Below are 109,601 nucleotides of genomic sequence, written 5' to 3' on the forward strand. Positions count from 1 at the left end.
TCGTTCTCCGCTACTGCGGCATCATCCGGCTTGGGGCAATTTTTCGCCAAGCTCTTGTCGTTGCCATCATTTGCTGGTACAAGGATGCGGTCAGGTTGTTATTCCTATGCAATGGCAATGATGCCCCAACTTACGAGGAGATTATTGTGAAAAAAATCATTATGTTGTTTTTTTCCCTGTTGTTTGTAGCCACCTTAGTTATCGGCTCTCAGAGCGACATTGTCAACCACTCCTCTTGTCCTCATTGCGGGATGGATCGTGATAAATTCTCCTTCAGCCGAATGTTGCTGGTGTATGACGACGGCAGTGAAATCGGTACCTGCAGCATCCGCTGTGCGGCCGTGGATATGGTCAACAATCTTGACAAGGCGCCGGTAACGATGATGGTCGGTGATTATAAGACCGACGAGCTGATTGACGCTGAAAGCGCTTTCTGGGTCATTGGTGGCAAACGCCCCGGGGTGATGAGCAGACGCGCTAAATGGGCTTTTGCCCAGCGAGCTGATGCCGCAGCCTTTATCGCAGAAAACAATGGCGAACTAGCCACTTTTGAGCAGGCCCTGCAGGCTACCTACAGTGATCTTTACGAAGACACGCGGATGATCCGTGAACGGCGTAAAGCTCGGAGGGCGCGAATGGCAACAGAACAACCCACATTGAACCAGTAATTCTTCAGATACTATCCAACCGTTTATGGCTGGATCATTCCAGTAGATGAAAAAAGGAGACGTCCATGAGCCTTTGTCCATGCGGAACTAATCTCAACTATGCTGATTGCTGTGAGCCGGTCATCACCGGCAAGAGAATCGCAGCCAGCGCCGAAGAGTTGATGCGTGCCCGCTATAGTGCCCACGACAAGGTGGCGGTCGATTTTCTTTACCAGAGCACCCACCCTGACCACCGCGTCAACTACGACCACAAGGGAACCAAAAGCTGGGCAGAAAAATCCCAGTGGCTTGGTTTAGAAATCGTTGGCACCAACGCCGGTGGCTCCGACGACGAACAGGGTGAGGTCGAATTCATTGCCCGTTTTCGCGACAAAGGGGTGATCCGCAGCCATCATGAGCGTGCCCATTTTGCCAAAGTCGGTCGCGATTGGCTGTTTACCGAGGGGGAAATGATCAAATCCCCACCGGTGACGGTCTCCAAGATCGGCCGTAACGACCCATGCGGCTGTGGCAGCGGTAAAAAATTCAAAAAGTGCTGTGGCCAGTAACCACCATGGTTGCCGTCATCACGCCACAGGCCACCCTTTACGACACCCTACTTGCCGGCTGTGAGAATTACGCTGAACACAGCGCTTTTATCTACCGGGCCGCCGGCAGTGAGTTTCAGGTCAGCTACGCCAAGCTCTTTGAAGATGCCCTGATTCTGGCCAAGGCCTTTGCCTCCCACAAGATCGGCAAGGGCAGTAAGGTCATGCTGTTGTCAGACAACCGCTACGGCTGGATTGTCACCGACTTTGCCCTGATCTCCCTGGGAGCGATCAGCGTGCCGCGTGGCAGCGACACCCCAACCTGCGAGCTCGAATATATCCTCGAACATGCCGACTGCGAGTTTCTGGTGATTGAAACCGAAGCGCTGCTCAAGGCCCACAGCCCGATACTCAAAAAGATGAAGAAATTGCGGTCGGTGTTCGTCATCGAGGGGGGAAAAACCCACCGCTGGTTCGATAATGTCTACAGCTACAACGACATTCTGGACAACCGCAACATCACTCCAACCGACCGGGAAGAATTCATTGCCCGGCGCTACGCTCTGAACCTGGATGACACCTTTACCTTGATCTACACCTCGGGAACCACCGGTAATCCCAAGGGGGTCATCCTCACACACCGCAATATCATGTACAATGTCCGTACCCTGCCGGAAATTATCGCCCTGAAAGAAACCGACAGTTTTGTCTCGATTCTGCCAAGCTGGCATATTTTTGAGCGGGCGTGTGAGTATCTTGCACTATCTCAAGGGTGCTGCACCGTTTATTCAAGCATCAAAACCTTTGCGGCCGATCTGGAAACCTACAAACCGACCCTGGTCGCAACGGTGCCACGCCTGTGGGAATCGATGTACACCAAAATCAATCAGACCCTTGAAAAGCAGAACCCGCGCAAAGCCCGTATGTTTAAGAAGCTCGTAGCTATTTCAGCAACTTATCGATTTCATCGGCGGCGGCTGAAAAACCAGCAGCCGCGTTTTCACAAGCTCAACCCCCTGGTTATTGCCGGCCACAAGCTGGCCTCCTTAAGCATGTTGGTCACCTTGTTTTTGCCTTATCGTTTCGCTCAAAAAAAACTTGCCGCCGTGCAGGCACGTTTTGGTGGGCGCTTACGCATGGCAATCAGTGGCGGCGGCAGCCTGCCGGCCTATCTCGATGAGTGGATTGATGCCATCGGTATCCGCATCGTCAACGCTTACGGCATGACCGAATGCGCTCCGGCCATTGCCGGACGGGCATTGAACTGTGAGGTATTCGGCACCCTGGGGCCACCTACCAAAGGCACGGAACTGCGCATCGTCGCAGAGGATGGTCGAATACTGGCCGCCGGCGAAGAAGGGGAGATTGAGGTCCGCGGGGAGCAGGTGTTTCCCGGTTATTACCAGGACGACACAGAAAATCACAACGCCTTTACTACGGACGGTTTTTTTCGCACCGGTGATCTGGGCAAGTTGACCCTGAGCGGCGAACTGGTTATTACCGGTCGCTCAAAAGAGATTATTGTTCTGGCCAGCGGTGAGAACATCGATCCCAGTCGGATTGAATCGACCATTACCCAACTCCCCTTCGTCACCGATGCGGTTCTGGTCGGACAGGACAAAAAAGGGCTGGGGGCACTGATTATTCCCGATATGGAACGACTACGTGAATTCATCGCCGATAAGGCTGAGCAACTGACCGAGACCAAGGACCAATTACTTGCTGACCAAAAGGTCCTCGACCGAGTGAAGGCAGAAATCAATACGCTGCTGAATGCCAAAAAAGGGTTCAAGCCCTTTGAAAAACTCCAGAACATTCATTTTCTTGATACGGAGTTTACCGCCGGCGAAGAACTGACCAACACCTTGAAAAAAAAGCGCCACATCATCGAAACCAAATACCGGGAAATCATCAGCAAACTGCTGAAGTAAACAGGGTCTGCCTGATGCCAGGGCAGAATCAGTTCAGTTGATCGGTGCGCTATCAGCAACAATCTTCTGGCGGGTTTGTCGAAACACCTCCTGACGATCCCCACCCTGAGCGATCGCCTGGTCAATTACTGCCAGGGCTTCCGTGCGGCGTCCTGCCTGCGCAAGTACCAGGGCCAGGTTGTTCAGGGGAATACCGTCGTCAGGCCGCAGCGCTGCCGCCTGACGAAAAGAACGGATGGCCGTCGCCGTGTCTCCTGCCTGATAGCTGCTGTTCCCTGCCCCGATCCAGGCAACAAAACTGTCGGGCCAGGCCTTGGTAGCAGTCAGATAAGCGGTTGTAGCAGCTGAAAATTGTCGGGCCCGTTCCAGACCAACCACAGCGGTCAGATAGGCGATTTCGGTTGCACTGCTCGGCAAGACAGACGGGGGAACGACCACCAGCCCCCAATAATCAGCCCGGCGCCAAGTGCGCTCAAACACCCCCATTGACATCTCCATGCCAGGGTAAACTCCGGAATGGAGCCGGACCCTTTTTTCGCCCTGATCGTAACCAATGACCACGGCATAATGCCACCGGGGATACCAGGACAAGCCAAGATTCTGCAGAATCATCACCGGTTGCCCACCTTTCAACTCCGCCACCAGTTCAGACCAGCCACTCAGAGGATATGCCAGATAACCCTGCCGCCGAGCAGCAGCAACGATAGACGGTTGCAGACTCCCTTGAAGCTCCGGCGAGTAAACCTGTCCCTCCAGTTGGGGCAAGAAAACGTCGTGGCCATTCCACGCCAGCAGCATGGCCAGCGCTGCCGGCCCACACTGGTACTCTTGCTGGGCAAAAAAAGGGGCCTCACTGAGGTGAAGTCGTTGCGGCTCAGGGCGTAAAGCATGGGGATATTGATAGGAGCTGCAGCCGCTCGCAATGAGAATAAAACTACCAAAAAAAGCGCAGGCAAGCCACCGCCTACCTGCGCTTTTTAAACTGCGTTCCAGCATCTAACGAATGGGCTGGACAAAGGTAAAGACCTTTGTATACCCCAAAATATCGGTAATCAGCAGGACCACAAAAATAAAGAGGACGGCACCGACCACCGTACCGAGGCTGGCCCCAGCGGGAAGTTGATCAAGTTCGGCGGCAATCTGCATAATCTCCGCATCAGAAAGGCTGGCGACCCGCGCAGCAACTTCATCAGCAGCCACCCCCTGACTCATCATGACCTGCTGAACATCCTCGCGCGCAAAAAAATCCACAACCTGCGAGCGCGCAGCATGATTGGTCTGTGCAGCAAGAACCGACTCGGTACTGATCATCCCTGCCTGCGCACTACGGATACCGACGTCGACGGTAAGAAAACACAGAACAAGGAAAAGACACAAAGGCTTACCGATATAGCGAATAATCTGTTTTCTCATTAGCAGCGCTCCTTTTCATTAGTAACAAGTCGATCCGTGAAAATTAATAGCATTTTGTCTGCAGAAAATAACACAACATAGTTTAACCGGAAAATGGAGAATGTAAAGCCCTTCGGACCGGCCTTATCATTCGCCGTTTCCAAAGGTTTCAAGAACCAGCTGTTTTACCGCCTGGGCCGCCGGGGAGATGGTGCGTTCAGCCATCTCTGCCAGCCAGAGTTGCCGGACAATCCGCAGCCCATCGACCTCAATCCGACGCAGTTCCCCGCGCTGGATGCTTTCTCTGGCCGACAGATCAGAAACAAAAGCGCAGCCATAGCCGGCTGCGACGGTACGACGTACCGCTTCGTTGCTTCCCAGGCGCGCCAGCACATGCAGTGACTGCGGGTCACAACCCGCTTTAATCAAGGCATTTTTCAGGCTCTGCCAGGTTCCGGAACCGTCTTCTCGAACCACCAACTCCAGCTCAAACACTTGATCGAGACTGATCGTTCCAACCTCGCACAAAGGATGATCGGCGCCGGCAATCAAAATCAATTCGTCCGACATAATCGGCGTGTAACGGTAAAGATTATTTTCAATGCGACCGCCGACCAGTCCCAGCTCCACCCGCTGAGTACGGATATCATCGAGAACCTGCTGGGTATCACCCATTCCCACCGTCATTGAAATTCCCGGATAATGCTTTTGCAATAACGGCAGCAACCTTGGCACCAGGTAATTGGCGGGAATATTGCTCGCCCCCAGCTCAAGGTGAGCATGATCAATGCCATGAAAACGGTTCATCGCCTGTTTCAGTAGATCAACCTCGGCCAGAATCATCCGGGCCTGATGGAGAAAAACCTTCCCGCCGGCAGTAAGGATAACCCCTTTGCTGATCCGATCCAGCAGTCGTGTCCCGAACTCCTCCTCCAAAGCAGCAATATGTTGACTCACCGTTGACTGGGTCAGGGACAAAAGCTCACCACCACGGGAAAAACTGCCGGTTTCGGCAACCGCGACAAACAGTTCAAGCTGACGCAAGGTCATAATCGCTCCTATCGGCCTACACGATAGATACTATCGGATTCATCAAAATTATCCATTTGACCCTTCCCGGTCAACCTTTTTGCATGCTGGGGCGCAACGCTATCATCATCGTCGGCATCATCCTGTTTGCCCTGATCGGTCGCATATGCGATACCGGCCTGCACCTGCTGCTGCGCCTGTTTTTCAAGCGTGCCGGGAGAATGACATAAGCCGCAGCCAGCTGCAGGAACTGCGTCGACAATTCGCACCAACCATCCTCTTTGTTACCCACGATGTCAGCGAAGCGCTGCTGCTCGGTGATCGGATTCTGCTGTTTGAAAAGAACCCGGGGCGAATCAGTCATGATATCGAGATTGATCTGGAAAAGCCCCGTACTATTAATAATGACGCTTTTTTGCGGCTACGCACCCACATCAATGAACGGCTCAAGGACAAATAAAGGTCTGTTCCCCACTCGGCTCACCGATCAAGGTTCGGGGATCTGCTCCAGAAGGGCCCGCACCTGTTCAGAGGTCCTGATCGACACCCGCTGTTGCCCAAGAGTGGTCAGCAACTGCTGCTTACCGTTGCGGGCTGCAGCCATGTCAGTAGCCGCTTGTTCAATTGTACGACGTGAATCAGCACTCCAACGCCTGATGGCATTGCGCCGATCCTGCTGGGCCTGCTCAAACCGGGAAACCAAACTCCGTGCCTGACGGATCAACTGTTCTTCACGTTGTTCCTGCTCCTGCTGCCGCCGCTGTTGTTCAAGCACCTCCAGCTCAAAACGGGAACGGGTGTCCTCTACCGGAGGAGGGGACGTTTCGGGAACAAAATGCAGGTTGTCAGGATCGCCGGCCTCGACTTCACGCACATCAGCGCGACACTCATCCGGCAGGGACTGCAAATTATCGGTCACATGGAGTCGGCCCTCGCTGTCACGACAGGAGTACAAAGTCGCTTCCACCATCATTGGCGATAGACAAAAAATGACGATCAGGATCAGTCTTCTCATTTTACCCTCCAGCTAAAACAATTTTCTGCTGTCGATGAGCAAGGTCACCGGCCCATCATTCACCAGATCCACCGCCATATCGGCCCGAAAAACCCCGGTTTGCACCCTGACCCCAAGCTCCCTTAACAGGGCAACAACACGGTCGCACAGGGGCTCAGCCACCTCCGGTGCTGCCGCGGTTGAAAAGCCGGGACGCCGGCCTTTGCGGCAGTCTCCAAGCAGGGTGAATTGCGACACAACCAGCACCTCAGCCTGAAGATCGGCGACCGACAGATTCATTTTACCCGCTGCATCTTCAAAAATCCGCAGACCGGCAATTTTATCGGCAAGATAAGCGGCGTCCTTTTCATTATCTCCCTGCTCAATCCCCAGCAGCACCAGCAAACCAACGGCAATATCTGCCACTCTTTTTTCTGCTACCGTCACTCCCGCCTGAGTCACCCGCTGTACTACCGCCCGCATGATATATCCTTTTTTAAAGATTCAGCTCTATGGTTGCGCCAGCTGTCGCAACAGGGCCAGATTTTCCAGATCGTGACAGTTGCTTTCGCCCGGCGGCGTTTCGATAATTTTGGGGCAATCGGCAAAGCGCTGATCCTGCATCAGACACCGAAATCCCTCAACGCCGATCAACCCCTGCCCGACATGCTCGTGACGATCCACCCTGGAGCCCAGGGGTTTTTTACTGTCGTTCAAGTGAAAGAGCTGCACAAGATCAAACCCGATCAACCGGTCAACCTGCTCCATCAGTTGCTCATAGCCTTGTGAGGAACTGATGTCGTAGCCGGCAGCAAAGGCGTGACAGGTATCAAAACAGACACCGAAACGTCCGTGATCAAGGCGTTCAAGGGCCCAGGCTAACTCATCAAGCGACGCCCCGAGGGAATGGCCCTGGCCGGCGGTATTTTCCAACAAGATGGTTACCTCTTCACCACCTTGCCGACAAATCTGCTCAAAACTTCGACACAAGGTTGTCAACCCGGCAGCAACCCCTTCCCCCTTGTGCGAGCCGGGATGAATAACCAGTGACTCGATCCCGAGCCGTCGACAGCGATCCAGTTCGTCCAGGCAGGTAAGGATCGAGCGTTGCCGCTGGTCTGGATCGGGGCTGGCGAGATTCAGCAGATAACTGCTATGAGCAGCAACAGAGCGCACAGCGCTTGCCTGTCGGGCCGCGCGAAACGCCGCAACGGTATCTTCGGTCAAGGGCGGAGCCTGCCAGCGACTGGCATTGCGGGTGAACACCTGAATAGCGGTAGCGCCGATGAGACCGGCCCGGGAAAAAACCTGTTCCATTCCCCCGGCAATCGACACATGGGTGCCGAGCAATAACTGCGAGGGGGCAGGATCAACCATCAATGAAACCGGCACGCCAACGACTGAGCAAGGGAGCAATGTCACCCACTGCCTGAAGATGACTGTCGACCCACGAAACATCGCTTCCAGCCTGACCTTCAGGGGCAACCAGGACGGTGGTCATACCGAATGTTTTTGCCGTTTGCAGGTTCTGCAGCTGATCTTCGACCATCACACAGTCTTCTCCCTGCAGAGCAAGCCGCCCCAGCACCTGCTGATAGGGGTCGGGATTGGGTTTGGGCTGGTATCCCGCAATCCGGATATCAAAGACATCGACAAACAGGTCAGCAATACCAAGAGCACCCAGGACTCGATCGGCGTGACCACGCGAACCGTTGGTAAAGACATAGCTGGGGATGCCGGAATCCCTGAGAACAGCGCGCAGGGCAGGATCAGGCACCAGACGACTGGCAACATCCACATCATGAACGTAGTCGAGATAATCTTCCGGATCGACTTCATGATGACGAATCAGCCCCAGCAAGGTGGCCCCATAGTCGTGCCAGTAGCGACGCCGCAATCCATCGACGTCGGCCAGGGCAATACCGGCAATCTCTTCCATATAGCGGTTGATGCGTACATCAATCAAGGAAAACAGATCACAATCCGGCGCATAAAGGGTGTTATCCAGATCAAAAAGTACCGCTTTCATCCTGTAACCTTTTTTAGCCTGGGGCATAAATCCCGCTGAATACTTCGACCGCCGGACCGGTCATCAGCACCTCGCCACCATCGAGCCATTCCATATACAGATCTCCACCCCGCAGGTGGTTAGTGATTCTGCCCTCGGTCCGTCCGGTCACCACCCCGGCAACCGTCACTGCTGCGGCACCGGTACCACAGGCCAGGGTTTCACCGGCACCACGCTCCCAGGTGCGTTGAATCACCTCAGCGGGCGAGATAATCTGAACAAATTCGACGTTGGTACGCCTGGGGAACCAGGGATGATGCTCAATCAGGGGACCAATCTCGGCAACCGGAAATTGCTCCACCTCGTCGACATAGATCACCGCATGGGGATTACCCATGGAAACACAGGTCAATTCGAGGGAGTGGCCGGCAAGATCAAGGGGGACATTGAGGGCCTGATCGTTGGCCGGGCCGGACATCGGCAGGGTCGCCCTGGTCAACCCAGGTCGCCCCATAGCAACACGCACCCGTTCCACTCGACCGGCGCTACCAACGTACAGATGAAGATCAAGAACACCATGGCCGGTCTCGATCCGGATGTCGGTTTTCTGCATCAGACCATGGTCATAAGCATATTTGGCAACACAGCGAATGCCGTTACCACACATTTCCGCTTCGCTGCCATCGGCATTAAACATGCGCATGCGCAGATCGGCACAGTCAGAAGGCAAGATCAGGATCAGCCCGTCTGAACCAACACCAAAATGGCGATCACTGATTTGTTGCGACAAACTCACCGGATCATCAATCTGTTCTTCAAAACAATTGACATAAACATAATCGTTACCGGCGCCATGCATTTTGGTGAATTTCATTGCTTCAACCCTCCATCTCCCCCACTATTGGGCTCCATCTTCACCACTGAACAAATGCTATTATCCCTGGTTGTCGCTGCCTGACTCTCTCTGCTACTATAGGGCTTAAGTTCACATGGCTCAACCACTTACCGCCAAACACAGGAGAAACAATGGCCTTTTTTCTCAAGACCAAGATCTGGCAGACCGGTTCCCTTGACTGGTGGGGGATGATCGATAATGACGATGTTTTTCTAGGTTCCCGCGAATTCCCCCAGCCCCCTGAAGAGGGAGACGAATGGGTGGTCCACAAGACCGGAGATCATTTTAAAATCATCGATATGGAAATCCGCCACATCGGCAAAAAAGAACCGGTGACGTACCCATGGTAGCCCTCGAAATTGTCCAGCTCAAGACGAGTGATATGGAGAACTTCTCCTATCTGCTCTACTGTCCCCAAACCCGTGAGGGCGCCATCGTCGATCCGTCGATGCGTCCGCAGCTGGTGCTTGATGAAGCTGTCAGCCGTAAGGTGAAGGTACGACTGTTACTCAACACCCACGGTCATCAGGATCATATCACAGGCAACGGCGACATTCTGGCCGGCGGCGGCATTCAACTTGCCGCTCACCCGGATGCGGTTCCCGCTGCCGATATCGCATTGTCAGAGGGGATGCAGCTGCCCATCGGCAATTCATCCATCACCGTCATGGACACCCCTGGACATTCCCCCGGTTCAGTGGTGTTCGCTACCGCAGATGCGATTATCTCGGGCGACACCCTGTTCGTCAGCCGCTGCGGCCGGGCTGACCTGCCCGGCAGCGACGTGAGTCAGCTCTACACCAGCCTGCAGCGGCTGAAACAACTGGCGCCAACGACGAGGGTCTATCCTGGCCACGACTACGGTCCGATGCCGAGCTCCACCATCGCCTGGGAACTTGAGCATAATGAATTCATCAAATGCCCGAACCTGGAATCCTTTATCGCTTTAAGAATGGGATAAACTATTGCTTGGGGGGAACCTTGACAACCCGGGTCCCTGCGAGCTGGTCATTCCAGCCACGACCATCACCGCTGAACAGTAACTGAAGATAGCCTAGAGCAAAAGGAAGAAGCTGTAGCAGACCGCCGACACTGCGCAGAAAGGCCTGGGAAAAGGTCAGGGGTTCACCGTCACAGGTTTCGACCTGCAAGCTGGTCAGCATTTTGCCGGGGGTCTGACCGGCGAGGAAATGAAACAAGGTAAAATATCCGAAGGTGAGGGAAAACAGTATCAGAAAATAGGGAACCGACAGATCGATCAACGTATCCATGGTCGGTAATGGTCCGGTTTCTCTGGACATGGAAAGTTCGGCAGCAACAACGAAGCCCAGACCAATGACGAGGAGAATCACCGCATCATAAACAAAGGAAGCAAAGCGTCCCCCCAGCGATGCCGGTTCCACCGGCACGGTTCCTTCATTATCTGCTTCGGCTGGTGCTTCCTCAGCCACAGCCCGAAGTTGGTCCTGACCGACATTCAATGCGTCAGACGAAATCTCTGCAGCAGCAGGTTCGGACGAAAGCTCTTGTTCAGCAGGTTCCTGATCATCCGCCCACCGCTGCTCTACCACGGAGGAAGCTACCGCCGCTGCACCAGTCGTTGAGGCTTGAGCAGGAATAGTGGTTACCGGAGCCCCCACCACGGGCGAAGACTCCGGTAAGTCAAAAGGGTCGGAGGGGCCCTCCGCAGATCCCTTGGGTTTTTCAGGCTCAGTATCCGGCGCCTCAACATCCTCAGCATCAAATCCGAAGTCGTCCTCCAGATCGTCATCGGCCTCGGGCATGTCGAAAGCAAAGTCATTTTCCTGTACCTCTGCCGCCTCGGTTGCGGCCGCATTTTTAGGCGCGTCAAGGGACTCTTCCATGTCGTCGTCTTGCGGAGCCTCTTCAAACAGTTCATCGAAGGAAAGATCTTCTTCTTCACTGCTTTCGCCCATAAAGTCAAAACCGAAGTCGTCGCCAGCGGCGCTGTCATCCGCCGGCTCCGTGACCTTGGCAGCCGCAGAGGCATCTGCAGCACCGAGTGCTGTCGCAGCGGCCAACTCCGAAGCCTCGTCGCTATCCTGAGCCGGATCAGTTGCCACTACCGCGCCAGCACCGGGAAACAGAACACTTTTGATTCCGAAGCGCTGCTTGAACTCTACCAGATCCTTGCCACACTTTTTACAGCTGTCGAGGTAATCAAAGCTGTTGTAGCCACACTTGGGGCACTTCATGACATGTCCTTTCCAGATGAATAGGTTCGCTAAATTGAGCCTGTATTACCGGATAAATCGCCATAAAGATATTGTAAAACAGCGATTATCGCAAGCCCGGCGGTCTCTGTACGCAAAATTCTCGGTCCCAGACTGGCGGCTTGATATCCGTGTGAGACCGCCTCAGCCGCCTCTGCTTCGGTGATTCCGCCCTCAGGACCAACCATGACCGAAATTCGCTGGTACCTCTGATCGCCCAGAACGTCCGCCAACGGCGTCTCACACTTTTCCCACAGCAGAAGCTTCAGGTCCGCCGGATCGTCTCCCAGGACGTCCTTCAAAGAGTTACTGCACTGCAACCGGGGCAGATGATACTGGCCACTCTGGCGGGCCGCCTCCTCAATTATCTTTTGCCAGCGTAACGACTGATGCGACCTGTTTTTGAAGCGGACAACACTCCGTGCGGTGGTGACCAGGTGAAACTGACTGACCCCCAGCTCAGTCCCCTTTTGCAGGATCAGCTCAGTCTTATCTCCCTTGGGGACACCCTGAATCAGGCTGATCTGACAGGGTGCCGGCAAGCTGTCGTGGAGGCGACACAAACAAGCACGACCACCATCCTGCAAAACCGCATCAGCAACCTGACCACTACCATCAAAAAGCCGAAAGGTCGCTCCCGGCTCGAGGCGCAATACGCGAAGCAGGTGATGCTGGACACCCTCAGGCAACAGGACGCTTTCATTCAGTCGAAAATCCACATCGGTCACCAAAAAACGTCTCATACCACTTGCTGTCGCTGGTATACCAGACAGACCCAATCTTCACGGTAACGTGGTGGCAACACGTTTAGCTCCGTGCCGGTAAAGGCTGCTGTGACCAGGGATTCTTTTTCCTTGAGGATGCCTGATAATATCAGCCAACCTCCGGGTCGCACATGTTGAAGCAACGCCTTTTTCAGGCGGATATTTTCCTCGGCCAGGATATTGGCAACCACCAGGTCATAATGACCATCAATCTTTTCCAGGGGATCGCTGGTCACGGTTATCCGTCCAGTAAGATTGTTGCGCACCACATTTTCCCGCGCTACCTCACAAGCCACCGGATCGATATCGGTTGCAACCACCCGGTCACAACCAAGCGCCGCAGCACCTATGGCCAAGATACCCGATCCGGTACCAACATCAAGCAATCGCAGGGGGCGTTGATGGCCCTCCAGTTGCTCGGCGATGGCGTCCAAGCACAGCCGCGTGGTTGCGTGGGTGCCGGTACCAAAGGCCATACCCGGATCAATTTCGATTGCTACCTGGTTTTTTTCGACATACGGAGCTTCCCAGCTCGGATGGACAATCAGCCGATTGCCAACCTGAAAACCGGTAAAGTGCTGTTTCCAGCTCTGAGCCCAATCAACCTGCGGTAAAGATTGACTGGCCGTCAAACTGAGGGTACCAGGGGTAAACACCGGCAACGCAGCAAAAGCCGACCAGAGCTGTTGAAGCAGCAGTGCAGCGGGGACTTCCAGGGCAAAATAGGCCGTCAAGGTGTAATCTTTATCCAGATCCAACGGGTTATCGGGCACCTCAAAGGTATCCAACTGCCTGTCTTCGATCAGGATGCCACAGCACTGCTGCTCCATCAGCACTGCGCAAGCCACCTCAACCAATACCCCTTTGAGTTTAACATCTATGGACAAATAGTTTTCTTTCATGCTCACTAATTAGCAGAAATTATATATAAAAATCAACAGATAATCTCCCACTTGCCTGGTTTTACCGAACCAGGGCACAAAGATCCCAGTGCTTGGTAAGCTTACCGGTCCCCCCCCCTGAGGCTAAAATTAAAAAACACTATTATTATCCTTGCACTCACAACCCCAACCTGCTAAAGTCTCCGGAAACTTCTCATGAGCGTTCACTATTCAATAAGGTTTCTTTATTGCTTTCCACATTGAAATAGGTAGCTTGCAGGTTTTTATTGCCCCAAGAGTTTGCCTCTGTAGATTAAAACTAACTACACGCACCGTCCTGATTGGTTACAATTTAAAGGAGACAGTCCATGCGTATCCTGGTGGTTGAAGACGAAAAAAAAGTCGCAGGTTTTATCAAGCGTGGCCTCGAAGAGGAAGGACTCTCTGTCGATCTGGCTGAAGATGGCGAGACCGGACTGACCTTGGGCGCCACGGGAAAGTACGACCTGATTCTGATGGATGTCATGCTCCCTAAAATGGATGGACTCAGCGCGATTCAATCCCTGCGCGAGAAGAACGTCAGCACCCCGATACTGTGTCTGACGGCCAAAGACACCGTGGAAGATATCGTTGCCGGACTGGACTGCGGCAGCGATGATTACCTGACCAAACCTTTTGCCTTTGCCGAACTGGTGTCTCGGGTTAAGGCCCTGATCAGGCGCAACGCCCGGGATCGGGGCGCCGAACTGTTATTTGCTGATCTACGCATCGACCCGGTATCCCATAAAGTCTGGAGAAACGATAAGGAGATCGACCTGACCTCCAAGGAATATGCTCTGCTGGAATACTTCATGCGCAACCCTAATCAGGCACTAACACGTACCATGATTGCTGAGCAGGTGTGGGATTATACCTTTGACACCTTCACCAACATTATTGATGTGTACGTCAATTATCTGCGCAAAAAAATTGATCGCGGCTTTGACACAAAACTGATCCACACGGTGCGAGGTGTTGGCTATATGCTCAGGGAGCCGGAATAGATTGCCCTTCCTCAGAACCTTCTGCAGGCAGTTACTATCGCCGCCCCTGATGGCCCTGGCAGTCATCCTGGGAATCAGCGCTTTTTTGTGGCAATCTGCCCTTTATCAAGGAATGCTTGACCGCATTGACACAGAGCTGCAACGGACTGCCGACATCCTTGACTATCTCCAGCTCAACTTGCCGCTGGAAGAAAGAACAACAGCCACTTCTTGTGAGTTGGCCACGGCCCCCCTGCAACGACTACTGGACGAATGGCACTTTGCCCGCTATTCCCCCAGCGGCGACCTGATCTGCTTCTCTACCTCGGGGGGTCACTCACAGGTTGCCATGCCCGACCAGCTACCGACTGGCAACAAAATCCTCTTTTTTTCCGTCAGCCAGAATAAAACCCGACGCGCCCTGGCGTGGCCGATAAAAGATTCGAGTGAAATAATCGCTTACCAACTCTTAAGTACGGACCTTGGCTCCTTCTCGGCCCTCCTGTTGCGCTGGCGCCTGGCATTGCTTCTTGCATCGCTCCTTATCATAGCGGCGGCCTCGCACTATCTTGTTAGTCTGCAGCGCAAGCACAACAACCAGGGCTTAAAACGATTGCTCAGACATATTGACGATATCAGGCCGGACCAGCCCACCCAGCCCTTGGCCACAGACCAGCTCAACTCAACGGCAGTGCGCGAACTTGCCGAAAGCTGTGATCGATTGATCGAGCGGATGTTTTCCGCGCTCCATCGAGCCCGCCAATTTTCAGCCCACGTTGCCCATGAACTGCGCACACCCCTGACCATTTTGCGTGGCGAAACGGAAATTGCCCTACGGCGCAAAAGTGAAATTACCGACATTCGCCAGGTGCTGGAATCCAATCTGGAAGAGATCACTCGCATGAGTTATCTGGTTGACGATCTGCTGACCCTATCCAAAAGTGATCTGGGGGAGATTCCGCTACAACCAACAACTATTAGCCTGCATCAATTGCTGAAAGACCTGCAACGTCAAGGGCAGGTCCTTGCCGGGGGAAAAGAGATTCTGCTCGAGCTGGATTGCCCAGACACCGGGATCGTTATCCAAGCTGACGAACTGCGCTTAAGGCAGGCCATTCTGAATTTACTGACCAATGCTATTCGCTATACCCCCACGTCAGGGGTCGTTACTATCGCTGCCAGGGTCACAGAATCTGCGGTGACGATAAGGATCAGCGACACTGGAATCGGTATCGAGGAGCGCCACCTCCAGCATATCTTTGACAGATTTTACCGGGTGGATAAAAATATCCATCAATACGATGGTGGCACAGGTCTGGGCTTAGCCATTGTCAAATGGGTTGTTGATGCCCACCATGGGAGCATCAGCGTCTCCTCCACTCCCGGACAAGGAAGCAGCTTTACCATCACCTTGCCGAAAAGCCGGAACAACAGCACCAGGGGATAAACTCGAAAAGCGTGTTTGCCGGCAATCCTTTTTTTCGTCGCCACTGACTTTTTTACTTTACAATCACCCTCTCATCGTGTAGTGTCTCTACAAATGGAGCTCTTTCGGGAGACTCCGGCCCCGAAGACCTACCCCCCCTCCAGGTCTTCGGGGTTTTTTTTTAATATTCACCTGGAGGTGTCGTCAATGTCCTTCCAACCACGACCTGTTTACCTGGCCGACTCCTTAATGCTCCCGGTTGGCAAATATAACGGTCATCATCGTCCGGCACTGAGCTTCTTTGAGCTTGTCGATCAGCTTAGCCCCCTGGTGCAAAAGCATCACACCTCATTGCAAAAAATTGGCTGTATTATTGTTGGCAGTCAGAATCCGTTCGCTTTTTCCGGCATCGACAATGTGGCAGCAAAAATCAGTGGTCGCCTCGGCATCAGCGGGGCCAAATCGATCCTGGTTGATACGGCCTCGTCCTCCGGCGCCAGCGCCTTTGAGGCCGCTTACCTTGAGGTCGCTTCCGGCCAGCACGACCAGGTACTGGCCATTGGCATCCAGAAGATGACCGACGCCACGACCGCTGCGGCAACCCGTATTGTCGCCGGGGTGATCGATCGCGAGGAAGCAGAATACGGCCTGACCATGCCCGCCTGTGGAGCCCTGGTAGCGCGGAGCCTGATGGAAGAATTCAACCTCTCCGAGGATCAGTGGACTTCGTTTTCAGCACGCCTGACCGAACGAGCTCACCATTATGCCGCACAAAACCCTGATGCCCATCTGAATTATGAGATCCCCGTCGACACCTATTTTGCTGATATCACGAGCGGCAAAAACTATCTATACTATGATCCGTTGCATTACTACGATTTCTGCCCCATGTCGGATGGCGTTGCTGCCTGTCTGTTGACCGCAGCCCCGAGCGCGGTCCGGGTCAGCGGTATCGGTTCCGGAACCGATATACCGACCATTGCAGACCGCTTGACCTTCACCAGCTTTCCAGCAACCCGGATCGCCCTCACCCAGGCCCTGGACAAGGCGAAGCTCAGTAGTCTTGATCAGCTGGCTGGATCCCTCCATATCAACATGCACGACCCGTTTAACGGCTTTGGTCCAATCAACCTGGTCGATCTCGGCGTAATTCCCCGAAGCCTGCTACTGGAAGGGCTCCTTGATAATAACCTTACCGGACCCACCGGACGTTTTCCCACCAATCTGACCGGCGGCCTGAAAGGACGCGGCCACCCGCTGGGGGCAACCGGCATGGTGCAAATTGTTGAAAACCATCGTTTCTTGACCAGCGGTCGATATCAGGCGGCGCTGTCGCACTCTATTGGTGGGCCAATCAACAATAACGTGGTGGTATTGCTGGAAACCGAACGAAGTTTTCTTGAACGCCAACCAACCACCTCTCAATCCGGCGACGAGATCTCCCTGGGCCGGCTTAAACCCGCCGGCATGAGCCTGGAGACAGTCCTCGGTGAAAAGCAACGCTGCGTGGCCCGCCTGCTGGCAAAAACATCCCGACACAATTTCCGCAGTGGCGACATTGAGCGTACCCTGCTGCTCATTTCCGTCCGCCATGAAAAACATGACTATCGCTTCCTGATCGGCATCGACCCGCAGGCCGCCACCGCACTTGATACCTTTGCTGCCGGCGACAAGATACTCCTGCAACAAATGGATGAACAGCTCCATGTCAATGATGTGCCTATCCGCCGGCTCTACCGAAAAACCATTGAAGGGATGGTCGATCTGGCCGATTCAGCATTCCGCCATCTTGGCCTGAAAAAATGAGGTCTCTGCGCATCCGCACAGTTTCAACCGTCAACGAACATGATAGCATCCGCTGATGCGCATAACGGTCAAACAACAGATTCTTCTCGCTCCAGCGACGATCCTGCTGCTGCTGCTGCTGCTGCTGGGGTTCATGCACTACACCTACTGGGACCTCAACAGCAAAAGACGCAGCATTAAAGCGGCAGAAACCACCTTTGTCGCTCTGGCTGAGGCTGACATGGCGGCTCGCAGACTGCACGTTTTACTGCGTGTCATTCAGCACAGCGGCATGGCTGCCCCGGAAGACCTGGCGCTCATTGTTGATCTTTATGAACGTCTGCTCTCGGCCATTGGCCGGATTGAGCCTGTTGGAACGGTAAAAAGCTCCGAACAGATTGCCTATCTGGCCGATCTGGCGCGCAGTCTTAACCCTGCTGCCGGTCTCGAACCTGAAAACACAGCACCCTTGTTTGCCCAGCTGAGGGCTGAACTTTCCGGCCTCTCCAGCCTGACTCAGAACCATCGAAATCACCTGCGCCAGGCCCATGAACAGGATATCAACCAACTGGTTGAACGGACGGTTCTGGTGACTATCGGGGTGTTGATTATCGCCGTACTGCTGGGACTGTCGATCTCCATCTATTTCAGTCGGCGCATTTTAAGCAGGATCCAGACCATCTCCGCCAATGCCGCCCGCATTGCCGACGGCAGTATCGATCTGCCGCCGGTTCCGGAGCGCATTCAAGACGAGATGGATGTTCTGGCGCGTTCCATCAATCGCATGGCGACCCGATTGATTCAGGTCGTCGGTACCGAAAAACTCCTGGAAGGAGCGGAAGAAGAACGCCGCCGCATTGCCATGGATCTCCATGATCAATCACTCTCCGACCTGTCCGGCATTCTGCGCGGCCTGCAATCCCTGTCCGAGCTGCAGACTCTGGATGCTGCCGGTGACCGTATCAGCGGCCTCGAACGCGATCTTCACAAGGCCATCGCCAACCTGCGCGACATCATGAACAACCTGCACCCACAAACCCTCGATATTCTTGGTCTCGGTGCCGCCATCGAAGCCCATATCGATCAGCTTGACCAGCCAACAGGCAGCCCGGCTTGCCATCTGCATATCGACTCCCGAGTGGCAGACTTGAAGCTTGATCGGATCAAACAACTGACCATTTATCGCGTAGCCATTGAGGCTATCCAGAACGTTCACAAGCATGCAGCTGCCAGCCGCTACGAGGTTAATCTGGAACTGCGTGAAGCAACCCTGGTGTTTTCTGTTGAAGACAACGGCTGTGGCTTTAATAGCGACCGAAAACACGAACAGGGACGCGGACTCAATAATATCCGAGAGCGCGCCAGAGCCATTGGTGCTCAGGTACAGTGGAAGCCGTCACGCTTCTCCAGCGGTACCCGCTTTGAACTCACCCTGGACACCGCCATTTCAAGTTAACGGAGTCAAGCATGCCAACCCCCCTGGAAATCCTCATTGCTGAAGACAACCCCAAAGATTTGGAGTTTCTCGAACACCTCTTTTCCCAATGGCCTGAGCAGGTCAACGTTACCCGTGCGCCGACCGGACTGGTGGCGCTGGAAATCGGCAGCGAACGCAAGCGACCGTTAATTGTCAGTGATATTCAGATGCCGGAACTCAACGGGGTGGAATTCGCCCGCCAACTGTGGAGTAAGCAACCGCAGGCACGGATCGTTTTCTGGAGTCAATTCAAGGATGAAATGTACGTACGCTCCCTGGTTAAAATAGTTCCGCCGGAAACGGTCTACGGCTACGTCCTTAAATCAGCAAGCAAGGAGCAGATCAGTTCAGCCATTCGCACCGTCCTGATCGATGAACAATGCTGGATCGCCCCTGAAGTACGCAAAGTTCAAGGACGCGCCGGTCACAGCTTGACGGCCTTGTCTGACATCGAATATGAGGCGCTGCTCGATATTTCCCTGGGGCTGACCGATAACCTGATGGCGCAGCGCCGTTATCTGTCGCGGCGCGGCATTCAGAGTCGCCTCAACTCCCTGTATAACAAACTGGGTCTCGATCAGGAACAGTTCCACAGTGAAAAATATGGAGATTCCTTTAACTTGCGCAATCGTGCCGTTGCCGTTTCCCTGGCCCGCGGTCTGGTAAATGCTTTTGAGATGGAGCACGAGGAAAAGGAATTTCAGGAATGGTTTACCCGCTATAAACGCAGTCAAAAAAGCCGCCAACAAACTACATGAAGCAACCGCATATTGTCGGCTTTTACGACCCTTGTTTTTACTCAATGGCTATGCTAAAAGGTCATACCATATAAACGGGAGACAAACATGGCCACCGTATTCAAACCGATTCGTCCCAAAAAATTATCAGAAGAAATCGTTGACCAGATTAAAGAGCTGATCTCACGTGGTGACCTCGGCCCCGGTCAGCGCATCCCATCTGAGCGTGAACTGGCGACTTTTTTAGGTGTCAGCCGCCCCTCGGTGCGTGAAGCAATTATGGTGCTCGAAGCGATGGGATTTCTTGAGTCCCGTCAAGGCGGCGGGACCTATGTTCGCTCCCTTGCCGATGTCGCCATGGCCGATCCTTTGGCCAGCATGGTCGAACGTCGCGATCCACGCATGTTGCATGCCCTGACCGAGGTTCGCATGGGACTGGAAACCTGGTCAGCCTACTTGGCAGCAAAGCGAGCGGAACAACCGGAAATTGATCGCTTACGTGAAATCTATACGGTCATGGAGGAACAAGCTGAAAGCGGCGGATGGGATCCGGAGATCGACTTCCAGTTCCACCTGACGATCACTGCCGCAACCCACAATACCATCCAGGTTCACGTACTGAACACCATTCAGACCCTGTTTCAAACCACGATTATGGTCGCCCTCGGCGAATTTTACAGCAAAGAGGGGTATGTTGAATTGCTGCTTAATCACCACCGTGACATTCTTGAGGCAATTGAAGCCCGTGATCCGGAGCGGGCGCGAGCTAAAATGCTGGTGCACTTGAATCTGGTAGAAGAAAAGCTCGCGATGTTTTTAAATAAAGAACGCCCCGACACCATCTGAAGAAAATCTTTTTATGACGGTGGCACCTTCCAGCCCTTGTTTTAGCCGGCAGGGCAAATCAACGCAACCCAGCGAGAGTACTCAAGAAACCGGGGGAGAATAGAACTCGCAGCGATTACGCCCCCCGTTTTTGGCGCGGTAAAGTGCCATGTCGGCCTGCCAGACCAGATCCGGCGCTGAACCGACCTGATTCGATACGGCAGCAACACCAATGCTCACCGTAAGGACCTGAGGGCAATCTGCTCCTGTTTCAATCTCGGTTCGAATCATTTCAGCCTTGGTCATCGCCTCACTCCCCCCAGTATGAGGAAGGAGGATAAAAAGCTCCTCCCCACCATAACGACACAAGATATCTGTTTCGCGCACCCGATTCTTGATCATACGTGTGACATTCTGCAATACCTGATCCCCAATCTGATGGCCCCAGTTATCATTCACTGACTTGAAGTGATCAATGTCGATCATCAGCACCGACAAATCGTGACCATAGCGCTTGGCACTGGAAAACTGTTCGGGTAGACGGCGATCCAGATAACTGCGATTATATATTCCGAGCAGGGAGTCCATAATGCTGTCCCGTTCCAACTGGAAAGTTCGTTGTAACGCCTGGGTTGTTTTTAACGTCAACACGGTTACCAGAAGAACAAAAACCGCTCCAAAGAAAAAAATAGTGGGAACAATCAGATCAACCGGACCACGATATGTCCACCAGTGAAACCACGCATATGCAAGATATCCACACAGAAACAGACAAATCAGCACCGTAAGCAGGCGCCAGTAATTTACGATATCTTTGGCCCCAGGATGATTGATAATTCTGGCAACCGGAATCAGAGACACCAGCAAAAACAGGCTGCCAAAACTCAGCATCAAGGCAATAAGAAGATTCATTAAAACACTCCGGCTCTTCCCCCACTAGCAGGAGAATTTATTAGATTGGTCAAATATTGTCAACTGCTTTATCAACATCTGTAGCGGGCCGCACCCTCCCCAATCATAAACAAGTATGTTAAAAGTAAGGTAATTAGTAATTATTCAGCACTATCCTTGCGCAGGGCCTTTGGCTCCTGTGCTGAACAGATACAAAAGCAAAATGACCTGTATCTCTGTCTTTCGACAAGGCTCGATCCATGGATAAAATCTACCAGGCAACCATTGCCCGCTGGGGCGTTGACGCTCAATATGATCAGGCAATAGAAGAATGTGCCGAGTTGATTGCAGCGCTCAAACATTTCAAGCGGGGTAAAATCTCCCGCCATGAAGTTATAGACGAACTGGCCGATGTTACCCTGATGGTGGGACAACTGCGCTGGATGTTCGGCGAGGAACTGGTCGCATCTGCGATCAATCGCAAGCTGGAAAAGCTCAAACACCTATTAGATGAAGACGAGAAAGGATAATTCTTATGGCAATTCAACCTGGACAGCATGCTCCTGATTTCTGTCTGCACGGCAGCGATGGCAAACAACACCGCCTCGCGGACTATGCCGGCAACAAACTGATCATTTACTTCTACCCCAAAGACAATACCCCCGGGTGTACCAAGGAGTCTTGTGCTTTTGCTGAGATGCATGGGCAGCTAGTACAGATGAAGGTCAGGCTGCTCGGCGTCAGCAAGGACAGCCTGGCATCCCACGACAAATTCATCAGCCAGTTTCATCTGCCTTTTGTCCTGCTTAGCGACCCCGAAACAATCATGATGCAGGAGTATCAAGCCTGGGGAGAGAAAAAAATGTATGGAAAAACCAGTATCGGCTGCATCCGCTCAACGGTACTCATCGATGAGCAGGGCATCGTCGTCAAACACTGGCCCAGAATTACCAAGGCGGCAGAGCATCCGCAGCAGGTTCTTGATTTCTTGACCAACAGCTAACTCTAATGCCAAAGGACGAGTCTTCTTCACAACGGCTTGAGAATACCGCCACAGGGAGGATGAAGATAACGATTTGTACGATTCAGGCGCCGTACCCGATAGATTTCGGCACCACACTCCAGGCAAACTGCCACCAGTTTGCGACGCTGCTGATATAAGGCAACCACAGCTGGGCTACAACCGGTCGTGGCAGTATCGATCCCCAGGGCAAGAGCCCACTGCCGCCAGCTGCTGCCATGTGCGACCTGCCGCCGCCCACCGTGCTGACTCAGATGGTCACAGGCGTGGGCAATCTCGTGCAGAAACGTCTGCCGCAGGTTGTCCTCTTCCTGCGCAAACTGGAGCCGAATAACCACCGGCTCGGAGCCGCGATAAGCATAGCAACCAAGCCTTTTGCCGGCACGACTCGGAGTCACCGGAATGGCTGCCAGTTTTTCCAGCAATTGCCGGCTCGAAACAGCGGCGCTCCGGGTTTCAATAGCGGCAACAACCTGCCGCCAGAGGTTCAATTCATCAGCCAGCGTTCGGACACTCATCCCCTTTTTGCCATAGTTTTCCGTCATCGTACCAACCTCCAGCCATCAGGGGATATCATCCTGCTTTGATCAATAAAAAGACTGTCACTTACAAATCAGTTTCTGTCATGATAGGGCATGGACGTTAAATCGGTTCACGACATTGATCGCCCCGATTGGATTGCTATTCCCACCCAGCTTCACGATGGGCTTGCCGACCGTTCGTTGAGCAAACGCCAGTTCAAGCACTGGTCATTGGTCCTCCAGGCACGGAATATTCCCTGGCGCAGCGAAAAGAACGGGGATGATCTCCAGTTGCTGGTGCCCGTCGCTTCTTTTCAGCAAGCACTGCAGGAATTAATCAGCTATGAGCAGGAAAACCGCAACTGGCCACCACCGCCCCCCGCTGCTACCAGCCTAAAAGACAACCAGGCAACAACCATCTGGGTTGTTTTTGCCCTGCTCCTGTTCCACCCTCTCAGCCATCAGCAATTGTCACTGCTTGGATTAGAGGACATCAACTGGCTGACACTGGGTAACGCCGACGTCAGCCATATCCGCAGCGGCCAGTGGTGGCGCACCATCACCGCCCTGACACTACATTCCGGTTTTTTGCACCTGTTCAGCAATCTTATTTTTGGCGGCATTCTGATTCTGCGGTTGTGCCGCATCCTGGGGTCCGGGGTAGCTTTTTTCCTTGTCCTGGTTGCCGGCGCTCTGGGTAACAGCCTTAACGCTCTGGTGCAATCCCCTACCCATCGCTCAATCGGGGCATCAACTGCGGTTTTTGGCGCTCTCGGCTTGCTGGCTCTTTACAACCTGCTACGCTACCGTACTAGTTTGTGGCGTCGTTGGCCAATACCCCTTGCGGCGGCTTTGGGGTTACTCGCCATGTTCGGGGTCGGTGACGAGAACACCGATATTGGTGCCCATCTGTTCGGTTTTATCAGTGGAGCAATACTGGCTCTGGTTTTTGCCCTCGGGCCGGGGAAGAACAAAACGTCCTACCGCACTAATCTGTGGTGCGGAACCCTGGCATGGCTCCTCATCATCGGGGCCTGGGGGCTGGCTATCAACCACTGAATCTGCCGAGCCCACGATAAAAAAGGCCCGATATAAAAATATCGGACCGGATTAAGCTTAGAGTGTTGACATGGGCCTCATTAGCCCACTTCGATCACTTCCAGGTCAAAGTTAAGGGCTTTGCCGGCCATCGGGTGATTGGCATCCAGGGTGATCTTATCATCGCTGACCGCCTTCACCGTGAGCAGCAACGGAGTTCCATCCTGCATCTGGGTCTGAAACTGCTGCCCCACTTCGGGAGATAATCCTTCTTCAAACTGGCTGGGATCCGCATCGAAGATCATTTCCTGATTGTAAGGTCCATAGGCCTCTTCTTCCGTAAAACGCACCTGCTTGGTTTCTCCGGCTTTCATACCGACTACGGCATTCTCAAACCCAGGGATCACCTGACCGGCACCTACCTCAAACTCAAAAGGCTGCTCTGCCTGGCGTGAACTGTCAAAGACTTCGCCATCATCAAAGGTGCCGGTGTAATGAACTTTGATTTTGCTCCCTGTTACTACTGCTGTCATGTCATCTCCTGTTTTTTTAAGTCACAAATTGACAAGGCACCACATTTGCCTTGCTTTGTTCCTCAGGGTGTCATTTCCTTAAATGGAAATCAACCCCTAGGCGCACAAAAAACGGCTCCATAACAGTAAAACCTAAGGGCTGAAACGTTCATGATGGATTTTTTCAGTGCGTAACGTGCTGGCGGCATGACCGGCCTTTTTTTCATCGGGATAGCCCATGGCAATGATGATCGGAACCTCCATTCCGACCGGTAACTCCAGCAGGTCTCTGACGTAGTCAGACGCGCTGAGGTCATTGTTGTGCCGGCGCAAACGCAACTGGGCCCAACAACTTTTCAACCCCAGATCCTCAGCAAGCAACTGTACGAAGGTGGCAGCAACAGCAGCATCCTCGATCCAGACATCCGAAACCCCGGGATCAGCAGCTATTGCTACAGCCAGCGGCGCGGTCGCAAAAAACGTCGTACCATGGGGTTTGGCATTGATCAATTGATCGAGAAGCTGGCGCTGTTGAATCATCACAAAGTGACAGGGCTGCAAATTTCTCGAGGTAGGGGCACGCAACAAGCCCTCAGCAAGCAATTTCATCTTTTCAATTTCAATCGTTTGCGGTTTAAACACCCGCACACTGCGCCGTTGGCGCACTAAATCCAACATAACGTCTCCCTTTAAAACCGATCCGGCACCACCAGCTGGATCAGGAATTTCCGGTTGTTACCCGGCCGATCAAGCGATAAACCTCGTCAAGCATTGCCGGATGATCTGCTTCAACTTGAGCTACAAGACCCAGCAGATAATTGTCGATAGGAAACACATAGAATGTGCTCATCTCCCGGCAGCCAAAGTTAACAGAACGGCAGCTACTTGCCCCGATATTTTCCTGGATGTCATGAGCCAGACGGCCACTGATCTGCATCAGGATCGTGTAGTTTTCCGGATCCTCAATGGCACGGCCCACCAAGGTACCGTCGCTCTTGATCAATAAACAACCGGAAACGCCGGACACCTTGCTGATCCGTGCAACAAAGTCCTTTGCTGTTGCCATAATTGCTATCCTTCCCAACCGCTAGGGTCACTGATCTCTTCCTGCAGCAAATCCAGAGACATGATCAGGGGATTGAGGCTATAGGCGGGGTCGCAGATGACGAAACAAATGGTGTCGGCACCAACGGCGCGGGCAACAACCACCGACTCATCAAAGTGGAGCGACAAACAGGAAAATTTGTCCAGGCTGGTTGCCCCGGCAGCGTAAATTTTCGCCAGGGAGTTACCGATCGATTCGAGCCGCTCTTTTTTGAAAACCGCAGGCAGATTCGCTGCAGTGACACCGATATCTGTCTGAACAAAACAGGCGCCAAGGACCCCCGGAATCATTTTTAATTCGTTAATGACATACCTCATATTTTCACGTCCTCCGGCACCGGCATCGTTGGGCTTCAGCCGATTCACCGTTCGATAATGCGCTCAATTTCCTTCTGGACCTGGGCAGACTGCACTCCCGGCTTGAGTTTGAGCATCAGCTGTTGCTCGGGCTGATTAAGTAACAGATAACGATTACGCTTCGTCGTACCTAGAGTCATTGAGCGGTATTGGCTCCAATCAAGATCCTGGGCAATTGCAGTCAGGGCTTGCGCAAAGGCCTCCATATCAAATGTTGCAATCGTGCAGGCTCCGCTGTTGGTTGCGATCAGGGTTTGTTGCATATCAAAAATGGCAAATTCCTGCACACTGTTGATGCCGCTCAGCGACCGCGCCAGGGCTGAATCGGCCGCTAAGGGCGCAGCTGGTTGCGCGGGGAGAGGTGGATCATCTGCTGCAGTATTTTTCTTGATTTCTTCTGCTGCTTCATCTTTGATCCGGAAGGCTTCGATCAATAGATGACCAAGGGGCATATTGATCACATCGTCCTGCCGTCGACAGATACCATCCATCTCGATTTCAGCATCATCCCAGCTGACAATCTCAAGGGCAGCATCCACCCCCTTCTGGTTGGCATATTCAGCATCGATCAATTCGCCATTGGCGACAAAAAGATAGGCAGGTCCCTGCGCTGCGGCAATCTTCAGGGTGCAGTTTTTTTTCTCAACATTCATCAACTGCAAAAAAGTCGCCAGAGTAATGCCTCGGATAAAACTCTTTCCCCCGGCCTTCAGACCATTGAAAATGGCTTTTTCCAGCAACGGGAGATCCACCGGTTTTTCAATAAACTGCAGCGTGTCAATTTTTCTTAACCGTGCTTCAATCTCCGGCGTACCAAAAGCCGACATAGCAATCACCGGCAATTGGGGCTGATGACGGCTGACCCATGCCAACAGCTCGAAGCCATTCATTTCCGGCATGCGCAAATCGGTAACCAGCAAATCAAAATGGGCTTCCCGCAGCAGATCAACAGCGACACTGCCATTTTCTGCAGTAAGGATGTTAAATTTATCCCGATGAACGTTGAGGACATCTTTGAGCGACAGTAAAAAGGAAGCTTCGTCATCGACAATAAGGACTTTTTTCATGTCACATCCATTCACTAGATCAGTTTGTTATGGAGGGGAAGGAGTCCGCTGCCACCGGTTCCTTTTGGGCTGCTTCCGCCAACGGCAGGCTGACCCTGACTTCAGTTCCGCGCTGTGGCCAACTCTCAATCGCGATATCACCATTCATCATTGCCAGCAGCTTTCTGGTAATAACCAGCCCCAAACCGTTACCTTGCGGCTTACTGGTGTTAAATGGCTGGAACAGATGGTTCCTTTGTTCCGGCTTAATCCCGCAACCGTTGTCGCGGATCTTCAGCCATACCAGTTCTCCGCGCTTTTGTGTGGTGATATGAATTTCCGGATCCCGACACCCTTTTAATGCCTCGGCAGCATTATTAAAAATATTCAGCAGAGCCTGATGGAGCGCGCGCTCATCAATTCGGACGTTCCGGATATCCAATGGAATAGCGGTGCGAATTCTGATGCCGCCGGCGTGGAAATCAGGTTCGACCAGGGCGATAAATTTTTCCATAAACTCAATCAGAGACATCTCACGCAGCTCTACCCGATCATACAAGCTGAACGCTTTGAGCGATTTGAGCAGATATTCCATCCGCCCGACATCGGCTAATGCCCGTTCAATATATTCATCCAGGGTTTCACGATTCTCGTTACCAGTACTTTTCTGAAGTGCCATCAACGCCATTTTCAGCGAATTCAGGGGATTGCCGATTTCGTGGCGAATGCCGGAAAAAACAAAACCCAGGTTATCCATGGCATTGATGGCCTGGGCAATCGATTCGAGCCGCTGCTTTTCGGTGATATCACGGACAAAAAGACAACAGTACCGCGGGTCCGCCCGATAAACGGTATAGCCATACAGACGTTCTTGATAAAGCACCTGATGAGAACTGCGAGCAGGCAGATCAGACTGTTCAGCCGGTGTGACAAACAATGCATAAAGACGTTCATAGCTTTGGCACAGCAAATCATCGCCTAGCACTTCGAACAGAGCAGCATTGCAATAGTCAACCTGTTGCCGACCAAGATCAAGCACGAGAATCCCCATGTCGATCTGCTCCAGTAACTGCGCAAAGCCCCAGGGGCTCCTCGATTGCTGATTGACGGCACCTGCCGCGCGACCATCCATTCACTTATCCTTGCCGTCGGGGCAACCTCTCTGTTAAATTGCAACCGCACTAGTAACTATTCAGCTCTATCCTTGCCACAGGATCCCCGACCCGGGGCTGAACAGAACCCGCATTATAACAATATCGCCACATCATTCAAGGAAACTAATAAAAATCAAAGAGCCCTTTTTAGCGCAATCTGATCTGCTCGGCAGTGTTGTTTACTGCGGCGAATTGCCGTAATGGGCCAACAGCTGTTTGACTTCAGCTTCCATCTCCGCGGGCAAGGCGGGGGCATCAGCAAGCTGCTGTAACAACTGCAAGCCATCCTTGTGCCATTTACGGGCAAAACAGGCCTGGGCCAGACGCAAGCGCCAGCGCGGGTTATCGGGATCCTGCTTAACTGCGGCGTTAAAACTGGAAAAAACCTTTTCCAGCTCGCGCTCATGGCGCAGATAAAATTCAGCCAACGTCAGATTGATCTGGTTGCTCTTACAACCACCGCCGGACGGCAGTCTTTTCAACAGTCCTTCTGCCTCTGCAATATCCCCGACCTTTTCCATCACCCCTGCCGCCAGGGCAATAAAGGCAGGATCACTGTAACCTCTCTGCAGGCAGTGGCGCACATGAACGACCGCCGCCGGCCAATCGTGACGCTGACTATGAATAGTCACCAGCAGGGCATGGTAGGGGGAGAAATCATCCTCATTCTCGGCAGGGATCTTTCCCTCGACAAAGGTGCGAGCAGCGTCAGCCTGTCCCAATGCCAGCAATACCTGAACCAGAGCCTCAACGGCTAAAAACAGCTCCGGATTTTGTTGCAATGACTGCTCAAGAGAGCTTTTGGCCTGCGTCAGATGGCCCATCCGCGCTTGCAGCGCACCCACCTCGAACCAATAGAGATCATCCCGGTCAGTCTCTTTTACGTTGTTGAACAGTTCGTTAGCCTGAACATCATTTCCGCCATGAGCTAACAAAAAAGCGTCAACAAAATCTTTTCCCCGATGGTGATAACGCTCTCGCTGATTTTCGGGATAGGACGTCAGGATTAAATCGAAATGGATGGCATCATCGACATCGGCCAAAGCATCCCGGTCTGAGTGGGCAGCGTCTGCCGAACCACAGGTGCTACATCCAGCTCCAGGGTCAGGCGCGCGGGTGGATATAACCTCAAAAGGGAGCTGACGCGCCTGAGCTATCTCTTCCTTCACGTCGTCACTGCAGGCAAACTGCAAGGCCAAGGCAAAATAATCATTTGCTTCGTCAAGTTTACCACTGTCCTGTTTGACTCTGCCTTCAAGCAGATTGAGGCGCGCCAAACCATCGCCGGCCGTTGCTCGCCACTGGGCTACCAACTTGGAGCTCTCTTGGTCAAGGGGCTGATTGTTCAACTCATCTGCCAGGTAAACGGCATCGGCGTAGCGCTTCTGCTCCACCGCACGCTGCAACGACTCTACACTGGTCTTATTGCCGAACAATTTACTCAAAAAACCCATAGTTACAACTTCCTCGGACGCGGTGCTCAAGGACCAGACATCCGGGTTGAGAGCTAAAAGATGCTATCGATCAGGTCAAAGTCGAGTTCCGTTTGAGCAAGACGATGAATCAGGTCGATCTTTTCATGATCATCGATGCCGATCTTGGCAACATCTGCCTGAATCGTGGTATAGACCTCGGCAACCGTTGACTGGCAACGAAGGTAAGGAATTCTTGAGTCGTCGACAACCTGCTGCACAATATCGGCCATCGGTACGGTGCCGGCGATGACGATCCCCGCCAGTCTGCTGCGAAAGCGCACCAGGTGATAGAGGGTCGCCAGCATCACCAGTACTTCGTCACGGCTGCTGTTGACAATAACCAGACTCGAATCGTGGAGCAGATCGACCACCCGCTGGGTTGAGGCGGCACCGATCAGGACATGATGAACAATACGACGGACCTGATGCGGCTCTGCCTTAAGATCTACCTGTAATAATTCGGAGAGATATTTCAACGTTGGATTAGCAAGGACCGGTGAATAGTTGAAACCACCAACCACCTGGATATTGGTTTTTGCGAAGGCTTTCTGCAGATAATGAATAGTTGCATCACGTTTATCTTTTAACAATTTGTTCGACAGAATCATCCGGACATCCGCACCGGCTTCACGAAACAACGCCAGGTTCAGATGCAGATCATCGATAACGTGACCTATTCCGGCCCCCGCTACGATCAGCACCGGTGCATCCAAATGGTGCGCCAGCCGGGCATTATTCAGCCCCAGGACCGAGCCGACGCCGGAATGCCCGGCTCCTTCGATGATGAGAAAATCACACTCCTGCTCCAGTTGTCGAACCGCCCGGGTAATTTGTTCCAGCAACGCCGAGCTGTCCACCTCACCATCAATATAACTGCGCGTGGTATGCGCATCAAGAACAACCGGCGACATCAGGTCCAACCGATCATCCATGGAATAGACCTGGGCTATCAGTGCGGCATCAATATCAACCGGGCGCCCTTGATACATCGTACGCTTGGGGCCGAAGGGTTTGATAAAGCCGATCCGTGGGTATGTTGCCCGCGCCCGGTGCAACAGCGACAAACTGGTGGTGGTTTTGCCACAATTCTGGCCGGTTGCAGCAATAAATATTTTTTTACACATTGATCAAGTCCCCTGGTGCTGACAGCCGTACAGTTGGCTTGTTGTCACGTTAGAAAAAGATTACGTTCCTTGACAAACTCCGGATAAAAAAGCTCTTTCAGATCCTCCAGTACCATCGGGTTGGCTTCGAGGGCCAACGAGCCGTGGCACAGGGGCAAATCAACTTTTTTCGCCTGCTCAAAGCCCATGCCAAAATAGCGACAGAAACAGCTTGCCAGAGAGATGACTGCACACAGAGTGAAGGTCTGTTTATCAAGCTGCTGCAATTTTTCCAGATCATGATGATACAAGGTCGCGTCGACAATCCGTTTGGGATAGTTCCAGTAATCAAGAAGCGCCGCCCCCACCAGTTCATGGGAATAGGCGAACAGGCCACGCTCGACATCGCGCAAGGTTCCTTCCCCGCGCTCGACAATCTGCACCACTTCGCGATAGAGGTCCTTGTCACGGTTAATCATCACGACCTTACCGATATGGCGCTGAAGACCGGCAAGATAAGCCTCGCTTTTGTCCAGATCCGTCAATTTATCGGCAATCATGCGACTCGCGACAGCGCAACCGATGGAGTTCTCCCACAGTTTTCGTTCCAGCAGCCCATAGGTTTTCTGGGTACTGCGCAGACTATATTCGAGGGCGAGATTTTTAAGAACATTCTCGCCAACCACAATCAGGGCGCGATCAACGGAACTGACCTGCTTGACCTGGTGATACATGACGGAATTGGCAATTTTGAGCAGCTTTGCCGAGATAACCGGGTCCAGGGAAACCGCGTTGGCCAGATCGTTAATGCGCAGCTCCGGGTCGCGCAAGAGCTCCAGCAATCGGGTAGCCACCACGGGCGAAGGGGGCAGGTCGCCCATGTTTTTTACGATGGACTCAAAATCTCTGAACATCCAACCTATCCACGAAGCTGATGTTTGCGTTTTGGTGATATAGCAAGGGCGGTACAGCGAGGGTCTTACAAAAGGCCGTCTATCCAGAAACGGTCGTCCAAGGAAAATACTTCGATGTTATTGAGATATCCTGCTTAATGGCGACAACCAAAACGAACCAGTACACAGGTACCATCGGCAATGACGTTAATCCCCTGCTGCCGACAGAATGCCACTGCAGCAGGGCTTTCAGCCCCGGGCTGCATCCAGATATTCTTAATCCCTTTTTCTGCCGCACGAACCACCAGTTTCTCGGTTACAGCGGGTGGTGTTACTACCGAGATACTGACTACCTCGGCAGGCAGGTCAGAGACACTGGCAACGCAAGCAACCCCTTCAATCTCCTTCTCCAGGGGATGAATCGGTATCACCTGATAGCCTTTTTGCTGATAGCATTTAAAAATTTTATTGCCGAATTTATCCGGATTTGATGATGCCCCAGCGACGGCAAAGACGTCAGACTGGAGAAATTGAGCAACTTTCGCGTCAACGGACATAAGCGGTATCCTCATTCCTAAAATCGAATCGCTTGTACGGCTCTCAGGGAATAATCAGCGCCACCAGCGACAGTAAGGGGGTCGGATAGACACCCAGAATGACGATCACTGCCGCGCAACCTACCAGCAATAAGGTTTCTGACCGGGCCGCGACATCGCGACAGACAGATGCTGATTCGGGGGCATAGAGGGCGATGACGGGTCGCACATAGTAGTACACTGAAATGACGGATGCGATGACCCCGATCACCGCCAATTCGGCGTAGCCACCCCGAAAGGCCGCCTGAAAGAGTCCGAACTTGGCAAAAAAACCGGCCAGTGGGGGAATCCCGGTCAGGGACAACAAAAATACCGCCAACAGGGCGCTACGGCGCGGGTGAAGAGCTGCCAGACCACGCAGATCATCATAGTCCTGAATCTCGCCGTTTTCATCGGCAAAGGTGGTAATAATGCCAAAGGCACCAAAGGTTGCCAGGGAATAGACCACCAGGTAGAACAACAGGGCGCGGCTGCCATCCGCTCCGGCGACAATCAGTGCAATCATGAGATAACCCATGTGCACTACCGAAGAATAAGCGAGCATACGCTTGATATTCGTCTGGGGCAATGCAGCAAAGGTACCAACCAGCATGGTGGCAATCGCCAGCAACCAGAGGATGGCTTTGATATCCGCTATCCCCTCGCCGCTCATCACCAGTAACGGCAAAAATGCCGCCAGTACAGCGCCCTTAGCGGCGGTAGCCAGCAGGCCGCTGACCGGTGCCGGCGCCCCCTGATAAACGTCAGGCGTCCACAGGTGAAAAGGCACCAGGGAAATTTTAAAACCAACCGCAACCAGCAGCAGCGCCCAGCCGGCCAGCCCCAGTGGGCGCAAACCATCTCCAGCCTGCAAACCGACGGCCGCCGCCTGCAGATTAAAGGTACCGGTCGCGGTATAGATCAAAGCAATAGCAAAGGCCAGAAACGCCGTTGCCACTGCGCCAAAAACCAGATATTTCATCCCCGCTTCGGCTCCGCGGGTATCACCATGACGGAAGGCAATCAGGATGTACAGAGCCAGGGTCAGGACTTCCAAGCCGAGGAAAAGTCCGACAAAAGAAGTTGCCGCCGACAGCAGACTCATCCCCGCGGCGGCAAACAACATGAGGGACGCATACTCTCCCCCCCCAAACCGGAAGATGTCGACGTAGCGACAACTGATCACCAGGGTCGCGGCGACGGTCAACGACCAGAGCACGGTACAAAAGCGGGCATAGGCCGATGCCGAGTACATACCGAGGATATCGATCTGTGGTGGTTCGACAAACGCTGCCACCAGGGCGGCCACGATAGCCACCAGGGCGCCAACGAGCAACCACAGGCGCCGGTTGCGCACCCAGGCCCCGCCAAGGAGAATGGCCGTTGAGCCCAAGGCCAACAGAATCTGGGGGAGTAATGACTGTAACGACTCCTGGTTCATGGCATCCCTCCCACCAGCAACAGAGCACTAAGAGGCTCTCGCAACAGGTCAAGCACCGGTTGCGGATAACAGCCCAGCGCGACCACCAGTACCGCCAGGGGAATCAACACCAGCCATTCGCGTGAGTGCAGGTCCTGTTTGTCATGGGGTTCGCAGTTATTCCCCCAAAGGGTCCCCTGTACCAGTCGCAAGGTGTACGTTGCAGAAAACAGGATGCCGCCAACCGCTATCACTGCCCACAGTGGCTTGACGGTAAATACGCCAATCAGGATGAGTATTTCCCCGGCAAAATTTGCCAGTCCCGGCAGGCCCAGAGACGCCATACAGAAGAGCAGAAAAAATGCCGACATATTCGGATGGCTTTTCCACAGCCCGCCCAACTGATCGAGGCTGCGGCTACCGGTACGTTGTTCAATCATGGCAACCACAACAAACAACCCAGCCGTCGTAATCGCATGATTTACCATCAGCAATAAACTTCCCTCCCAGGCGGTCTGGTTCCAGGCTGCCAGCCCAAGAATCACAAAGCCCATATGCGAAATCGATGAAAAAGCGACGATCCGTTTGATATCGACCTGCTGATAAGCCACCCAGGCAGCATAAAAGAGCCCCACTAACGCCAGCCCAGCCAGCACCGGCAGGGTTTTTTGCGCAGCAACGGGAAACAGGGGAAAAGCAAAGCGGATCATGCCGTAGACCCCGGTTTTAAGCAGCAGCCCGGCCAGATCAACCGAACCGGCGGCCGGACCTTCTGCATGGGCATCGGGCAGCCAACTGTGAAAGGGAAACAGAGGAACCTTAACGACAAAAGCCGCCATGAAACAGAAGAAGAAAATCAGTTCCTGGGTTGTGCTCAGTTCGGTCTGTTTTAGTGCTTCCAGAGCAAAGGTGTAGGTGCCGGTCTGATCGCCATGCAGCAGATACAGGCTGATCACTGCCAGCAGCAGACACAAACTGCCGATCAGGGTGTAGAGAAAAAATTTAACCGCAGCCTGAAAACGGCGTTGGTAACCCCAGACCCCGATAAGAAAGAACATGGGAATCAGCATCAACTCCCAGAACAGATAGAAAAGGATCAGATCCAGAGCGAGCAGAACCCCGATGGCGGCCATCTCCAATACCAGTAACAACGCAAAAAAAACGCCGGGCGCACGTTCCTGGCGCCAGGACACCAGCACCGCCAACAGCTGGAGAAAGGCCGTCAACAGGATCAGTACCGACGAAAGACCATCAAGCCCCAGGGTATAGCGGACGCCGAATTGCTCAATCCAGCGATAATCCTCATAAAACAACCAGCCTGCCGTCGGGGTCTGTAACAGACACAGCAGCAGGCTGACAACAAACACGCCGGCGGCGGTCAACAGGGCCACCCACCGCGGGGCTGTACTGTTTCCCATCCCGAGCACCAGACAAACCAGGGCGCCCGCTAACGGCATAAACAGCAACAGGCTTAACAAGGGAAAGTCAATCGCCATGATTGCAGTTATCCTTTACTTTCCGGCAATATCAACATCAGATAAATTCCTTGATGAAACATTTCTAGATCAGGGCGCGCAATAAAAACCAGCCGACAATCACCACAAAGCCCCACACCAGACCCTGCAGATACAGACTAACCTTGCCGGCACCCAGACCCCGCAGACGCATTCCCAGATCATTACAGCCACGAACGGTGCCACCAAGCACCCCTTCAATCAGCCCGATCTCTACCCCCTGGGAGCAAAAGCGTCCGATCTTTTTGAACGGCCGCACCAGCAACAGATCAAACAGATCATCAGCTCGCCAGCCATTCAGCAAAAAATCGCCCGATAGCGACGCCGGGCGCTGAACATATTGACGGTAGCGTAAAGCGGCCAGTAACCAACCCAGGACAAAAACCGCCACCGCCGTGCCGATCAGCAGATATTCAGTGGCAATGGCCAGGTGCAGCACATCCTGCTCGCGCCCGAGCCAGGCGGAGAGCCAGGAACCACCGGCAAACAGATGGGGGAGATTGAGCAGACCGGCGCCCAGCCCCAACAATGCCAACGGCAACAACGGCCACACCATCAAGCCATTGGGCTCATGGGGCAATTCGTCACCACGATAATCTCCGCCGAACACCAGATAGGCCAGCCGGAAACAATAGAAGGACGTCAGTAACGCGGTCATCACCCCTAAGGCGTAAAGTCCCTGATGGAAGATGTCACCCCGGGCAAAGGCGGTTGCCAGAATCAGATCTTTTGAGAAGAAGCCGCTGGTCAGGGGGGCACCGGCCAGACACAAGAGCCCGGCGATAAACAGCCAGAACACCAGGGGGGAGCGCTGGCGCATGCCGCCCATGCGACGGATGTCATTTTCATGACCAGCCAGGTTGATGACACAGCCGGCCGCCATAAAGAGTAAGGCCTTGAAAAATGCGTGGGTGATCAGATGAAACATGGCCGCCGAAACACTGCCCAGCCCCACCGCCAGAAACATGTAGCCGACCTGACTCATGGTGGAGTAGGCCAGCACCCGTTTGATTTCGTTTTGCGCCAGGGCGCAGGTCGCAGCATACAGGGCCGTAGCGATACCGACCAGGGCAATGGCGGCCATCGCAGTAGGCGACAGTGACACCAGGGGGAACATGCGACACAACAGATAAACCCCGGCGGTGACCATGGTGGCAGCGTGAATCAGCGCCGACACCGGAGTCGGCCCGGCCATGGCATCCGGCAGCCAGCTCATCAGCGGCAGCTGCGCACTCTTGCCGCAGGCGCCAACCAGGAGCAGCAAACTGAGCAGGGTAACGGTCGTCATATCCAGCCCCGCCACCTGGGCATTGATCCCTTCAATGCTGATGGTTCCAAACAGGGCAAACAGCCACAACAGCGCGACCGCAAAAAACAGATCACCAATCCGGGTGACAATAAAGGCCTTGCGCCCGGCATCGGCATTTTCGGTTTTGCGATACCAGAAACCGATCAGGCCGTAGGAGCAGAAACCAACCCCTTCCCAGCCAAGGAACAGCAACAGCAGATTATCGGCCAGGACAATAGTCAGCATGGCAAAGACAAACAGATTGAGCAGGGTAAAAAAGCGCACCTGATCGGTATCTTCTTCCATGTATCCGGCCGCATAGAGGTGAATCAGACTGGCGACACCAGTGACCATCAGCGTCATGATCGCGGCCAGCGGATCGAACAGCAGGCCGACATCGGCCTGGAAATGACCACTTTTCAGCCAGGTAAACAGTACCAGACGATAACCGTCGCCCGTTGCCAGGGTAAAACTGCCGAGGGCGGCAAGAAAACTGCCGATCACCGATCCGCAGGCAATAAACACCGGCACCGGTCGCGGCAGACGCTTGCCAAAGCAGGCATTGATCACGCCACCAGCCAGGGGAAGCAACAGTATCAGGGTCAGAAGAATATCCATCAGCCCCTCATCTCATCAAAAATGCCGACATCAATACTCTTTTTCTGCTGATGGAGATAAACCACCAGCGCCAGACCAATGGCCACCTCGGCTGCAGTAATAGCCATCAGGATCAGCACCATGATCTGGCCGTCAACCTGCTGCCAGAAGGCTGAAGCCCCAATCAGCACCAGACCGACAGCATTAATCATGATCTCGACTCCGATCAGAATCATAATCAGATTACGCCGTACCAGCACGCACCCCAGCCCCATAGCAAAGAGCAGGGTTGCAAGAATCAGCAGATGTTCCAGCGGCACAATCATGATTGATCCTCCAACTGCGCGCGTCTGCGCTCGGTCATGCCGACATGGAACGCCCCAACCGCTGCAAAGGAGAGCTGGAACGAAATAATCTTGACCGCCAGGGCATACTCTTTAAACAGGGCATAGCCAAAATCGCGAGGGGTGGCGTGCCAACGGGGAATACCTTCCGACGTAACCGGATCAAGGCCGATCAAGACCAGGGTCAATGTCACCAGGGTCAGGGCCAGAAGCAACACCGGCGCCCACTGAACCCAGCCCGGGGCGCTGCGCGTAGAGGCATTGGTCGGCGTAACCTCGAGCATCATAATCACAAACAGAAACAGCACCATAATCGCGCCGGCATAAACAATAACCTGTAAAGCGGCTACCAACGGGGCGCCCAACAGATAAAAAATCAGGGCCAGAGCAAAGATACTCTTGACCAGATAGATCACCGCATAGACCGGATTGCGCTGGATGATCGCCAGCCCGGTTGCTCCCAGCGCCACGGCACCGAGCAGATAAAACATGACCGTCGCAATCATGGCATCAGATCCTTGACATCCGCCGGGGGTGTTTCACCGGGGTTTGTACCGCGTGGCGCAGCAACGCCGATGCCGCTCTGCCGGTAGAAGTTGTAGCTGTTGTTGTTACCACAGTGATCGACCAGCAGATCCTCTTTTTCATACACCAGCTTGAGCAGATCGCGGCCGGCCAGTTCAAAATCTGCCGTCACCTGGATCGCCAGGGTCGGACAGGCTTCGGTACAGAGCCCGCAGAAAATACAGCGGGTGAAATTGATACGGAACCAGGCGGCATAGCGGCGTCCGTCCTCGGCTTCGGTGGCCTGCATGGAGATGCAATCGACTGGACAGGCGGCACTGCACAGATGACAGGCAACACACCGTTCGGCCCCGTCCGGGTCTCGGGTCAAGATCAGCCGCGCCCGATAGCGTTCAGGGAGTTGCTGTTTCTCTTCCGGATATTGGATCGTCACCGGCTTACGGAACATATTGCGCAATGTCACCCAGAAGGGCTGAAAGGTTCCGCGAATGCCTCTGATAACATGCATGCTGTTAACCCAATCCCAACAAGACAGCGCCGGTCACCAGAATATTGACCAGCGACAGGGGTAGAAGAATTTTCCAGCCCAGATTCATCAATTGATCGTAACGCAGACGCGGCATACTGGCGCGTATCCAGATGAACATGGCGCACACCGCCAGGACCTTGAATAAAAACCAGAGCAGCGGCGGCAACCAGGGCCCGTTCCAGCCACCGAGAAAAAAGACCGTCACCAGCGAGCCGAGCACCACCATGTTGATGTATTCACCGACAAAAAACAGACCGAAGCGCATCCCGGAATATTCGGTATGAAAACCGCCGACCAGTTCATTTTCGGCCTCAGGCAAATCGAAAGGAATACGATTGCTCTCGGCCAGGACACAGATAAAAAAGACCCCGAAGGCCACCGGATTGAGCAACACAAAGGGGATTGACTGCTGGGCCATGACGATATCAGTCAACGAAAATGACCGCGCCATCATGATGACCGGTACCAGCGAGAGACCTAACGAGAGCTCGTAGCTAACCATCTGCGACAAGCCGCGAACGCCACCAAGCAGAGAGTATTTGGAGTTGGAAGCCCACCCCCCGAGCACCACGCCGTAGACCGCCATGGATGACACCCCGAGGAAATAGAGCACCCCGATATTGAGATCAACCACCACCAGGGGAACCTGCCGGCCAAAGATCTCCAGGGGTGAACCAAAAGGAATCACGGCAAAAACCAGCAGGGCCGTAACCGCAGTAATCCCCGGCGCGATCAGAAACAACCACTTGTCAGCCCGTGCCGGCACGAAATCTTCTTTGGTCAACAGCTTGATAACATCGGCAAGAGGCTGCATCAGGCCAAAAGGACCGACCCGGTTGGGACCATAACGCAGCTGCATACGCCCTAAAATCTTGCGTTCCGCCAGCACCAGATAGGCTGCCATAAACAGAACAACACCAAAGATAAACAAAAGTTTCCCCAGGATCAGGGCCAGGGTTACCAGCATGTCACTCATTGGCACCTCCCGCGCTGATCACACAATAACCAAGCCCTGCCCCAGGGATTAACTGGGGGAAAGCCTCGCTGTTTTCCACCAGAACACAGCCCAAAGCCATGTCGGGTTGACTGCGTACCGGCAAGGTAAAACTGCCAAAATCGGTCTCAACAACAGCAGCATCTCCGTCTTTTAAGCCGTGGGCCTGAAGCTCATCAGGATGCAGATAAAAACATGGTGGCCGCTTGCGGGGTTCCAGTTTTGGGGCATAACGGCTGAACAGATCGCCGCCATAGCGCGCCGGAGTCACCACCAACTCGAGGGTCTGGGCCGGTTGTTCAGGTAGCGGATCGAGGGAGTGCGGACGTGCTACGGCAGGAGCTACTCGTACGCCTGCTTCACCTGCTTTGAGACTGACAAGAGCGGCCAGACGTGGCTGTTCGAGCACCAGTTGGCGATGCACTTCGGTCAGGGGCTGTTCCTGGCCAATCAGTCGCTGCAGCAACAGGACTGCCGGTTGCGGATCGCTGCCCGGGGTGTCCAGGGAAAATTCGCGCGGCGGATGTTCCCCGGGGGCGGTCCGGGCCAGACTTAAGCCTGGTTTAAGTACCCGCTGGAAACGACGCAGACGCCCTTCGTTATTAATAAAGGTTCCACTGTCCTCAACCGGCGGGCAGGTGGGGATAAACAGATTGGCATGCCGACTTAACGAGGTAGGCAGATAATCGAGCACCACCAATTGCTCAAGACGGGTCAGGGCGGCGGCAAAACGCTCACCCTCGGGAGCCTCCAATAGCGGGTCCGCATCCACGCAGACCAGCATCTTGACCTTGCCACTAGCAAGACGGGTCAACAGGTCATCCTGCTCCGGCAGACTCAGTAACGCCGTGCCGAAACTGTTGGGACCGGCAAGCACCGGATAAACCAGGCATGGACGTTCTTTATTCGAGGTTTTTTCAGCCCATTTCTGAATATTCTGCAACCCGGCAAGACCCAGCAGGTCGGCACCGGCGACAATCATCGGATTCTTTGCCTGCGAGAGCAAATCGCGCAGGTGACGCCCCTCGACCCCTCCATCAGCCAGCAACTCCTGCAAGGCCAGCGGCGAAACAGCCACCCGATCAGCGTCGCAAGGCAGTTCCACCGGACGCGGGTCGTATAACACCACCCGTCCCCCTTTACGCACGGCCTGCCGCAAGGCCAGCGCCAGCAGCGGCGCTTCGGCCAGAGGATCAACCCCGCAGACCAGGACCAGATCACTGGAACGAATATCCTGCAATGAGGCGAGCCGCTCAGACAGGTCAAAAGCTGCCATCTGCGCGGTCTGATGACGCTGACGATGGGCGTTGAGCACCGGAACACGACAGCCGAAATGTTTGGCGGTGCGTTGCAACAGCCAGTTGGTTTCCAGCGAGGCCCGATCAGAGCCGACCAGCAGCACCGCTTCCGGACCGTGCTGTTTTACCGTAGCACGGATCTGGGTCTCAAGAGCAGTCAGGGCAGCAGGTACGCTGACGACCTGGTCTTCCTGGCGCGCCTGGCGCGGACGCTCGGGATGATTGGCGTAGCCGCTGCCGAAACGCCCCCGGTCACAGATAAAGGTGGTATTAACCAGTGGATTATCACCGCTGCGCACCCGCTGCAGTTCACGCAGCCGCCCACCGGGGATAGTTGCGCAGCCAACGCCACACTGGGGACAGACCGAATCAGCCTGTTCCAGATCCCAGGCCCGTGATTTGAAGCGGAAGGTGCGATCGGTAAAAACCCCGGTGGGGCACAGATCAACCAGATTGCCGGAAAAATCACTTTCCAGCATCCCATCCTTGAAGCGGCCGAAAAATACCCGGTTACGTGAACCCATCACGCCGAAATCACGACCACCGCAGTAGTCCTTGTAGGTACGCGCACAGCGATAACACTGAATGCAGCGGTTCATTTCCTGGGCGATAAAGGGACCAAGATCCTGATTGGTATAGGTTCCCTTACCCCCTTGATAGCGACGGATACCGTGACCACTGGAGATCGTCATCTCCTGCAACTGACATTCACCACCCTCATCGCAGACCGGACAATCATGGGGGTGGTTGAGCATCAGCCATTCACCAACCCGTTCGCGGAAGGTCGCTACCGTTTCATCGCCGGTAGTGACCACCATCCCGTCTTCCACCGCAATCAGACAGGCCATTTTCACACCGGGCATGGGTCCGGTATGAACGGTTACAGCGCACATACGGCATGAGCCGACGGCACCCAACTCCTTGTGATAACAGAAATGGGGGACCATGATGCCGAGGGCCTCGGCCGCTTCAAGGATAGTCTTACCTGCGGGAATGCTTATTGTCTGGTTGTCGATGGTCAATGTTAGCATAGTCAAGGTCAATTTCTATTTGCTGAACGGACAACGTCCGCCCTTGATGTGATCAACTATTTCCTGCTCAAAATGGGTCAGCAGACCGGCAACCGGCCCCATCGCCCCTTCTGCCAGGGCACAGAAGCTTTTGCCGGAGATATTTTTCAGCTGATCCTTGAGCATTTCCAGATGTTCAGGCGTTCCCTGGCCGGATTCAAGCATCTCCAATATCCAGCGCACCATGGTCAATCCATCACGGCACGGGGTACACCAGCCACAACTCTCGCGGGCAAAAAAGCGGATCAGGTTAAGGGTCACGGCAACCATACAGGTATCGTCATCAAAAGCCGTCACGCCCGCCGTACCGAAACGGCTGCCGATCTTTTCCAGCGAGGCAAAATCAAGGGCAACATCCAGATGTTCGCGGGTCAGAAACGGAGTCGAGGCACCACCGGGCAGACAGGCCTTGAACTGCTTGTTTTTCCACATCCCCTGACCATAGGTTTCAATCACCTCACGCAGGCTGATCCCCACCGGCAATTCAAAACACTCGGTACGGTTTAGATGTCCCGACAGGCCGAACAATTTGGTTCCTGAACCATCAGGGGTAAGAGCAAGGTCCTTAAACCACTGGGCACCGCCGGTCACGATGTGAGGAATATTGGCGATGGTTTCGACATTGTTGACTGTCGTCGGCTGCCCAAAGAGCCCACGCACCGCCGGGAAAGGAGGCTTTAAGCGGGGGTTGGGGCGAATACCCTCAAGACCATTGAGCAAGGCGGTCTCTTCGCCGAGGATATAGCGTCCGGCACTGCCGTGGACATGCAGCTCAAAGTCAAAACCGCTGCCGAGAATATTCTTACCCAGGTAGCCGGCCTGCGTTGCTTCAGCGATGGCGCGACGCAGGTTTTCCGCCTGTTTTTCATAAGCGTAACGAATGAAGATATAACCGACCTGAGTCTGCAGGGCAAAGGCGGAGAGGATCATCCCCTCGACCAACTGATGCGGATCCGCTCCCAGCAGGACGCCATCCTTATAGGTGCCCGGCTCCATTTCGTCGCAGTTGCATACCAGGTACTTGATGCCCGGCTTGTCCGCCGGGAAAAACCCCCATTTGACCCCGGTAGGGAAGCCGGCACCGCCGCGGCCACGCAAGGCTGCAGCTTTGACCAGATCGCGAATCTCAAGGGGCGACATGGTCTGGATTGCAGTTTTCAGCCCCTGATAACCCCCATTGGCACAGAAATCCTTGAAGAAAACAGTTTTCCCCGGAACCCGATTCTTGAATAGAAGCTGCGTTGTCTGGCTCATGCCGATCCCTCCTGGCGCAGCGTCGCAATCAGCTCATCGACCTTTTCCGGGGTCAGGGGCCCGTAGAATTGTTGTTTGATCATCACTGCCGGGGCGATCCCACAGCAGCCCAGGCAACAGGACGGCAGCAGGGTAAAGAGGCCGTCTGCCGTGGTCTGACCAAATTCAATATTCAAGGTTTTTTGCAGATGAGCAGCAATCTCGTCGGCTCCCCGGGTCCAGCAACAAACAGAATCACAGAGATGAATGACAAAGCGGCCAACCGGGCGGCGAAAAATCTTGTCATAAAAGGTGGCAATCTCTTCGACCTCAACCGGGGTCAGGCCAAGGATCGCTGCCGTCAGCTCCACCCCGTCATCCGGCACCCAGCCATGATGCAACTGAATAGCGCGCAGCACGTCAATGATCATCTCACGCGGATGCTCAATCTCACCGGCATGTTGGATAAAGTCAGCCAGAATATGCTGATCAAGCAGATGGCTGGTTGTCTGTGATTCAATCGTTGTCATAACGCCCTGTTTACGCGTTGGTGTTAATTAAATTGGTTAAGGCATAGGATCGTAACGCCCTGCCAAGGGACGATGTGCGCAATTCCCGACCGGTTTTTACAACCCCCACTAACCTTCCCCTCCCACCCTTTAGCGGTCAAGGTCCGCCAAGATAAAATCAATCGATCCCATCACCGCAATCATATCCGCCAGCATGCTTCCCTTACAGATCCACGACAACGCCTGCATATGGGCGAAAGAAGGGGTACGAATCCGACAGCGGTAGGCGCTGCTGCCACCATCACTGACCAGATAATAACCGCACTCCCCCTTGCTCGACTCCGTCGCTCGATACACTTCGCCCAGCGGCGCAACCGGGCCGCTCGAGACATTGACGAAATGATGAATCAGGCTTTCGATGTCATGCAGGCCGTCACCGCGCTGCGGGTAGGCATAGCGGTAATCATCGGTCATCCAGCGCCCACCCGGCATCCGTTCGGCCGCCTGCTTGACGATCCGCAACGACTGGCGCAGCTCCTCCAGACGCACGCGGTAGCGATCAAAGCAGTCCCCGCCAGTGAAACGAACCACATCAAAATCAAAGTCGTTATAGGCGCTGTAGGGCATGGTGCGGCGCAAATCCCAGCTGGAGCCGCTGGCACGCAGATTAGGGCCGGAGAAACCCCAGTCGAGGGCCTCATCCAGGCTGACAATGCCGACCCCTTCACTGCGGGCGCGGAACACCGGACCGTCGGTCAGCATGCTGTCGAGTTCGTTAATGCGTTGGTCAAAATCACTGGTAAAAGCGTCAACCTTCTGCTTCCACCCTTCCGGCAGATCCAGCGGCAAACCGCCGATGCGCAGCCATGAGGGGTGCATGCGCCCGCCGGTAATCAGCTCAACGATGTCGAAAATCTTTTCGCGTGATTCAAAACAGTAGAAGACCGGGGTCATGGCCCCGACATCGTGGGCATAGGTGCCGAGCCAAACCAGATGGCTGGCCAGACGGAACAGCTCACACAGCATCACCCGGGCATAATCAGCGCGCTGCGGCACCGAGACCCCGAGCAGGGTTTCCAGGGAGTGCAGATAGGCCAGGTTGTTCTGCACCCCGGAGAGGTAATCGATACGGTCGGTGTAGGGGATAAACTGTGCCCAATGCTGGCGCTCGCCGATCTTTTCAGCGCCCCGGTGATGATAGCCGAGATCGACATCAATATCGGTCAATTCTTCCCCCTGCATCCGCAATACCACGCGCAAGACGCCGTGGGTACCGGGATGGTGCGGCCCGAGGTTCAGCACCATGCTGCCGTCATCGGCGCCGGGCAGGGGCACCAGTTTATCCGCTGCCACCGGGATATAATCCATAGCGGTATCAACGGTAAAGGGAGGCATGTCGGTAGCGCGCGACGGGTGCTCCTTGCGCAAGGGGTGCCCGTCCCAGGCGGCCGGCATCAGAATCCGCCGCAGGTCCTTATGGCCGGCAAAGGTAATGCCGAACATATCAAAGACTTCACGCTCATACCAGCCGGCCGACGGCCAGATTTCAGTAATACTGGGGGCCTCGGGGTATTCACCGCTCAAAGGCACCTTGATCCGCAGGTAGCCGGGGTCACTGAAGTTAAGCAGGTGATAGACCAGGGTAAACCGGTGATCACGCGGCTGGCGCCGCAGGCGTTCATCGATGGCGGTCAGATCCTCCAGCCGCTGGTACCTGATCACCGCTTCGTGTTTGAGAAAGTAAAGCAGCTCACGAATCCGCGCCGGCGGACAGATCAGCACCGGCATATCAGCCGCTAACGGATCAATCGTCACTCCCCCCTTGAAGCGCTCCTGTACGTCACGATAGACGGCCTCGGCCGAGGGCGGGAAATCCTGCTTGGGCTGCGGCGGGCGCCAACTGTTGGTGCTACGGTTGTGGGTGAATTCAGGTGGCTGCTGCACAGTTCCACGAATCGGACTATTGCCGTAGCCCGGCCCGCGCGGATCACGGCTCTTGGTAACGCCATCGACCAGCGGCGGTACCGTTGTTCCTTCACTACCCCCCGCCATACCAAAGACCTTACGCGCCGGTTGCTCTTCGGCAACAATCTTTTTCTGCAGTTCGATAATCCCCTGCAGAAAGGCCTCAGGACGGGGTGGACAACCGGGGATATAGACATCCACCGGCAGAATCTGGTTGACCCCCTGGATAACGCTGTAGACATCGTACATGCCACCGGAATTGGCACAGCTGCCCATGGCGATCACCCATTTGGGGTTGGGCATCTGCTCATAGACCCGCAGGATCGAAGCACCCATCTTCTTGAACGGGGTGCCGGAAATGATCATGACATCCGACTCACGTGGTGTGCCACGCAGCACTTCCGCGCCAAAACGCGCCAGGTCAAAACGTGGCGTCATACTCGTCATCATCTCGACAAAACAGCAGGACAAGCCGAAAAACATCGGCCAGAGGCTGTTTTTTCGCCCCCAGTTGATCAGGTCATCGGCACGGGTGAGCAGAACCCCCTGTGGCAGCTTTTCACTCATGAAGATCTCCTGCGCCGATTACGAGCGGGCTGCACGCCCCAGTCCAGTGCGCCCATCTTCCACAGATACACCAGGCCCAAAAACAGATTGACGATAAAAAAGGACATCTGCCAGAAACCGTTCCAGCCGAGCAAATCATAGGCGACGGCCCAGGACACGATAACAACCGCTTCCAGATCAAAAATGATAAAAAAGATGGCGACCAGATAAAAAGGGACCGGACCACTAAGCCGCGCGTCACCAATCGGATCAACCGCAGATTCATAGGGAGCATTTTTTTCCGCAGAAGTCGTGCGCTGACCGAGAAACCGGGCAAGAAACATCAGCAGCAGAATCAAACTTACGGCAATAACACTGTAAAGGGCGAAGGAAATGAAACCTTCGACGCCTGCCGGGGTCACCGGTGGTGAAACAGTGCCTGCATCGGGAAGGGGCATGATATCTCCAGCAAAGGGGAAAGCTTTTACCTAAAGACCGTCATGAATGAACACGCGACGGATACTACCACATCTGTCATCCATCAGAGAAGCCGTGTGTGAAAAAGTTGTACTTTTTTTACCCAGCCGACCGGGTCACGCCGCTTGCCGCTTTTATAATCTCACACCGTGCCAATTCATCACAACGCTCATTTTCGGCGTGGCCATCGTGCCCCTTGACCCAGACCCATTCAATATCGTGGATTTTTACCAGCTCCAGCAGTCGCTCCCACAAATCACGGTTGGCCACCTCCTCTTTCTTCGAGTTGCGCCAGCCGTTGCGGCGCCAGCCGGCAGACCATTCGGTCACCCCTTTGATCAGATATTGGGAATCGGTGGTCAGCCGGATACGGCAGGGGCGCTTTAAGGCCTCAAGGCCAACGATCGCCCCGAGCAGCTCCATCCGGTTGTTGGTGGTCAATTCAGCAAAGCCCGATAGTTCCTTCTCGTGGCTGCCGCAGCGCAAAATCGTGCCATAGCCACCGGGACCGGGGTTACCTGAACAGGCACCATCGGAAAAGATTTCAACTAATTGCAGCTCTTGATTGGTCAACGCACGATCCTTGTTATCTAACAAAAATAGTAACTATTCACCACTGTCCTTGCGCAGGATCGGGGATCCTATGGCAAGGGTGTTTGTCGCCATGGACGGCGACAACAAGCGGTCATGGATGACGAAAAGCGTCCCTTGACATAGGATCCCCGATCCGGTGCTAAGCAGATACCAAAAATAAAAACCCCCACCGCTTGGGCAGTGAGGGTTTTTATTTTTTGGCGTCCCCAGGGGGATTCGAACCCCCGTCGCCGCCGTGAAAGGGCGGTGTCCTGGGCCAGGCTAGACGATAGGGACGTAGACTTATAATAATTGCTGCGCCCGAGGCCATCTTGATACCCGAACCGAAAAAAAGTTGCAAGGGAAAAGTCACCTTGACGGTAAAATGGCAAGAATCTGGATTGGCAGCACTGCCTGCTGGTGTTAGCGTAGAAAAAAGGGAGAAGTTGCAGATGCTGATAACCACCGAAACCACGACGACACAGCAACTCGACAGATCAGCAGAGCCAATCCACATCATCTATGGGAACCATCCAACTCCCTTCGGCCCAGCGCTGATCGCTTTTACCCCCCGGGGACTCTGCCATCTCGATTTTTTTGATGATGACGGCATCGCCGCCCTGGCGCAACTGCGCAAAAACTGGCCACAGGCAAACCTTTGCGAAGACCACAGCGCCACCACCACCCTGACGCAACAGGTGTTTGCGCCGCCGTCGCAACATGATTCGCAAACCCTACGCCTGCATCTGCGTGGCACCGACTTTCAACTGAAGGTCTGGCTCAGGCTGCTGCACATCCCGCCCGGCCAGCTGATCAGCTATCAGGAACTCGCACAGGCAATTGACCAACCGAAAGCAGTGCGCGCCGTTGGCGGGGCGGTCGGCCGGAATCCGATCTGCTACCTGATTCCCTGCCACCGGGTGGTCCGCAGCGACGGCTCCATCGGTGGTTATCGTAGTGGCATTGCCCGCAAGAAGACACTGCTGGTCAGTGAAGCCGCTCATCAGGAACCAGGCACAGACACGCCCACCTGACCTTGCTGCATAGCGCCACACAAACATCAGAAACGGCCGGCCAAGCTCAATCCGAAGGCTGAATGATGGGTCGAAGCAGGTCGTGAGGCACCAACCGTGACCGCCCCGGTGATGACCAGATCGCGACCGCTCAAGCGATTGACCCAGTCGCCGATTTGATCCACCGGATCGAGAAAAAACAGGGATATGCGGCCCAGCACTGCCGAGCCTAGGACCTGACTGTTATTAGCCAGAATCCGCTGTTCTGCGTGGTAGGCCCACTCACCACAGAGCCAGCCGCTGATTGGGGTGTAGATCAGATCCTGAATCGAGGGGCGCTCGGCAAAGGCCTCGATACCATACTCCCAGAAAAAAGTGGACATCAGGGTAGTATAAACAAACGAATCCCGCTGGTTGTACCCCGACTTGCGCGCGACTTGATAGTAAACACCACCAAAGTAGGCGTGGCCAATATAATGAATGGTCCAGTGATCCTTGTCCCAGACCGGTTTCCGCGACACATTATCCCACCATCTATTCGCCAGCTCTGATCCATCGACATCCTTGTCCCAGCCGGTAATATCTGAAGGCATCGTATAGAGAATGCCCGCAGCAACCAGACCGGAAGCAAACACCAGCCGGGTTTGTGACCACAGGCGTTCACTGTCAGCCCCTTCGCTAACAAAGAGGGAAAAGCTCTGACGTGAAGATTTTGTCCGGGCGGCGCCTGCCGATGAATCCAGGTTGTGATGATCTGCAGCGTGCAGCCCCATCGTTTCACCTGCCGCAAAAACTGTGGTCAAGGGTCCACCACCTTGAAAAACCAACATCACTATCAGCACCAATCCAGAAAACCTTATTTTCAACCGCAAGCACCTCCTGAAAGAAAAAGAAATTGAGCCCAAACATCATTTTTCACTGAAACTCAAGCGTCCATCAATTATACCTCGACCGGATATCCACACAATGACGTGATAGCATCAAACCACTTAAAAACCGAGTAACAGCAGCTCAAATATCTGCCGTTTGAGTTCTATCGGTTGACTTCCCTTTTTACCGACGGCCTCCATCAACCTTCATTAACTTCATCGGTCAGGCAGATGGGCCGACACCACCTGGCTGGGCAGCTTGTCAACACTGCAGGGGGACATGTCAAAAATGATCACGGCCGCAAGCCAGAGATGCCCCTGCCAGTTGATGCCCACAAAATATTAATTAAAACGTGACACCGATCTGATATACTTGGACTGTTACGTTCTCGCGCAGCACATCGCAAGTTCCAGAACGCCCCTCTGAGATATTGGACTCCTTCTATGGAACAGCACCCAACCCCGACAAACAACGCCAGCGATCAAGCTGACTGCGGCCCCACGGCACCAGCGCGGCCTGAACAGCTAAACTTTCCCATTGTCGGCATCGGCGCTTCTGCCGGCGGGCTGGAGGCACTGGAGCAGTTTCTGCGCCATGTGCCGGCAGACAGCGGCCTGGCCTTTGTCGTCATTCAGCACCTCGACCCGACCCACAAAGCCATGCTGACCGAGTTACTGCAACGCACCACCGGCATGAAAACCTTCCAGGTCAAAGATCGCATGCCGGTCAAGCCAAACTGTGTCTATGTGATCCCTCCTAACAAAGACATGTCCATTCTCCATGGGGCACTGCACCTTTTTGCGCCGACAACGCCCCGAGGTCTGCGCTTACCCATTGATTATTTTTTTCGTTCCCTGGCCGAGGATCGGCAGGAACAAAGTATTGGTGTCATTCTCTCCGGCATGGGTTCAGACGGCACCCTGGGGTTACAGGCCATCAAGGAAAAAGCCGGGATAACGCTGGTGCAGGAGCCGTCTTCCGCCAAGTTTGACAGCATGCCCCGCAGTGCCATTGCCGCCGGTCTGGGCGACATTGTCGCTATCCCTGAGGCGTTGCCCGGAAAGATTATTGATTATCTGCGCCACGCTCGCTCTTTTGTCAGCTCGGAGCCAGTGCTGGAAGAAAAGGATCGCAGCGCCCTGGAGAAAATCATCATTTTATTACGGGGCAAAACCGGCCAGGACTTCTCATTGTACAAAAAAAATACCGTGCGCCGCCGTATCGAACGGCGCATGAGTCTGCATCAGTTGAGTAAAATCGCCGATTACGTCCGCTATTTGCAGCACAATCCCCAGGAGGTGGAACTGCTCTTCAAGGAGTTGCTGATCGGCGTGACCAATTTCTTCCGCGATGCGGACGCCTGGGAGCTATTGCGCAGCGAAGTGATTCCTCAACTCCTTGAAAAACGCCTGAACGGGGGGTTGCGCGCCTGGTCAGTAGGATGTTCCAGCGGCGAGGAAGCCTACTCCCTGGCCATGGTTTGCCGGGAAGCCATGGATGCTGTCAAACCCAAGGCCGACATCAAGGTGCAGATTTTCGCCACTGATCTTGACCAGGACGCCATCGACAAAGCCCGCCAGGGATGGTATCAGGAGAATATCATTGCCGATGTTTCCGCTGAGCGTTTGCGCCGGTTTTTTATCAAGGAAAAGAGCGGTTACCGCGTCGGCAAGGAGATTCGCGAGATGGTGACCTTTGCCACCCAGAACGTCATCATGGATCCCCCGTTTACCAAGCTCGATATTCTGGTGTGCCGTAATCTGCTCATCTATCTGCTGCCGGAGTTGCAGAAAAAACTTTTGCCCCTTTTTCACTACAGCCTTAAGCCCGATGGCATCCTTTTTCTGGGCAACGCCGAAACCCACAGTGCCGCTGCTGAACTGTTTGCCTCCATCAATTCCAAGCTGCGGCTTTTTCGCCGACGTGAGTCGGTTTTGCCGACGGTTCCGATCGACTTTCCTGCTTCCTTCGCCCCCAGAGCGGAGGGCACCAAGGAGCCAAGTTACGTGAAAACAACAGCCAACCTCCAATCCCTGGCAGACACACTCCTGCTGCAGCATTTTTCTCCGCCGGCGGTGCTGGTCAACGCCGAGGGTGATATTCTCTATATCAACGGGCGAACCGGTAAGTACCTGGAACCGGCAGCGGGCAAGGCCAACTGGAACATCTTCGCCATGGCGCGCCAGGGCCTCAATGTTGATCTGGGAGTCGCCTTTCACAAGGTGCTCCGGCAACAGGAATCACTCACCCTCAAAGGACTGACTGTCGCGACCGACAGTGGTGTCCAGGCTCTTGACGTTACCCTCAAGGTCATCGAGGAACCGGAAGCGTTGCGCGGCATGGTGCTGATTATTTTTTACGATAGAGCAGAAACCCCACTGCAAAAACCAGGCGGTCGTGTCGGAGGCTCTGCGGCGGCCAAAATCCGCATCACCGAACTTGAACAGAATGTTGAGAAATTACGCGAAGAGCTGCATACCACCCGCGAGGAAATGCAGTCTTCGCAGGAAGAACTCAAGTCAACCAATGAGGAGTTGCAATCGGCCAACGAGGAGCTGCAGTCGACCAACGAGGAGCTGACCACATCCAAGGAAGAAATGCAGTCCCTCAACGAAGAGCTGCAAACGGTCAACGCTGAACAGCTGTCCAAAATGGACGAGCTGACCCGGACCGAAGATGATCTGCGCAACCTGCTCAACAGCACAGAGATCATCACCGTGTTTCTCGATAATGCCCTTAATGTGCGCCGTTTTACCGAAGGCGCGCAAAAGATCTTCAAACTGATTCCGATCGACGTGGGCCGCCCCCTCTCCGATATCACCAGCGATCTGCTCTACCCCGAGATGGCCAACGATATCAGTAATGTCCTGCGCACCCTGATTTTTTCCGAAAAGGAAATAACGACCACCGACGGGCGCTGGTTTTCGGTGCGCATCATGCCTTATCGCACTATCAACGATGTCATCGGCGGGGTGGTCATCACCTTTGCCAATATCACCGAAGCCAAGACCCTTGAACACAGAATGCACAAGCAAATCGTCGAGCTCAACCAGCAACTCCAAGCAGGAGACTGATTTTGACAAAAGACATAAAACAAAAAACCTCAGCGGAAATTGAACGGCTGCGGCAGCAGGCAGAGGAGCAACTGCGGACAAAAGGCTCAGCAAAGCCGTCCCCCATGAACCTGGCCAAGGCGCAGCGACTGCTCCATGAGCTCGAAGTGCATCAGATTGAGCTGGAAATGCAGAATGCTGAATTGCTCAGCACCCGTGAAGAACTCGAAATCACGCATACAAAATACGCTGAGCTTTTCGACTTTGCTCCTCTTGGTTACTTCATCCTCGATCAGCACGGGCGTATTCAGCAAACCAATCTGACCGGTGCACAACTACTGGGCACAGAGCGCAGTCGGCTCGCCGAACAACCCTTCTGCCGCTTCATTGAAGACTCTGACGGCAGGATCTTTTTCCCTCGCTTTCTTAAAATGACCCTGCAGGGCCGGGGGATTCAATGCTGTGAACTTAACCTCAAGCAAACTGACGGCACCCTCTTCCACGGTATACTGCAGAGCTCCGCAGTAAAAACCAGCGAAAGCCTGGGCGATCTGATCCTGCTGTCGCTTATCGACAACACGGACAATCGAACATTGCGCCTCAAACTACAGAAATCACGGGTCGTACTGGAGGAGACGGTACTCAAGCGCACGGCCGAACTGACCGAGATCAACGCCCGGCTGCTGCATGAAATTGAAGAGCATCAACTGGCTCAAAAGGAGCTCACCGAAGCCTTATCGCGGATCCAGCAGTTATCCGAGCGCTTGCAGCTGGAAAACATCCATTTACAGCAGGAAGTGTCCCGCAAGTACGCCTTTGGCGAGATTATCGGGCAAAGCCGCGCCATGTCCGAGGTTTTTTCCCAGGTCGAACAGGTAGCTCCGCAGAATGCAACCGTGCTTCTGCTGGGCGAGACCGGAACGGGCAAGGGGCTGATCGCTCACGCTATTCACCAACGCAGTGCGCGCAAACTGCGCCCAATGATCACCGTCAACTGTGCGGCGTTGCCGGGCAACCTGATCGAAAGTGAACTGTTCGGACGGGAAAAAGGGGCGTTCACCGGCGCCCATGTTCAGCAGATGGGACGTTTCGAGCTGGCCGACGGCGGCACTATCTTTCTTGACGAAATCGGCGAAATGCCGCTGGAACTCCAGGTCAAGCTGTTACGGGTTATTCAGGACGGCGAATTTGAACGACTCGGCAGCCCGCGCACCACCAAGGTCAACGTGCGCGTCATTGCCGCCAGCAACCGCAACCTCAAAACAGAAATTTCCGCCGGTCGGTTCCGCGAGGATTTATTCTACCGACTCAACGTTTTTCCCATCAACATTCCTCCTTTACATCAACGCAGCAACGACATCCCACTGTTGGTGGAGTATTTTGTCGGCAAATACAACAAAAAGATCGGTAAGAATATCGATACGGTAACCAAGGACACCTTGAATATCCTGCAGGCCTACCATTGGCCGGGCAACGTGCGCGAGCTGGAAAATGTCATCGAACGGGCGATCATCACCAGTCAGGGGACCGTCCTCCAGATCCTGGATCGCTTCGACACCCCCCAGGAGATGAGGAGCGAGCAGGCAACCAAGGCCCTCGCCGATCTCGAATACGACCACATTTTGCATGTGCTGAAAAAAACCAGATGGCGTATCGAAGGGGAAAATGGGGCCGCTCTTCAGCTTGGTATCAACCCCAGCACCCTACGCGCCCGCATGCGTAAGTTCGGACTGCGCCGCCCATAGCAACCAGATCGACTATCCACTTATTGCGGTACCGATTAAGATTTCAAGCTGGACAGGTATTGTGAGTTGCTATTCTTTGATGCTTTCGCAAAAAGCAGCAATTGAGCTGGATAAGCAAAATGGCAGCCACGCAGCAGTTGGTGAGTTTTTGCGACGCCATCATTCTTTCCATCCCCTGCGCTTCGATGGATCCGCACAATGCTGGTGACCTGCATTAATAATGCATCTTGATTGTTCTGACAAATCTCACGTCATATTCGCGCGGCAGTCCCTGGTCAATCACAGGACCCGGAAGAAGGAAGATCGGCTGGCGGGGCCTGGCGGCTGTCACCTTTGACGGTTTTGTCACATGTGACGAACAATCGATGCGGATTCTCACCTGGCATTTCAACGAGATTTTTTCGGAATTCAATCATATCAGCATGTTGAACAATAGCAGCCGGCCATTATCTGCTTGGCGCGTTTGTTGCCATATACCTAATACACCATACCTGTACTGCTAGTCAGTTTTCGTCGGAAAACGATCTTTTTCAACCCTGGCACATTCATCTGCGGATGTTTTTTTTTGCAACGTTATATCTGTTGTCTGAGTTCAGGACGTTGATCATCTTGCCACAATGAACATTGCCCGTTTTCCCATCAAAACCTTCACGGCAAGCCTTTCGTTCCTCCAGCGGAGCGCCGGCGATGTGCAGTAACTTTGACCATAGGAACTAGATTAAGAAAGGAGGTAATAGTTGCTCATCCCGGGTAACTACTTAGCTTGAAGCGAGAATACTAGAAGGATCAACAGAAAAATCCGAATAAACAGGATTTTTCGGACGATAACCCTAATAACAGGAGGTATTAAATGTCACGTTTACTTTTCATTTTCATGGTTTTTGGTTTACTTCTTCTGCCCTTTACCACCTTAGCCCAACAGAGCCGGGATTTCTCCCCATATAAGATGGGATCTCAAGAATTGACCCTGAGCGGATCCGGGGTGAGTGACAACGAATTTGATAAAACAAATTTAAGTCTTGATATCGGGTATGGCTATTTTTTCAATCAAAACTGGCAAGGGTTCATCCGTCAATCCCTGAACATTGTCGATCAACCCGGGGATAACGCATACAACGCTGCTACCAGAACGGGCGTTGATTACAACTTCAATATGGGCAACCTGCGCCCTTTCCTAGGTGCAACCATTGGTTACATTTACGGTGACGGCGTCAAAGACTCTTTCATCGCCGGTCCTGAAGGTGGCCTGAAGGCCTTTTTGAGCGAGTCCACTTTCCTGATTGTCGCCGTTGGTTATGACTTCATCTTCGAAGATGCCGATGAGGCCAATGACACATTTGATGAGGGTGTTTTCAATTACCGCCTCGGCCTTGGCTATCGGTTTTAATCCAACAACTTGAAAAATCTGCGAGGCGCATTTCCACCGCCTCGCAGATTTCACCACAGGCTTCCGATGCCAGGAAAAACCACGAAAAAGGGACAAGACTGCTACGCTAAAGTACGCAGCTACGTCCTCAACAATCAGCCTACACTGATATTCATCACTCTGGGCATTGGGCTTGGAGTGGGACTGCTGCTGGGGGCAAATTCTCAGCAAGATTCACCCGCCAGTCGCATTGTGCAAACGATTGTTAGCACGGTATCCCATAGTGCAACAGGATTTTTCCGTTGATGCCAATGGACACACAAAAAAAGCGGCCCCGATCAGCGGTCAATGATTCAATCCGGATTCTATCACATACGGCGGACCCGTCAGATACGACAGATCCAAGGTGTGGATTAAATCTGTTTGGCTGGTCACCCTCTCTTAAATTAATTACGTTATCAGCACGTTGCAGACCACGAAAGGGGATTCTACGACTGGCATGCGTATTGCCTTTAAGAAGGTCACAAATCAATCAAATGTGTTGATTGATGACTCTCACATAGCTGGATGGAGGAAAAAATGAAAAAACTGGTTCCCAAGATGTCGGCATTTTTGATGATGGCTACTTTCGGTATGTTTTTATTTGCCACAATAGTCAGTGCAGCCCCCATTGTTGGAGAAATTCAATTTGAAGGCTCATCACAACTAACGGATGGGGCCTATAACCCTGCCCAAACTTTTGCATCCGCAGAAGGATTAAAATTTGATGATGTAACAGTAAAGTTTTCCATTGGTGATTTTGCCGGCAATAATAGCGCAACGGCAACATACGAGGATTTTATCTTTGATTCTTTTGCTGGTCCCATAACCCCCTTGTGGTCTGTAGGAAAATTCAGCTTCAACCTGGAAACCCTTGAAATTGTTACACATACTACTGACTTCTTAGGATTAAAAGGATTGGGGATGTTGTCGGCAGATGGTTTTGACGATACAAAAGGCGCCTGGATTCTGTCATTACAAACAGTTTCCGGTTTAACAGGAATTACTTTTTCTGCCGCCTCTGCTGCTCCCGTTGCTGTTCCTGAGCCCGGCACTCTGCTCCTCCTCGGGTCGGGTATGGCCGGCTTGGCCCTGGCCCGTCGCCGCAGCGCGGGCAAGTAACACAAAAGAATACTATCATTATCTGTTCAGCACCGGATCGGGGTTCCCATGGCAAGGGACGCTTTTCGTCATCCCTGACCGCTTGTTGTCGCCGTTCATGGCGACCACCACCCGGACCACAGAAATCCCGACCCGGCGCAAGGACAGTGGTGAATAGGTACTATTATCAAATTAAAAGGCCTGGCATCTTCATTGGTGTCGGGCCTTTTAAATGTTCGCCTAAAAGCCTGTCGGACTAACCTTGCGTCCCCTTAGCAGCCCAAGCATAAATCTCTTCAATGAGTGGCAACCCGTGCCATCATATTTGGCGGTTATGTCAAATTCGATGGATGCTGCTGACGGAACGACCCCTCCCCTTCCTAGCTGAATTTTATTTTTCATAGTTAAATCAAGATATTGCCCGTTTCCTGCTCGAGGGTTTCCGACGGCATGGTTGTTGCGCTACTACCTCATAGCAGGCTGTCTGCGTAAACAACCAACCATGGTGAAAAGGAAACGACGATGAAATCCGGCAACAGAGATAAGGCCGAAGGAAAGCTGCACGAAATCAAAGGCAAAGTAAAAGAGCAAACCGGTAAACTCACTGGCAGTCCCAAGCTAAAAAGAGAAGGAACCGACGAGCAAATCGCCGGCAAAGTTCAGGGCGATGTCGGTGACATCAAAAAAGCTCTGGGAAAGTAACAATAACCGCTACAAGCGAAAAGGACATGAAAAATGAAAGTATCAACGACAAAGACGTTATTTCTTATCACTGCTGTAATGGGTTTTATGGTGTTCATTAGCCCGGCCTTCGCAGCAACAACAGATAGCACCATAGAGGAGGCAGTAAAAAATTCCTATACCTTCAAAACCTACCTCAAGGACGATGATGTCAGGATTCAGGCCAAAGAGGGGGTTGTCACTCTTACCGGAACAGTCGCTGACGAATCCAGCAAAAACCTTGCGGGGAATACGGTGACAAACCTCCCCGATGTCAAGGGCGTAGACAATAAATTGGAGTATAAGGGGGAATCGAGCCCGGATCTCTGGCTCAAAACAAAGGTAAAAAGCACACTGCTGTTTCATCGCAACGTCAGCGCAACCACTACTGTTGACGTCAAGAATGGCATCGTCACCCTGCGTGGGGAAGCAGACAATCAGGCGCAAAAAGAATTAACCGGTGAATACGCCATGGATATTGAAGGTGTCAAATCCGTCAACAACAAAATGACCGTAACCCCACTTACCAAAGAATCGCAAGCAACACGAGACGCCGCACTAAGTGACAGATCGGCAGACGCCAAAAAGACAGACGCCAGATCGATGGGCGACACCATAGACGACGCCTCCATTTCCGCCCTGGTCAATGCGACCCTGTTCAGCCACCGCTCGACCAGTGCGATTAAAACCACCGTCAAGACCACCGATGGTGTGGTGACCTTGAGTGGCATTGCCGGCAATGACGCCGAAAAATCTCTGGCCGGCAAACTGGCAAGTGACGTTAAGGGCGTCAAATCCGTCGACAACCAGATGACGGTGAGCGGCAAAATAACGTCAAAGTAATTCCTTGAATATTGAACCGACAGCGTTGCCGGCAAGCGCCTGCAACGCTGTCTTAAGTTTTTATGAGGTGGATCATGAGTAGTGATTATTCTGCTACCAAAGATACTGAAGACACGGCGCCAAAAGATTCCTGTCCGGACAAGCCCTGCGGCTGCGAGGGACTAAAACAATCTGTCGCCGATAGTTTGTGTCAGGCAGCAACTGCGCTGGAACAAACCGCATCAACGCATGACGGAGGATCTGGTCTTGCTGAGGTTGAACAACATGCAGCCCGGTGGCTGCATCATTCTGCCGACTATGTTCGACAATTCAGCTATGAGCATGAAGAAGCCAACCTGCGCAAACATATCAGCCACAATCCGGGGCGCAGTATGGTGATCGCAGGGGCCGCGGGACTGGTTCTCGGGATACTGTTACGCAAAATCTAATACGCGGTTTTTAAAATGGATAAGAACAAAGAAGACCGGGAACCGATCCTGCCACGGGCATCCTTCGGGGAGCTGCTTGGTCAGTTGGTCAACAACGCCGTGGCGGTATTGCGCGACGAAATTGCGCTGGTCATCCAGAATAGCAGAGAAAAAGCAGGAGCCGTTCGCCGGGCCTTGCTGTTGCTGGCACTGGGAACCATCATCAGCTTCGCCGCCTTCCTGTGTCTTTGCGCTGCACTCATTGTGGCGCTCACGTCCTTCATATCGCTGCAGTTGGCGGCACTGACGGTCGCAACGGTCCTTGCCCTGGGGGGTGTTTTAATCAGCTTCGTCGGCTATCGACTACTGAAGATATAGACAACAAAAAGTCCGGAGAGGATATGCCATCATGGAATACGCGCTTGAAAACACCAGTGAGTCAGTAACAACCGGGCGTAGCAGCGAAGAAATAAAGCAGGATCTTGCCGCGAAAGAAGAAAATTTTTCCCGCACCGTCGAGCAGCTGGGTGAACGCATCGAAGAGAAGCTGGATTGGCGTGGCCAGGTGAAGAAAACTCCTTTCTGGGCGGTGGGAATGGCTACCGGTCTGGGATTTTTTGCCGCCGGAATAGTGCTGCCTCGCGCCACGCCCATGGAACGCTTCCGGAAGTCCCTCAATTCATCAGTACGCGGTGCCCTGTACGGCCTTGCCGGACCGGGTCTGCTCAAAGTCACGCTGCTGGGTATCGCCGCACAAGCAGCTACTCATTGGCTCAACAATGTTCCAGCGGACGTCGCAGCTGCCGACAGTGACAGGGAACAGCCGTCAGGCCCACAGCCCGCGGGCACCGCCGCAGCGACAGATCGGGACGGGTAGCGTCTCAAAGGGAATTGGCACCACTCATCATTGCTCAAGCAAAAGGAGACACTATGCAAAGCAAAAACAACCAAGCCGGCAGCACAGCTGAAAACCGCTGGGAACAGGGCGCTGATGCCTACGGACAAGCCGAACAGGTAATCGGCGACGCTTATGACAAAACGACCGGAAAGGTCAGCGAAATCTACGAGAAGACCAGAAGCTATAGTGACAAAAATCCGGGCAAATCGCTATTGATCGCCTTAGGCATCGGCGTCGGGCTGGGTCTGTTGTTAGGCGCCGGTTCTCATCATCGTTCGCGCACCAACAGGATTGCCGAACCGGTAGTTAATGCCCTCTCCGACGTGGCCCTGGCATATTTCCGTTGAGACAAACAGCAAAACAGGAACGATGACAGGCTACACCACCACAAGGAGAGCTTGATGATGACCCTCTATCCTATCCAACTACTGTTGGCCGCATGCCTGATGTCACTACTGGTGCCTGCTGTAACCTTTGCCGCGCTGCCTGTCGACAATTTAACCGTCACTTTCGCCAACGGTTATGGCTTCGCTGGGGTACCGCTGCCCGATCCGGTCACCTTTTTGCTCTTTGTGACCGGGATCCTTGTCCTTTTACTAGTGAAGCGCCAACCGAAAAACACCGAGATTTGAGCCTCTTGATCATTTAACCGTGTCTTTTCGAAAACCCGGACGGAGACACCACATAAGGAGCCCATATGCTGAAGAATGCTGAACATCTTATCGGCTACACCCTGGAAAGCTGCGACGGAGAGATTGGTCAGGTCAAGGGGTTTCACTGCGACGATCAGCACTGGACGGTTCGCTACCTGGTTGCCGACATGGGCCACTGGTTCAGGGATCGGCAGATCCTCATCCCCCCCAGCGCGATCACCGGGGTGAATTTGAACATGCAAACCATCGACATCAATCTGACCAAACAGCAGATCGATGACATTCCCGCCCTGGTCCACGGCGAGACGGAGGCACGACAACTCCAGGATCCTCGTGATCCCCACCGCTGCAGTTCTCACAACCTGATCAGTAGCCATGTCCAGGGAACGGATGGAGACATTGGTCATATCGACGATTTTCTCATCGATCTCGACACCTGGGCGATCCGATATTTCATCATTGACACGCGCAAATGGTGGCTGGCGAAGAAGGTGATGTTGTCGTCTCTGTGGATCGAGCGGGTTAATTGGCTGGAGGCAAAAGTCTACGTCAATCTGGCCCGTGAAACCATGAAACATACGTCGCCATACACCGTTCTGGACCCCCTCAACTGCAGGCATGAGTCTCATCGGCAGCGGCGGCGGGAGGACTGGATCAAGGCCATGTCACATATTCTCGGCAAGAGTGACAACCGGGAATTATTAAAAACTCAACAAAATGATCACTGGCTAAGTGGGACGACGAACCAACAGTAAACGAAATACACCATGACCAACAACCCCAGGGCAGAGGCAACACCACCTTCATTCACTTTTTTAGTGTTTCTGGGCGCGTCGTTGTTTGTTTTTATCCAGTCATTTCGTTTGCTATCTCCCATTCTGCTGTCATTTCTGCTGGTAATGCTCATCGCTATGGCGGCCAATCCGATCATGTCACGGATGCGTCGGTTACCGGGTGGACGTAGAAGTGCAACGGGGCTGATGGTGGGCCTGCTGGTAATGGTTGTCGCCTTGACTGGCTGGGCTTTCTTCGGACCGATGAAGGACTCGATGACCAGGCTCTCGGAGCAGTTGCCCTCCTACTGGGAACGCCTGCAAAAGCCCCTGATAAAAATGGAACAGAAGGCAGAGCTCTCCGAGAAAAGACTCCAGGCCGAAGTCACCACGGAAATTTCCCAGACAGCGTCAAATCAGGGCAACTTCAAAACCGTGCAACAGATTGAGCAAGTCGCAGAACCTGAAGAGAAAGAAGCGAAAGAGGAAAAAAAAGAGACAGGATCAATTCGTTCCAGTTTGAGCGATATATTCCTTGGAGTAGCCGGCCGCTTCGCCAGGGTGGCGTTCAACGGGGCCCAGATCCTGGTCGTTCTGGTGACGGTCTTCTTTGGTACAACCTTTACCCTGATGAATCCACGGCCGATTTTTCGGGCGATGTTCACCCTGATGCCTGAGCACACGCATGAACAAACCCTGATCATCGTGCAACGGGTCGGCACCTTTATGCCGCGCTGGGCCGGAGCAACGCTGTTGGGGATGCTGACGGTTGGCCTGCTGGTTTTTCTGCTCATGTGGCCGATTTTTGGTTTGATGGACGCACTGGTTCTTGGCCTGATCGCCTTTCTTCTGGCAGCGATCCCATTTCTGGGGCCGATCCTCAGCGCTGTTCCGGCAGTCCTTCTCGCCCTCGGTCAGGGAGGCATGACCCCGCTGTGGGTCGTGCTGGCCTATATTGCGGTTCAGGCGGTGGAAGGTAACGTGATCACTCCATTCATTATGGCTCGAGGCATGAAAATTCATCCGTTGGCAGTGATCTTTTCCATGCTTTTGTGCGTTGCCGCCTTCGGTGTCCTGGGTGTCCTGGTTGCAGCACCACTGGTTGCCATCGTGAATATCTGCCATCAGGAACTTTACCGAAAGCGTTATCTGCCTTCGGCGACCGACACTGACCTGGATACGCTGGCAAAAAAAGCCTTGTTCGAAAACTAACTCAACCTTCCGGCCTGATGCCTGATGGCACGCAGAAAGAAAACCAGGGAGAATGTGATAGCGACGAAAACATCAAGATGTGCGGCTCGCACCCACCAGGTCCTGCGACCGGACCGGGAAACGGAGTTGCTGCGAACAGAACTGTTCAGCATGGAGCAACTCAAACGTCATGCTCTGACAATGGCGGGCCGGCATCGCATTGATCCGTCTCCGGGAGCCGATCGTCTGCTGCCACGCCTGACCGACAATGCCCAGGTGTTGCTGGCGGCGTATCAGGTTGTAACCGCCGCTACTCCAGACCAGCGGATGTCACCGGCAGAAGCGTGGCTGCTTGACAATTTTTATTTGATCGAACAGCAAATCGGCATGGCACGGCGGCATCTGCCCCGTGGCTACAGCCGGCAGCTACCCTGCTTGCTGGAGGACCCCTGCGCCGGTTTTCCGCGCATCTACGACATCGCATTGCAGCTGATATCGCACATGGATGGCCGTATCGATCAAGACAACACCACCCAGTTTCTTAGCGCTTATCAGCAAGCGATGCCATTAACAATCGGTGAATTGTGGGCCTTTCCGATTATGTTGCAGCTGGCATTACTGGAAAATCTCAGTCGTGTCGGTCTTCGGATTGCCCATCGGCGCGAGGATCTTGATGCGGCCATTACCTGGGCCGATCGCATGCTCACGGCAGCAGAGCGCGATCCGAAACAGCTGATCCGGTTGCTGGCTGAATTTGCCGATGCCGATGTGCCGCTCACCGCACCATTCGTTGAGGAATTTTACGCCCGCCTCCAGGCTCAGGGGTCGATGATGGCCTTTGTCCAAACCTGGGTCGAGCAGAAGCTGCTTGATCAGGGGGTGACGGCAGCCCAGCTGTCAGCTGCCGCCAGCCGCACCGCGGCCGCCAACCAGATTTCGATCGCCAACAGCATCGGCAGCCTGCGTTTCATCGACGCCATGGATTGGCGTGAGTTTGTCGAGTCGCTCAGTGTCGTCGAACAGACAATGATTGACGATCCGGCAGGCCTATATGCCGCCCAGGATTTTGCTACCCGCGATCGCTATCGGCACGTCATCGAAGACCTGGCGCGCAGCACTAACTGCAGTGAGCTGGAGATGGCCCGGGCCGCTATCGGTCTGGCCCAGGCAGCGGCCCGGCAGTCAAATGTCAGCGACCGCACCGCCCATGTCGGTTACTACCTCATTGATCAGGGCCGACCGCTCCTTGAACGGGCCGCCGGCTGTCGGTTGTCGTGGAAATGCCGGGTCGGCCGGGCAGGCAAGCAGCGCTGCCTTCTTCTCTATCTGAGTTCCATCCTGATGCTCACCCTGCTGGCGACCACAGGGGTGTTCGCCACGGGGGGGTTCGCCCTGGGGGACTGGCGAAGCTGGCTGTCGGCATTGCCCCTGATCGTCGGGTCCTCGGCCCTGGCGGCCGCGCTGGTCAATCTGCTGGTGACCCTCGTGCTGCCACCGCGCACCCTACCACGACTTGATTTTTCCAAAGGGATCCCGGACAACCATCGCACCATGGTCATCGTTCCCACCCTGATAGGCACAGCGCAGGACATCGACAATTTGCTCGAAGCCCTGGAAATCCGTTATCTCGGCAATCGCGATGCCAATCTCTATTTTGCCCTGCTGACCGATTTTCACGATGCGTCCGAACAAACACTGCCGCAAGATGACGCATTGCTTGTTTACGCGCGCCGCGCAGTCGAAGCGCTCAACGCAACCTATCAGGGGGATCGTTCGAGTCTCTTCTACCTGTTCCACCGACCACGGCAGTGGAACCCGATTGAACGGATATGGATGGGCTATGAGCGCAAGCGCGGCAAGCTCGAGCAGTTCAATGCCCGCCTGCGGGGTGAAGCACAGGACGCTTTCTCGGTGATCATCGGCGATCCAGCCCTATTCGGCTCGATCCGGTACGTTATTACCCTCGACACCGACACCCAACTGCCGCGCGATGCGGCCCATGCCCTGATCGGCAACCTGGCCCATCCCCTCAATCGACCGGTTTACGATGCCGGTAAGAAACGGATTGTCGAAGGCTTTGCGATTCTCCAGCCGCGCGCTTCGATCAGCCTGACCAGTGCCGGCCAATCGCGCTTCACCAAGTTGTTCGTGGGCGATGCAGGGCTGGACCCCTATACCCGTGAGGTGTCGGATGTCTACCAGGATATTTTCGGCGAAGGGTCATTCATCGGTAAAGGCATTTATGATGTTGACGCTTTTCGACAGGCCGTTGATGGGCGCTTTCCGGAGAATCTCGTCCTTAGTCACGACCTGCTGGAGGGGGGCTATGCCCGCTCGGCACTGGTAACCGACGTTGACCTGATTGAGGAGCATCCCGCCAGTTATGCCGGCGAGGCCAGCCGTCGCCACCGCTGGATTCGCGGTGATTGGCAGTTGGCCGGCTGGTTATTACCGCAGGTCCCTGGACCAAAAAGGGCCGATGGTGGCCAGGGACCACGCCAGCCCAACCCCCTGAGCGCATTGTCCGTGTGGAAGCTGTTCGACAACCTGCGCCGCAGCCTGGTGGCCCCGTCACTGCTGGCGCTGCTGATCGCCGGCTGGCTGCTGGGTCCGGGGTCGACATGGTTCTGGACCCTGCTGGTTGTAACGGTGGTATGCCTGCCGACCCTGCTGGCCATTGCTATTGAACTGATCCGCAAGCCACCTGACCGGGCCTGGCTGCTGCATCTGAATCTGACCGGCAGGTCTGTGAGTCGTCCGCTGTTACTGGCTTTGCTGACCCTCATCCTGCTCCCCTACGATACCTTAATCAATCTGGATGCGATCCGGCGTTCGGCGGGCCGCATGCTGTTCACCCGGCGCGGTTTGTTGCTCTGGCAACTGCCGTCCTATGGTCGGCGGAACAAGCGCCGTACGCCGGTCGATTTTTTCGTCGAAATGTGGGTCGGGCCATTACTGGCACTGCTGCTGGTGACGACACTGGTCTGGCTTGATGTGCCGGTCCAATGGCCGTTTGCTGCACCGCTGCTAATGCTGTGGCTGCTCTCACCCCTGGTCGGCTGGTGGATCAGCCGACCGCTGACAACGCCGAGCCCTGACCTGAGCGCCGCACAACAGACCTTTTTGCGCGCCTGCGCGCGACGCACCTGGCGTTATTTCGCTGACTTCGTCGGTCCCGAGGACAACTGGCTGCCGCCGGACAACGTCCAGGAATATCCGGTCGCCGTCATCGCCCGGCGAACCTCACCGACCAACATCGGTATGGGCCTGCTGGCCAACCTGAGCGCCTGCGATTTTGGTTTCATCAGCGTTGGCGAATGTCTGCGTTTGACCGAAAACACCTTGGCAACCATGGCCAGGCTGGAACGCTACCGCGGCCATTTTTACAACTGGTATGACACCCGGACCCTGAAGCCGTTATGGCCGCAATATATCTCTTCGGTGGACAGCGGCAATCTGGTCGGCAGCCTGCTCACCCTGCAGGCAGGACTGGCCGAGTTGAAGGATCAGCCGGTGTTCTCCAACCAGGTCTTTGTCGGCCTGCAGGACACCCTGGAGATACTGGCCGAGCATCTGCCTGCAGTGCCGGCCCCTGAACTGGAGATTAAGATCCGTACGCTCCGCAACAGGCTCGCCACCGCTATCCTGAATACGCCCCCAACGCCGGCTGCGGCGCTCGGTTTACTGGATGACATTGAGCGTCTGGGAGCAGAACTGCGGGCCTGGTTAACGATCAAGAAAGAGAGCACGGGCGAACTCACCTCCTGGGCGCAGAACTTCGAACGACAAGCCCGTGACCTGCGTACCGAAGTGGGCTCTTTGGTGCCTGAGGCACAGCGCTTCAATACCATCCCGAGGCTCTCGGAACTGGCAAACGGCGGACCTGCCGGGAGCGGGGGCACGTCGCCGGCCGCCGCCAAACGGCTCAAAGTCATCGACGATCTGGTCCAACGTTGCGGCGACCTGGCGGCGATGGAATTCGACTTTCTCTACAACAGCCCGCGGGGCCTGCTCAGCATCGGCTACGATGTCGGCGAACACCGCCGTGATCCGGCCTGTTACGATCTCCTGGCCTCCGAAGCACGCCTGGCCAGTTTTCTGCTCATCGCCGCCGGGCAGGTTCCCCAGAAGCATTGGTTCTCCCTTGGCCGGATGCTGACCAGTCAGGGCAGCAATGTCAGTCTGATTTCCTGGAGCGGTTCGATGTTCGAGTACCTGATGCCCCAGTTGATCATGCCGAGTTACCCCAGCACCTTGCTGGAGCAGACCTGCAAAGCCGCGGTAGCGCGCCAGATCGAATACGGTCGACAACGCTCTGTTCCCTGGGGCATTTCCGAGTCGTGCTATAACCTCACCGACATGCACCAGATCTATCAGTATCGCGCTTTTGGCGTACCGGGGCTCGGTTTCAAGCGCGGACTGGGCGAGGATCTGGTCATCGCTCCCTACGCCAGCGCCCTGGCGTTGACGGTGTTGCCGCAGGACGCCTGCCACAACCTGCAGACCCTGGCCAGTCATGGCTTTCAGGGCGGCTATGGGTTCTTTGAGGCGATCGATTACACCCCATCGCGGGTGCCGCGCGGGAAAAACCACGTCATTGTGCGCACCTTCATGTCTCATCATCTGGGGATGAGCCTGTTGGCCTTTGCCCATGTCCTGCAGGGGCAACCGATGCAGCGCCGCTTCATGTCTGACCCCAGCTTAAAAGCAACCGAACTGCTGCTCCAGGAACGAATTCCCAAACAGGTGACGACGCTGCACCCCCACGCCGCTGAAGTGAGCGCCACCGCCCATCCGGTCACAGAAACCGGTGATATCATGCGCGTCTTTACCAATCTGGACACGCCGACCCCGGAGATCCATCTGTTGTCCAATGGGAACTACCATGTCATGGCGACCCATGTCGGCGGTGGCTACAGTCGCTGGCGCAATCTGGCCGTTACCCGCTGGCGCGAAGATGCCACCTGCGATGGCTGGGGATCCTTTATTTACCTGCGCGACTGCGATACGGGGCGCTACTGGTCCAGTGCCTATCAACCAACGCGGCGCAGGGCCGACCATTATGAGGCGATCTTTGTCCAGGGGCGGGCTGAATACCGGCGCCGCGACCTGGGGATTGACACCCACACCGAAATCGCTGTCTCTCCTGAGGATGATGTCGAGATTCGCCGCGTCACCCTCACCAACCAGTCGTCGCGGCTTCGCCATATCGAGCTGACCAGTTATGCTGAGATTGTGTTGGCTCCACTGAACTCCGACCTGGCCCATCGCACCTTCAGCAATCTGTTTGTGCAAACCGAAATCCTGCCTGAACGTCAGGCGATCCTTTGCACCCGCCGCGCCCGTACACCGGGAGAGCAGACCCCCTGGATGTTCCACCTGCTGTCGGCACCGGGAGCCGTTAGCGACGAGCCCTCTTTTGAAACCGATCGCTCTAAGTTTGTCGGGCGCGGACGAACCACGGCTAACCCGCTGGCCGTTGCCGGCCAAGAGCGCCGTTCACGGCTGTCAAATACGGCGGGTCCGGTCCTCGACCCGATCGTCGCAATCCGTCGCACCCTGACCCTGGCCCCTGACGAATCAGTCACCGTGCAGATCATCTCCGGGGTCGCAGACACGCGTGAGACCGCCCTGGCGTTGCTGGATGAGTATTGTGATCGTCACTTTGTTGAGCGCGCCTTTGAGATGGCCTGGTTTCAGAGCCAGGAAGTGCTACGCCGGCTGGGGGTCAGCGAAGCCGAGGCTCAGCGCTATGGCCGACTGGCGACCTCGATCGTCTTCAGCAATGCCTTGCGCCGCGCCCCGGCGGAGGTTATTGCCCGCAATCGCTTGGGCCAGTCAGGACTGTGGCGTTTTGCCATCTCCGGCGACCTGCCGATCATCCTGCTCATCATCGGCGACCTAAGCCGGATCGACCTGGTCAAACAGGTGCTGCAAGCCCACGCCTATTGGCGGATGAAAGGACTGGCGGCCGATCTGGTGATTGTCAATGAAGATTTTTCCACCTACCGGGCGGAACTGCAAGACCAGATCATGAGGATGATCAATACCGGTGCTGAGGCTCAGATGCTGAATCAACCGGGCGGGATCTTCGTGCGCAGCGCCGAGGAACTCTCGGAGGACGAGCGGGTGTTGCTGCAGACGGTCGCTCGGGTGGTCTACCGCGACAGCGTCCCCACCCTGATCGAGCAGGTAGAACGACGCCTTTCGCCGGATCGGCAGTCAGATCGTCTGGAACCGGTGCAGCAACCAGTGGCGGAGCAGATTCAACCCCTGTTGCCCCGTGAGCGCATTTTCAGCAACGGTCTGGGCGGGTTCACCCCCGATGGGCACGAGTATGTCGTTACCCTTGAGCCGGGGCAGAACACCCCGGCACCGTGGGCCAACGTCATCGCCAGCCCGCATATCGGCACCGTGGTCAGCGAGTGCGGCAGCGCCTACACCTGGGTCGACAATGCCCACGAGTTCCGCCTGACTAACTGGCACAACGATCCCTTAAGCGACACCAGCGGCGAGGCCCTCTATATTCGCGACGACGCGACCGGGGCCTTCTGGTCACCGACGCAGCTCCCCACTCCCGGGCGCAACGGCTATGTCTGCCGCCACGGTTTTGGCTACAGTGTGTTCGAACATCTCGAGGCCGGTATCGCCTCGGAACTGTTCACCTACGTCGCCATGGATGCACCGGTCAAGTTCCTGGTCATCAAGTTACGCAACCAGTCGCGACGCCCGCGCAGCTTGTCGTTGACCGGCTATTGGGAACTGGTGCTCGGTGAATGGCGTCACGCCAACCTGATGCACATCGTCACCGAAATTGATCCCCACAGCGGGGCGCTGTTGGCCCGCAACGCCTATGGCCGCGAATGTGCCAATCGGGTCGTTTTTGCCCAGGTCAGCGAGCCGGAGCGCAGGGTGAGTGGCAACCGCAGCGAGTTCATCGGCCGCAACGGCTCACTGTCCAGTCCGGCAGCGATGGAACGCCGGCGCTTGTCGAACCGAACCGGTGCAGGGCTCGATCCGTGCGCCGCGGTGCAAACCCGGATGACGCTGGCCGAAGGGCAAGAGCGCGAAATCGTGTTCATCTTTGGCGCCGCAGCCAATGTCGACCAGGCTCGCCAACTGATCCGGCAATTCAGCGGCACGGGCGGCGCCCGGTTGGCGCTGGAGGCAGTATGGGAGCACTGGAATCACACTCTGGGCGCGGTCCAGGTCGAGACACCTGACCCGGCGCTGGATGTGATCACCAACGGCTGGCTGGTGTACCAGACCATCTCCTGCCGACTCTGGGCGCGCAGCGGCTATTACCAGTCCGGCGGCGCCTACGGCTTTCGCGATCAACTACAGGACACCATGGCCCTGCTTCATACCACTCCCCGGCTGGCCCGCGAACAATTGTTGCTGTGCGCCTCACGCCAGTTCCCCCAGGGAGACGTGCAACATTGGTGGCACCCACCAAACGGCCAAGGGGTGCGCACCCATTTCTCCGATGACTATCTGTGGCTCCCTTATGCCACCTGTCGCTACGTACAGACGACCGGCGATACCGGCATCCTCGACGAGGTCGTCCCGTTCCTTGAAGGTCGGCTGCTGGGTCCCGAAGAAGAGGCCTACTACGACCAGCCGCAACGGTCAAGCGAGGTGGCCACCCTCTATGAACATTGTGCGCGCGCCATCAACCACGGCTTACGCTTTGGCGAGCATCAATTACCACTGATGGGTTGTGGCGACTGGAATGACGGGATGAATCTGGTCGGCCATCAGGGCAAGGGCGAGAGCGTGTGGCTGGCGTGGTTCCTGTACGAGAACCTGAACCTGTTTACCACTCTGGCGCGGGCCCACAATGACCCGGATTTTGCCGACCTCTGCAGCGAGCAGGCAGCGCAGCTGCGCAGCAGCATCGAAACCCATGCCTGGGATGGGGCCTGGTACCGACGCGCCTGGTTTGACGACGGCACCCCGTTAGGATCCTCCCACAACGACGAATGTCAGATCGATTCGATCAGCCAGAGTTGGGCGGTCCTCTCCGGCGGCGGCGATCCCGGCCGCGCCCGCCAGGCGATGGCGGCCCTGGACCAGAGGCTGGTGCGGCGCGATGCGCAGCTCATTCAACTGCTCACCCCCCCCTTCGATCAATCCGCCTTGGAACCGGGCTACATCAAAGGTTATGTCCCCGGGGTACGCGAAAACGGCGGTCAATATACCCATGCTGCCATCTGGGCGACGATGGCATTTGCCCTGCTGGGCGACCGTCAACGCGCCTGGGAATTATACGCCATGCTCAATCCCGTCAACCATGGCAGCGACCTCCAGGCGATGAAACGTTACCAGGTCGAGCCCTACGTCATGTGCGCCGACATTTACGCTGTCCCCCCCCACACCGGGCGCGGCGGCTGGACCTGGTACACCGGAGCCTCGGGCTGGATGTATCGACTGACCCTGGAAACCCTGATCGGTCTGCAGCTGGAGGTGAACCGGTTGCGGATTACCCCCTGCATCCCGGCTCACTGGCCGGCGTACAGCGTCCGCTACCGCTATCGTGAGACCATGTACCATCTCACGATCAGTAATGCTGATGACACGACGTCGCTGTTGCAACGCATCACTCTCGACGGGGTTGTCATCGAGGGCACGACAATCCCGCTGGTGGATGATCGTCGCAACCATCAGGTTGAGGTGGTTTTGGGCTAAGACTGAACGTGTGCGGCTCACTTTGGAGGGTCAAATGAACGGAAAAAAATCGCCACGGGGTCCAAAGAATTTGCCGAGAGCTTCATCGACACCGAACGGGAACCCCTGATCGTCCTCGATAACGACTTGCGCGTGATCGCACGCCAGCCGCTCCTGCTACGAGGTGCTCAAGGTGAAACCGGCGGCGACCCTGTTTGCGGAGATCTTTGACCAGCATCAATAGATGCGTCTGCAACTTCCGCCATATCTGACAGCTCTACTAACTATGACGGTGGCGTCCGCCGGGCTCACCAACAACTCTCCTCTGATCTCTTTTTTTCTTATCAATTTCAGGTTGTTGCGAAGCCTATGAGGTTGGTCAGCATGGGCATGCTTGTTGCTCATTAAAGCTCTGCATCCACACCAACCATCTAGGGAGAGACATCATGGGAATAGGAACAATTTTATTGATCATACTGGTTTTACTGCTGATCGGTGCCTTGCCAACCTGGGGTTACAGCAGAAGTTGGGGAGCCATTCCCAGTGGCGGCATTGGATTGGTGCTGTTAATTGTGATTATCCTGGTGGTCAGCGGACGAATCTAAAATGATCATGAAGTAGTCGAAATCGAAATCGGGATCGCTATCGCTATCGCTATCGAAATCGGGATCGAAATCGTAGCTTTCTCTTCAGCCACGATTTCGATCCCGATAATGATTTCGATTTGGATGAAGTACAGCCATACGCGAATTCCGCGCGGAGCATAAAAACCAACACCAAAAAGAACCAGATGGAGACAGCCAAAATGTACCAACTACCGAAGCTCAAATATGACTACGATGCGCCGGCACCGGTGATATCAGAAGACCTCTTACGGCTGCACCACGACAAACGCCACGCGGCTTACGTCAATGGCGCGAACACCATCCTCCAGATGATGAATAAGTCCCGGGAAGACCAGGCCGACGTTGACACCAGGGCGACCTTCCAGGAACTTTCCTTTCATATCGGCGGGCACCTGCTGCATTCGCTGCTCTGGGAACATCAACAAACGGCGTGAAGATCTTCTCAGGCAATAATTTCAGGAATCAGATCACCAAAACACGCCCGAGGCAGTCCCAGCTTGCGCAAAAGACCCCCTTGTCCGACGGAGTAGAGGTAAATGAAAACCAGAACTACTTCAAAAGACTACCCTATCGTTTGTGTCGGCGGCTCAGCTGGTGGCCTTGATGCGTACATCCGTTTATTAAAGCATCTGCCGGCCGATATGGGCGTTGCCATTGTCATCGTCAATCACCTAAGAAGCGTCGCCACCCGTCTTCACCAGATTCTGCCGCGCTACACCACGATGCCGGTGGAGCTGATCACAGAAAAGCTGGACATCGAACCCAACCATGTATTCGTCATCCCGGAAAAACGGGATTTACACGTTCTTAATGGAGAATTTCGGCTCACGTCAATATCAAAGCCGAGGGGATGGCCCGACGTGATTACCGTTTTTATGCGCTCCTTGACCCGGAACTGGGATGGCAAACTGATTGCCGTCATTGTCTCCGGCCTTGATGGCGATGGAGCCGCAGCCTTGCCCGGCATCAAAGAGGTCGGCGGCATTACCTTTGCGCAGAAACCTGACACTGCCAGAGAACCGGATATGCCTGAGAGCGCAATCGCCAGCGGATATATCGATTTCATCCTTTCCCCTAAGGATATCGCCAACGAAATTGTCCGTATTGCCCATCAAGAGTGAAGGACGTGCTTTTATTGGCAATCTCGATAAGGGTGTGTTGACGTTCATGCTAAAGGACTAAACCGGCATCAGATATCCATACCCATCATCCTCAACACGCGCCTGATGGTGCCGGTATGCTTCCACAGCGGGGGGCGCAGGCCGAGGGCGTGGCTGATGCGGTGGATTTTCGGTAGCAAGGGGTGACCCATAGCAGCCATGTTGATGAAGTTCATCTGCCTGCTCATGGCCTTTTTCAGTTCCCGATCCAGCCACTGGGCATCCACCTCCGGTGAGAGATAGAAGCGTGGCGCTAACAACTCCTGCGCCGGGAGTGAGAGCAGCCCCTGGGTTCGGGCGATAGTCTCCAGTTCTGTTCCAGGGTAGATGCGCAGGCCGACATTGAAGAAGGCCACGTCCTTGGGACGGATATGTCTTGTGGCAAACTGCAACGTTTCCCGGACCGTTTCCGGCGTCTCCCCCGGTCCCCCGAAGAGGAAGACCCAGGCACAGGGGATGCGGTGCCGAGCCACCACGGCGGCAGCATGATGCACATCGCGACTGCTGAACCCTTTGCGCAACCCCTGCAGCACCGGGTCGGAAGCGCTCTCCAGGGTAATGCCCATGCCGACAAAGCCGGCCTGCTCCATCGCCGTCAACAACCCATCGTCAAAATCACGAGGATTCATCTCCAGACATTGAAGCCGGGCCCCATGCCTGACCTGGGACAAAGCAGAACAGATCGCCATGGCATGCTCCAGCGGCGCATTGAACACACTGTCGACAATCTCGATATCGCGTAGCCCGGCGGTTGCAAAACCCACGATGGCAGCAACGATACTGGCGGGGTCCTTCAAACGACAGCTGCTCCCCTCGATTTTCGGGTAGGTGCAGTAAACGCAGTTGTACTGACAACCGATCTTGGTCTGGATCGGGACGGTGGCCATCTGCGCGCGATAGCACGGGATATTCAGCCAACGCCGATAGTCCGGCGCCGGGCAGAGGGTCGAAAACCCCGCCGTAAGGAAACGGTTCAAGCGAAACGTGCCCTGTTCGATCCAGGCGATACCGGGCAGATCGGCAAAATCTTCTTTGCGCGAGAGGCGGTCAAGGAGTTGAGGAAAGACCAGCTCACCGTCGCCGATCACCGCGATGCAATCCGGCACCAGGCGCAGGATCTGCTCAGGCATGATCCCGAGCGCTGCCCCTCCGAGGATGATGGGGACACCGGTTGTGCTGCGAACCCTCTGGACGATACTCGGCAGGCCGTCGATGAAGAACTGCGGGTTGCGCATGTCCACATTGTCGATATTGCGGACCGAAAGTGCCACAACATCGGGCTGTAGGCGGGCCAATTCAGCCTGGATATCCGCCGCAGGATCGCTGCTGAACATCAGGTCCAGCACAAAAACGGTATGTCCCGCTTGCTCCGCAGCCTGAGCAACGATGCAGGCACCGATCGGCATCACGGGCACGGGCAGATTATTACGGTTGGTACTGATCAGCAGGATGTTCATAGGTTGGGAATCATATACCGCATTTTTGCTGCGTTCAACGACAACCCCTGTGGCTGCCGGGGTGAAAGGATATTCGGCTGACTCATGGGTCGCCCCTACCGCAGCGGGGGTTCCCGGGTTGAATAAGCCAGCACCAGCCGAGCCGGACAGGTCGCAATGACCTTGATCGAACGGTCAGGGAAATTCTGTTGCAGAAAGCTCTGGAGTTCTTCCGGCAGGAACGCCCTCCTGATGGACAGCCGCCCATCATAGAAATGATAACTTCCCCGAGTCAACAGTGCACTGAAAAGCGTAAAACCCAAATAGGCCCAACGCGACCGTTTGAGATCATTCATCACAAAGGCAATCCGCGTCCGGGGCAGGATACTGTCCAGGAACGCTTTGATCTCGTGCCAGCCCAGGTGATGCAGGAGGTGGTTGGAAAACACAAAATCAAAGGCCTCCAGGCAGTGCAACGCGCGCGCATCACCTTCGACGATACTGATTTCGGGATAATCGCGAATGGCCTGGTAGGCAAGAGAGAGTGACTTTCTGTCATTGTCGAGCGCCGTGATCTTAAGCTTCAACCCCCTTCGCCGCGCTTCGCAGGCAGCCCAGATTGACATATCGCAACCGCCGGCACCGACATCCAGCAGGGTATATTCAGATTCCGGATTCTGCGACATGATCCGGAAAAAATGTTCACGCATCAATCTCCTGCTCCCGCTGAGCAGATAGTTGATGGTTTTGAATTGCCGGATGGTCCTTCCTATCCGTTCCATATCGGCGTCAGCTAGTTCCAGCCGTTCTTTGTCGGAGGTATTTCTTTTGCTTAGGTCGGGAAAGAAATAGTCTCTCATCATTAAGCCTCAACTAAGGGTTGTCGGAAACTCTACCATATTTTGGTCCTCATATTCAGGTCCGGGAAACCTTCGGTTTGACGCCGTCAGACTAAAGAAGACGGCAGGTGGAATGACGGTGCTCCCGGCAGCCGAATTGATTGTGTTGTTGTTTCAACTGAAAGCTTTGGGCGGTAATTTTATTTGGTAGTGGACCTGTTATAGTTGTTGTGTGACGGCATACTCGCTGAAAGACTCCAGGGAGGACCAAGCATGTGGGATTACTTGAGTTTCATCATCAAACACCTGCGTGAGCGCTTATGGATCAAGCCGCTCATCGTCTGTGTACTATCCATTGGGGCCGTTTTACTTGCCAACCTTATTGACCTGACCGAACTTGGCCGCTCGTTGCCGGAGATCACGAAAGAATCAACCGAAGCCTTGCTTAAGATCATGGCGTCGAGCATGCTGGTAATGGCCACGTTCGCCGTGGCTTCAATGGTGGCCGCTTATGGGGCAGCAAGCCGCTCTGCAACTCCGCGCTCTTTTCCACTGATTATCGCCGATGACCTCTCGCAGAATGCCCTCTCAGCGTTCATCGGCGCGTTTATCTACAGCGTGGTCGCTCTCGTTGCGCTAATGAACGGGTTTTATGGCGGAAAAGGAAGCCTTTTTATCCTGTTCTCCCTGACAATCATTGCGCTCACAGTCATCATTATTACATTCATCCGCTGGGTCGATAATATCGCCCGTCTCGGTCGGGTGGAACATTCCATCGACAAGGTGGAAGCAACAACCGCTGCAGCGATTCTGATGCGCCAATCTGCTCCGCGCCTCGGGGGCGTCGCGGTGGAGGGTCCCCCGGATGGAGGTCAGGCGGTCTTCGGAAACGCCATCGGTTACGTCCAGCGGGTTGATACCAAGAAGCTGCAGGCACGCGCGGTTGAGTTACAACTGAAAATTGTTGTGGCGGCGCTACCCGGCACCTTTTGCACGCCAACACGACCGGTTGCATGGGTCATCCAGCAAGGGCCGGGCAAGGTTTCCGACGAAGACGCCGGCATCATCGCTGATACATTCGTGATTGGCAGGTCGAGGGTCTTTGAACAGGATCCACGCTTCGGACTGCTGGTTCTTTCGGAAATCGCCAGTCGCGCGCTTTCACCTGCGGTTAACGATCCCGGTACCGCTATCATTGTCACAGGCACTTTTGTCCGTCTGTTCGTTCTGTGGGACGAGTGTGATAAGTTGGAAGGGTCTACCAAGGTCCTTTTCGATCGCATTGCGGTGCCGGAATTGTCCATGGTCGACATGTTTGATGATGCTTTTACCGCAATCGCCCGCGATGGCGCGGCCGTGGTCGAAGTGGTAGTACGGTTGCTCAAGGCCCTCGAAGCACTTGCCGTGATCGATAACCGTGCGCTACGCGACAATGCCCTGCGACACGCCCGTCTCCTTCTGGTTCGCGCCGAGCTATCACTGCAGGCTCCCGACGATCTCAGAAGGGTACGAGAGGCGGCCGGGTTTGCCGTGCAGCCTTCAGTGAAGTGGATATCCAGAACATCAAAGTAACACAGGAGTAACTCTTCGCCAGGGTACATCCTTAACCCGCCACATATGACAGTTGCACCAAGTTTGACGGGTGGCCCTGACGGCTACCATCGCACCGACACCTCCAACCGGCACGTTACCCTTAATAATCAGCAGGTTCCTTCGCCGGTCCCCGGCGGCATGCTTATTGCCATTCAATAAGACAGACAATTGTGTGCGCACGAGACGTTTTTCCATTTGGAAACACTCAAAAACGCAAATGAAACAGGAGAAGAGATAATGAGAATGAAAACCTTGAGATTGATTAAGGCGTGTCTGGTCACGTTGTTCATTGTTGTTCTGGCCGGCTGTGCTGTCCAGGTACCTGCCCCGGAAAAGGAGGTTACCCTGGCTACCCAGTCGATCGTCCAGGCGGAAAGCTCCGGCGCTGTTGAGTTCGCCCCGCTGGAGCTTCAAGCGGCTCGGGACAAACTGAATCAGGCCAAACTTGCCATGGACAAAAAAGAGCATGTTGTCGCCCGCAGGCTGGCCGATGAAGCCATGGTCGATGCGAACCTGGCAGAGGCCAAAGCGCGTTCGGCCAAGTCACAAAAGGTCGTAGAGGAATTAAAGGAAAGCATCCGAATTTTACAACAAGAGATGAACCGTTAGACCAGTACCTGATTTATTGCCACTTATTTTAAAGGAGAACACCATGAAGTTATTTTCATCGCCCTTGATGCTGCTGCTCGGGGTGCCTGTCGTTAGTATGCTGATGTTTGGTTGCAGCACGACTGTGCCGGAAAACGCCTTACTTGAACAAGCCCGATCAGCGTTTGCTCAAGCCCAGAGCGACCCTGATGTACAGAAGAATGCGTCACTTGAGCTGCAAAAAGCAAAAATAGACCTGGATCAGGCGGTCCAGGCGCTGGCAGAGGGAGCCGAAACGCCGAAAGTCGAACACTTCGCCTATCTAGCCAAGCAACGTACCGCCATCGCCCGTGAAGTCACCAATGTAAAACTGGCGGAGCAGGCACTGGATGCGGCCAGCGCAGAGCGCAACGCCGTCCTGTTACAAGCCCGCACCCGGGAAGCGGAGCAGGCACAGAAACTGGCCGAAGCAGAAAAAAAGAAAGCCATGACCGCCGCTGAACAGGCCGATTCTGCCCGTATGCAGGCTATCGCCGCTCGTGAGCAAGCCGACGCATCACGTCTGCAGGTTGGAGCGATGTCCGCCGAAGCGGAAAAAACCAGGGCAGAAGCGTTGGTGTCCGCCGAACAGCGAAAAAAACTGGAGGCACAAATCGCTGAGCTCGAGGCCAAAAAATCGGAACGAGGCCTGGTCATCACTCTGGGTGATGTTCTGTTCGACATCAATAAAAGCGAGCTGCGTTCAGGAACCCAGTACACCATCGACAAACTCGCTGCCTTTCTGGCCGAATACCCGAAACGCAATGTCTTGATCGAAGGGTTTACCGATAGTACCGGCACCGCTGAATACAACAAAGGTCTCTCCGAACGACGTGCTGATGCGGTACGCAATGCCCTCACAACCCGAGGTGTTGATTCACGTCGGCTCAAGATCCGCGGTTATGGCATTGATTTTCCTGTTGCCGGCAACGAATCGGCCGCAGGACGGCAGCGTAACCGGCGGGTTGAGGTCATCATTTCGGATGAAGATGGACACATCCTCGAACGAAAATACTAAAGCAACCGAAGGGGTTGATCGCCATGAAATGTTACCAAACCGGCAAGGTCGAATTCAAACCTTTTGGCTGGTGTGAAATGAACAAGAATCAACCACTGATCCGCCGGGGCAGAATGCCGGATCCCGCTTCGGACACCTACTGTTTCCGGACGGAAGCCAATCAGGTTCGACATAGGGAGAGCACATGAAGTCAGGCAACAGGGATCAACTGGAAGGCATGTTACACGAGATGAGGGGCAGGATCAGGGAGGCGATCGGAAAAATTACCCACAATCCCGAACTCATGTCCGCGGGCAAATCGGAGCATATCATCGGCCGGATACAAGGAAATATCGGGCAGATCAATGCCATGTTGCTTCCGGGATACAAGGAACAATAAGGAGAAGGTTACACATGAAAACACCTGTTTTATTAGGAATCATTCTCATTGTCATCGCAGTTGTTGCTTTTGCTTATCAGGGCATCAGCTATACATCCAGAGAAAAAGTGATTGATCTCGGGCCACTGCAAATGTCCGCGGATCGGACAAGAACAATACCTTTACCCCCGATTGTCGGAGGGGTAGCACTTGTAGGTGGCATTATATTGCTGGTTGTCGGCAATAAAAAAAGCTGAAAAACGGTTGCGGTTCCCGGCACCACATCTGTACGTCAGCAAGGCCATTTTTTTTAGCTTTTCGCATAACAACTCAACAGTGGCGATAAAAAGCCAGAAAGGAAAATCTCATGCTATGGACCATAGCCGTCATCATGATCGTACTTTGGCTTCTGGGACTGGTGAGCAGTTACACCATGGGGGGATTTATCCACATCCTGCTGGTCGTTGCCCTGATCCTCGTGGTGCTCAATGTCATTCAGGGCAGAGGTCGTATTTAAGTTTCCGGTGAACACTATCCAGCAAGCTCAGCTCGACTGAAGCGGTCGAACTGTTCCCTGAAAAACTGTTTCACCTCGCCCCTTTTGGGGGGCAATAACATTCAACCACAAAGGAGAAATATCATGTTTAAACCGCTGCAATTAATGAAGTTTCTGGTTCTATTAGTGATGACAATTGCATTCATGGGTTGTGCCTCTACGGCAAAACAGTCAAGCCCTGGAGATTATGTCGACGACACAGTCATTACGACCAAGGTCAAAACAGCCATTTTTGATGATCCGGACCTGAAAGTGATGCAGATCAGCGTCGAGACCCGCAAGGGTGTCGTCCAGTTGAGCGGCTTCGTCGACTCCAAGCGGAATATCAGCAGGGCGGGAGAAGTAGCAGGTAGCGTTCCCGGGGTTAAAAGTGTGAAGAACGATCTGATTGTAAAATGAACATTCTGCTCGTCTACCCGCATTATCCCGCAACGTTCTGGAGCTTTCGCTACGCCATGAAATTCATTGGCCGTAAAGCGAGTTTTCCGCCACTGGGTCTGATGACGGTGGCGGCGATGCTGCCGGACAGTTGGGAAAAAAGGCTGGTCGATATGAACGTGCGGCCCCTTGCCGACGCAGACTTGCAATGGGCCGATTACGTTTTCATCAGTGCCATGAGCATCCAGCGCGCCTCGGCAGATGAGGTTATTGAGCGCTGTTTACCGCTGGGAGTAAAAATCGTCGCCGGCGGTCCCCTGTTTACCTCTTGTTATGAAGATTTTATTGAGGTTGATCATTTGGTGCTGGGTGAGGCGGAGATCACCCTGCCCCGTTTTCTGGAGGATCTGCAGGGCGGCACGCCGCGGCGTATCTATCATGCAGAGGGGTGGGCGCAGCTCGAACAGACGCCCATGCCCCTCTGGAATCTGGTCAGAATGCGCGACTATGCCGCCATGAATGTCCAGTACGGGAGGGGTTGTCCTTTTGACTGTGAGTTCTGCGATATCACCTCTCTCTTTGGTCGCCGACCCCGCAGCAAACCCCTGTCGCTTCTTTTGGCCGAACTCGAAAGTCTCTATACCGGGGGTTGGCGAGGCGCGATCTTCTTCGTCGATGACAACTTCATCGGCGACAAACCCAAGCTTAAGCAAGAGATTCTGCCGGCCCTTATTGATTGGATGAAAACCAAAAACTATCCTTTTTATTTCTACACCGAAGCGTCAATTGATCTCGCCGATGATGCGGAACTGCTGAACTTGATGGTCGACGCCGGCTTCGAAGAGGTCTTTATCGGCATTGAAACACCACATGACGGCGGGCTTTTTGAGAGTGGCAAGAGCCAGAACAGAAACCGCGACCTGCTCCTCTCGGTCAAACGTATCCAGCAGGCCGGGCTTCAGGTTCACGGCGGCTTCATCGTCGGCTTCGATAGCGATCCGATCTCAATTTTCGACCAGCAGATCCGCTTCATTCAAGAGAGCGGCATTGTCACCGCCATGGTCGGAGTGCTCTCCGTCCTGCGCGGCACTAAACTTCATCAACGAATGGAACAGGAAGGACGGTTGCTCAAGAGCTCCTCAGGTGACAATACCGCCATTGATCTGAATTTTGTCCCCCGCATGAAAGCAGAGTCCCTGATTGCCGGTTACCAGGACATCCTTACCACCATCTATGCCCCCAAGCAATTCTACCAACGGGTAACCCGGCTCTTTCGCGAATACCAGCCCCGGCCTCAGACCGGATTTCATTTACAGCAGGGGCACCTGGGGGCGCTCTTTAAATCAATGCTGTTTCTCGGGGTGCTCGGCAAGGAACGCTTCCATTACTGGAAACTCTTCTTCTGGTCGTTGTTCCGCAAACCCCGGCTTTTCCCGCTAGCCATTACCTATGCGGTGTACGGTTTCCATTTCCGCAAGGTTGCTGAACAGATCAGCGGCGGCAATCTGTTCGCAGACAACCAGGGTGGAGACACCAGCAAGGTTGGTAGTTGAAAATAATGGCGGTCGGATCATGACAGCTCAGTAACAAGAGTGGCAATCCCCTTAACTTACTGGAGACATTATGGATCATCCAAAAAATTCCGCGCCTGAAGGTAACCGGTTGCGCCACCGAGCTGAGGACTATCTGTTCATGCAACGATCGGGGAAAACCCTTTCTCGAACAGACTCTGAAATCCAGGGTCTTCTTCATGAACTGCAGGTTCACCAGATCGAACTGGAGATGCAGAATACCGAGTTGCGCCGGACCAGAGATGAACTGGAAACATCCCTCTCCATGTATACCAATCTATACAATTTCGCCCCGGTAGGCTATTTCACCCTCACTCGTGACGGCACCATTCAGGCCGTCAACCATAGTGGGGCGGCCCTGCTGAACAGCGAGCTCTCCCGCTTGCTTGGAAAACGCTTTGGTCAGTACGTCAGCCCCGAAGACAGAGCTTCCTTCGCCATCTTCCTCGAAAAGATTTTTGCCGGTCGGGATAAGATAGAAGGAGAAATAACATTACTGAACACGAAAAACATGCCCCTCATCGTGCGGATCGAAGCAGTGAAGACCGTATCAATGCAGGAGTGCCTCTTTGCCCTCATTGATATTACCAAAAACAGACATTATGAGGAGAAACTTCAGTATCTGAGTGCCCACGATACCCTGACCGGTCTTTTCAACCGTTCTTTTTTTGATGCGGAACTGGAACGTTTGATGGACAGTCGCCTTTACCCGGTCAGCATTATTATCGCGGATGTCGATGATCTCAAGGGCATCAATGACACCTTCGGACATGCAGCCGGAGACCAGATGATCAAGCTTGCCGCAAAAGTACTACGTCATGCTGTTCGACCGGAAGATGTGGTCGCCCGTATCGGCGGGGATGAATTTGCGGTTCTGCTGCCGCAAACGACAAGCACCGATGAGGCGTTTCTGCGGATGCGCCAGAGCCAAGATACAATTCAATTTGAAAGTAAGGAGTTACCGCTAAGACTCTCCCTCGGTGCCGCGACGGCTCGCAATAGCGGGCAGCTCAGGGATGCCATGCACCTCGCTGATTTACGTATGTATGAGGATAAAAACACTAACAGACAGGGTCGCTCTGAGGGTTAACCGGCAAGCAGAACGCATCGTCCTGGTTCCAATCAAGCTGGGCAGATCGCCATTATTCGCTGACAAACCTGCCAATCCCGTAGTGGCGTAGTTTGCGTGCTACGGTAGGCTGACTCATTCCCAGCATTGCAGCAATCCGGCACTGTCTGCCGTAGCGTTTATGGGCCTGGTAAAGAACCTCCCGCTCAACACTGGCAAGAATCTGCACCATTGACATAGCCGCCGGCCATGGCGTCGAGGTGGTAATATGGGCCACGCCGTTGTTCAAAACCACTGCCGGCAGATGATTGACATCGATCAGGGGTCCCTCCGACATGACCACCAGGCGCTCACACAGATTCATCAACTCGCGCACATTTCCCGGCCAGGCATAGGTGCAAAGGCGATCAAGGGCGGCCGGGGTCAACTGCCGCCGCACTCCGACCCGCTCAGCAAAATAGTGAAGATAGGAGTTCAACAGCGGCACGATGCACTCCTGCCGCTGGCGCAGGGCGGGGATCTGTATGGGGATCACGCTGAGGCGATAGTAGAGATCTTCGCGAAACAGCCCGCTATCGACACGCTGCTTCAAATCACGATTGGTTGCGGCAATCAACCGCACATCAACCTGACGTTCTTTGGTAGCGCCAAGACGGGTTAACCGGCCATCCTCCAAAAAGCGCAACAATTTAACCTGGGCAGAGAGGGGCAGTTCAGCAATTTCATCAAGAAAAACTGTTCCCTTGTCGGCCAGTTCCAATTGTCCGGGTTTATTGGCAACCGCTCCGGTAAAGGCCCCGCGCTCATAGCCGAACAGTTCTGCTTCAATCAGGGATTCCGGAATCGCGCCACAATTGAGCTTAATCATCGGTTGTTGGGCCCGATGAGAACCGACGTGAATCAGATCAGCGATCAACCCCTTACCGACCCCCGACTCACCCAGCAGCAGCACCGTCGAATCAACCTGACTTAACCGTCGGGCCTGCTTCAGGGTCGTCGCCATCAACGGACTCTCGGCAATTACGTCCCGGCCATTTAGCTGCTCACGTTGCAACTGGGATAGCTGCCGACGAAACTGGTTACCCAACTCCTGCTGATCTTCCAGATCACGTTTGAGCCGCTCAATCTCACTAATGTCGCGCTCACTGACCACCACCCGAATCAGTTGTTGCTGTTCATCAAAGACCGGCGTCGCCGTGGAAATCAGTTTGCGACCGGTACGGCTCTGCTGCAGCAGGCTGACCTGGGCTTTGGCTTTGATCGCTTCCAGGGCGGCAGACGGCAGCAGAACCAGCCCTTCCCTGGCGACATCAAGATAATTGCGTCCTTCAAGCTGCTCGGGCGTGGCATTATTAATGCGTGCTGAAGCCGGATTAACCCGCAAGATCCGCCCGCCGGCATCACAGACAAACAGACCATCGGAGGAGGAATCGATGATCGCGTCAAGTTCGCGGGCCAGTTCCTGCAGGGAGCGGTTAACCATTTAGTGATGCTTTCGTAAGAAGTATCAAGGTCGATGGCTAAGCAAAAAGCGCCAGATGCACGGCGCATGATTATTGTGAAAAAAGGCGTACATTATGTAGAAACAGTGTATCTGTTCAGTGCAGGGTCTTTGGATCCTGGGGCAAGGGTTTTGGTCGCCATGAATGGCGACAAAAAGCGGTCATGGATGACGAAAAGCGTCCCTTGACATAGGATCCAAAGGCCCTGCGCAAGGAGAGAGCTGAACAGATACGAAGCAGTGAAACAGGCGCAGCAAGGCAGCAGTTGGCGAGTTTTTGCGGCGCCATCGTTAATGGGACATCAGCACCGGCAACGTCATACATTTCAGCAGGTGACGTCCGGTCTCACCCAGGGTCTGCTGGCCACGGCGCGTCTGCGAGGTTGCCCCCATCACCAGCAGATCAGCTCCGCAATCAGCGGTCATGTTCAACAGCAGATCGCCGATACTCAAATCGCCACTGACCCGCTTTTCACAAGAGAGGGGTAGCTCGTAACGAGCCATATGTTGACTGATATCAGCCTTGTGAGCGTGGAATGCTTCGTCCCCTCCCGGTCCGTGAACCGTCACCACCCGGACGTGATCTGCGCGGCGCAGAATCGGCATCGAGTCGTGTAGTGCCCGACAGGATTCCGGTCCGCCACGCCAGGCCATGAGGATCTGCTTGTACTCGTTTTTAAAGCGCCCGGCGTAGGGGACAATCAATACCGGCCGACCGCTGCCCAGCACCGCTTTTTCCGGCAGGTTATCCGGCACCCCCTGCTCATCAGCGGAGCTATCGGTCTGGCTGAGCACCAGAAGATCATGATAGTGAGCATGGAGATTCAAGGCATTAATCAAATCGATGCGACTGGTCTGACAGTCAACCAGAATCCACTCGGTGCGCACCTTCACCTTGGCTGCCTGCTCTTCAAATTTCTTGCGGGCCGCTTCGGCCCGGGCAACAAATTCAGCCCGGTGATGGGAGAAATACATCTGTGAAATAATATAGATCCCGGTCAACGGTGACTGGTGTTGAGCCGCCAGCCCGACCGCGGCAGCCGTCCGTGTCGAACAGGTCGGGCGGTCATCGATATGGACCAGAATGCTTTTATAATTCATGCCGAAGCTCCTGTTGTTCTACTGTATTAATATCAGGCATCTGTTCAGCACCGGGTCATTGAATCCGATGTCAAGGGACGCTTTTCGTCATCCATGACCCGGGGCAAGGATAGTGCTGAATAGTTACAATATCAGTTCTTTTTACCCAGATAGGCTTCCTGGACCTTCTCGGACGCCAGCAAATCTGCTGAAGGTCCCTCCAGGGCGATTTTCCCTACTTCCAATACATAGCCGCGATCTGCCAGTTTCAGCGCCGCCTTGGCGTTCTGTTCAACCAGCAGCACCGTCACCCCCTGGCGCGAAATTTCCTTTATCTGCTCAAAAATCGCCTTGACCAGAATCGGCGCAATCCCGAGGGAGGGTTCATCGAGGAGCACCATCTCCGGATCACTCATCAAGGCTCGGCCGATGGCGAGCATCTGCTGTTCCCCACCGGAGAGGGTGCCGGCCAGTTGCTTGCGCCGCTCTTCCAGACGCGGGAACATCTCGTAGATCCAGCGCAATGTCTTGGGATTGACCTTCCCCTTGCTGTAGGTTCCCAGCAGCAGGTTTTCTTCGACCGTCAGCACGCCAAAAACCCGTCGACCTTCAGGCGAATGACTGATTCCCAGCTTGACGATTTTGTGCGCCGGGATCTTAGTCAGTTCCTGCCCTTTAAAACGGATGGAGCCCGACTTGGTCTTGATCAATTGACTGATCGCCCGCATCGTGGTGGTCTTCCCGGCGCCATTGGCACCCAGGATGGTTACGATCTCACCACGCTGCACCTCCAGCGATACTCCCTTCAGGGCAGCAATAGCCCCGTAGGAAACCTCAAGGTCCTCGATGGTGAACAGAACGTCATTACTCATCGTCTTCATCCTCACTGCCGAGATAGGCTTCGATGACCAGCGGATTTTTCTGGATTTCCTCAGGTGTCCCTTCGGCTATCTTTTTACCGAAATTCAGCACCGTCAGATAATCGGTCACCTTCATGACCAGTTCCATGTCATGCTCAATCAGCAGTACCGTTATTCCCTTCTGGCGAATGCTGAAAATGGTGTCAACCAGCTCAGCCGTTTCATTGTCATTCAAACCGGCGGCCGGCTCGTCGAGAATCAGCAGGGTGGGGTCAACCGCCAGCGCCCGTGCCATCTCGACCCGGCGCTGGAGACCATAGGGCAATGACATGGTTGGCGTGGCAGCGAATTCCTCAAGGTTGAAAAACTCGAGAAGTTCACCGACTTTCATCCAGTTCTCTTTTTCATCGCGGCGCGAGCCGGGAGTCGGGCAGATCCCGTGCCACCACCCTTGAGAGCTTTTGATGTGCCGGCCACTCATGATATTTTCCGCCACCGACATCTGGCTGAACAGACGGATGGTCTGAAATGTCCGGACGATGCCGCGGGCGACAATCTGATAGGGGGTCATGCCACGAATTTCTTCACCGCGCCAACGAACCGATCCCTCTTCTGATTTATAGATCCCGGTTATACAGTTGAAGACCGTTGTCTTGCCGGCACCATTGGGGCCGATAACGCCATAAATCTGACCGGAAGAGACTTTCATGGACAAGGCATCAACCGCTGTCAGGCCACCAAAACGTTTGGTTACATCGGTTAGAATCAGTTCGTTATCCGCCATTTTTCGGTTCCTTGATCAAAAATTTCGGAATCTTTCCAAAGGTTGCCGGCCAGATGCCACGTGGTCGCAAAATCATGGTCAGGATCATGGCAAAACCGAACACAAAGAAACGCCAGGTCGAGAACTCGCGGAAGATCTCCGGCAGCACGAACATGACGAACACCCCGATCAGCACCCCGGGAATTGACGACCCTCCGACCAGGACAATACTGAAAAACAATACTGACTGGATAAACTCAAAGGCTTCGGGACTGACCGCTGAGTATTGAGTGGCAAAAACACTGCCGGCCAATCCGGCAATCCCGGCGCCAAGACCAAAAGCAAAAATCTTGTAGAGGCGGGTGTTGATGCCGATACTTTCGGCCGCCAGGGGATCTTCGCGCAGGTAATGGAGGGCACGACCAACCTTGCTTTTGTCAAGATTGATCATGATCGCCAGGGTCAACAGCAGGACGGCAAAAGCGTAGTAGTAGATGGCGACCTGACTGCTCAATTCGAATCCGAACAGCCGTAACGGGTCGATGCCGAAGATGCCGTTGGGACCACCGGTAACGCCGCCTAGGTTGTTGATAAGAACCTGGACAAAAACGATATTGAAACCGATGGTGACGACCAGCAGATAATCACCACGCAAATGGACAATGGGCGCCGCGAGGACAATACCCAACAACACCGGTGCAACGATCGCAACCGGAACTGTCGCTACAATCGGCCAGCCGAAATGGGAATTTAAGATCGCCGTCACATAGGCGCCCATGCCGAAAAACATGGCCTGTCCCATGTTGAACATCCCGGCCTTACCCAGCACAATATCCTGTGACAGGGCGACTACCGAAAAAACCAGAAAAGTAACCGCCACGGTTTGCCAGCGCGTATCCAGCAGATGCGGCAGAATGGCCATCACAACCAAAAACACCAGCAGGGAGACAAGCGATAGTTTTTTCATCAGACCTTCTCCGCAACCCGCTCACCAAGCAACCCGGTGGGACGAACAATCAGAATAAAAATCAGCAACATGAAGGTAAAGGCATCGGCCCAGGTGCTGGAAACATAACCGGAGATAAAAGCACTGAACAGCCCCAGAAGCATACCGCCCAGCATCGCACCGGGGATATTGCCGATACCACCAAGTATTGCTGCGATGAAGGCATATAAACCATATTGCCAGCCCATATTAAAGGTGATCCCACGATAATAAAGACCGATAAAAAGGCCACCGATCGCCCCCAGGGATGAACCGATGACAAAGATCAGGGCAATAATATTATTCACATTGATGCCCATCAGCCGGGCAGCATCCTGATCGATGGAACTGGCCCTGACCGCTGCCCCTATACGGGTTTTTTCAATAAAAAGGTACAGTGCTACCATCAGCACCAGGGAAATAACCAGAATCAGCACCTGAATCAGGCTGATCACCACGCCGCCAAAGTGCCAATAGTGCTGCGGAACCAGTTCCGGAAAAATCCGCATGCGCGGCCCCCAGATCAGCATGATGCCGTTCTGGATCACCAGACTGGCGCCCAACGCCGAGACCACCGCCGACAGGCGGGGAGCCGTACGCAACGGCCGATAGGCAACGCGCTCCAGAATGACCCCGACACAGGCCATTAATCCGGCCGTCAGCATAAAAATCGCGATCACGGCAAACAGGGATGATGCCTGACCCATGACCTGGGTATAGACCGTCAAACCAACGAACGCCGAGGCCGCGACCATATCGCCGTGGGCGAAATTGATCAGGCGCATGACCCCGTACACCATGGTGTAGCCCAGTGCGACCAGGGCAAACATACTGCCAATGGTTAAACCGTTAGCAAGTTGTTGCAGAAAGGTTTCCATAAATCAGGTGCTCCCGTTAGCCGGTGATTGTTGTTCTTGGCCGTACAGCTCAGTACAGCAAAAAATGCAGCTGTAACAAACTCTGCAGCCAAGGATGGAGGGGGCGAGTGCAACATTCGCCCCCTCCGCAAGGCTCTGGTTGTCTGATCAGAGATTACTGCTGATGGGCAATCTTGTAGCTACCATCCGCCTGGATTTCAAAGGTCATGTAGCTGCTGCCAATCCGATTACCGTCTTTGGCAAACTTGAGCGGCCCAGTGATACCCTCAATCGGCTCATCCATGTTCCACAGATACTCAACCGCTTGACGGGTGTCGAAGCTTTTATTCTGTTCCATGGCATGGATAATGGCACGCATACCATCAATGTTCATCAGACCCCAGATTGACGGCGGACGCTCACCGTAGGTTTTCTCGTAGTCGTTGATGAAATCTTTGGCGAGGTCGTAGGGAAGCATATCAACGGTCGGAACGTTGATGATCTTCGCACCTTTTGCTGCCGAACCGGCCAGCTTGATAAAGTCAGGATTGTCGTTGGCATCACCACCAATAAAATCGGCATTGATACCCAGAGCGACCTGCTGGGCACGTAGTTGACCGCCGTCAGTGTAATAACCGGCAGAGAAGATGACATCAGGGTTCTTGGAACGAATATTGGTCAGCACCGGGGTAAAGTTCTGGGAGTCGGCGCGAATCTTGTCATAGGAGACAACATTGCCACCAAGAGCTTTAATTGCTGCTACCGTTGCATCAGCCAGACCCACCGCATAACTGGAGAAATCGGATACCACGACAATCCGCTTGTAGCCTTTGACGTTCACCATATAGTCAGCGGCATATTCAGCTTCGGCACTATTGGGGAAAGAGTTGCGCAGGAAGGTCCAGTAGCCCTTTTCGGTCAAGCTGTCAGCAGTACCATCCGAGGTCTGGATAACACCGGCATCATAGTAAATTTTCTGAGCTGCTTCAGCTGCGGTTGAAGTGTACGAACCAATAATCATCTTGACCCCGCGATTCACCAACTCACGGGCACAGATCGCTGAGGCCATGGCGGTTGCCTGGTCATCGCAGGTAAACACCTCGATCTGGCGCCCCATTACGCCACCGGCAGCGTTGATCTGATTGGCGAGAAGGCGGGTACCGTTATCGATCCCCTGACCTTCGTTGGCATAACTGCCGGTAATCGGTGCCTGTACCCCGACCTTAAGGGTTTCGGCACTGGCCCATGTTGCCGTCATCACGACCGCAACGCAGACCACAAACAAGGATTTAAGCATTTTCTTCATCTGATCCTCCTGATTCTTTCATTGTTGACTTGCAGATACGCTGCAAACGATCTCAGATCCACCCAGTGGTGATGTCAATCTGAGCCTGCCTGCAACAACCAATAATTGAAGATTAGAATAGCACAGAATCCTGAATTTAGTGTTTGTTTATCCCGAGCATTTGTTTAAGAGCATGCTGGGCAATCGACGGATTTTCTTTGAGACGGCGCCGTGAATAGGGGAGCCAGTCACGCCCGTAGGGCACATAAATCCGCAAGCGGTGACCGCCGGCGAGAATGATTTCACGCAACTCCTCATCGACCCCTAACAACATCTGAAACTCGTATTGATCCGCTGTCAGATTCATTTTACGCACCAGGTGCATCGCCTCAAACACCAGAAATTCATCATGGGTAGCTATCGCCGCATAAGCCCCCTGTTCCAACATTTGCGCAAGACAGTTGCTAAAGTTGCCATTGATCGCCTGGGTATTTTTCCAGGCATGGATCCGCGGTTCGACGTAAATCCCCTTGCACAGGCGATAGTTCTGATAACCGTCAGCATGATTAGCAATATCCTGGGGGGTACGCCGCAGATAGGACTGAAGCACCGTACCCACATGGCCGGGAAATTCCCATCGCAGCTTATCGAACATTTCCAGGGTCGCATCGGTGGTGCCGACATCTTCCATGTCAATACGCACAAAGCTGCCGAGTTTTTTTGCTTCACTAACCAGTTCGTGAATTAATTCAAAACAACGCTCCGGGTCAAGCAACAGCCCCATCTGGGTCGGCTTAATGGAAAGATTACCGTTAAGCTTTTCCCGGTCGATGGTCCTTAGTATCTCAAGGGCCTGATTTTTGAATTCAATCGCCTGATCAAATTGGGTAATGAACTCACCAAGAATATCGATGGTCGTCATCATCCCTTGGCGGTTCAGGTCTTTGCTGACCTGAACCGCATCTGCCAGGGTCGAGCCGGCAATGTACCCCTTGGCAAAATAACTGACGATCGGCTTCGGCACATGCATGATCGTTTTGGCAACAGCATAATTAAATAGTGACATAGGGCATTTCCTGGTCGCTGGTTAGGGTGCAACTTTTATTCATTGCTCTGGCGGTTAAACATTGAAATATAGGGACGGGGATTCCCCGCCCAGGGCGCGGAAACCGCGCCCCTACTCAGCTGCCATATAGGGATATTCAAAGCTACGCGGCGGCACAAAGTTCTCCTTGATCGCCCGCACCGACACCCAGCGCATCAGATTCTGCTTGCTGCCGGCCTTGTCGTTGGTGCCTGAGGCACGGGCACCACCAAAGGGTTGCTGGCCGACGACCGCTCCGGTCGGTTTATCATTGATGTAGAAATTACCCGAGGCATTTTCCAGCTTCTTCATCACTTTGCTGACCGCGACACGATCCTGGGCGAACACGGCCCCGGTGAGACTGTAGGGAGAAGTTGTGTCGCACAGCTCGAGGGCGGCATCAAGATCAGCATCGGCATAGCAGTAAAGGGTGATGACCGGTCCGAAGATTTCTTCTTCCATGGTTTTGAAATGCGGGTCAGTGGTCACGATGACGGTCGGCTCAATAAAGAATCCCTTGCTGTCGTCATAATTGCCCCCGATGACGATCTCGGCATCCGCCGATTCTTTGGCGTAATCGATATAGGCGGTAATCGACTTGAAGGCGTTGCGATCGATGACGGCGTTAAAGAAGGTCGAAAAATCGGTAACATCACCCATCTTGATGCGACTGCACTGAGCTGTGAGCTCGGCCATTACCGGCTCCCACAGTGATTCAGGAATATAGGCGCGGGAGGCAGCGGAGCATTTTTGCCCCTGATACTCAAAGGCACCTCGCACAATAGCCGTTGCCAACGGTGCAACATCCGCCGAGCTGTGGGCAAAGATAAAATCCTTGCCGCCGGTTTCTCCAACAATCCGCGGATAGCTTTTGTACAGATTGTCAGCAATATTGCTGCCGATCTGCTTCCACATCCCCTGGAAAACGCCGGTACTGCCGGTAAAGTGAATGCCGGCAAAGTCAGGGCTGTTCAGACAGGTATCACCGACATTGGCACCGGAACCGGGAATAAAATTGATAACGCCATCGGGCAATCCGGCTTCCTGCAGCAGTTTCATAAAATAGTAGGGTGCATAGACTGCCGATGAAGCAGGCTTCCACACCACGGTGTTACCCATAATCGCCGGCGAGGTCGGCAGGTTACCGGCAATGGCGGTAAAGTTGAAAGGCGCAATAGCAAAGACAAACCCTTCCAGCGGGCGATGCTGGACATAGTTCCAGATCGGTGGGGGCGAGTGCAGGGGCTGGTCGGCATAGACCTGCTGGGCGAAATAGACATTGAAACGCAAAAAGTCGATCAGCTCACAGGCGGAGTCGATCTCGGCCTGATAAGGGGTCTTGCTGATATTGAGCATGGTCGCCGCATTGATCAGAAAACGGTAAGGACCAGCGAGCAATTCTGCCGCTTTAAGAAAAATCGCCGCCCGCTCTTCCCAGCGCAGGGCTTCCCACGCAGGTTTGGCGGCCATGGCCGCATCGATAGCCATCTGGGTTTCTTTGGGCCCGGCCTTGTGATACTGGCCAAGGGTCACTGAATGGTCATGGGGACAGGCGATTTTTGCCAGATCACCGGTACGCACTTCCTTGCCACCAATAATCAGCGGAACTTCCACCTGTTTGGATTTCAACTCAGCCAGTGCGTCCTTGATCTTGCTGCGTTCAGGACTACCGGGTGCATAACTCAGTACAGGCTCATTGTGAGGATACGGAACAGACAGTACGGCATTGTTCAAAAGGTTCATGATTCTCCTCTTATGAAATGGGGGGACAAAGCAAACGATTAACAGAAACGTCTACTGGACTACAGCAAAGAAAGTGCCAAACTCTGTTTTGTTAGATAAAACATATCTAATGTGACCTTAAATGAAGCAGGCGGGCTGGTGTTTTTTAAGGGGTCTGATCAGATCAGAATTTTTTATTCATGGCTGGTTATCTTATCCACGAAGGAAAAGAAAGAACTGCGCAGCGAATCCCTATGCAAAGATGCATAAGGGTGTGGATTGGAGTGCCTAAGAGATAAGCTGATGTTTTTTCAGTTTTCTGGCAATCGTTGACTGATTAACCCCCAGAGCCTCAGCTATTTCTAGCTGTGAATGATGGGCGCACAGCGCTCGGGCGAGTATTTCTTTCTCAACTTTTTCCAAAGCATCCTTAAGAGATAGACCAATGGGGAGGGAACAAGGCTCTGAACCCGAAGGGACGGGAACGGGCCCAATCTGCCCGGGCAGATCATCAACATCGATAACATCGGTCTCTGTCATCACCACCAAGCGCTCGCAGATGTTCATCAACTCACGAACGTTACCCGGGAAGGAATAACCACACAGGGCATCCAGGGCAGCGCGGGTCATGCGTTTTCTACAGCCACTGCGCTTACCGAACGCCTCCAGATAATGATGAATCAGGGGAATAATACACTCATCTCGGTCGCGCAATGCCGGGATCTGGATAGGAATAACATTGAGTCGATAGTAAAGATCGAGACGGAAGCGTCCCTGCTCAACCATTTCTTCCATATTCTGATGGGTTGCGGCCAGCACCCGGACATCCAGCTTACGCCCTTTGGTGTCACCCAGGCGGGTGATCTTGCCGTCTTCGAGAAAACGCAGCAACTTGACCTGCGATCCGAGGGGGAGCTCGGCAATTTCGTCGAGGAACAGGATTCCACCGTCGGCCAGTTCAAACTGACCGGGCTTGCCACTGTTCAGAGCACCGGTAAACGCCCCTTTTTCGTAACCAAACAGTTCTGCTTCGATGAGGGATTCGGGGATCGCCCCACAATTGATTTTGATCAGCGGCTGTCCCGCCCGCGCTGAGTGGGTGTGAATCAACTGGGAGATCAAACCCTTGCCCACCCCGGATTCCCCAAGGATAAATACCGAAGAATCCGCCTTGGCAACCCGCATGGCCTGCTGCACGGCACGGATCATCTGGGGACTGCGGGCAATAATCTGCTGCGACTCAAGTTCAGCCTGCTGCATGGCAAGCATCTGGTCACGCAAACTATTCTTGATGGCTTCCTGCTTTTCCAATTCCCGTTGCAAGGCATCAATTTCGGTGACATCACGCTCACTGACAACCACCCTGATCAATTCGGCACGTTCATCAAATACCGGCGTGGCAATGGAAATCAGTTTATGGCCACCCTTGTTCTGCAGAAGGCTGACCCGCTCCTTACTGATACTCGCCTCTAAGGCCGCTGAACGATCAATAAAACCTTCATCAATCAGCGCTCGCATGTTGCGGCCAACCACAGCGTTGGCAGAAATCTTATGGATTTTTTCTGAGGCTGGGTTCATCCGAATAACATAGGCGTGGGCATCACAGACAAAGAGCCCATCTGAGGAAGAATCGATAATCGTGTCGAGCTCACGCGACAGGGTGTTGAAGGAGGGATGGCGGCGCGTCATGATGTCGAGCTGGCTGCTGTCAACCAGCACACAGACGGCACCGACAATTTTCTTCTTTTCCAGCAGCGGATTGATTGCCACCAGATATTCACAACCACTCAACTGCAGTGGAACCTCAGAACGACTTAAGCTGCCGGTAAGAATTTTTTCAACATGCTCCCAGAAGCCGGGATAATCCTCTTCCAGCCGGATACCAGGGACAATCCCCAGGGATTGCTGTGCCCGGCAACTCGTCAGGGTTACCTGACCTGACATATCTGTTACCAGGATATTACGGTCGGTAGCATCGACGACCGATTGGACATCTAGAAGGGCGGATGAATTGTTCATGGAATGATTATGCATAAATGCATTAGCTATGCAAGACAGAATAGTGGTGAACGATTAAATCGATTCCCAAAACTCTGCGGCCTCCTTCCAACGCAACGCCTCATCTATATCCCGCGGCACCCCGGTGCCGGTCGAGTACATGACCCCAAGACAATACTGCGCCCGTGTATGCCCCCGATCTGCAGCCTCCGTCAACCACCTTTTCCCTTCGACGGCGTTCTTATTTACCCCCTTACCGTTGAGATACATCACTCCGAGATTGTACTGAGCATCGGCGTTGCCGGCCTTGGCAGCTTCGCACCACCAATGGTAAGCCAGAGAAAGATCCGGGGCCACCCCGATCCCCTTGGCCAGATGCTGCCCCAACAACACCTGGGCGCGCTGATGACCGCGGGTGGCTGCCTGCTTAAGTAACACCACGGCGGTCAGAGGATCACGCACCTCACCGCTGCCACCACCGAGCAACTTGCCCAGATGGTAGAGGGCATCGAGATAGTTCTGCTCTGCCGCACGCTGCAACCACCTGAGTGCCTCACTGTCACTCTGCAGGACTCCGGTTCCCTTGACGTACATCATCCCCAGATGAAACTGTGCTGCCGGCAATCCCTGCTCCGCTGCCTGACGCAACCATTGACGTGCCTTGGAATAGTTTTTTTGCACCCCCTTGCCGACAAGATACATGTGCCCCAGGGTAAACTGAACCTTGGGGTTCCCCTGTTCCGCCGCCAGGGCCCACCAGCGCCGCGCCTCAAGAAAGTCCTTGAGAACACCGTGCCCCTTGGCATACATCAAACCAAGGTTATACTGCGCATCAGAAAAACCCTGATCTGCCGCCTTTCGCAACCAGATCAGGGCCTGCCCATAGTCCTGGTCAACTCCACGCCCCTTGATGTACGCCTGTCCCAGGGCATTCTGGGCGCGGGCATAGCCCAACTCGGCGGCCTGAAGGAAGTAACGTGCTGCTTCGGCAGCATTTTCTGCCGTGCCCTGACCCAGATCATACATCCGTCCGAGCATAAATAAGGCCCGCGGATACTGGTGCTGAGCAGCAAGCTTGAACCATTTCATTGCTTCAACATAGGATTTTGCCACCCCCTTGCCGTGCAGGTAACTCATCCCCAATCGATAATGTGATTGCGCCAATCCGGTCATATCTCCCCCAACATCAAACACAACAAGCAACAACGGCAACCACGCCGCCAGAAAACACCCCCCAAACGGTGTTAGGGCTTGTACTATACATGAAAAACTGCTCGCGATTGAACCATCAAAACAACCATAGATAAATTGTTGACAATTCTATCATTAATGTGATCAAATCTTAATGCTGTTATCCCGCTACCCTGAGGACACCCCATGACAACCCAGCACAAACAAGAGATTCTCCTTGAAGCCGGCACCAATGAGATGGAAATCATTGAGTTCTATCTTGGCACCCAGCCTTTTGGCATCAATGTCCAAAAACTCAAAGAAATTATCCCTTTTGACCAGGAGGCGGTAACAACAATCCCGGGCTGTGGCGCCGGCATGCTCGGCACCCTGCTGCTACGCGGCAACACCATTCCGCTGATAGACCTGAAGAGACATCTGACGCAAAAAAGCAGCGCAGCTAATGTTGACCAGCGACGCGTGGTTCTGGTCTGTGAATTCAATAACAGAATCAACGGCTTTAAGGTTGACGGGGTTAACCAGATTCACCGCATTTCGTGGAATGACGTCCAGCCCATGGCCGGTTTTATCGATCAGTTTCGCCCACGATTTACCGGTAGCGTGAATATCGATGGCCGTGAAATCCTGATTGTCGATCTAGAGCACATTGTGACTGAGTTCGATCCCGAAGCCAACATGGATTATGAAATCGATTTACGCCGGGATCTTTTCGAGGAACAACGCCCTCACACGCGCGAACAAATGAAGCTGATGATGGCAGAAGACTCTTCCCTGATTCGCGCCGGCATCGAGCGCGTCCTCAAAAGTGCCGGTTATACCTCTCTTGAGGTTTATGCCGACGGCCAGGCATGCCACGATCGCCTGCTGCAGCTCAGACAGGAAGTCACCAATGGCAGCAATCTGCGCGACCACCTGCAACTGCTGATCACCGACATTGAAATGCCGAAAATGGACGGACTCACCCTGTGCAAAAAAATCAAGAGTGACCCGCTCCTTAACGAGCTTAAAGTGATTCTCTTCTCATCCCTGATCAATGAACAGATGTCAGCAAAGTGTGACCTTGTCGGGGCCGATGGCTATGCCACCAAACCCCAAATCCCCTACCTGGTTGAGATGATCGACAGCATGCTGGACATCAGCAACTAAAAATTCGGTTCAAATTTGACGCAACAAGGGCGGTAGAATTTATTCTGCCGCCTTTGTTGCAAGTGATCCTCTCAAAATCTCTCAGGCCGGTCCTGTCGCCAGACCTTCATCCCGCTTATTTTTGCTTTTCTGCATGTACAAGATGCCGGCAACTATCACCAGACCGATACCATCGGTCAAAAAAGTTGGCCAGAACAACAGGAACGTAGCCCCTGCCAGCAGGATCCATTCCACCACCGACGTTCTCCTGAGCCAGTAGCCCATCATCAAACTGGAGAAAGCAATGGTTCCCAGAGACGCCGAGAGGAAGGATGAAAAAATCCGGTATGGGGTCGGCGAAATCTCGGTGCGCACCAGGTTGTCCCCCGGCTCAACCATCGCCCCCGGACGCGAAAAAACCTGGGTCACGGTAGCATCACGCCGGGCTTTTACCTGAACCACTTCGCCTCCTGCCATGATCAGGGCGAGAACGTCACCTCTTAAAACTTCCTGATTTTCTTCAACTTCAACCTTAATCACGCTGGCAAAAGGAGCATCCATCTCGGGAATTTTGGCATCGATCACCTTCCCCTGAAACAGGATTGACGGAGTAAAGGCAAACAATAGCGGCACCACATACAGCATTTTAGCAAACTTGAATGCTGTCCAGCCGGTCTTCCAGGGGTCCGATCCCGCTATTGCTGCACCGGCATAAGCCGCCACACAAACGGGAGGAGTGATATTGGAGTCCTGGCTGAGCCAGTAAACGATCTGATGCGCGACGATCGCCGCAACCCCAAAAGCGCCCAGCGCCGGCACCGCCAATACCGCAACAATCAGATAAGAAGCCGTCACCGGCACACCCATACCAAGAACCAGCGAAGCCAAGGCAATGAGGATGATTGCCAACAGCAAACTGTTACCAGCCAGAGCGATAATCAGATCTGAGAATTTGAGCCCCATTCCGGTCAAGGAAATCACCCCGACGATGACGCCGATAACCCCGACTGTTGCCCCGATAATCAGCGTGTTGCGGGCACCAGTCTGAATCGCCTCCCAGATTTCTTTCGGCCCCATGCGGGTCTCCTTATTCACCCAGCTTACTGCGATACAGGAAAATGTGGCCCAGAAGGCGGCAAACCCGGGTGAACGACCCACAAGCATCAGAATCGTTATAATGACCAGGGGAAGAGCATAATACCAACCGGCTTTAAGAACCTCCTTCCAGTGGGGAAATTCCTCGTCTTTAATGCCGATAATATTCAGTTTTTTTGCCTCAAAATGAATCATACAGAAAACAGAGAAAAAGTAGAGCATGGCCGGGCCAACAGAGATCATCATGATGTAGGAGTAAGGTAAGCCGGTTAATTCTGCCATCAGGAACCCACCAGCCCCCATGATCGGTGGCAGAAACATACCACCGATGGATGCTGCGGGCTCAATCGCACCGGCAACATGAGGGCGAAAACCGGCGCGCTTCATCAGCGGGATGGTAAAAGCACCGGTTGAAACCGTATTGGCAATGGCGCTGCCGGATACCGAGCCGAACAGCGCTGAAGCCATAACCGCAACCTTGGCCGGGCCACCGGTACTGCGACCGGCCAGGGCCAGCGGCAGGTCGATAAAAAAGCGTCCCGCTCCTGACTTGTGCAAAAAAGCGCCGAAGAAGATAAACAGAATAACGTAGGTTGCCAGGACATTGGCCATCACCCCGAACACCCCATTGGTTGTCAGAAACAGGGCATTACAGATGCGCTCAAAGCTGAAACCCCGGTGGGCAAGGAGACTCGGCAGATAGGGGCCAAAATAAGCAAAAGAAATCATTGAGGCACCAATGATGGTCATCGACCAGCCCAATACGCGACGACAGACCTCAAAAGAAATCAGTATGCCGGTAATACTGATCAGGGCATCCAGTTCATTTTCCGCACCGGCCCGCCAGTTCAGTGCTTCAAACTGGGACAGCCAGTAATACACAACACCGGCAGCAACAACGGCAAAAAGAACATCGGAGCTGGTCGGCTGGTTATCCCATTTTTTGGCACACCAGGTATCGACGATGTGGAGAACCACGGCAAGAACAATAGTGACCAGAAACAGCGGCCAAAGGGTCATCGCCTGCGCCAACCCGGCGCCGACACCATCGCCCTTGAAGGTGTCGGCTAGACCCATAATGTGTTCATAATAGATGGCATGATCTTTATAGACCAACAGAATAGCCAGCACACTGGTCAGCAAAAATGCCAACACCAGATTCATCACCCCGCGAATCCAGGTGACTCCTACCGGATAAAGCAGAAAAACCAGCACGTAGGTGATAAAAACGTAAATCCCCAGATGAAACTGGGTTCCGACTGACGCAACCCCGGCCGCATAAAAATAGAAAACGACAAGAACGGCACCAAGCGATGCCACAACCCAATGCCAGAACCCTGTTGGTGTCCGGAAGGTCTTGGCATCCTTCTCCATCAGTTTTTTAAGTTTTTTCTTGTCCTCTGCATCCATGTCTGCGAGGTTTTCCAAAGATTTTTCAGTATCGTCGGACATTGATCGCTCCGTGCCGGGGTTCATTATTTTTTTAGGGATATTTTTTAGGGATGAGACAAAGGAAGCGGAGCCAAAGGCCCCGCTTCCGGTTTGCTGTCGATATTGCCGGTTACTCGGCTTTTTGTGCGTCAGACAGGGTCAAGCCCTTTTCTGTCCAGAACTTGGCAGCACCCTTGTGAACAGGGGTGGCAACACCGAACAAGCCGTCTTTAATCTGCATGGATTGAGCGGTTCTGGTGACGCTGACCATGAAAGCCAGCCCTTGATCAGAATAGATGTCAGTCAAAGAACGATATACCTGGCCTTCGTCAACATGCTTGCCTACGGCCCAGATGGCGGAATCCTGGACAGTCTTTACATCGTAATCAACACCCTGATAGGTGCCGGCGGGGATGGTCACTTCTGCGTAGTAGGGGTGATCCTGGAAAAAAGTTGCTCCCGGTGCCTTGGCCGCTTCAACCAGGCTCAAGATGCGGATCGGGTTGCTGGCTGCGGCCTGAATAACCGACGAGTTGGGGTAGCCGGCGAACACCCACATAGCGTCGATCAGACGGTCACCAAGAGCCGAGGCGCCCTGACTGTAACCAATAAATTCCGGAGTAAACTTGTCCCACAGACCGACACCGGTGAAGTAACGCTGTGCCGAAGCAGCGGCTCCGGAACCCGCGGGGCCAACGGCAACACGCTTGCCTTCCAGTTGCTTGACATCAGTAATACCACTGGAAGCCAACACAAGCAGGTGAGCCGGAGCACCATACAGATAAGCCATTGAATGAACATTATGATACTGGCGCTCATCACCAGTCAGTTTTCCTTGTTTCGCTAAAAACATATCACCAGCGTAGACGATACCGAAATCGGCATCGGCAGAATTGACCCGCCGCAGGTTCTCAACCGAACCGGCCGACATCATATTCGATACGTCCATATCGGTTTGGGTGCGTGACAGGCGCGAAGAGATAGCATTGGAGAAATACTGGAAGGTTCCTCCGTCAGGACCACCGGAAAATGCAAGACGCGATTTCGCCAATGCATCTGAGGCGCCACCGGCCAGGGTCAGGGTTACCACAAACAGTGTTACCGTTAATCCTGTCAAAAACTTGTTGAAATACGACATTTTTTCCTCCTTGGAAAAGTTTTTTAGAACGCAATTTGATTTGCGTTCACTGAAACAGCAAACCTGATGCCAATGGCAGAGGAATGCTAAAAAAACCGCTAACAGCCCGCCTGAAAAGACATTTAACTCATCAGAGCGAACCATGAGACGGCGTGAAACAAAAACCTATCTGGTGATTTACCGCCTATAGTGGTAAATTTTAGCCACCTGGTTCCGTTTTCGAGCTAACCACTAAAACAACTTTACAACTCATTCCTTAATGATTCTTTTAACGGACCCCGACTCAGCATCTTTAAGCCGTAAATAATACAACACTATAGAACGCTTTTATGGCTTCGGTCAACAACCGCTAAACAGCCCATAAAACCAAATTAAACTTTTTTCTGTTTTTACTTGCATCAGCGTCCCGACCCATGCTAGGTTCCACAACAACTTAACACGTTTGTGGATTATTCTTTTCGCCCGACAACAGTTGTCATACGGATCAGAACACGCAGACCTTAATAAGGGTGCGTGTTTTTTATTGGCGAACAAATAAGGACACAAACACAATAACGTTCCCGCGAAGGAACATGGAGAGAAAAAATGGCAGAAGGTACAGTAAAGTGGTTTAACGATTCTAAGGGTTTTGGCTTCATCGAGCAGGATAACGGACCGGACGTGTTCGTTCACTTCTCACAGATCCAGGGCGACGGTTTCAAGTCTCTTGCCGAAGGTGATCGCGTTCGTTTCGACGTGACCCAAGGCCAGAAGGGCCCTCAATCGGCCAACGTGCAAAGAATCTGATTCACATTTGCATCCGCCAAAAGGCCCCGTTTACGGGGCCTTTTTTTTGCCCGCCACGTGCTCTTCAGTCGCCACATCCTGCCACCATCACCACCCACAGTGCCTGATCATTAAAATTGTATCGAAAAAAATGCCGCACACCCTCCCCACAGGACAAAAAAACAGGGTATATTAATTGTTCACGACAAAACAGATTTTTTGCCAACTTAACCGCGTTCACACAAACCATAACCTCAAAGTTTCACCTATCATAACAACAGGATCAGACCATTGGCCTCGCTGGACTTCGAACTGGAAAAGAAGCTTTTTCGGGAATTTTACGCGCAACACCAGTGCGATCTCGAAAACATCAAAAATCACTACATCAATACGATTGAAACCCTGATCAATCAGTCAGACCTGGACGAGGTCACCAAGATTGAAGGTCGGGTCAAGGACCAGGACGAATGCATTAAAAAGTTTCAGCGCAAATATCAGGGCAAGCTCGAAACCGAAGGTCACCCATATGCTATCAAAGACTACCTGAGTGACTTAATTGGCATTCGCATTGTCTGCCTCTATGAGGATCAGGTTGCCCAGGTATCTGAAACCCTTAAGGAACATTTCAACATCATCGATGTCACCGATAAGATTGCTGCCATGGAGGGCACAGAAGATCTTTTTGGCTACAAGGGGCTGCACATGGATCTGGCTCCCAACACAGCTGTCGTCAATCACGATGGCATTGTCAACTTCCCCTTTGAAGTTCAGATTCGCTCGCTGATTCAGGACACCTGGAGCGTCCTTGATCACAAAATCAAATACAAAAAATCAATCCCCAACAATCTGAAACGCCGCATCAATGTCCTCTCGGCGCTGTTTGAACTGGCCGACCGCGAATTCAAGGAAATCCGCAACGCGACCAGCGAACTGATGGAGGAGGCAACAGCCGCCCCCCTAAGCGACAGCCCAGCCGTCGATGGAGAGACGGAGGATGCCCAATCCATTAACGGCAGAGCCATCAATGCTTTTAACTTCTTGCGGGTTGCCGGACATTTTTTCAGGGATTTTGAATTTCAGGATTACAAGGTCGACAACTTTGTCCAGGATATCCTCTCCCTGGACCATCGCTTCAAGCGTTCCGATTTGCACCAGTCATTAGTCAACAACCTCAAAACCGTCAAGGAATATCGCAACCTCTTTATGGCTGCCAATCCCGACAACACCTTCAGCCCCTACACCATTATCCGCCACTGCCTCTATCTGCACGACCGCAAAACCTTTGAACGCATCCTCTCACAAGGACCACGGGAACGCTTCAACCGCTGGTTGCGTGCCAGGGAAAATAACGGCGTGACAGACAAGGAAGGGAAATAGTTTTTGTCCCTACCGACATGCTGGATTAGGAAATTGTATTTTTTGATTCTGGAACACGGAGTTTTCCGCCGCCTCGGCAAAAAAGAACCGTTCCCGAACAAAAAAAGAGGCCGCCAGATCGCAGGATCCAGTGGCCTCTTGATTTTTTTTGGTTGCGGGAGAGGGATTTGAACCCCCGACCTTCGGGTTATGAGCCCGACGAGCTACCAGACTGCTCCATCCCGCGTCAGAATTTGACACCCTATTCCTCATAACCGATACTGTCAACCTTTTTCTTGACATCATTAACTTTTCGTCCCCATAGTTGCCCCGACCTTCTTCATCCCGGCTGCACCAACCGACGCGACACCACCTCCTGGAGCACAGTAATGCACGCAACCATCGACCTGGAAGCAGCACTTAAATACCGCCGGCAACAGGCACTGCTGGTTGATGTCCGCTCTCCGGCTGAATATGCTGAAGCAAGTATCCCCGGTGCGATCAATGTGCCCCTGTTCAGCAATGATGAACGTGCCGAGATCGGCACCCTCTATAAGCAGCAGGGAAAAATGATTGCTCGCCGCCGTGGTGTTATCATTGCCGCGCCAAAGATTCCCGATTTCGTCAGTCAGATCGAATCGGCCCGCGGCCGGTCGACGTTGCCGGTGGTGATTTTCTGTTGGCGTGGCGGCATGCGCTCCCTGGCCATGACCAGTTTCATGAACCTGGCCGGAATTCCCGCACGCCAACTCAGCGGTGGGCACAAAGCCTTTCGCCGCATGGTCTGCGATTATTTTGACAACTATCAATGGCCAAAAATCTATGTACTGCGTGGCCTGACCGGTATCGGCAAGACCCGTATCCTGCAGCAACTGGAACAACAGGGGGAACCGGTTATCGATCTGGAAAAAATTGCCAACCACCGTGGCAGCGCTTTTGGTGGTCTGGGGCTGGGCGAACAACCCGGACAACAACAATTTGAGGCGCGCCTGTGGGCCAGGCTGGAGGAATTACACGACAGCCCTTACCTCATCACCGAAGGGGAAAGTCGCCATATCGGCCGCCGCGCTGTCCCGCCACGTTTTCATCAGGCGATGCAGCAACAGCCCAGCCTCTGGCTCACGACCTCAATGAAACTACGTACCGAGGTCATTCTTGCTGACTACCCCGATCTGGAGCAGCGCCACCCGGCGATTGCCTGCGCCCTCAATTCCCTGCGTGAGCGGCTGGGAAACAAAAGGGTCGATCAACTCCAGCACTTACTCGACACCGAAAACTGGCAGTTGCTGATCGCCAGATTAATGGAGGATTACTATGACCCGCTCTATCTGCACACCAAGCCCCAGCACCATCAGGAAATCTGTTATGATTCTCTGGAGCAAGGGGCGGCAGCGGTCATGAGCGCCCTCAAGTGTCTGGAAGAGGGTAGACAGGTATACACTGGGACAATAGATTGACCGTTCGAAGACCTTTCGGCAATTTACAACATCACCAACCGACAACAGCACGGAGCAGTTACCATGAAGATTCTGGTCAAAAAAACCAGCCCCACGATTACCACCCCCTGCCTTATTTTCTTTACCCCGGAAGGACGAACCAGCCCCCAGCTCCTCGCCCAGCTTGACGATCATTTCTGCCAACTGGTAACCACAGCACAACGCAGCAATGAATTTCGTGGTCGCCACGCAGAAACTCTCCTGCTTCATGCCGTCGGCACGAGTGGCCCCAATCGGATCTTGCTGGTAGGGATCGGCAAAGCAGGCGACGCCTCGCTCGACAAATTACGCCAGGCCGCCGGCAGCGCGGTGGCGGTGCTCAAACAAAAAAACATCAGCAAGGCCACCTTTAGCCAGAGCGATCTGGTGATTAAAAAAACCACGGCAGAACAACAGGCACAGGCCATCGTCGAAGGGATACTGCTGGCCAACTATCAATATCTGCGCTATCAACACCCGGCCCCCGACACGGCAAAACCTCTGGAACAGTTGGTCCTGTTGGCCGCCGACGCAAAAACCCTTGCCCTGCTGCAACGTGGCGCCAACCGAGCCGAAGCGATCTGTGCCGGCGTTCATCTGGCGCGTGACCTGGTGAACGCCCCCGGCAACCTCAAGTCGCCGGAATTTCTGGCCATGCAGGCGGTAGCCATGGCAGAAAAAAACGGCATCAAAGCCCATCTACTCGATCAGGCGCGGCTCCAACAGCTTGGTTGCGGTGCACTCCTCGGTGTTGCCCAGGGAAGTACCCGCCCACCCTACCTGATTGTCCTTGAGTATGCGGGCGACCCAACAGGCGCTGCCCCGCTGGCGCTGGTCGGTAAAGGCGTTACCTTTGATACCGGTGGCATCTCCCTTAAACCTGCCGACAAGATGGATGAGATGAAGATGGACATGGGCGGAGCGGCAACCGTTATCGGCACCATGTTGGCCGCCGCCCGGTTGGAACTGCCCGTCAACCTGGTTGCGGTGGTCCCGGCGGTGGAAAACATGCCCTCCGGCAACGCCATCCGCCCCGGGGACATTCTGACCTCCCTGTCGGGCAAGACCATTGAAGTCCTCAATACCGATGCCGAAGGGCGGCTTATCCTCGCTGATGCCCTGACCTATGTGGGCCGTTATAACCCCCGGGCGGTCATTGATCTGGCCACCCTGACCGGCGCCTGCATCATCGCTCTCGGCAATCAGGCGGCAGCGATCCTCGGCAACGATGACAAGCTGATCGATCAATTGCTCCAAGCCGGGCAGCGCAGTGGCGAACGCCTGTGGCAGCTCCCTTTGTGGGAAGAATACGCCGGCCAGATCAAGAGTGATTTTGCCGATGTAAAAAACACCGGTGGTCGTCCGGCCGGCACCATCACCGCTGCCGCTTTCCTGCAGAAATTTGCCGACCAGTATAAGTGGGCGCATCTGGATATCGCCGGCATGGCCTGGGAGGATAAAGGCAAAGTCGGCATCCCCCGTGGCGGCAGTGGCTTCGGTGTCCGCCTGCTCATCGACTACCTGCTTGATGAAGCCGGCAGAGCCTGACCAGCGCAAAGGATCAGCAATGAAACCCCTATCCGCCCGTCTTGAAACCGTCACCTCCCTGTTTCGCACGCCGCCGAAACAGATTGGTCTGCCCCCAGGGACCCTGATCCATGTCGGCACGCGGGAAATGGAGCACCCGCTTCTGACCCGCACCGATTTCAGCCCGAGCGACTATCAGCAGCGATCTGCCGCTTCTCTGGCCGACTGTCTCCCACCGGCGCCGACCGATGGCGTCAGCTGGGTTCACCTTGAGGGTCTGCACGATGTCACCCTGGTCAACGAGCTCGGCAACCTGGCCCAGCTTCATGCCCTGGCCCAGGAAGATATTCTCAACACCCACCATCAACCCAAGTATGAAGAATACGATGACGCTATTTTGATCATCCTTAAGCTTTTAACGATAGATGGCGACCACCTGCAGATCCGCGATGAACAGTTCTGCCTGGCTCTAAGCAGCGGGCGCCTGGTTACTTTTCGTGAGCAGACGGGTGAGCTGTTCACTATGGTACATCAGCGCCTGGCTGCGAAGAACGCCAAATTCCGCGAACGCGGTGCCGACTACCTCGCTTATGCGCTGATGGATACCGTCTTCGATAGCTATTACCACGTGCTGGAAACCATCGGTGAGCGTCTCGATCTGATCGAGGCGGAGCTGATTGATCACCCCAGTCGTGATTTATTGCAACAGATCCACCAGATCCGTGGTCAATTATCGTTCGTACGCAAGACGGTTTCCCCTATCCACGACCTGACCCGGGTTCTGATTCACAGCGAATCCCCATTGATTGAAGAGCGCACCCGCCTTTATCTACGCGACCTTCACGACCATATTCTTCATGTTCTCGCCAACCTCGACAGCTACCGTGATACCGCCAAGGGACTCATCGAACTGTCCCTTTCGAGCATGAGTTACCGCACCAACGAAGTCATGCAGGTGTTGACCGTCATTGCTGCCATCTTCATCCCCCTGACCTTTATTGCCGGGGTTTACGGAATGAATTTTGCCGTCATGCCGGAATTGGCGTGGCGTTTTGGCTACCCCTTTGCTCTGCTGCTGATGGTGGCATGCGCAACAGGGATGCTCTGGTATTTTAAACGCAAGAAGTGGTTTTAGATTTCACCACAGCGACACAGGGGCACAGAGCACAACAAACTGATATTTTGTGGTTCAAACCTGGCCTGCTACCCCCATTTGTCAGGCGGTGACAGCTTGACACAACAGTGAAACTGTTGCTAAATTGCCGCGTTCGGCATAACAGACAACGACGGTGTCTCTTCCTTATAGCTAAAGGAACTTATTCGGGCACCTCAGCGGAGCTTTAGTTCATGCGCTTTTCTGATCCACCACAAGATTCTGACCTCCCCAAAGGGGTTCGTGATTTTCTCCCTCTAAAAGCGGCCAAGCTGGAATTTTTGCAACAGCAGCTTCGCAAGGTCTATTCCGCCTGGGGATTTCACCCGGTCATACCGCCGCAACTGGAATTTCTCGATGTGCTGGAACGTGGTTTAGGCGAAGGGTTGCGCGAACGCGCGTTCCGCTTTGACGATCGCCAGAGTAACCGCCTCCTGGCTTTTCCCCCGGACATGACCGCCCAGATTGCCCGCATTGCCGCCACCCGCATGAGCCAGATGCTGCTGCCATTGCGCCTGTGCTACAATGGCAGAGTCCTGCGCCATACCGAACAGCAGGCCGGCAAGGATCGCGATATTTTTCAGTCGGGCGTTGAACTGATCGGACTGGACAGCCCCGAAGCTGACGCCGAAATGATCGCCATGACCATTGAAGCGCTCAGCGCCGTTGGTGCCGATCGTTTTACCGTTGATATCGGTCAGATGGAGTTTTTCCGTGGCGTCATGGACGGGCTCCCGGTTGATCGTCAGCAAGCCGAGCTGATCGCCGATGCCATCCTGCGCAAAGACAGCTCCGAACTCGATCTGCTCCTCGCCGACACCAGCATCAGCGACCGCACCAGATCCGAGATCCAGGCTCTGCCGCGTCTGTTTGGCGGCCGCGAAGTCCTTGAGCTCGCTGAAAAATCAGTCAGCAACGACCGCTCCCGCCGGGCGCTGGACAACCTGGCAGACATTCTTGATGTGCTGGAAACCTACGGTGTCAGCGAGCATGTCACCATCGACCTCGGTGAACTACGTGGACTCAACTATCATACCGGCATGACCTTCCAGGGCTTCCTTCCCGGACTGGGACGCAGTATCTGCAGTGGCGGTCGCTATAACACTCTGATGGCTCAGTATGGTCTCGATGTGCCCGCAACCGGATTCACCTTCAGCCTGCTTCATCTGCTCTTTGCCCTTGATAAAAATCTCGATCAGACCATTGCTCCCGGCACCGACCTGCTGGTGTACTCTACCGGCGACCATCTGCGTGCCGCGCAGAAACTCGCGCGCCAGTTACGCCAACGAGGTTATTCGGTAGCACGGGATATTATCAGACGCCGGATTGACGAAACCCTTGTTTATGCCCGCCAGATGAATTACCGTTACGTGGCCGTTGTCGCTACCGAAGATCTTGAGATTGAACTGATCTCGCTGGCTGATTCCAGCCGCAGCCGCATCAACTGGCAGCAGATTCAACACCCGGACTTCACCTTGTATTGATTTTACCCACTGCCGGAAAGCATCATCAACCGGCACAACAGGAGCGAGCAGGAACCTATGGCCAACATGATTATCGTCGGTGCCCAATGGGGTGACGAAGGCAAAGGCAAAGTCGTCGACATCTACACCGAATTCGTCCAGAATGTCGTACGTTTTCAGGGCGGCAACAATGCCGGACATACCCTGGTGGTCGGTGACGAAAAAACCGTTCTTCACCTGATCCCCTCCGGCATCCTGCATCAAGGAAAACGCTGCATTATCGGCAACGGCGTGGTTCTTGATCCCAAGGTCTTTCTTGAGGAGATTGACAAGCTCAAGAAACGTGGGTACCTGCAGGATGATCAGCAATTGATGGTCGATGGCGCAGTCAATATCATCATGCCCTACCACAAGAAGATCGACATCGCCCGCGAAGTCAAATCCGGCGCCAAAAAAATCGGCACCACCGGTCGCGGCATCGGTCCGACCTACGAAGACAAAGTTGGGCGCCGCGGCATCCGCTTTGCCGATTTGCTCAAACCCGAAACCTTCCGCCGCAAGTTAAAAGAGATCCTGCCGGAAAAAAACTTCTTCCTTGAAAACTACCTCGGCGAAGAACCCCTCAGTGAAGAGGCCATCGCTGAAGAATATCTCGGTTACGCCGAGCGCCTGCGGGTTTATCTCGGCCGCGCCTCGACGACCCTCGACCAGGCCATCAAAAATGGTGAAAGCATTCTATTTGAAGGGGCACAAGGCAGCCTGCTCGATATTGACCACGGCACCTATCCTTACGTCACCTCCTCCTCGACCATTGCCGCAGGCGCCTGCACCGGTACCGGTCTTGGACCAAAGGTTATCGACGAAATCATCGGCATCTCCAAAGCCTATGTTACCCGGGTGGGCGAAGGCCCCTTCCCGACCGAGCTCAACGATGAAATGGGGAAAACCCTGCGCGCTGCCGGCAACGAATTTGGTGCCACCACCGGTCGTCCGCGCCGCACCGGTTGGCTCGACATTGTCGCCCTGCGTGATGCGGTCCGTACCAATGGTCTGACCGGTATCGCCCTGACCAAGATGGACGTACTGAGTGAACTCGACACCATCAAGGTCTGTACCGCCTATCGTCACGGCGAACAGATTATCGAGGAGTTCCCCCAAGATCTCGATGTCTTGAGTGCCTGCACGCCGATCTATGAAGAAATTCCCGGTTGGCAGTCAGATATCAGCGGACTGAAGCACTATGCTGACCTGCCCAAACAGGTTCGCGACTATGTTGCAAAGATTGAAAGCTGGACGGATTGCCCCGTCGTGCTGCTATCGGTCGGCCCCCGTCGCGACCAGACCCTGCAGCGCAGCAACCCTTTCACAAAAAAGTCGTGAAAAAAGGTTGACGCTCTGCAGCGATTCACGTATAAAAGCTTTCCGTTGCTACGGGCCGGTAGCTCAGTTGGTAGAGCATCTGACTTTTAATCAGATGGTCACTGGTTCGATCCCAGTCCGGCTCACCATTTACACAGTACCACCTGCGGGGTCATTTCCCGCAGGGGCTTGAAGTGTCAAGTCCCTATCGTCTAGCCTGGCCCAGGACACCGCCCTTTCACGGCGGCGACGGGGGTTCGAATCCCCCTGGGGACGCCAACTAAAGAAAAAGGCTCTGCCATTTATGGTAGGGCTTTTTTCTTTTTCTGGTTATCGGGATTCGAAGCGTAGCGAGCGCTGACTGAATGTCAGAAAAGCGGCCATGGACGGCCGCGTCAGCGAGCGCCGGGGAGCCGACGCAGGAACCCGCGTGATGCGGGTGACGTAGTGGGCGAATCCCCCTGGGGACGCCAAAAAAGGAAGCCTCTCTGCTCACGTGGAGGGGCTTTTTTCTTTTTCTGGTCATCGGGATTCGAAGCGTAGCGAGCGCTGACTGAATGTCAGAAAAGCGGCCATGGACGGCCGCGTCAGCGAGCGCCGGGGAGCCGACGCAGGAACCCGCGTGATGCGGGTGACGTAGTGGGCGAATCC

Annotated in this window: 104 protein-coding genes and 4 tRNA genes; 54 read left to right on the top strand and 54 right to left on the bottom strand. The window is 54.2% G+C overall.

Features of this window, described 5'->3' with window-relative positions:
- The first annotated feature begins 146 nt into the window (after positions 1-146).
- The 3 genes from ICT70_RS07535 to ICT70_RS07545 all read left to right on the top strand — a co-directional run bounded on the left by ICT70_RS07535 (position 147) and on the right by ICT70_RS07545 (position 3,126).
- Positions 147-668: a nitrous oxide reductase accessory protein NosL gene (locus tag ICT70_RS07535; RefSeq protein ID WP_337906789.1), complete on the top strand. Its 522-nt coding sequence runs from the start codon at positions 147-149 to the stop codon at positions 666-668.
- A gap of 65 nt (positions 669-733) precedes the next feature.
- Complete coding sequence (locus ICT70_RS07540) at positions 734-1,216, top strand: YchJ family protein (protein ID WP_191155121.1); 483 nt, start codon at positions 734-736, stop codon at positions 1,214-1,216.
- Positions 1,201-3,126, top strand: coding sequence for an AMP-dependent synthetase/ligase (locus tag ICT70_RS07545; protein ID WP_337906790.1), 1,926 nt, complete (start codon positions 1,201-1,203; stop codon positions 3,124-3,126). The genes ICT70_RS07540 and ICT70_RS07545 overlap by 16 nt, the downstream gene beginning before the upstream one ends.
- 33 nt (positions 3,127-3,159) lie before the next feature.
- Here the strand turns inward: ICT70_RS07545 and ICT70_RS07550 are convergent, their stop codons facing one another.
- The 3 genes from ICT70_RS07550 to ICT70_RS07560 all read right to left on the bottom strand — a co-directional run bounded on the left by ICT70_RS07550 (position 3,160) and on the right by ICT70_RS07560 (position 5,568).
- Positions 3,160-4,122, bottom strand: a complete 963-nt coding sequence (locus tag ICT70_RS07550; RefSeq protein ID WP_191155123.1) for a PA2778 family cysteine peptidase — start codon at positions 4,120-4,122, stop codon at positions 3,160-3,162.
- Complete coding sequence (locus ICT70_RS07555; RefSeq protein ID WP_191155125.1) at positions 4,123-4,539, bottom strand: PA2779 family protein; 417 nt, start codon at positions 4,537-4,539, stop codon at positions 4,123-4,125. It lies immediately after the preceding gene.
- A 126-nt stretch (positions 4,540-4,665) separates the two neighbouring features.
- Positions 4,666-5,568, bottom strand: a complete 903-nt coding sequence (locus ICT70_RS07560; protein WP_191155127.1) for a selenium metabolism-associated LysR family transcriptional regulator — start codon at positions 5,566-5,568, stop codon at positions 4,666-4,668.
- A gap of 145 nt (positions 5,569-5,713) precedes the next feature.
- Between ICT70_RS07560 and ICT70_RS07565 the strand changes: the two genes are divergently transcribed.
- Positions 5,714-6,007, top strand: coding sequence for a hypothetical protein (locus tag ICT70_RS07565; protein WP_191155129.1), 294 nt, complete (start codon positions 5,714-5,716; stop codon positions 6,005-6,007).
- A 27-nt stretch (positions 6,008-6,034) separates the two neighbouring features.
- Here the strand turns inward: ICT70_RS07565 and ICT70_RS07570 are convergent, their stop codons facing one another.
- From ICT70_RS07570 to dapF, 5 genes are read right to left on the bottom strand one after another with little or no spacing between them, the layout of a single operon-like run.
- Positions 6,035-6,562, bottom strand: coding sequence for a DUF4124 domain-containing protein (locus tag ICT70_RS07570; RefSeq protein WP_191155131.1), 528 nt, complete (start codon positions 6,560-6,562; stop codon positions 6,035-6,037).
- Between the two features lie 12 nt (positions 6,563-6,574).
- Positions 6,575-7,024, bottom strand: coding sequence for a D-aminoacyl-tRNA deacylase (gene dtd / locus ICT70_RS07575; protein WP_191155133.1), 450 nt, complete (start codon positions 7,022-7,024; stop codon positions 6,575-6,577).
- Positions 7,025-7,051: 27 nt separating this feature from the next.
- Complete coding sequence (locus ICT70_RS07580) at positions 7,052-7,918, bottom strand: deoxyribonuclease IV (protein ID WP_191155135.1); 867 nt, start codon at positions 7,916-7,918, stop codon at positions 7,052-7,054.
- Positions 7,911-8,570 carry a pyrimidine 5'-nucleotidase gene (locus tag ICT70_RS07585; RefSeq protein WP_191155137.1) on the bottom strand — a complete coding sequence of 220 codons (660 nt, stop codon included), beginning with the start codon at positions 8,568-8,570 and terminating at the stop codon, positions 7,911-7,913. The genes ICT70_RS07580 and ICT70_RS07585 overlap by 8 nt, the downstream gene beginning before the upstream one ends.
- Positions 8,571-8,583: 13 nt before the next feature.
- Positions 8,584-9,423 (bottom strand): diaminopimelate epimerase, encoded by an 840-nt coding sequence (gene dapF, locus ICT70_RS07590; protein WP_191155139.1) that lies wholly within the window; start codon positions 9,421-9,423, stop codon positions 8,584-8,586.
- A 152-nt stretch (positions 9,424-9,575) separates the two neighbouring features.
- Between dapF and ICT70_RS07595 the strand changes: the two genes are divergently transcribed.
- Positions 9,576-9,794 (top strand): hypothetical protein, encoded by a 219-nt coding sequence (locus ICT70_RS07595; protein ID WP_191155141.1) that lies wholly within the window; start codon positions 9,576-9,578, stop codon positions 9,792-9,794.
- Entirely contained in the window at positions 9,788-10,405 is a 618-nt protein-coding gene (locus tag ICT70_RS07600; protein WP_191155143.1) for a hydroxyacylglutathione hydrolase family protein, read from the top strand. The genes ICT70_RS07595 and ICT70_RS07600 overlap by 7 nt, the downstream gene beginning before the upstream one ends.
- Before the next feature lies 1 nt (position 10,406).
- Here ICT70_RS07600 and ICT70_RS07605 read toward each other — a convergent pair whose 3' ends face one another.
- Genes ICT70_RS07605 through prmA form a run of 3 tightly spaced genes read right to left on the bottom strand, consistent with a single transcriptional unit; the run spans position 10,407 to position 13,344 of the window.
- Positions 10,407-11,660, bottom strand: coding sequence for an RDD family protein (locus ICT70_RS07605; protein ID WP_191155145.1), 1,254 nt, complete (start codon positions 11,658-11,660; stop codon positions 10,407-10,409).
- 29 nt (positions 11,661-11,689) lie between these two features.
- Positions 11,690-12,421 (bottom strand): RsmE family RNA methyltransferase, encoded by a 732-nt coding sequence (locus tag ICT70_RS07610; protein WP_191155147.1) that lies wholly within the window; start codon positions 12,419-12,421, stop codon positions 11,690-11,692.
- A complete protein-coding gene (gene prmA, locus ICT70_RS07615; protein WP_191155150.1) occupies positions 12,418-13,344 on the bottom strand; it encodes a 50S ribosomal protein L11 methyltransferase in 927 nt (308 codons plus the stop codon). Before prmA ends, ICT70_RS07610 begins: the two co-directional genes overlap by 4 nt.
- Positions 13,345-13,691: 347 nt before the next feature.
- Between prmA and ICT70_RS07620 the strand changes: the two genes are divergently transcribed.
- The 6 genes from ICT70_RS07620 to ICT70_RS07645 all read left to right on the top strand — a co-directional run bounded on the left by ICT70_RS07620 (position 13,692) and on the right by ICT70_RS07645 (position 20,616).
- Positions 13,692-14,366 (top strand): response regulator, encoded by a 675-nt coding sequence (locus tag ICT70_RS07620; protein WP_191155152.1) that lies wholly within the window; start codon positions 13,692-13,694, stop codon positions 14,364-14,366.
- A 1-nt stretch (position 14,367) separates the two neighbouring features.
- Entirely contained in the window at positions 14,368-15,792 is a 1,425-nt protein-coding gene (locus ICT70_RS07625) for a sensor histidine kinase (protein ID WP_191155154.1), read from the top strand.
- 186 nt (positions 15,793-15,978) lie between these two features.
- On the top strand, positions 15,979-17,577 hold the full coding sequence (locus tag ICT70_RS07630) for a thiolase family protein (protein WP_191155156.1): 1,599 nt from the start codon (positions 15,979-15,981) through the stop codon (positions 17,575-17,577).
- 55 nt (positions 17,578-17,632) lie between these two features.
- Positions 17,633-19,012, top strand: a complete 1,380-nt coding sequence (locus ICT70_RS07635) for a sensor histidine kinase (protein ID WP_191155158.1) — start codon at positions 17,633-17,635, stop codon at positions 19,010-19,012.
- 11 nt (positions 19,013-19,023) lie between these two features.
- Positions 19,024-19,791, top strand: coding sequence for a response regulator transcription factor (locus tag ICT70_RS07640; RefSeq protein WP_191155160.1), 768 nt, complete (start codon positions 19,024-19,026; stop codon positions 19,789-19,791).
- An 87-nt stretch (positions 19,792-19,878) separates the two neighbouring features.
- Positions 19,879-20,616, top strand: coding sequence for a FadR/GntR family transcriptional regulator (locus ICT70_RS07645; protein WP_191155162.1), 738 nt, complete (start codon positions 19,879-19,881; stop codon positions 20,614-20,616).
- Between the two features lie 81 nt (positions 20,617-20,697).
- Here the strand turns inward: ICT70_RS07645 and ICT70_RS07650 are convergent, their stop codons facing one another.
- A complete protein-coding gene (locus ICT70_RS07650) occupies positions 20,698-21,507 on the bottom strand; it encodes a GGDEF domain-containing protein (protein WP_191155164.1) in 810 nt (269 codons plus the stop codon).
- 239 nt (positions 21,508-21,746) lie between these two features.
- On the opposite strand from ICT70_RS07650, the gene ICT70_RS07655 reads away from it, so the two are divergent.
- A complete protein-coding gene (locus tag ICT70_RS07655) occupies positions 21,747-22,016 on the top strand; it encodes a nucleoside triphosphate pyrophosphohydrolase family protein (RefSeq protein ID WP_191155166.1) in 270 nt (89 codons plus the stop codon).
- Between the two features lie 5 nt (positions 22,017-22,021).
- The gene (locus ICT70_RS07660; protein WP_191155168.1) at positions 22,022-22,489 is read left to right on the top strand and encodes a peroxiredoxin; all 468 of its coding nucleotides are present in this window, start codon (positions 22,022-22,024) and stop codon (positions 22,487-22,489) included.
- A 26-nt stretch (positions 22,490-22,515) separates the two neighbouring features.
- Here the strand turns inward: ICT70_RS07660 and ICT70_RS07665 are convergent, their stop codons facing one another.
- The gene (locus ICT70_RS07665; RefSeq protein ID WP_191155170.1) at positions 22,516-23,052 is read right to left on the bottom strand and encodes a SprT-like domain-containing protein; all 537 of its coding nucleotides are present in this window, start codon (positions 23,050-23,052) and stop codon (positions 22,516-22,518) included.
- 90 nt (positions 23,053-23,142) lie between these two features.
- On the opposite strand from ICT70_RS07665, the gene ICT70_RS07670 reads away from it, so the two are divergent.
- Positions 23,143-24,087, top strand: coding sequence for a rhomboid family intramembrane serine protease (locus ICT70_RS07670; RefSeq protein ID WP_191155172.1), 945 nt, complete (start codon positions 23,143-23,145; stop codon positions 24,085-24,087).
- A gap of 80 nt (positions 24,088-24,167) precedes the next feature.
- On the opposite strand, the gene ICT70_RS07675 is transcribed toward ICT70_RS07670, so the two are convergent.
- The 24 genes from ICT70_RS07675 to ICT70_RS07790 form a co-directional block, all read right to left on the bottom strand.
- Positions 24,168-24,599 carry an FKBP-type peptidyl-prolyl cis-trans isomerase gene (locus ICT70_RS07675; protein WP_191155174.1) on the bottom strand — a complete coding sequence of 144 codons (432 nt, stop codon included), beginning with the start codon at positions 24,597-24,599 and terminating at the stop codon, positions 24,168-24,170.
- A gap of 132 nt (positions 24,600-24,731) precedes the next feature.
- Positions 24,732-25,256, bottom strand: a complete 525-nt coding sequence (locus tag ICT70_RS07680; RefSeq protein WP_191155176.1) for a nitroreductase family protein — start codon at positions 25,254-25,256, stop codon at positions 24,732-24,734.
- 40 nt (positions 25,257-25,296) lie between these two features.
- A complete protein-coding gene (locus tag ICT70_RS07685) occupies positions 25,297-25,644 on the bottom strand; it encodes a hypothetical protein (RefSeq protein ID WP_191155178.1) in 348 nt (115 codons plus the stop codon).
- A gap of 5 nt (positions 25,645-25,649) precedes the next feature.
- Positions 25,650-26,000 (bottom strand): hypothetical protein, encoded by a 351-nt coding sequence (locus ICT70_RS07690; RefSeq protein WP_191155180.1) that lies wholly within the window; start codon positions 25,998-26,000, stop codon positions 25,650-25,652.
- A 44-nt stretch (positions 26,001-26,044) separates the two neighbouring features.
- Complete coding sequence (locus tag ICT70_RS07695) at positions 26,045-27,106, bottom strand: response regulator (RefSeq protein ID WP_191155182.1); 1,062 nt, start codon at positions 27,104-27,106, stop codon at positions 26,045-26,047.
- Between the two features lie 19 nt (positions 27,107-27,125).
- Positions 27,126-28,217: a two-component system sensor histidine kinase NtrB gene (locus ICT70_RS07700; RefSeq protein WP_191155184.1), complete on the bottom strand. Its 1,092-nt coding sequence runs from the start codon at positions 28,215-28,217 to the stop codon at positions 27,126-27,128.
- Between the two features lie 201 nt (positions 28,218-28,418).
- Positions 28,419-29,693, bottom strand: a complete 1,275-nt coding sequence (locus ICT70_RS07705) for a tetratricopeptide repeat protein (RefSeq protein ID WP_191155186.1) — start codon at positions 29,691-29,693, stop codon at positions 28,419-28,421.
- A gap of 53 nt (positions 29,694-29,746) precedes the next feature.
- The gene (locus tag ICT70_RS07710; protein WP_191155188.1) at positions 29,747-30,838 is read right to left on the bottom strand and encodes an AAA family ATPase; all 1,092 of its coding nucleotides are present in this window, start codon (positions 30,836-30,838) and stop codon (positions 29,747-29,749) included.
- A 44-nt stretch (positions 30,839-30,882) separates the two neighbouring features.
- Positions 30,883-31,731 (bottom strand): HDOD domain-containing protein, encoded by an 849-nt coding sequence (locus ICT70_RS07715; RefSeq protein ID WP_191155190.1) that lies wholly within the window; start codon positions 31,729-31,731, stop codon positions 30,883-30,885.
- A gap of 134 nt (positions 31,732-31,865) precedes the next feature.
- Complete coding sequence (locus ICT70_RS07720; protein ID WP_191155192.1) at positions 31,866-32,267, bottom strand: CoA-binding protein; 402 nt, start codon at positions 32,265-32,267, stop codon at positions 31,866-31,868.
- Between the two features lie 43 nt (positions 32,268-32,310).
- Complete coding sequence (locus ICT70_RS07725; RefSeq protein ID WP_191155195.1) at positions 32,311-33,726, bottom strand: NADH-quinone oxidoreductase subunit N; 1,416 nt, start codon at positions 33,724-33,726, stop codon at positions 32,311-32,313.
- Complete coding sequence (locus ICT70_RS07730; RefSeq protein WP_191155197.1) at positions 33,723-35,201, bottom strand: complex I subunit 4 family protein; 1,479 nt, start codon at positions 35,199-35,201, stop codon at positions 33,723-33,725. The genes ICT70_RS07725 and ICT70_RS07730 overlap by 4 nt, the downstream gene beginning before the upstream one ends.
- A 64-nt stretch (positions 35,202-35,265) precedes the next feature.
- Positions 35,266-37,125, bottom strand: a complete 1,860-nt coding sequence (nuoL, locus tag ICT70_RS07735) for an NADH-quinone oxidoreductase subunit L (protein ID WP_191155199.1) — start codon at positions 37,123-37,125, stop codon at positions 35,266-35,268.
- Positions 37,125-37,430, bottom strand: coding sequence for an NADH-quinone oxidoreductase subunit NuoK (gene nuoK / locus ICT70_RS07740; RefSeq protein ID WP_191155201.1), 306 nt, complete (start codon positions 37,428-37,430; stop codon positions 37,125-37,127). The genes nuoL and nuoK overlap by 1 nt, the downstream gene beginning before the upstream one ends.
- A complete protein-coding gene (locus ICT70_RS07745; protein ID WP_224746900.1) occupies positions 37,427-37,954 on the bottom strand; it encodes an NADH-quinone oxidoreductase subunit J family protein in 528 nt (175 codons plus the stop codon). Before ICT70_RS07745 ends, nuoK begins: the two co-directional genes overlap by 4 nt.
- Positions 37,951-38,481, bottom strand: a complete 531-nt coding sequence (gene nuoI / locus ICT70_RS07750) for an NADH-quinone oxidoreductase subunit NuoI (RefSeq protein ID WP_191155203.1) — start codon at positions 38,479-38,481, stop codon at positions 37,951-37,953. Before nuoI ends, ICT70_RS07745 begins: the two co-directional genes overlap by 4 nt.
- Positions 38,482-38,485: 4 nt before the next feature.
- Positions 38,486-39,478 (bottom strand): NADH-quinone oxidoreductase subunit NuoH, encoded by a 993-nt coding sequence (gene nuoH / locus ICT70_RS07755; protein ID WP_191155205.1) that lies wholly within the window; start codon positions 39,476-39,478, stop codon positions 38,486-38,488.
- Complete coding sequence (nuoG, locus tag ICT70_RS07760; protein ID WP_224746913.1) at positions 39,471-41,825, bottom strand: NADH-quinone oxidoreductase subunit NuoG; 2,355 nt, start codon at positions 41,823-41,825, stop codon at positions 39,471-39,473. The genes nuoH and nuoG overlap by 8 nt, the downstream gene beginning before the upstream one ends.
- Before the next feature lie 15 nt (positions 41,826-41,840).
- Positions 41,841-43,118 carry an NADH-quinone oxidoreductase subunit NuoF gene (nuoF, locus tag ICT70_RS07765; protein ID WP_191155231.1) on the bottom strand — a complete coding sequence of 426 codons (1,278 nt, stop codon included), beginning with the start codon at positions 43,116-43,118 and terminating at the stop codon, positions 41,841-41,843.
- Entirely contained in the window at positions 43,115-43,627 is a 513-nt protein-coding gene (gene nuoE, locus ICT70_RS07770; protein ID WP_191155233.1) for an NADH-quinone oxidoreductase subunit NuoE, read from the bottom strand. The genes nuoF and nuoE overlap by 4 nt, the downstream gene beginning before the upstream one ends.
- Before the next feature lie 129 nt (positions 43,628-43,756).
- Positions 43,757-46,138: an NADH-quinone oxidoreductase subunit B/C/D gene (locus tag ICT70_RS07775; RefSeq protein ID WP_191155235.1), complete on the bottom strand. Its 2,382-nt coding sequence runs from the start codon at positions 46,136-46,138 to the stop codon at positions 43,757-43,759.
- Positions 46,135-46,575 (bottom strand): NADH-quinone oxidoreductase subunit A, encoded by a 441-nt coding sequence (ndhC, locus tag ICT70_RS07780; protein WP_191155237.1) that lies wholly within the window; start codon positions 46,573-46,575, stop codon positions 46,135-46,137. The genes ICT70_RS07775 and ndhC overlap by 4 nt, the downstream gene beginning before the upstream one ends.
- A 118-nt stretch (positions 46,576-46,693) precedes the next feature.
- A complete protein-coding gene (gene rnhA, locus ICT70_RS07785; RefSeq protein WP_191155351.1) occupies positions 46,694-47,152 on the bottom strand; it encodes a ribonuclease HI in 459 nt (152 codons plus the stop codon).
- 234 nt (positions 47,153-47,386) lie between these two features.
- Positions 47,387-47,464, bottom strand: a tRNA-Glu gene (locus ICT70_RS07790).
- Between the two features lie 155 nt (positions 47,465-47,619).
- Between ICT70_RS07790 and ICT70_RS07795 the strand changes: the two genes are divergently transcribed.
- Entirely contained in the window at positions 47,620-48,201 is a 582-nt protein-coding gene (locus ICT70_RS07795) for a methylated-DNA--[protein]-cysteine S-methyltransferase (protein ID WP_191155239.1), read from the top strand.
- 26 nt (positions 48,202-48,227) lie between these two features.
- On the opposite strand, the gene ICT70_RS07800 is transcribed toward ICT70_RS07795, so the two are convergent.
- Positions 48,228-48,983, bottom strand: a complete 756-nt coding sequence (locus tag ICT70_RS07800) for a DUF3943 domain-containing protein (RefSeq protein WP_224746901.1) — start codon at positions 48,981-48,983, stop codon at positions 48,228-48,230.
- A 510-nt stretch (positions 48,984-49,493) separates the two neighbouring features.
- Here ICT70_RS07800 and ICT70_RS07805 point away from each other — a divergent pair.
- The 17 genes from ICT70_RS07805 to ICT70_RS07885 all read left to right on the top strand — a co-directional run bounded on the left by ICT70_RS07805 (position 49,494) and on the right by ICT70_RS07885 (position 72,253).
- The gene (locus tag ICT70_RS07805; RefSeq protein ID WP_191155243.1) at positions 49,494-52,124 is read left to right on the top strand and encodes a chemotaxis protein CheB; all 2,631 of its coding nucleotides are present in this window, start codon (positions 49,494-49,496) and stop codon (positions 52,122-52,124) included.
- Between the two features lie 2 nt (positions 52,125-52,126).
- Positions 52,127-53,848, top strand: a complete 1,722-nt coding sequence (locus ICT70_RS07810; protein ID WP_224746902.1) for a sigma 54-interacting transcriptional regulator — start codon at positions 52,127-52,129, stop codon at positions 53,846-53,848.
- 850 nt (positions 53,849-54,698) lie between these two features.
- Positions 54,699-55,235 carry a hypothetical protein gene (locus ICT70_RS07815; RefSeq protein WP_191155245.1) on the top strand — a complete coding sequence of 179 codons (537 nt, stop codon included), beginning with the start codon at positions 54,699-54,701 and terminating at the stop codon, positions 55,233-55,235.
- A gap of 558 nt (positions 55,236-55,793) precedes the next feature.
- Positions 55,794-56,375 (top strand): PEP-CTERM sorting domain-containing protein, encoded by a 582-nt coding sequence (locus ICT70_RS07820; protein ID WP_224746903.1) that lies wholly within the window; start codon positions 55,794-55,796, stop codon positions 56,373-56,375.
- Between the two features lie 501 nt (positions 56,376-56,876).
- Positions 56,877-57,056, top strand: coding sequence for a CsbD family protein (locus ICT70_RS07825; RefSeq protein WP_191155249.1), 180 nt, complete (start codon positions 56,877-56,879; stop codon positions 57,054-57,056).
- Positions 57,057-57,089: 33 nt separating this feature from the next.
- Positions 57,090-57,917 (top strand): BON domain-containing protein, encoded by an 828-nt coding sequence (locus tag ICT70_RS07830; RefSeq protein WP_191155251.1) that lies wholly within the window; start codon positions 57,090-57,092, stop codon positions 57,915-57,917.
- Positions 57,918-57,991: 74 nt separating this feature from the next.
- Positions 57,992-58,345, top strand: coding sequence for a hypothetical protein (locus ICT70_RS07835; protein WP_191155253.1), 354 nt, complete (start codon positions 57,992-57,994; stop codon positions 58,343-58,345).
- Positions 58,346-58,360: 15 nt separating this feature from the next.
- Positions 58,361-58,702: a phage holin family protein gene (locus ICT70_RS07840; RefSeq protein WP_191155255.1), complete on the top strand. Its 342-nt coding sequence runs from the start codon at positions 58,361-58,363 to the stop codon at positions 58,700-58,702.
- Between the two features lie 31 nt (positions 58,703-58,733).
- The gene (locus ICT70_RS07845; protein ID WP_191155257.1) at positions 58,734-59,201 is read left to right on the top strand and encodes a hypothetical protein; all 468 of its coding nucleotides are present in this window, start codon (positions 58,734-58,736) and stop codon (positions 59,199-59,201) included.
- Positions 59,202-59,254: 53 nt separating this feature from the next.
- Complete coding sequence (locus tag ICT70_RS07850; RefSeq protein WP_191155259.1) at positions 59,255-59,569, top strand: hypothetical protein; 315 nt, start codon at positions 59,255-59,257, stop codon at positions 59,567-59,569.
- A gap of 54 nt (positions 59,570-59,623) precedes the next feature.
- Positions 59,624-59,854, top strand: a complete 231-nt coding sequence (locus ICT70_RS07855) for a hypothetical protein (protein WP_191155261.1) — start codon at positions 59,624-59,626, stop codon at positions 59,852-59,854.
- Positions 59,855-59,919: 65 nt separating this feature from the next.
- The gene (locus ICT70_RS07860) at positions 59,920-60,630 is read left to right on the top strand and encodes a PRC-barrel domain-containing protein (RefSeq protein WP_191155263.1); all 711 of its coding nucleotides are present in this window, start codon (positions 59,920-59,922) and stop codon (positions 60,628-60,630) included.
- A gap of 12 nt (positions 60,631-60,642) precedes the next feature.
- Complete coding sequence (locus ICT70_RS07865) at positions 60,643-61,860, top strand: AI-2E family transporter (RefSeq protein WP_191155265.1); 1,218 nt, start codon at positions 60,643-60,645, stop codon at positions 61,858-61,860.
- Between the two features lie 126 nt (positions 61,861-61,986).
- A complete protein-coding gene (locus ICT70_RS07870) occupies positions 61,987-70,527 on the top strand; it encodes a glycoside hydrolase family 94 protein (protein WP_191155355.1) in 8,541 nt (2,846 codons plus the stop codon).
- Between the two features lie 425 nt (positions 70,528-70,952).
- Positions 70,953-71,111, top strand: coding sequence for a DUF3309 family protein (locus tag ICT70_RS07875; RefSeq protein WP_191155266.1), 159 nt, complete (start codon positions 70,953-70,955; stop codon positions 71,109-71,111).
- Positions 71,112-71,311: 200 nt separating this feature from the next.
- A complete protein-coding gene (locus tag ICT70_RS07880; RefSeq protein ID WP_224746904.1) occupies positions 71,312-71,566 on the top strand; it encodes a hypothetical protein in 255 nt (84 codons plus the stop codon).
- A 102-nt stretch (positions 71,567-71,668) separates the two neighbouring features.
- Complete coding sequence (locus ICT70_RS07885) at positions 71,669-72,253, top strand: chemotaxis protein CheB (RefSeq protein ID WP_191155270.1); 585 nt, start codon at positions 71,669-71,671, stop codon at positions 72,251-72,253.
- 68 nt (positions 72,254-72,321) lie between these two features.
- Here the strand turns inward: ICT70_RS07885 and ICT70_RS07890 are convergent, their stop codons facing one another.
- Both ICT70_RS07890 and ICT70_RS07895 read right to left on the bottom strand, forming a co-directional pair.
- Complete coding sequence (locus ICT70_RS07890) at positions 72,322-73,749, bottom strand: B12-binding domain-containing radical SAM protein (RefSeq protein ID WP_191155272.1); 1,428 nt, start codon at positions 73,747-73,749, stop codon at positions 72,322-72,324.
- Between the two features lie 95 nt (positions 73,750-73,844).
- Positions 73,845-74,591 (bottom strand): methyltransferase domain-containing protein, encoded by a 747-nt coding sequence (locus tag ICT70_RS07895; RefSeq protein ID WP_191155274.1) that lies wholly within the window; start codon positions 74,589-74,591, stop codon positions 73,845-73,847.
- 249 nt (positions 74,592-74,840) lie between these two features.
- Between ICT70_RS07895 and ICT70_RS07900 the strand changes: the two genes are divergently transcribed.
- The 10 genes from ICT70_RS07900 (at position 74,841) to ICT70_RS07940 (ending at position 81,758) form a co-directional block, all read left to right on the top strand.
- Positions 74,841-76,139: a DUF2254 domain-containing protein gene (locus ICT70_RS07900; RefSeq protein WP_191155276.1), complete on the top strand. Its 1,299-nt coding sequence runs from the start codon at positions 74,841-74,843 to the stop codon at positions 76,137-76,139.
- 45 nt (positions 76,140-76,184) lie between these two features.
- On the top strand, positions 76,185-76,319 hold the full coding sequence (locus tag ICT70_RS15105) for a hypothetical protein (protein WP_272977231.1): 135 nt from the start codon (positions 76,185-76,187) through the stop codon (positions 76,317-76,319).
- Between the two features lie 78 nt (positions 76,320-76,397).
- Positions 76,398-76,769 (top strand): DUF4398 domain-containing protein, encoded by a 372-nt coding sequence (locus ICT70_RS07905; RefSeq protein WP_191155278.1) that lies wholly within the window; start codon positions 76,398-76,400, stop codon positions 76,767-76,769.
- A gap of 43 nt (positions 76,770-76,812) precedes the next feature.
- Entirely contained in the window at positions 76,813-77,805 is a 993-nt protein-coding gene (locus ICT70_RS07910) for an OmpA family protein (RefSeq protein WP_191155280.1), read from the top strand.
- Positions 77,806-77,989: 184 nt separating this feature from the next.
- Positions 77,990-78,184 carry a CsbD family protein gene (locus tag ICT70_RS07915; RefSeq protein ID WP_191155282.1) on the top strand — a complete coding sequence of 65 codons (195 nt, stop codon included), beginning with the start codon at positions 77,990-77,992 and terminating at the stop codon, positions 78,182-78,184.
- Positions 78,185-78,198: 14 nt separating this feature from the next.
- Positions 78,199-78,420, top strand: coding sequence for a DUF3185 domain-containing protein (locus ICT70_RS07920; protein ID WP_191155284.1), 222 nt, complete (start codon positions 78,199-78,201; stop codon positions 78,418-78,420).
- Positions 78,421-78,530: 110 nt separating this feature from the next.
- Positions 78,531-78,680 (top strand): lmo0937 family membrane protein, encoded by a 150-nt coding sequence (locus ICT70_RS07925; protein WP_191155286.1) that lies wholly within the window; start codon positions 78,531-78,533, stop codon positions 78,678-78,680.
- 123 nt (positions 78,681-78,803) lie between these two features.
- On the top strand, positions 78,804-79,118 hold the full coding sequence (locus tag ICT70_RS07930; RefSeq protein WP_191155288.1) for a BON domain-containing protein: 315 nt from the start codon (positions 78,804-78,806) through the stop codon (positions 79,116-79,118).
- Complete coding sequence (locus ICT70_RS07935; RefSeq protein WP_191155290.1) at positions 79,115-80,650, top strand: B12-binding domain-containing radical SAM protein; 1,536 nt, start codon at positions 79,115-79,117, stop codon at positions 80,648-80,650. Before ICT70_RS07930 ends, ICT70_RS07935 begins: the two co-directional genes overlap by 4 nt.
- 70 nt (positions 80,651-80,720) lie before the next feature.
- Entirely contained in the window at positions 80,721-81,758 is a 1,038-nt protein-coding gene (locus ICT70_RS07940; protein WP_191155300.1) for a sensor domain-containing diguanylate cyclase, read from the top strand.
- Positions 81,759-81,810: 52 nt separating this feature from the next.
- Here the strand turns inward: ICT70_RS07940 and ICT70_RS07945 are convergent, their stop codons facing one another.
- Complete coding sequence (locus ICT70_RS07945) at positions 81,811-83,220, bottom strand: sigma-54 interaction domain-containing protein (protein WP_191155302.1); 1,410 nt, start codon at positions 83,218-83,220, stop codon at positions 81,811-81,813.
- 33 nt (positions 83,221-83,253) lie between these two features.
- Between ICT70_RS07945 and ICT70_RS07950 the strand changes: the two genes are divergently transcribed.
- Positions 83,254-83,427 carry a hypothetical protein gene (locus tag ICT70_RS07950; RefSeq protein WP_191155304.1) on the top strand — a complete coding sequence of 58 codons (174 nt, stop codon included), beginning with the start codon at positions 83,254-83,256 and terminating at the stop codon, positions 83,425-83,427.
- Positions 83,428-83,529: 102 nt separating this feature from the next.
- Here ICT70_RS07950 and ICT70_RS07955 read toward each other — a convergent pair whose 3' ends face one another.
- The 10 genes from ICT70_RS07955 to ICT70_RS08000 form a co-directional block, all read right to left on the bottom strand.
- A complete protein-coding gene (locus ICT70_RS07955; RefSeq protein ID WP_191155306.1) occupies positions 83,530-84,339 on the bottom strand; it encodes a universal stress protein in 810 nt (269 codons plus the stop codon).
- A gap of 131 nt (positions 84,340-84,470) precedes the next feature.
- Positions 84,471-85,175 carry an ABC transporter ATP-binding protein gene (locus tag ICT70_RS07960; RefSeq protein ID WP_337906802.1) on the bottom strand — a complete coding sequence of 235 codons (705 nt, stop codon included), beginning with the start codon at positions 85,173-85,175 and terminating at the stop codon, positions 84,471-84,473.
- A 7-nt stretch (positions 85,176-85,182) separates the two neighbouring features.
- On the bottom strand, positions 85,183-85,962 hold the full coding sequence (locus tag ICT70_RS07965) for an ABC transporter ATP-binding protein (RefSeq protein ID WP_191155310.1): 780 nt from the start codon (positions 85,960-85,962) through the stop codon (positions 85,183-85,185).
- The gene (locus tag ICT70_RS07970; protein ID WP_191155311.1) at positions 85,952-86,908 is read right to left on the bottom strand and encodes a branched-chain amino acid ABC transporter permease; all 957 of its coding nucleotides are present in this window, start codon (positions 86,906-86,908) and stop codon (positions 85,952-85,954) included. The genes ICT70_RS07965 and ICT70_RS07970 overlap by 11 nt, the downstream gene beginning before the upstream one ends.
- Positions 86,908-87,804, bottom strand: coding sequence for a branched-chain amino acid ABC transporter permease (locus ICT70_RS07975; RefSeq protein WP_191155313.1), 897 nt, complete (start codon positions 87,802-87,804; stop codon positions 86,908-86,910). The genes ICT70_RS07970 and ICT70_RS07975 overlap by 1 nt, the downstream gene beginning before the upstream one ends.
- A 154-nt stretch (positions 87,805-87,958) precedes the next feature.
- The gene (locus ICT70_RS07980) at positions 87,959-89,089 is read right to left on the bottom strand and encodes a branched-chain amino acid ABC transporter substrate-binding protein (RefSeq protein ID WP_191155315.1); all 1,131 of its coding nucleotides are present in this window, start codon (positions 89,087-89,089) and stop codon (positions 87,959-87,961) included.
- Positions 89,090-89,225: 136 nt separating this feature from the next.
- Complete coding sequence (locus tag ICT70_RS07985) at positions 89,226-90,134, bottom strand: proline dehydrogenase family protein (RefSeq protein ID WP_191155317.1); 909 nt, start codon at positions 90,132-90,134, stop codon at positions 89,226-89,228.
- Between the two features lie 111 nt (positions 90,135-90,245).
- A complete protein-coding gene (pruA, locus tag ICT70_RS07990) occupies positions 90,246-91,895 on the bottom strand; it encodes an L-glutamate gamma-semialdehyde dehydrogenase (protein ID WP_191155319.1) in 1,650 nt (549 codons plus the stop codon).
- Positions 91,896-92,162: 267 nt separating this feature from the next.
- Positions 92,163-93,893, bottom strand: coding sequence for a sigma-54 interaction domain-containing protein (locus ICT70_RS07995; RefSeq protein WP_224746905.1), 1,731 nt, complete (start codon positions 93,891-93,893; stop codon positions 92,163-92,165).
- A gap of 54 nt (positions 93,894-93,947) precedes the next feature.
- A complete protein-coding gene (locus ICT70_RS08000; RefSeq protein ID WP_224746906.1) occupies positions 93,948-95,045 on the bottom strand; it encodes an SEL1-like repeat protein in 1,098 nt (365 codons plus the stop codon).
- Between the two features lie 204 nt (positions 95,046-95,249).
- Between ICT70_RS08000 and ICT70_RS08005 the strand changes: the two genes are divergently transcribed.
- On the top strand, positions 95,250-96,209 hold the full coding sequence (locus ICT70_RS08005; RefSeq protein ID WP_191155323.1) for a chemotaxis protein: 960 nt from the start codon (positions 95,250-95,252) through the stop codon (positions 96,207-96,209).
- An 81-nt stretch (positions 96,210-96,290) separates the two neighbouring features.
- Here ICT70_RS08005 and ICT70_RS08010 read toward each other — a convergent pair whose 3' ends face one another.
- Positions 96,291-98,735 carry a TRAP transporter fused permease subunit gene (locus ICT70_RS08010; RefSeq protein WP_224746907.1) on the bottom strand — a complete coding sequence of 815 codons (2,445 nt, stop codon included), beginning with the start codon at positions 98,733-98,735 and terminating at the stop codon, positions 96,291-96,293.
- A 109-nt stretch (positions 98,736-98,844) separates the two neighbouring features.
- Entirely contained in the window at positions 98,845-99,852 is a 1,008-nt protein-coding gene (locus ICT70_RS08015) for a TAXI family TRAP transporter solute-binding subunit (RefSeq protein WP_191155325.1), read from the bottom strand.
- Positions 99,853-100,437: 585 nt separating this feature from the next.
- Here ICT70_RS08015 and ICT70_RS08020 point away from each other — a divergent pair.
- Both ICT70_RS08020 and ICT70_RS08025 read left to right on the top strand, forming a co-directional pair.
- Positions 100,438-100,638 (top strand): cold-shock protein, encoded by a 201-nt coding sequence (locus ICT70_RS08020; protein WP_191155327.1) that lies wholly within the window; start codon positions 100,438-100,440, stop codon positions 100,636-100,638.
- Positions 100,639-100,908: 270 nt separating this feature from the next.
- Positions 100,909-101,994 (top strand): GTP pyrophosphokinase, encoded by a 1,086-nt coding sequence (locus tag ICT70_RS08025; RefSeq protein WP_191155329.1) that lies wholly within the window; start codon positions 100,909-100,911, stop codon positions 101,992-101,994.
- 149 nt (positions 101,995-102,143) lie between these two features.
- Here ICT70_RS08025 and ICT70_RS08030 read toward each other — a convergent pair.
- Positions 102,144-102,220: transfer RNA gene (locus ICT70_RS08030), tRNA-Met, on the bottom strand.
- A 142-nt stretch (positions 102,221-102,362) separates the two neighbouring features.
- Between ICT70_RS08030 and mnmH the strand changes: the two genes are divergently transcribed.
- From mnmH to ICT70_RS08065, 7 genes are all read left to right on the top strand, one after another.
- Entirely contained in the window at positions 102,363-103,430 is a 1,068-nt protein-coding gene (gene mnmH / locus ICT70_RS08035; RefSeq protein ID WP_191155331.1) for a tRNA 2-selenouridine(34) synthase MnmH, read from the top strand.
- A 63-nt stretch (positions 103,431-103,493) separates the two neighbouring features.
- Entirely contained in the window at positions 103,494-104,996 is a 1,503-nt protein-coding gene (locus ICT70_RS08040) for a leucyl aminopeptidase (RefSeq protein ID WP_191155333.1), read from the top strand.
- A 19-nt stretch (positions 104,997-105,015) separates the two neighbouring features.
- A complete protein-coding gene (corA, locus tag ICT70_RS08045) occupies positions 105,016-106,110 on the top strand; it encodes a magnesium/cobalt transporter CorA (RefSeq protein ID WP_191155335.1) in 1,095 nt (364 codons plus the stop codon).
- 212 nt (positions 106,111-106,322) lie between these two features.
- Positions 106,323-107,612: an ATP phosphoribosyltransferase regulatory subunit gene (hisZ, locus tag ICT70_RS08050; protein WP_191155336.1), complete on the top strand. Its 1,290-nt coding sequence runs from the start codon at positions 106,323-106,325 to the stop codon at positions 107,610-107,612.
- A 57-nt stretch (positions 107,613-107,669) separates the two neighbouring features.
- Positions 107,670-108,971, top strand: a complete 1,302-nt coding sequence (locus ICT70_RS08055; RefSeq protein ID WP_191155337.1) for an adenylosuccinate synthase — start codon at positions 107,670-107,672, stop codon at positions 108,969-108,971.
- Between the two features lie 52 nt (positions 108,972-109,023).
- Positions 109,024-109,099: transfer RNA gene (locus tag ICT70_RS08060), tRNA-Lys, on the top strand.
- Positions 109,100-109,151: 52 nt separating this feature from the next.
- Positions 109,152-109,229, top strand: a tRNA-Glu gene (locus ICT70_RS08065).
- Positions 109,230-109,601: the final 372 nt, after the last annotated feature.

The sequence above is a fragment of the Pelovirga terrestris genome (assembly GCF_014773365.1).
In the GTDB taxonomy this organism is placed as follows: domain Bacteria; phylum Desulfobacterota; class Desulfuromonadia; order Desulfuromonadales; family Geopsychrobacteraceae; genus Pelovirga; species Pelovirga terrestris.

Bases quoted from the DNA above. Each gene is read 5' to 3' on its own strand.
- ICT70_RS07685 (WP_191155178.1), bottom strand. From the start codon at position 25,644: ATGGCAACAGCAAAGGACTTTGTTGCACGGATCAGCAAGGTGTCCGGC.
- ICT70_RS07650 (WP_191155164.1), bottom strand. From the start codon at position 21,507: ATGAATCTTCTTATTGCCTTGATGCTGAGTTTTGGCAGCCTGTTTTTG.
- ICT70_RS07850 (WP_191155259.1), top strand. From the start codon at position 59,255: ATGCAAAGCAAAAACAACCAAGCCGGCAGCACAGCTGAAAACCGCTGG.
- ICT70_RS07775 (WP_191155235.1), bottom strand. From the start codon at position 46,138: ATGAGTGAAAAGCTGCCACAGGGGGTTCTGCTCACCCGTGCCGATGAC.
- ICT70_RS07595 (WP_191155141.1), top strand. From the start codon at position 9,576: ATGGCCTTTTTTCTCAAGACCAAGATCTGGCAGACCGGTTCCCTTGAC.
- prmA (WP_191155150.1), bottom strand. From the start codon at position 13,344: ATGAAAGAAAACTATTTGTCCATAGATGTTAAACTCAAAGGGGTATTG.
- ICT70_RS07720 (WP_191155192.1), bottom strand. From the start codon at position 32,267: ATGTCCGTTGACGCGAAAGTTGCTCAATTTCTCCAGTCTGACGTCTTT.
- ICT70_RS07675 (WP_191155174.1), bottom strand. From the start codon at position 24,599: ATGACAGCAGTAGTAACAGGGAGCAAAATCAAAGTTCATTACACCGGC.
- ICT70_RS07935 (WP_191155290.1), top strand. From the start codon at position 79,115: ATGAACATTCTGCTCGTCTACCCGCATTATCCCGCAACGTTCTGGAGC.
- ICT70_RS07880 (WP_224746904.1), top strand. From the start codon at position 71,312: ATGTACCAACTACCGAAGCTCAAATATGACTACGATGCGCCGGCACCG.
- nuoE (WP_191155233.1), bottom strand. From the start codon at position 43,627: ATGACAACGATTGAATCACAGACAACCAGCCATCTGCTTGATCAGCAT.
- ICT70_RS07635 (WP_191155158.1), top strand. From the start codon at position 17,633: ATGCGCATAACGGTCAAACAACAGATTCTTCTCGCTCCAGCGACGATC.
- ICT70_RS07560 (WP_191155127.1), bottom strand. From the start codon at position 5,568: ATGACCTTGCGTCAGCTTGAACTGTTTGTCGCGGTTGCCGAAACCGGC.
- ICT70_RS07620 (WP_191155152.1), top strand. From the start codon at position 13,692: ATGCGTATCCTGGTGGTTGAAGACGAAAAAAAAGTCGCAGGTTTTATC.
- ICT70_RS07700 (WP_191155184.1), bottom strand. From the start codon at position 28,217: ATGGATGGTCGCGCGGCAGGTGCCGTCAATCAGCAATCGAGGAGCCCC.
- ICT70_RS07555 (WP_191155125.1), bottom strand. From the start codon at position 4,539: ATGAGAAAACAGATTATTCGCTATATCGGTAAGCCTTTGTGTCTTTTC.
- ICT70_RS07910 (WP_191155280.1), top strand. From the start codon at position 76,813: ATGAAGTTATTTTCATCGCCCTTGATGCTGCTGCTCGGGGTGCCTGTC.
- ICT70_RS07920 (WP_191155284.1), top strand. From the start codon at position 78,199: ATGAAAACACCTGTTTTATTAGGAATCATTCTCATTGTCATCGCAGTT.
- ICT70_RS07585 (WP_191155137.1), bottom strand. From the start codon at position 8,570: ATGAAAGCGGTACTTTTTGATCTGGATAACACCCTTTATGCGCCGGAT.
- ICT70_RS07860 (WP_191155263.1), top strand. From the start codon at position 59,920: ATGCTGAAGAATGCTGAACATCTTATCGGCTACACCCTGGAAAGCTGC.
- dtd (WP_191155133.1), bottom strand. From the start codon at position 7,024: ATGCGGGCGGTAGTACAGCGGGTGACTCAGGCGGGAGTGACGGTAGCA.
- nuoI (WP_191155203.1), bottom strand. From the start codon at position 38,481: ATGCATGTTATCAGAGGCATTCGCGGAACCTTTCAGCCCTTCTGGGTG.
- ICT70_RS08040 (WP_191155333.1), top strand. From the start codon at position 103,494: ATGAAGATTCTGGTCAAAAAAACCAGCCCCACGATTACCACCCCCTGC.
- dapF (WP_191155139.1), bottom strand. From the start codon at position 9,423: ATGAAATTCACCAAAATGCATGGCGCCGGTAACGATTATGTTTATGTC.
- ICT70_RS07570 (WP_191155131.1), bottom strand. From the start codon at position 6,562: ATGAGAAGACTGATCCTGATCGTCATTTTTTGTCTATCGCCAATGATG.
- ICT70_RS07640 (WP_191155160.1), top strand. From the start codon at position 19,024: ATGCCAACCCCCCTGGAAATCCTCATTGCTGAAGACAACCCCAAAGAT.
- ICT70_RS07845 (WP_191155257.1), top strand. From the start codon at position 58,734: ATGGAATACGCGCTTGAAAACACCAGTGAGTCAGTAACAACCGGGCGT.
- ICT70_RS07895 (WP_191155274.1), bottom strand. From the start codon at position 74,591: ATGATGAGAGACTATTTCTTTCCCGACCTAAGCAAAAGAAATACCTCC.
- ICT70_RS07670 (WP_191155172.1), top strand. From the start codon at position 23,143: ATGGACGTTAAATCGGTTCACGACATTGATCGCCCCGATTGGATTGCT.
- ICT70_RS07655 (WP_191155166.1), top strand. From the start codon at position 21,747: ATGGATAAAATCTACCAGGCAACCATTGCCCGCTGGGGCGTTGACGCT.
- ICT70_RS07875 (WP_191155266.1), top strand. From the start codon at position 70,953: ATGGGAATAGGAACAATTTTATTGATCATACTGGTTTTACTGCTGATC.
- ICT70_RS07605 (WP_191155145.1), bottom strand. From the start codon at position 11,660: ATGAAGTGCCCCAAGTGTGGCTACAACAGCTTTGATTACCTCGACAGC.
- ICT70_RS07695 (WP_191155182.1), bottom strand. From the start codon at position 27,106: ATGAAAAAAGTCCTTATTGTCGATGACGAAGCTTCCTTTTTACTGTCG.
- ICT70_RS07830 (WP_191155251.1), top strand. From the start codon at position 57,090: ATGAAAGTATCAACGACAAAGACGTTATTTCTTATCACTGCTGTAATG.
- ICT70_RS07945 (WP_191155302.1), bottom strand. From the start codon at position 83,220: ATGGTTAACCGCTCCCTGCAGGAACTGGCCCGCGAACTTGACGCGATC.
- ICT70_RS07840 (WP_191155255.1), top strand. From the start codon at position 58,361: ATGGATAAGAACAAAGAAGACCGGGAACCGATCCTGCCACGGGCATCC.
- nuoL (WP_191155199.1), bottom strand. From the start codon at position 37,125: ATGGATATTCTTCTGACCCTGATACTGTTGCTTCCCCTGGCTGGTGGC.
- ICT70_RS07815 (WP_191155245.1), top strand. From the start codon at position 54,699: ATGTCACGTTTACTTTTCATTTTCATGGTTTTTGGTTTACTTCTTCTG.
- ICT70_RS07970 (WP_191155311.1), bottom strand. From the start codon at position 86,908: ATGAAAAAACTATCGCTTGTCTCCCTGCTGGTGTTTTTGGTTGTGATG.
- ICT70_RS07745 (WP_224746900.1), bottom strand. From the start codon at position 37,954: ATGATTGCGACGGTCATGTTTTATCTGCTCGGTGCCGTGGCGCTGGGA.
- pruA (WP_191155319.1), bottom strand. From the start codon at position 91,895: ATGAACCTTTTGAACAATGCCGTACTGTCTGTTCCGTATCCTCACAAT.
- ICT70_RS07890 (WP_191155272.1), bottom strand. From the start codon at position 73,749: ATGAACATCCTGCTGATCAGTACCAACCGTAATAATCTGCCCGTGCCC.
- ICT70_RS08005 (WP_191155323.1), top strand. From the start codon at position 95,250: ATGACAACCCAGCACAAACAAGAGATTCTCCTTGAAGCCGGCACCAAT.
- ICT70_RS07580 (WP_191155135.1), bottom strand. From the start codon at position 7,918: ATGGTTGATCCTGCCCCCTCGCAGTTATTGCTCGGCACCCATGTGTCG.
- ICT70_RS07855 (WP_191155261.1), top strand. From the start codon at position 59,624: ATGATGACCCTCTATCCTATCCAACTACTGTTGGCCGCATGCCTGATG.
- ICT70_RS07950 (WP_191155304.1), top strand. From the start codon at position 83,254: ATGGCTAAGCAAAAAGCGCCAGATGCACGGCGCATGATTATTGTGAAA.
- ICT70_RS08020 (WP_191155327.1), top strand. From the start codon at position 100,438: ATGGCAGAAGGTACAGTAAAGTGGTTTAACGATTCTAAGGGTTTTGGC.
- ndhC (WP_191155237.1), bottom strand. From the start codon at position 46,575: ATGCCCCTTCCCGATGCAGGCACTGTTTCACCACCGGTGACCCCGGCA.
- ICT70_RS08055 (WP_191155337.1), top strand. From the start codon at position 107,670: ATGGCCAACATGATTATCGTCGGTGCCCAATGGGGTGACGAAGGCAAA.
- ICT70_RS07980 (WP_191155315.1), bottom strand. From the start codon at position 89,089: ATGAAGAAAATGCTTAAATCCTTGTTTGTGGTCTGCGTTGCGGTCGTG.
- nuoG (WP_224746913.1), bottom strand. From the start codon at position 41,825: ATGCTAACATTGACCATCGACAACCAGACAATAAGCATTCCCGCAGGT.
- ICT70_RS07915 (WP_191155282.1), top strand. From the start codon at position 77,990: ATGAAGTCAGGCAACAGGGATCAACTGGAAGGCATGTTACACGAGATG.
- ICT70_RS07820 (WP_224746903.1), top strand. From the start codon at position 55,794: ATGAAAAAACTGGTTCCCAAGATGTCGGCATTTTTGATGATGGCTACT.
- ICT70_RS07550 (WP_191155123.1), bottom strand. From the start codon at position 4,122: ATGCTGGAACGCAGTTTAAAAAGCGCAGGTAGGCGGTGGCTTGCCTGC.
- ICT70_RS07885 (WP_191155270.1), top strand. From the start codon at position 71,669: ATGAAAACCAGAACTACTTCAAAAGACTACCCTATCGTTTGTGTCGGC.
- ICT70_RS07795 (WP_191155239.1), top strand. From the start codon at position 47,620: ATGCTGATAACCACCGAAACCACGACGACACAGCAACTCGACAGATCA.
- mnmH (WP_191155331.1), top strand. From the start codon at position 102,363: ATGCACGCAACCATCGACCTGGAAGCAGCACTTAAATACCGCCGGCAA.
- ICT70_RS07715 (WP_191155190.1), bottom strand. From the start codon at position 31,731: ATGTTCAGAGATTTTGAGTCCATCGTAAAAAACATGGGCGACCTGCCC.
- ICT70_RS07930 (WP_191155288.1), top strand. From the start codon at position 78,804: ATGTTTAAACCGCTGCAATTAATGAAGTTTCTGGTTCTATTAGTGATG.
- ICT70_RS07660 (WP_191155168.1), top strand. From the start codon at position 22,022: ATGGCAATTCAACCTGGACAGCATGCTCCTGATTTCTGTCTGCACGGC.
- ICT70_RS07540 (WP_191155121.1), top strand. From the start codon at position 734: ATGAGCCTTTGTCCATGCGGAACTAATCTCAACTATGCTGATTGCTGT.
- ICT70_RS07925 (WP_191155286.1), top strand. From the start codon at position 78,531: ATGCTATGGACCATAGCCGTCATCATGATCGTACTTTGGCTTCTGGGA.
- corA (WP_191155335.1), top strand. From the start codon at position 105,016: ATGAAACCCCTATCCGCCCGTCTTGAAACCGTCACCTCCCTGTTTCGC.
- ICT70_RS08010 (WP_224746907.1), bottom strand. From the start codon at position 98,735: ATGTCCGACGATACTGAAAAATCTTTGGAAAACCTCGCAGACATGGAT.
- ICT70_RS07835 (WP_191155253.1), top strand. From the start codon at position 57,992: ATGAGTAGTGATTATTCTGCTACCAAAGATACTGAAGACACGGCGCCA.
- hisZ (WP_191155336.1), top strand. From the start codon at position 106,323: ATGCGCTTTTCTGATCCACCACAAGATTCTGACCTCCCCAAAGGGGTT.
- nuoH (WP_191155205.1), bottom strand. From the start codon at position 39,478: ATGAGTGACATGCTGGTAACCCTGGCCCTGATCCTGGGGAAACTTTTG.
- ICT70_RS07645 (WP_191155162.1), top strand. From the start codon at position 19,879: ATGGCCACCGTATTCAAACCGATTCGTCCCAAAAAATTATCAGAAGAA.
- nuoK (WP_191155201.1), bottom strand. From the start codon at position 37,430: ATGATTGTGCCGCTGGAACATCTGCTGATTCTTGCAACCCTGCTCTTT.
- ICT70_RS07940 (WP_191155300.1), top strand. From the start codon at position 80,721: ATGGATCATCCAAAAAATTCCGCGCCTGAAGGTAACCGGTTGCGCCAC.
- nuoF (WP_191155231.1), bottom strand. From the start codon at position 43,118: ATGAGCCAGACAACGCAGCTTCTATTCAAGAATCGGGTTCCGGGGAAA.
- ICT70_RS07985 (WP_191155317.1), bottom strand. From the start codon at position 90,134: ATGTCACTATTTAATTATGCTGTTGCCAAAACGATCATGCATGTGCCG.
- ICT70_RS07565 (WP_191155129.1), top strand. From the start codon at position 5,714: ATGCGATACCGGCCTGCACCTGCTGCTGCGCCTGTTTTTCAAGCGTGC.
- ICT70_RS07725 (WP_191155195.1), bottom strand. From the start codon at position 33,726: ATGAACCAGGAGTCGTTACAGTCATTACTCCCCCAGATTCTGTTGGCC.
- ICT70_RS07665 (WP_191155170.1), bottom strand. From the start codon at position 23,052: ATGACGGAAAACTATGGCAAAAAGGGGATGAGTGTCCGAACGCTGGCT.
- ICT70_RS07805 (WP_191155243.1), top strand. From the start codon at position 49,494: ATGGAACAGCACCCAACCCCGACAAACAACGCCAGCGATCAAGCTGAC.
- ICT70_RS07825 (WP_191155249.1), top strand. From the start codon at position 56,877: ATGAAATCCGGCAACAGAGATAAGGCCGAAGGAAAGCTGCACGAAATC.
- ICT70_RS07630 (WP_191155156.1), top strand. From the start codon at position 15,979: ATGTCCTTCCAACCACGACCTGTTTACCTGGCCGACTCCTTAATGCTC.
- ICT70_RS07610 (WP_191155147.1), bottom strand. From the start codon at position 12,421: ATGAGACGTTTTTTGGTGACCGATGTGGATTTTCGACTGAATGAAAGC.
- ICT70_RS07690 (WP_191155180.1), bottom strand. From the start codon at position 26,000: ATGAGGTATGTCATTAACGAATTAAAAATGATTCCGGGGGTCCTTGGC.
- ICT70_RS07710 (WP_191155188.1), bottom strand. From the start codon at position 30,838: ATGTGTAAAAAAATATTTATTGCTGCAACCGGCCAGAATTGTGGCAAA.
- ICT70_RS07600 (WP_191155143.1), top strand. From the start codon at position 9,788: ATGGTAGCCCTCGAAATTGTCCAGCTCAAGACGAGTGATATGGAGAAC.
- ICT70_RS07680 (WP_191155176.1), bottom strand. From the start codon at position 25,256: ATGTTGGATTTAGTGCGCCAACGGCGCAGTGTGCGGGTGTTTAAACCG.
- ICT70_RS07730 (WP_191155197.1), bottom strand. From the start codon at position 35,201: ATGGCGATTGACTTTCCCTTGTTAAGCCTGTTGCTGTTTATGCCGTTA.
- ICT70_RS07955 (WP_191155306.1), bottom strand. From the start codon at position 84,339: ATGAATTATAAAAGCATTCTGGTCCATATCGATGACCGCCCGACCTGT.
- ICT70_RS07995 (WP_224746905.1), bottom strand. From the start codon at position 93,893: ATGAACAATTCATCCGCCCTTCTAGATGTCCAATCGGTCGTCGATGCT.
- ICT70_RS07705 (WP_191155186.1), bottom strand. From the start codon at position 29,693: ATGGGTTTTTTGAGTAAATTGTTCGGCAATAAGACCAGTGTAGAGTCG.
- ICT70_RS07975 (WP_191155313.1), bottom strand. From the start codon at position 87,804: ATGGAAACCTTTCTGCAACAACTTGCTAACGGTTTAACCATTGGCAGT.
- ICT70_RS07865 (WP_191155265.1), top strand. From the start codon at position 60,643: ATGACCAACAACCCCAGGGCAGAGGCAACACCACCTTCATTCACTTTT.
- ICT70_RS15105 (WP_272977231.1), top strand. From the start codon at position 76,185: ATGACAGTTGCACCAAGTTTGACGGGTGGCCCTGACGGCTACCATCGC.
- ICT70_RS07965 (WP_191155310.1), bottom strand. From the start codon at position 85,962: ATGGCGGATAACGAACTGATTCTAACCGATGTAACCAAACGTTTTGGT.
- ICT70_RS08015 (WP_191155325.1), bottom strand. From the start codon at position 99,852: ATGTCGTATTTCAACAAGTTTTTGACAGGATTAACGGTAACACTGTTT.
- ICT70_RS07900 (WP_191155276.1), top strand. From the start codon at position 74,841: ATGTGGGATTACTTGAGTTTCATCATCAAACACCTGCGTGAGCGCTTA.
- ICT70_RS07905 (WP_191155278.1), top strand. From the start codon at position 76,398: ATGAGAATGAAAACCTTGAGATTGATTAAGGCGTGTCTGGTCACGTTG.
- ICT70_RS08000 (WP_224746906.1), bottom strand. From the start codon at position 95,045: ATGACCGGATTGGCGCAATCACATTATCGATTGGGGATGAGTTACCTG.